We start from the raw sequence: 90,013 nt of genomic DNA, 5'->3' as shown, positions 1-90,013 counted from the left end.
AACCGGCCGCGGATTCGTCAATGGCGCCAATTATCGTACTCGTATTATGCTCAGAAGCGCCGTCAGAACGGCGGCCTGATCATGCATCGCAGCAGTGGAATTCACCACGAAACGCGGAGAGCCGTTATGACTGTCAACACCACCAGCCGAAAGCCTGCCCCGACGCAGTCAAACAACGGCAGCTGGACACGGTTCAGCTCGCTGGTCGAAGCGGAACTGCTGGACTTCGTGGACAAGAACCGGGCACAGGCCGGCAAGATCTCGCAGTCCTTTCCGCTGATGTGGGACCACATTGAGTCTGCCCTGCAGGGTGGAAAGCGGCTGCGACCCAGGATGGTGCACCTGGCCTACACCGCCTTCGACGGCGTGGACCCTGACCGCTGCGCGAGGATGGCGGCAGCGTTTGAGCTGCTCCACACCGCGTTGGTGGTGCACGACGACGCCATCGACCGCGACTTCGTCCGCCGCGGCCAGCCGACCATCGGCGCCCACTACCGGGACCACGCCTTGGAGCAGGGACTGTCCACACCGGATGCCGAGCACTTCGGACACTCGGCGTCGATCATCGCAGGCGATCTGCTGCTCGCCGGTGCGCTGCGGCTGGCCGGCCGGGCCGCGGCGGGTCTGCCGCAGGCTGAAGCGCTGACCGACGCTGTGCACGACGCCGTCTTCGCGTCAGCCGCCGGCGAGCTCGAGGACGTGCTGTTGTCCGTCTCCATGGACCGACCCGACTTGCAGGACGTGCTGGACATGGAGAGCCTGAAGACCGCCGGCTACTCGTTTGAGGCTCCGTTGAAGGCCGGAGCCCTGTTGGCTGGCGTCGATCCGGGCCAAGCAGAAGCACTGGCCGCGATCGGCCGCCGCATCGGCGTCGCCTACCAAATCGTGGACGACGTGCTGGGGACTTTCGGCGAACCGGACACCACCGGCAAGTCCGCAGAATCGGATCTGCGCGAAGGCAAGCGCACGGTGCTGACGGCCTTTGCCGCAGAGGCCGACGGGTTTGATGACCTGCTCGCCGCTTTCCGCAGGGGAGAAGCGGAAGCAGACCAGGTGCGGGCCGCGCTCAAGGACTGCGGCGCCGATACCCGCGCCCAGGACCTCGCCCGCAGCCTGGTGGATGACGCATTGCATGAATCCCGCAAGTTGCCGGTGCACTCAGCTGCCCGGGCCGACCTCGAAGCGGTCTGTCTGCACGTGCTGACCAGGGGGAACTGACGCCATGGAACTGAACCCGCTCAGGCGTTACACCGACGCTGCCGGCCGCAGCGCCGGCGTCGTGATTTCCGCCTACTCCACCTCCTTCGGCCTGGCGTGCCGATTGCTGGGCCCGGAGGGGCGCCGGGATATCGCCAACATCTACGCACTGGTCCGGGTGGCCGACGAGGCGGTCGACGGCGCCGCCGCGGCGGCTGGCCTGGATGCCGCGGCTGTACGGGAGCAGTTGGATCGGCTGGAACGGGAAACCGAAACGGCCATGCTCTCCGGCTACAGCACCAACATGGTGGTGCACGCGTTTGCCGAAACCGCCCGCAGACGCGGCATCGGCACCGACCTGACCCGCCCGTTCTTCGCCTCCATGCGCGCCGACATCACGGTGGCCGCACACACCGACGATTCGCTGGAGGAATACATCTACGGCTCCGCCGAGGTGGTGGGACTGATGTGCCTGCGGGTGTTCCAGTCGATGCCCGGTGCGGTCTCCGGCCACGACGAAGAACTTGCCGTCGCGGCCCGCCGGTTGGGCGCGGCGTTCCAGAAGGTGAACTTCCTGCGCGACCTGGCCGCGGACAATGTGGAGTTGGGCCGCAGCTATTTCCCGCGGGCAGAAGCCGGCAGCTTCGACGAGGCGCTGAAGCTGAAGCTGGTGGCCGAGATCCGCGAGGATCTGGATGCTGCCAGGAAGGGCATTGCGCTGCTCCCGCCCGGTGCCTGCAGTGCCGTGGAACTGGCGCATGGCCTGTTCAGCGCGCTGGTGAACCGGCTGGAACGGGTTCCCGCGGATGAGCTGCTGTCCCGCCGCGTCCGGGTGGGCTCCCCGCAGAAGGCGGCGATCGCGTTGCGGGTTCTGGCCCGACAGCGGCTGCGCGGACGGAGCGCCGCCTGATGAGCCTGACCTCCTTCAAACACCGACTGGCCGCCCGCAGGGTCAAGATGGGGCCGGCGGCGCACCCCCGCGGATCCGCCGAGAAGCCCGTGGTGGTTATCGGCGGCGGGATCTCCGGACTGGCGACCGCCGGACTGCTGGCCAAGGCCGGGCACCGCGTGACCCTGCTGGAGCAGCGCTCCGGCCTGGGCGGGCGCTCGGGACGGTACGAGCGCGACGGCTTCCGCTTCGACACCGGCCCGTCCTGGTACCTGATGCCGGAGGTGATCGACCACTGGTTCCGGCTGATGGGCACCAGCGCCGCCGAGCAACTGGACCTGGTCACACTGGACCCGGCCTACCGGACCTGGTTCGAAGGACACCCGGAGGTGGCGGAGGTCCGCTCCGGCCGCGAGCACGCCGTCGGTCTCTTTGAGCAGCTGCAGCCGGGCTCTGGACAGCCGCTGCGCCGCTACCTGGACGAGGCTGCGGAAACCTACCGGCTGGCCAAGGAGCACTTCCTGTATGACGACTTCGCCAGCTTCCGCGGGCTGGCCCACCCGCAGGTGCTGCGGCGGTCCCCGCGGCTGGCCAAGCTGCTGGGCTGGAGCCTGGACCGCTACGTCCGCGAACGGTTCGCCGAGCCGCGGCAGCAGCAGGTGCTGGGCTATCCCGCGGTGTTCCTGGGCACCAGCCCGTTCCGCGCGCCGGCGATGTATCACCTGATGAGCCATCTGGATCTGGACGACGGTGTGTACTACCCGATGGGCGGGTTCGCCGCGCTGGTGGACGCGATGGAACGGCTGGCCCGCGAAGCCGGCGTCCAGATCGAAACCGGCGCCACCGCCCGCCGGATCATCACCGGACCATCCGGCGACAAGGCCCGCTGTGAGGCGGTGGTCTGGACCGACGCCGACGGTTCCACACAGCGGACGCCGGCGCGCACCGTCGTCGCCGCCGCGGACCTGCACCACGTGGAAACCGAGCTGCTACCGGCCCATTTGCGCAGCCACCCGGAACCGGTCTGGCGGCGCCGCGACCCCGGGCCCAGCGCGGTGCTGGTCTGTCTGGGCGTGCGCGGCCAGCTGCCGGAGCTGGCCCACCACAACCTGCTCTTCACCCGGGACTGGAAGGACAACTTCGGACGGATCCGCGCCGGCCGCGCGCTGGCCGACGAGACGTCGCTGTACGTGTGCAAGCCCAGTGCTACCGACGACGGCGTGGCACCCGAGGGGGATGAGAACCTGTTCATCCTGGTGCCCACCCCGGCGGCTCCGGCGTGGGGCAATGGCGGCGACGACGGCGAAGGCTCGGCCATCGTGGAGTCCGTGGCGGACGCGGCCATCGACCAGTTGGCGGACTGGACTGGCATCGCCAACCTGCGCGGCCGGATTGCGGTCCGCCGTACCTACGGGCCCGCGGACTTCGTGGACGGCTTCAACGCCTGGCGCGGCAGCGCCCTGGGTCCCGCACACACGCTGCGGCAAAGCGCGTTCCTGCGGCCGGGCAACCGGAGCGGCAAGGTGGAGGGGCTGCACTACGCGGGCAGCTCGGTACGGCCGGGCATCGGCGTACCGATGTGCTTGATCAGCGCAGAGTTGGTGCTGAAAGCGGTGCAGGGGATCAAGAAGCCGGGCGCCCTACCGGAACCCGCGGGCCAGATCGCCTCCGGCCCGGCCGCCTCCGAGGCTACCGCCACGGCCGCGGTGGGTGCCGTTGCATCCGGCGCGACGCCGACTAGCCAGCCATCTGACGGCACCGAGCCTGCTGACGCCGTGGCTCAGGCGCAGGCGCCGTCCGCCGACACCGCGGGGAGCAGCGCATGATCTACCTTGCCGTGCTGGTGGCGCTGCTGGGCTGCATGGCCCTGCTGGACGCCCGCTACAAGCTGTTCTTCTTCGCCCGGCCGTTGGCGGCCACCGTCACCATGGCCGTGGGGCTGGTCTACTTCCTGGCCTGGGATGTCTGGGCGATCTCGCTGGGCATCTTTCTGCACCGGGAGTCGCCGCTGATGACCGGCATCATGCTGGGCCCGCAGCTGCCGCTGGAGGAGGCCTTCTTCCTGGCTTTTCTCTGCTACCAGACCATGATCCTGTTCACCGGCCTGCTGGCCTGGGGGAGGCACCGGCGCACCGCCCTCCGCGCCAACACGCAAACCAACCCACGGCTCGTAGAGCACGACGGCGGCCCGCGGTCAGGGGGCGCGGCGTGAGCTTCCTGGAACTGAACTGGATCTTCCTGGGCCTGGCGCTCGCCGCCGTGGCCGCCGCTCTGCTGGCCCGGCGGGTGCCCCGCGGAGCCGCCGCGGCCGCTGGCCTGACCATCGCCGCGCTGTGGGTGCTGACCGCGGTGTTCGACAACGTGATGATTGCCTCCGGGCTGTTCGACTACGGCGGGCACGCGCTGGCCGGCCTGCGGATCGGGCTGGCCCCGATCGAGGACTTCGCCTACCCGCTGGGCGCGGCGCTGCTGCTGCCCGCGGTCTGGCTGCTGCTCACCGGCGGCCCCCGCCGTCGTCGTGCTGGAAAAACTGGCAGGGGAGGGGAGGGCCGGTGATCCGCGAACTGGTGATCACGTCCCGGCCTGTGTCCTGGGTCAACACCGCCTACCCGTTTGCCGCCGCCTACCTGCTGGCCGCCGGCCGGATCGACTGGCTGCTGGTGGTGGGCACAGTCTTCTTCCTGGTCCCTTACAACCTGGCCATGTATGGCATCAACGACGTGTTCGACTACGAGTCCGACCTGCTCAACCCGCGCAAGGGCGGGGCAGAAGGGGCCGTGGTGGACCGGGCGCGGCACCGCACCATCCTGCAGGCCTGCGCCATTACCACGCTCCCGTTCGTGGTGGTGCTGGCACTGGCCGGCAGCGTGGCGTCCAACCTGGTGCTGCTGGTGTCGCTGGCCGCGGTTTACGCCTACAGTGCGCCGGGGCTGCGCTTCAAGGAGCGGCCGTTCCTGGACTCGCTCACCTCCAGCACGCACTTCGTTTCGCCCGCGGTCTATGGGCTGGTGCTGGCGGGTGCCCAGTTCACGCCCGAGCTGTGGGCGCTGCTGGCCGCGTATTTCCTGTGGGGCATGGCCAGCCATGCCTTCGGCGCGGTGCAGGACGTGGTCCCGGACCGCGAGGCCGGGCTGGGTTCGATCGGCACGGTGCTGGGCGCCCGGCGCACGGTGCTGCTGGCCGCCGCGACCTATGCCGCCGCCGGTGTGCTGATGCTGGCCACCAATTGGCCCGGCCCGCTGGCTGCGCTGCTGGTGTTGCCGTACCTGGTCAACGTGCTGCGCTTCGCCCGGATTGACGACGCCGGATCGGCCGCCGCAAATGCCGGCTGGAAGCGATTCCTCTGGCTGAACTACGTGGTGGGGTTCCTGGTCACCATGCTGCTGATCTGGTACGCGGGGATCCGGTGAGCACGCCGGGCAAGCGGCCCGGTCCGGCGCAGGACCGGTGGTATCCGGCCGACGCCGGCCGACTGCTGGGCGCGGTGCTGGTGCCGGTGTCCTGGCTGGTGGCGGGCTGGCCGGCCGCTGCCGCCATGTTCCTGGTGGTCGGCGGCCAGTGGCTGCTGCGCTGGTACCTGATGGGCCGGCCGGCCGATGCCGTGGGCCAGACGGTGCTGCTAGCGGCGGGCTGGTTCAGTGCGGTGGGCCTCTACCATCAGGTGGCCTGGCTGGATGCCGTGATGCACGTGCTGGCCAGCCTGGTGGTGGCGCTGCTGGTGGCGGAACTGCTGCGGGGGCACCTGCTTCGCATGGAACTGCCGGCCCAAGAACTGCCGGCCACAGTACTGCCCGAGGGCCGGGGGACCCCAACGCACCGCGAGATGCCGGCAGCGGTCGGAGCGGCTCCCGGCATACGTCGCGGCCACGGCGGCTGGACCAGCGCCGTGGTCCCGGCGGTGCTGCTGGTCTGCGCGACCGTGACGCTGGGCGTGCTCTGGGAGCTGGGGGAGTGGCTGGGCCACACCTACATCACGCCGGAGATCGGCGTGGGCTATGACGACACCATCGGCGACCTGGCCGCCAACCTTGCCGGGGCCGTGCTAGGCGCCGCCATCGCCGTCCGTTCCACGCGCGCAGCCCACGGCCATTCCCGGCGCGCTGCCCCCGGCCCGCTCGCGCCAAGCCGCACCGGGCATCGACAGGACGGCCGCCGCCGCGGCGCTGCGGTGCCCGCCGGGCTGACTAGCGGCTCCCGCATTGTGAGCGGCTCCGGCACCGGCTCCCGAGTTGAAACTGGCTCCCGCGTCGGCACCGGCTCCCGCATCGGCATCGGCACCGGCACCACCGGCAACCGGACTGCACGGTGACGGCGGTGCCGGGAGCCGGTGTTCCACAGCACGGCCCTACGCTGTCCGTGGTGATTCCGGTGCTGGACGACGCCGCTGCGCTCGCCGAGTGTCTGGCGCTGCTGGCACGACAGACACGTCCCGCGGACGAGGTCATCGTGGTGGACAACGGGAGCTCGGATAGCTCGGCCCGGTTGGCGCTCGACGCCGGGGCGCGCGTGGTCAGCGAGCCGCGCCGAGGCATCCCCGCCGCTGCCGCCGCGGGCTACGATGCTGCCGCCGGCGAGGTGATCGTGCGCTGCGACGCCGATACCCGGCCGCCGGAGGATTGGCTGTCCCGGATCGGCGCGGCGTTCGGCGAAGACCCAGACCTGGATGCGCTGACCGGCCCGGGCAGGTTTTACGACCTGCCCCGGCCGCTGGCGTGGCTGGCGTCTGCCGCCTATTCGTCCGGCTACCGCTACGGGGCCGGTGCCGCCCTGGCGGGAGTTCCGGTGTGGGGGTCCAACTTCGCCATGCGGCTCACGGCCTGGCAGCGGTGTGCCGCAGGAATCCACCGGAACCAGGCGGGAATCCACGACGACCTGGACCTCAGCTTCCAGCTGGCACCTTGGGCGACCGTCCGGTTTGACCGCGGGCTGCGCGTCGGCGCGGCCGGCCGCATGTTCACCGGACCCGGGGCCTTTGCCCGGCGCTTCGGCTGGGCCTTCGCAACGCTGAAGCTGAACTGGGCGGTCCAGTCTCCCGGTCAGCGCTGGCTGGCCCGGGTCACCGGTCGGCGGCCCGCTTCTGTGCAGCCTTAAGCTTCTGCTGCAGGGACGCGTTGTCCGCTTCCAGCGCCAGCACCTTGCCCACCCCGGCCAGATTCACGCCGTCGTCCACCAGTTCGCCGATGCGGCGGAGCCGGTCCACATCGTCCCTGCTGTACCGGCGGGTGCCGCCTTCGGTGCGCTCCGGTTCCACCAGCCCGCGCCGCTCATAGAGCCGCAACGTCTGCTCGCCCACGCCCACCAGATCGCTGACCACGGAGATGGCATACACCCCCTGGTCCGCCCGGGGCTGCTTCTTTTCTGCGGCCAAAATTCCTCCAAGTTCAGACTTGAAAACATTTTAGCCCGGAGTCATAATATCTGTGCCCGAAGGCATAGATTAGCTGACCGGGCAGCAAGAGAATAAGACTGAAGGAGGCTGCTGCAATGTTGATGCGAACTGATCCGTTCCGTGAGCTGGACCGCTTGACCCAGCAGGTCTTCGGAAACCAGGCACGGCCCGCTGCCATGCCGATGGACGCGTGGCGGGAGGGCGACGAATTCGTCGTCGAGCTGGATCTGCCCGGCGTCGATCCGTCCACCATCGACCTTGACGTGGAACGGAACGTCCTGACTATTGGCGCGGAGCGCACGTCGAAGATCGGCGACGGCAAGGACGTCGTGGCCGCCGAACGGGCGACCGGAACGTTTAGCCGCCAGCTGGTCCTGGGCGACACGCTGGACACCGAGAACGTCAGTGCCAGCTACGAGGCCGGTGTCCTGGCGCTGCGGATACCGATCCGCGAGCAGGCCAAGCCGCGCAAGATCGAGATCAGCAGCGGTGACGGCAAGCAGATGATCAACGCCTGACCGGCACGGCCCCGGCCGGCGGCTCCGCCCCACCGCGGCGGAGCCGCCGGCCGCGCCGCATTTACTGTGGTGCTCGAACCGCGGCCTGTCAGCGCGCCGGTTCACCGGGCCGCCGGCGTGCACCACTTTCATCCCTCAGCGAGGGCGGAAGCGAGCGTAAACGTGAACGAAACCGATCTCTATGCCGTGCTGCAGGTTGCCCCGGACGCCAGCAATGACGATATCCGCCGCGCCTACAGGGCCTTGGTCCGCAGCCATCACCCGGATCTCAAGCCCGACGGCGGGGGCTCGGCACCGGGCGATGAATCGGCACCGGGCGTTGCGGAGCCTCAGACGGAGGCGCGGACGACGGCGGCGATCCTGCACGCTTACATGGTGCTGGGCGACGCCGGGCGGCGCGCGGAGTATGACCGGACCAGCTCCCGACGCGTCACGGTCCGGCATCATCAGCAGCCCGCGGAAGCCGGCGCGGCGGAGCCCGGGGACGTCGGTGCGTCCGAGCCCGGGGAATCCCGTGCAGGCGAGGCCGGCGTGCGCGCGCCCGCAAGCAGCGATCGACCCCAGCGGCGGCCGGACCGCAGTCCAGCCGTTCCCGTCGGACGCCCGGTGTATCTGGGCTTTGGCGAGCCGCTCCCGCCGGACGCCGTCCGATTGGGTGAGTCTCCGTCGTCGTCCTCACGGCACTACCGCCGATGGATTGTTTTTGACCGTTGAAGGAGGGCTCATGCCTGCCACCAGTTGGCGCCGCTACGACCATCATCTGTTTCCGGTGTTCCATGAACGCTTCGAGGAGCGGTGGGGGCCGGGAACCGCTCCATTCCTTGACCCCAGCGTCTTCGAGGAGGGCCAGCCGCGGCCCCGGGCGCAGTGGATCAACGTGGACACCGGCGCGGCCGCGGCCGTGGTTCCGGTATGGGAGGACCACGCGGAGCACCGGTCCTTCGCGGTTTTCTACCTGCCTCCTGCCGGCGGGATCTGGGTGCTGCGGCCGGGGATCACCGAGTACACGGAGAGCGGAGGGCCCGATCAGTTGGCACTGCGCAACGACTCGTTCAAGAAGGCCGTGGCCCACGCGGAAGAATTCCTGTTCGGCCCGGAAAGCGGCCGCCCCTAGCCGGCGGTCCGGTGGCACGGACCGGCGGTACTCCCGCGGGCCGCGACCGCTTTGGTGCTCCGTTCGCTGGTGCCGCTAGGAGTCGGACTGTGCGGCCGCACTGGACCGGTCAACCACGCGACCGGTGCCGGCAATTTCACGGGCTCGTTCGATGCCGTCCAGGGCTTCCCTGACGGACTGGAAGGTCACCGATTCGGCCATCAGCGATCCGTCGCCGTCCAACATCCTGACCCGAAACCCGCCGTCGGGTGCATCAATGAGTTCGAAATGACCAGCCATATCCTGCGATCCTGTCCCCTCGGAGACGCCACGGCGCTGTGGCGTCCAAACAGTATGCCACCGGGAGCCGCGAACGTCTTGGGGGTTGCCACACTTTGGCCGAGTGAGGAGAGTGGACAGTGCGCTGACCATCAACATGGATCGGAGAACACCATGCAGATCGACAAGCAGCAGATCATCGACGTCCTCAAGCAGATGGGCAACCAGGACCAGGCAGCCAAGGCCGATTCCGAACTGCCTGAGAAGGTGGACACGCAGAAGGACGCGGGCCTGCTGTCCGGCCTGGGGATCGACGTCGACGCCTTGCTCAGCAACATCCCCGGCGGCCTGGGGGAGAAGCTGGGCGGACTGAAGGACAAGCTGGGAGGGTTTGGATAAATGACCACCGACAACGGCGAAGAGCCCCGCGACCCGCAGGCGAACGAGGACAGCCAGGAGCAGCAGCAGGATCCACAGCAGCACGATCCTCTACAGTCAGGGGCCGGTCCTGACTCCACGGACGTAGACGGCGAAGCCGAGGCTAAGAACGCCGAGGAATCCGGCGGCTACGGCTACTGACCGGCCGACGAACCGGTTTTACACGCCCGGAGGCACTTCAGCCTTCGGGCGTTGCCGTGCCCATCACCATCGGGTTCACCGGAAGCCAGCCAGGCCCCACAGAGAACTCGTCCTGCACAGCCACGTTGAACCCTGCCGCGGAGATGGCGGCCACGGTGTTCCGGTTGAGCTGGCAGCCTTGCGCCGCGAAGGACCACACGGGCCGCAGCAGGTCCTGGAACGTAGCGTGCGCGCCGGTGCCGCGGACATGCTCCAGGAACAGCAGCCTTCCCTCCGGCTTGAGCACACGCCTGGTTTCGGCGAGGGCGGTGGCCTGGTCGGGGACGCTACAGAGCACCAGAGTGAAGACGACGGCGTCCACGCTGGCGTCCTCGGCCTGCAGCGCTTCGGCTCCCGCAGCGACCACGCGGACGTTGCCGACTGAACCGACCTTGGCCTCCAGCCGCTTGCGCATGTTCGGATCGGGTTCCACCGCCGTCACTTGGCAGGACGGCGGGAAGTGCCGCAGGTTCGCTCCGGTGCCGGCACCGACGTCGTACACAATTCCGTTGAGGCCGGACAGCAGCGCCGCGCGGCGCGAGGCGAGTTCCTCATGCTCGGCCTGGCGCATGGCAGCGTCATACTGCGCCGCGAACAGCGCGCTTCTCAGTCCCATGGGCCTTCTCCTGTCCTCGATCGGGCCGGTCAGGCACCACCGTACTGCAGCGGACGGTGAAGCGGGATGGTCGTTGCTGCCGGCCGGGGTGAGCAGGCGGCGGAGCTGCTCGCCGTCGTTATGGCACCCCAACAGCCAGGCTGCCGTCGCCGGCCAGGCTGATCCGGGTGCCGAAGCCGCTGCTGGCGTCGCTGAGCACGCGACTGAGCCACTCGCCGTCGTTCTTGCTGGCCCGCTCAAGGCGCATCCGGCGGGCCTGGACCGGTACCAGGCGCAGCTCGCGCAGTTCCCGGGAAAGAGCGTCCAGCGCGGCGAAGTAGAGCAGCCGCAAGCTGTCGCGGAACTCCCGGTAACCGCCGATGCCCTCGTAGTCGTTGATCAAGTCGCCGCAGCCGTAGAAGATGGGGCGGCTGCGGTAGATCTCCAGCGGTCGCGGATGGTGCGATGAGTGTCCGTGCACCACGTCAATCCCGCCGTCCACCAGCCAGCGGGCAAAACGGACGTGCCCGCGCGGCACCTCGTAGCCCCAGTTGGTACCCCAGTGCAGCGAGGCCACGGCCAGATCGCCGTCGCGCTTGACCGCGTTGACGTGGCCCAAAAACCGGGCGGCAGTGTCCCCGGACAGGTCCGGCAGGAAGGCCAAACCGGGGCTATCCGGCCCCGCGGCGTTCGCGGGCGAAATGCCGCTGGAGGCCAGCCCGGCGGAGAACACCAGCACGCGCCCGTGGGTTGATTCCACCTGGGCGGGTTGCCAGGCCTGCGCGGCATTGCGGCCGGCGCCGGCGGTGCGCAGGCCGGCGGCGTGCAATACGTCCAGGGTCTCGGTCAGGCCGGCGACGCCATAGTCCAGCACGTGATTGTTCGCCAGCACGCAGACGTCCAGGCCGGCGGCGGTGAGGCAGCCGATGTTGTCAGGATGCATGCGGTAGTGGATGCCCTTGTCCGGGGCGAACCGGCCGTCGCCGGTGACGCTCGTTTCCAGATTGACCAGGCGCGCGTCCGGGCCGGCCTCGCCGATGATCGCCAGGGCATCGCCCCACGGCCACGCCGGGTCCACCGGTTGCGGGATGGGGCCGTTGACCGCTTCGGCCAGCGCCACGTAGTCGTGGGCGTCACGGATGTAGCCTTCGCGCAGCTTGGCTGCGCCGGGATGCGGCAGGATCTGGTCCACGCCTCGGCCGGTCATCACGTCGCCGGCCAGGAACAGGGTGATCGTGCTGGAATTCATCGCCGCCACTCGTCTCTGACTGCTGGCTCCACTGTAGACCTGCCAAGGCGGCCCCAGAACGGTTGCGGCAGCCGGAGCCAGCGAATGTTCAGTCGATCGGCCGGTCCTGGGCCAGCGCTTCCGTGGCCTCCTGCTGGTTGATCAGGCCTTCGGCCAACAACCAGGTAATGGCATGGTGTCGCATCCGCTGGTCGTGGAAGTCGGACCAAGCTCTTCCAACGTCCGGGTAGTTGTAAACGGCGTCCTTAAAATGGCGAAAGGGGCGGGGCCGCTCAAGGGCGCGGATCAGCGTGGCGCGGACGTGTTCATCTTCCACCGTGGCGATGAAGTCCTCCATGTCCCGGTAGCCGCGGCGCGGATCCGCCCTCACCACTGGCAGCGCACCGCGTTCCTCGAGCTCCTCGGAAGACAAGCCACCGTCGACGGCTGCGCCGCTCAACTCGATCTGGCCAGTGGATGGATCCAGCCAACACTGGAAATCCCGGTCAGCGTTTTCCATCGCGCTGGTCAGCATGTCCAGGTCAATGTCCTTCAGGCTGAGCATGGCCGCAGAGTATCGGATATATCCTGCCGGTTGCCAGAGCCGGGGACGTAAGGGAAGGACGCGTTCCCGCGCTCCGAACACGTCTGCAAGAATGGCGGCATGCCCACATCGGAGAAAGCCCTGGACGTCCGCGTTGCCATCGAGGGCTCGGAGCCGGAGATCTGGCGGTCGCTGCGGCTTCCGCTGAATGCGCCGCTCAACACGCTGCACGAGGCCATCCAGCGGGCGTTCGGCTGGGAGAACCGGCACCTGCATCTGTTCCATCCGGAAGGCGTTTTCGGCGAGGCCCGCCCGATTGCCGGCAACGAGGAGTCGGCCCGGGAGATGGATATGGACAGCGCCGAGGGCATGACGGTGGCGCAGTTGCTGTCCGGCGAGGGCAGCACACTGGTCTACGAGTACGACCTCGGCGACACCTGGCTGCACGCGATCACGGTGACCGGGCACGCGATAGTGCCGGCCGGGCAGATCAGCTGCCTCGGCGGGGAGAACCGCGGCCCTTTGGAGGACGCCGGCGGCATCTGGGGTTATCAGGAGAAGCTCCGGATCCTGGCCGACCCGTCGGATCCTGAGCACGAGGAGATCGCCGATTGGGTGCAGTACGTGAGCGGAGTGTTGCATCCCAGCATGTTCGACCCTACCGAGTTCGACCTGGACGCGGTGAACAAGAGCCTGGACCGGATGCGCATTGTGCTGGCGGATGAGCCGCCGACGCCGGAGGAGCGCGCGGCGGTACTCCGCCCGGTCCGCTGGCTGCTGGACCGCGCCCGGGAGGATGGCCTGGAGCTCACCAAGGACGGTTATGTGAAACCGGCCGTGGTGCGCGAGGCGGTGCTGGCCCTGGAGCTGGGCTACCCCTGGGACACTTACGCCTCGCCGCGTGAGGTCAACGTGCCCCCCATCGCGCTGCTGCGCGAGCATATTCAGTATTGGAAGCTGCTGCGCAAATACAAGGGCCGCCTGCAGCCCAGTCCCGCTGCGCGGAGAACGTACGACGACGATGCCGCCCTCTGGGACTGCCTCGCCGACCGCATGGCGGACCAAGAAAACCTCGCTTTACGGGTGGGGCTGGAAGTCCTGGTGCGGTGGCTGCTGGGGGACCAGCACATACCGCGCAGCCAGCACGGACACGCCATGATGTCCGAGCTTTTCCATGCCGGGCTGCGCCCGTCACGCGGCGGCATGCTCACGGAGGAGGACGGCGAGGATATCTATAACGAGCTGCGGCGCCAGCTCAATTCGTTGGGCCTCTTCGAGGGCGACCTTTTACTGGGCGGACGCGAGCTGACCCCGGCCGGGCTGAAGTTCCTGCTGGCCCTCCGCCGCCGGTTCGAGGCGGCCCGCTGAGTGGAGGGACGCTGTTTCTTATTGTCGGACTGCGCCCGGAACGCGTCATCAATGCTGGCGATACACCTCTCGGCGGTGGCCAACCCGGATGACCAGAACCACTAGCTCCTCGTCTCGAACCTCGTAGACGATTCGATAGTCGCCGGTTCGAATGCGCCGTTCGCCGTCGCCGCCAACCAGTTGCTTGCTGGCCGGTGGGCGAGGCTCTTCCCGCAGGATTTCAACGGCACGCAAAATGCGTGCCTGTGCCGATTTGTCGAGTTTTCGGATTGTTTGGCGGCAGTCGCTGTGTAGCGGACGTCGAACGCGCCGCTCACGGTTCGAGGCCGAGCTCTCGCCTCAGCTCTTCGTGACTGATCAGCGGCTCGTTATCCTCACGCGCTGCGCGTGCTGCCGCCAGGTCTGCGGCATCCTCCAAGGCTTCCACCGCGCGCTCGTAGAAATCCGGGTCAACCAGAACGGCAACGATACGGCCGCGGCGGCTGATATGGACCGCTTCCGAACGCACGTTATCGAGAAGTTTCGCCCAGTGGGTCCGCGCTTCATGGGAGGAGGTGAAAGCCATGGCCGAATCTTACGAACCTTACGAAACGAAAGCTATGCGTTTATGGAGCTTGGAGAAGTGTCGGCGGAATCCGAGCCTGACGATGCACGGGGCTGCCGTCTCGTTGGTTGCTACGACGGCGGGTGGTGAGGGAGACAGCGCTCCGGTGCCACCCGCCGTCGTACGCGGTGTGGGGCTGGGCCTACCGCCGAGCGGCAGCCTGCTCGGCGTCGCCGGTGAGGGCGGCCAGTGCTCCCGTGTCCATGTCCTCGGAGGGGCCGTTGAGGTAGCGTTCCAGGCTGTCATCCATGGCATTGATCCAGCGGGTGTGGTGCCGGGTGGCCATGGTGCCGGTCATGACGGAGCGGTGGATGCTGTCCCGGTAGCCCAAGATGTTCTCTTCCTTGTCCTTCATCCACTGCTTCAGCAGGCTGCAGACGGTGTCCAGGTCGAACTCCGGATAGTCCGTCAGCCTGATCAGTTCGCGCAGGTATTCGGTCTGGAACTCGGCCTCGGCATCGTGGTCGGTCAGCGCGGCCTGGCGGTCCAGCCAGGCCTGGATGTCCGCCTCGCGTTCCTCGAGTGAGGGTAGCTCGATCCGGTCCAGCATCACGTCGCGGGCGAACCATGCCTGCGCGTCGAACATGTTGAAGGTGTAGTACTGGTCCTGCGCGCCCAGATAGAACAGGTTGGTGTTCTGCTGCCAGACCACGCCCTTGTAGAGGCTGCCCGGGTAGAGCAGGTTCGGTGACTGCAGCGACAGTTCGGTGGGCAGGAACGGGTACTTGTGCAGGTAGCCGGTGCAGAGCAGGACGGCGTCGAACTCGCCGGTGGTGCCGTCGCTGAAGTACGCGGTGCTGCCCTCGAAGCGGGTCACCAGCGGGCGCTCGACGGCGGACTCCGGCCAGTCGAAGCCCATCGGGGCGCTGCGGTAGCTGAACGTGACGGACTTGGCGCCCATCTTGTGCGCCTGCATGCCGATGTCCTCGGCGGAGTAGCTGCTGCCGATCAGCAGCAGATCCTTGCCGGCGAACCGCTCGGCGCCGCGGAAATCGTGGGCGTGGAGCACCTCGCCCGGGAAGCTGTTGATGCCCTCGAACGCCGGCACGCTCGGGTAGGAGAAGTGGCCGGTGGAGACCACTAGCTTGTCGAACACGTGGGTTTCGGTGCGCTGCGCCGCGAGGTCCTCGACGGTTACGGTGAATTCCTGGCTGACGTCGTTGTAGTCCACCCAGCGGGCCACGGTGTTGAACCGGACGTACTTGCGGACGTCGGACTTCTGGACCCGGCCGGCGATGTAGTCGAACAGGACTTCGCGCGGCGGGAAGGAGGAAATCGGCCGGCCGAAGTGCTCGTCGAAGGTGTAGTCGGAGAACTCGAGGACTTCCTTCGGGCCGTTGGACCACAGGTGCCGGTACATGCTGCTGTGGACGGGCTCGCCGGCGGCGTCCAGGCCGGTGCGCCAGCTGCTGTTCCACTGTCCGCCCCAATCGGACTGCTTCTCAAAGCACACAATGTCCGGGATCTCGGCTCCCTTTTGCCGGGCCGATTCGAACGCGCGCAGCTGTGCCATGCCGCTGGGTCCTGCGCCAATGATTCCGACTCGCATATAAATGCATCTCCTCATCCATTGGATCTGTCCGTCAGGTTCGACGCTCCGAATCCACAGAACGGCCGTAGTAGCGCACCGGTGGCGGTGGAAGGCGCATGGTGCGCGGCGGTAAACACTGGCGGCGCGAGAGCGCGCCGGGCCCTGAGCAATCAATCCCGAGTGGGAGACGGGCACCGTGTCCGCGGGCAGGCGAGGGGGCCTGCACGATCGATTCGGAGCGGTTCACCGAAGATCCAGTAACACCGGTGAACCTGCTCTCCATGGCAACACCTTAGGGAGATTAAGTCAAAATACCGCCGGGATTTAGCGCTCCTCAACAATTCTGCTACCGAGAGGCAGACCATAAGCCCCGCCGACGAGGCCCGGTATCTCGCTGTCAGCTATCGACGAGGGGGCGTTTCCGGTCACTCCGGCCGCCGGTTGGCGGTGTTAACTACCGGGAAAAATACCTGTCCGACAAGCCGTTCAGTGGCTCAGGTGGACCTGATTCCCCCAGGGGTCGGCGACGGCGATCGAGCCCTCGGCGCGCTGGTAGTCGATACCTGCGGCGTCCAGGCGTCCGGCTACGGCGTCGAGCTCGGCGGGACCGGTTAGCTGCACGGCGAATGATCCGAGTCCAAGGGTCTCGGGCCGGTCGTCGGCGCCGGCCGAACTCCACACGTTGGCGGCCAGGTGGTGGTGATAGCCGCCGGCGGACATGAAGAGTGCCCCATTGATTTCGGAGGTCACCGCGAAGCCGAGGGCGTCCACGTAGAACTCGCGTGCCCGCTCCAGGTCCCCGACCTTGAGGTGGACGTGTCCCATGGCGGCGGTGCCGTCACTGGTTTGGCCGAGGTGCCGGGCGATGAAGTCGTTCGGGTCCAGTGGGGCGCTGCCCATCTGGACCTGGCCGTCCTGCCACTTCCACGTGTCGGCCGGGGTGTCGATGTAGAGTTCCACGCCGTTGCCTTCGGGATCCGCGAAGTAGAAGGCGTGGCTGACCGCATGGTCGGCCGACCCTTGATAGAGGTTTGGTGCCATCTGGATCAGGCGCACCAGCGTTGTGGCCAGTGCCGGACCGTCCGAGTAGAGGACGGCTGAATGGTAGAGCCCGGCATCGGCCGGATTCGTATAGTCGCCCTCAGCGGCGACGAGGCGGATGATCTCTTCGCCGCCGATGCCCAGACTGACGCTGTCGCCGGTTTCGTCGAGCGGCTCGAGGCCGACGCCTTCTTCGTAGAACCTGCGCACGGTCGGTAAATCCTTGACCCGCAGTTCTACGGCTCCCATTCTCGTGTCCGCGGCCAGAACACTCTGCGGGATTTGCGCTGCGGAGGCCCGCGCATTGGCCGTGAATACCCAGCCGACGACGGCGGCCAGGACAAGGGCGGCGACTGCGGATATCACCAAGACGCGGATGCGGGGAGAAAGGGTCACAACAGGCTAGAACCACGGCCGGCGGGAGGGTATTTCCCGAAATCGACGCCCGCGGCCGGGTGTGACCAAGCCCTCCCTCCAAGAGCGAAGTGCAGCTGGCGCGGTCAGGACCAGGCGACGACGAGGCGCGCGGCTTGTTGGGGGATGGTCACGTCGATGCCGACGAGATCCGTGAAGCGGCGGAGTCGGTTCATCAGGGTGTTTCGGTGACAGAACAGCTGGTCTGCGGATTGGGCGATGCTGCCGGTGGACAGATAGGACCTTACCGATTCTTCCAATCGGGCGCGTTCCACTGTTCCGCAGCGGGCCAGCGCTGCGTCTACGTCGGGCACAATGGGAACTCCCGTCTCCGACAGGCTGTGCCGGGCCAGTCGTGCCCAGGCGTTTCGCATAGTGAGGGCCTGCTGATCCTTGTCTTCCGCCAGGGATGCCAGGGCGCGGGCGGCTTGGGCAGCGACGCGCAGGTCGGCGAGGCCGCGCACTTCTTCAACCAGGCCGCAACGGATGTTCTTGATCTGCTCGGTCGCTTCGCGGGCGGCGCTGCCCGGGCGATCATCGGCCGCCCAGAAGGCGACCAGTCCATCGGACAGAGGGTGAGTGAACATTTCTGAGCCACGGCGAGAAGCCGAGGCGACCTCCACACGGAGGGCGGCGGCGTCGTCCGTGGATGCTGCCGCGACCACGAGGGGAGCAAACTGGTCGATGCCGAGCTCGTCGGCGATGCGGGTGAGCATTTCCGGTGCGGGGCTGACCTGCCCAAACATGGTGGCCACATGGCCTTGCCGCACCGAAGATTCTTCCTGGGCCATGCGCTGGCGCTCGGCGATATAGATGGCCTGCGTTTGCGCTGCGTAGGAGTCCACCACCTGCCACACCGTTTCGGCCCGTCGGACCAGCAGCTCGGCATCGCCCGGATCCGCCAGCGCCATGAGCTCACCCCAGATCACGGTGAAGTCGATCCGGATGGCGGTCATCAGCGACTCCACCGGGACACCGGCCCTGGCGCGGGAGACCCCAACGTCCAAGGAGATGCCTTGCCGCTCGGCGATGAGGCGTTTGCTGTCCGCGCCCGGGCGCAAGCTTTCGATCAGCGCCTCGAATGAGGCGGCTCCCGTGCGGCGGATCTCGCTCGCCGGCAGGACTCCTTCCCGGTAGTCGTCGAGTTGCAGGACACGCTGGATGAAGTGGTCCGTCAGCTTATCCACGGACAGCTGGTCCAGCAGGCCGTTCCACCGGGTGGCGGAGCCCTCGTCATCGTTCTCTTGAATCTGCAGTGTTTCCATGGTCTTCCAGGCCCCGATCATGTGCTTTTGCACATTCTAGTCTCTGAAAACCGCGACTTTTCGTGCGGGTGTGACGCGCACCACTCTGGAATGCTGGGGTGCATTATCAGTTCGTTGCGGCCGTTCAGCGCGGCCGGACACCCGAACACCAAACATGGAGGAACCATGTCAGAAACCTTGAACCTTGAGGCCGGGGCTACCCGGCAAATCACTGACAAGGAAGCGATGAAGGTTTCCATCGGTGCCCTCATTGGCACTGCAATGGAGTGGTACGACTTCTTCCTGTTCAGCGCGGCGGCGGCGCTGGTGTTCAACGTCCAGTACTTCGCCAATGAGAACGCCACGGCGGCGGCGCTGGCATCCTTCGCCACGTTTGGTGTGGGCCTGGTGGCGCGTCCGCTGGGCGGCATGTTCTTCGGTGCCATGGGCGACAAGATCGGCCGACGTAAGACCCTGATGGTCACCATCGTGGGCATCGGCGCGGTGACCGGCCTGATCGGCCTGCTGCCTACGTACGCCGCCATTGGCATTGCCGCTCCGGTGCTGCTGGTGTTGCTGCGCGTGGCCCAGGGCCTGTTCGTGGGCGGCGAGTGGTCCGGCGCGATGACGATTGTGGTGGAGAATGCCCCGCTGGAGCGCCGCGCCCGCTATGCCGCGCTGCCGCAGATCGGTTCACCGATCGGCACCATCCTCTCCTCCGGCGGCTTCTTCTTGATGACGCTGTTCTTCTCGCAGGATTCTTTCAACTCGTTCGGCTGGAGGATCCCGTTCCTGGCCGCCATCCCGATGCTCCTGATCGCGCTCTACATCCGCAGCCGGCTGGAGGAATCGCCGGTCTTCGCAGAGCTCATGGAGCACGACCAGGTGGAGAAAGCTCCGATCCGTACCACGCTGCGGGAGTCCTGGAAGCACATCATCATCGGCATGGCCGCGGCCCTGCTCGGCGTAGGCGGCTTCTATCTGGTCACCGCGTTTGTGGTCTACTACGGCGTGAACATCCTGGGCTACTCGGCCCAGTTGATGCTGCTGGGCGGCATGATTGCGGCCATCGTCGAGATTCCCGTCCTCATCCTGGGCGGCCGTCTGGGCGAGCGGTTCGGCGCTAGCCGCGTCATCTTGTGGGGCGGCATCGCCTCCGCCCTTGCCGCGGTTCCGGCCTTCCTGCTGGTGGATAGCGGCAACGCTGTGTTGGTGGTTATCGGTATGGTCCTGGCCGTGGCAACGCTGTCCTTCCCGTACGCGGCTTCCGGAACCGTGCTGACAGGCTTGTTCCCGGCCCGCACGCGGTACACCGGCGTGGGCTTCGCGCAGAACACCGCCGGCATGCTCTCCGGCTTCATCCCGCTGCTGGCCACCGGATTGGTGGCGTCCGCCGGAAACCACTGGTGGCCGGCCGCCGTGATGCTGGTGTTCCTGAGCCTGTTCACCGCCGTCGCCGGTGCCGTGGCTCCGCGCATGAGCGTGAACCTGCCCGGCTTCAAGCACTGATTCCAACGTCCGACGACGAAGTTCCTGACGAAAGAGCACCGCACCATGACCCAGTCCGCAGGCCACCTGATTGTCCGCCAGCTTGAGGCGCACGGCGTCCGCCGCGTGTACGCGGTTCCGGGCGAAAGTTTCCTCGACGTCCTGGACGGGCTGCATGACTCGCCCGTTTCCACGGTGGTCTGCCGCCAGGAGGGCGGTGCCGGGTTCATGGCGCTGGCTGAGGGGCGCAAGACCGGCATCCCGGGCATCGCGATGGTCACCCGCGGGCCGGGCGCCGCGAACGCGATGATTGCCGTGCATACCGCGTGGCAGGACGCGACGCCGTTGGTGCTTTTTGTCGGCCTGATCCCGGTGGCGGACCGGGGACGGGACGCGTTCCAGGAATTCAGCCTGGAGGGCTGGTTTTCGACGACGGCCAAACGCGTGGTGGTGCTCGACGACGAACACCGCGCCGCAGAGACCGTGGCCGAAGCGATGCACTTGGCCGTCTCCGGACGGCCCGGTCCGGTGGTGATCGGTCTGCCGGAAGATGTCCTGGTCCGGGCGACCGAAGCGGGCACCGTTCCGCCGCGTGCGCTCGCCGCTGCGGCCCCGCCGCCTGCCGCGATGGAGGAACTGGCGGTTCGGTTGGCCTCGGCTGCCCGTCCGCTAATCATCGCCGGCGGCGATGGCTGGGTCGACGACGGTGGCAGGCTCGCTCAATGGGCAGCTGACGCACAGATCCCGGTGGCCGCCGATTGGCGCGCCTATGACGTGGTTCCGCATTCTTCTCCGGCGTGGGCCGGGTGGTTGGGCTACGGGCGGGCAGACACCCTCGCCGCAAGGTTGGACGAGGCCGACCTGCTGGTGTTCATCGGCTGCGGCCGGAGCGACGTGCTCAGCGACGGCTACAACAAGGGCTTCAGCGTACCGACCGTGCTGGTGCTGCCGGATCCGGATGCCGCTACTCACTCCGGCCGGATCGATCAGCACCTGGCCGTCCCGCCGTCGTCGTTTGTTGACGCACTTCCCTGCCCCGCCGAGGTGCGGGGTTCCCGCGGCAGCAACTGGATGGACGCGCTCGCGGAAGACCAGCGCCGGTACGCCACACCCCGACCGGACAACAGCCCCGGCGTTGATCTGGGCGTAGCCTTCGGCGTGCTGGAAGACCGGCTACCCGCTGACAAGGTGGTGACGTACGGCGCGGGCAACGCGACAATCTGGGGCCACCGCTACCTAACCCACCATGGCGCCGGCTCGCTGATCGGGCCGCGCAACGGAGCCATGGGACTGGCCGTTCCCGCCGCGGTCGCCGCAGCTCTGATCGAACCGGGCCGGCAGGTGGTGGCGGTCTGCGGCGACGGCGACTTCCTGATGAACGCGCAGGAACTGGCCGTGGCCGCGGCGCACGGTGCCGCCCCGCTGGTGATCGTGGTGGACAACGGTATTTACGGCACGATCGTGCAGCACCAGCGCAGGCACTACCCGGAAAGGCCGTCTGGGACCTCGATGGTCAACCCCGACTTCGCTGACTGGATCCGCAGCTTCGGAGGGCACGGCGAACGGGTCGAAACGGCCGCGGAATTCGGTCCGGCGTTGGAGCGTGCCCTGTCCAGCGGACGGCTGGCGCTGTTGCACCTGGTCACGGATCCGGAGACCATGCCGCCGGGCACCGCGAATGCGCCGGAGGAGCTCGCCGGCTTGGCTTCCGCCCGGCTGGGGGCGGAGGATGCCGGCGCTGCCTTTTCCCGGGCGGGGGAGGGGACGCGATGAAGCTGGACCTGATCCTGCGCGATGCCGAGATCCTCACCCTCGAGGTTGAGCGTCCCCGCGCATACGCCGTCGGGGTGCTCAATGGACGTATTGTGGGCTTCGACGACGAGTTGGACGGCTGCACCGCAGACCGTGAGATTCGGCTGGGCGCTGCCGTAGTGGTGCCCGGCTTCATTGACGCGCACTGCCACACCACCTGGTGGGGGCTGGGCTTGGGCGTCGCCGAACTGGACCAAGCCCGCGGACTCGAGGAACTGTACGCACTGCTCGAAGCCGAGGTCCGGCAGCTCGAGGACCGACCCGACGCTTGGGTCAATGGCACCGGGTTCAACCACAAGCATCACGGCGGGGCCTTCCCGGACATCCGCCGGCTGGACGAGATTACCGGCGACCGGCCGCTGTACCTGCGGCACGTCTCCGGGCACCTGTCCATCACTAACTCCGCCACCTTGCGGCTGGCCGGCGTCTTCGAACCCGGCTTCACCGATCCAACCGGCGGCGCCGTGCTCCGCGGACCGGACGGCTACCCGACCGGCGTCGTCGAGGAATCCGCGCAGCAGCTGATCCAGAACCTGCTGCTGCCCTATCCGGTGGAGCGGATTGTCGAGGCACTGGACGCGGCGACCACGCGTTACGCGGCGGAGGGAATCACCAGTTTCACCGAGGCCGGCATCGGCGGCGGCTGGATCGGGCACAGCCCGGTGGAAGTCCAGGCCTATCTGCAAGCCAAGCAGACCGGCAAGCTCCATGCCCGCGCCCAGCTGATGCCCGCGCTGGACTCGCTGCGGCCGATCAAGGCCAACGCCGCGGACATGCACGGCACCGGCAACGGGCGCGGTCTGGACCTTGGTGCGGTGGCGGGTTTCGGCGACGAGTGGGTGTCCTTGGGGCCGGTGAAGGTCTTTATGGACGGCTCGTTGCTGGGCGCCACGGCGGCCGTCACCGAGGACTACTGCGGTCACCAGCACAACACCGGCTACCTGCTGGATTCACCCGAGGCCTACCGCGAACGCGTGGACGAGGCCTACCGCACCGGCTGGCCAATCGCGCTTCATGCCATCGGCGACGCGGCCATTGATCTGGCCACCGAGATCATTACCGGCTGCCAGGAGCGCTACGGCCGGAACCGCCTGCCCAACCGGATTGAGCACTTCGGCATTTCGCGGCCGGACCAACTGGCGCCCGTCGCCGCTGCCGGGATTGCGGTCACGCCGCAGGCCGCGTTCATTGGCCCGTTGGGCGATCAGTTTGCTGCCCTCGTGGGTGCCGGGCGCGAGCGCTGGCTGTACCGGGGACGCTCGCTGGTGGACGCCGGCATCCTGGTGGCCGGCAGCTCCGACCTGCCGGTTGCTGACAACAACGTGCTGCGCGCCATGCAGTCCTGGGTGGACCGGCGCACCGAGCAAGGACTGACCCTCGGCGGTGCAAACGAGGGCCTGACCGCAGAAGAAGCGCTGCGGACTTACACCGACTGGGCCGCCCAGGCTACGGGCGCGGCCAGCGAGAAGGGCACGTTGCGCAGGGGTAAGTTCGCAGACTTCGCGGTGCTGTCCGGCTCGCCGCTGGATACTGCCGACATCTCCGCGCTTAAGGTCTTAGCCACCATCGTTGGCGGCGAGTTTACCTACGACAACATAGACACGGGCACGGCTCCCGGAGTGCTTTCGGAGAAACCAGAACCCTTAGGAGTGCAATCATGACTGCTACTGCCTCGCAGCAGGCCGGAACTTCCAACGACGACGCCCGCGCCTTCCTGCACGACTTCCGCTCGATGAGCACGTATGGCGCCACGGCGGGCGGCGGAGTGGACCGCCAGGCAGGGACCCCTGCGGACGGGCAGACGCGGAACTGGTTCCGCGGGTTGGTCGAGGGACACGGTTTCGAGGTCCGCTACGACGCGGTGGGCAACCAATTTGCGCTGCTTGAGCTGGTCCCCGGCGCGCCGTACATCGCCGTCGGCTCGCATTTGGATTCGCAGCCGTTCGGCGGGCGCTTCGACGGCGCCTACGGCGTGCTGGCCGGAGCCCATGCGGCGGTCCGGCTGAAGGAGCGGATGGCTTCCGGGGCAAACACAGCCGCCGAGAGCTCCGGTGCGCCGGATGCCGCGCCATTGTTCAACATCGCGGTGATCAACTGGTTCAACGAGGAAGGTTGCCGCTTTAAGCCATCCATGATGGGCAGCTCGGTGTTCACCGGCAAGCTGCCGGCCGAGAAAGTCCTGGCCGCCACAGATCCGTCCGGCACCACAGTGCGCGAGGCGCTGGAAGCAATCGGTACCGTCGGTGACTTTTCCCTGGATGTCGCTGCCTACGTGGAGATCCATATTGAGCAGGGTCGGTCACTGGAGGACAACGGGTTGACCATTGGCCTGGTCGAGTCCACCTGGGGCGCCAACAAATACGAATTCATTGTGCACGGCGAGCAGGCGCACACCGGCGCTACGGTTATTGCGGACCGACACGACGCGTTGCTCGGGGCCTCTTCGCTGGTGGTCGCGGCGCGGGACATCGCCGACGAATTCAGCACGGACGATCACGCCGTGATCACCTCCTGCGGCGAGTTCACGGTTTACCCGAACTCGCCGGTGGTGGTGGCCAATCGGGTGGAGCTGCTGGTGGACGTTCGCAGCACCGACCCGGATGTCCTCGCGGCAGCGGACGCTGAGCTGCACCGACGCGTCGCCCAGATCGAGGGGCGCGCCAGCGTGCGGATTGAGCGCGGTGCCGAACATGTCTGGGCAGCCAAGGCCTACGACGAAGCCGGCCTGCGGTTGGCAGCCAAGAGTGCGGAGGCACTGGACCTGACGTACGGAACGGTCCGCACGCTCGCCGGCCACGATTCGACCAACATGAAGGACATCGTCCCCACCATCATGCTGTTTGTGCCCAGCGTGGAGGGCATCTCGCACAATGAGAAGGAGCTGACCAGCGACGACGATATGCTCGCGGGCGTCGATCTGCTCACGGAGCTGCTGGGCCGCGTCGTGGCAGGGGAGTTTGTTCCTGCGGAGAATTAGGCGGAGATCGTTTGCTCGCCCGGTTGCGGAGCCCGCGGCTCACCGTGCCGGCACTGATCGGTGAAGGCGCGCATCAAAGCGGCCAGCTGCCCGGGTAATGTATCCGGGTCCTCCGGGTGCCACTGCACGCCCAGGATCCAACGATCCTGGTGTTCAATGGCCTCAATAACGCCGTCCGGGGCCGCTGCCGTGGCGAGCATCCCCAGGCCAAGATCCTGGACCGCCTGATGGTGGCCGGAACGCACCGTCGCGCTCCCCGCCCTCAAGGCCGACGCGAGGAGCGTGTCAGGCTGGATCACCACCTCATGGTCACTCATGCCCGGTGCATCGGTATGCACCTGATGGATGGAATCCGGACCTAGATCCTGGATGAGCGTCCCGCCGAGAGCAACGTTGATGACCTGCATGCCGCGGCAGATCCCCATCACCGGCAGCCTTGCAGCAACAGCGCTTCGCACCAGGGCAATCTCCGCCTCGTCGACGCGCGCATCCACTCCGTAGCCGGGCGCCGCTATCGGCTGCTGTCCGTAGAGGGACGGGTGGATATCCCCGCCGCCGAGGACCAGCAGGCCGTCGAATTCATTGAGACTAGCGGCAGCGTCCATCGTCCAGGATGCAACGGCTCCCACGTCCAGGAGCTCGAAGTCCGCCTCCTGGGCGTGTAGTTCGCGGCCGATGTTGTCGGCGTAGGCGGTCAGGTCTTCGATCAGCCAAGGATCGCTCTCCGGACCGCTGAGCGAACAAGTGACAAGGATGCGGGGGCGGGCGGTCTGCGTTGTCAGGACATCCGCGACAGGTGCGGGCACTTTGACCTCATCGTCTCTGAAGGAATGGGACTGTTGGTGCTGGTTGATCTAGATGCTACGTCGGGCGGGCAATTTTCCGCTGAAGCGGGGGAAGTGGCTACTCAAGGTTCCTCCGGAGGGAACAACGACGGCGGTGGCCGCTACGCGGCTGGGGTGCCGCCGCGCAGGTACACGGTGGTGCTGTGCGTGAAGAAGTCCTTCGCCGCGGCTCCCTGTTCCTTCGGTCCGTAGCCGGACTTCTTGGCTCCGCCGAAAGGCACATGCGGGTCCGCTCCGGCGGTTTCGGAGTTCACATGCAGGATCCCCACGTCGAGCTCCTCCATGCCTTCGAGCACGCGTGTGAGGTCCTGGGTGAACAGCGCGGCCGAGAGCCCGTACTCGCCGTCGTTGGCGAGCTCGAACGCCTGCTCCACGTTGGCCGCGCGACGCACGGACAGCACCGGGCCGAAGAGTTCCTCCCGCCAGATGTCCAGCTCGCGCCCGGCGGGTAGTTCCAGGATGGTGGGCGGCACAAAGTACCCGGTGGCCAGCTCGCCGTCGTCGTACGGCTCCCCGCCGGCCCCCGCCCAGGCGCCTTGGGCCCGGGCGGTGGAGAGGCCCTCCAGAATGGACTTGCGGGCGCTGTCATTGACCACCGGCCCCATCTGCACTGCCGGGTCCGTCGGATCGCCGACCACCAGGGACTCGACGCGTTCTGTCAGCCTGGCCAGGAACTCGTCGGCGATGGATTCCGCCAGCACCAACCGGGAGGTGGCGGTGCACTTCTGTCCGGTGGACCGGAAGGCGCCGAGCATGACCTGTTCGGCGGCGAGTTCCAGGTCCGCATCCGCGAGAACGATGGCCGGGTTTTTGCCGCCCATCTCCGCCTGCACGGGCACGCCACGGTTGGCGGCGGCCGCTGCCAGTTGGCGGCCGACGCCGGTGGAACCGGTAAAGGTCAGGCCGTCCAGCCCCGGGTGGTCCACCAGGGCGTTGCCCATCGAGCCGGGGCCGATCAGCAGGTTCAACACCCCGGCGGGCAGGTCCGCAGCCTCCAGCGCCTGCGCCAGCCGGAGTGCCAGCAGTGGCACTGTGCTGGCGGGTTTCCACACCACTGTGTTGCCGTAGGCCAGCGCCGGGGCGATCTTCCAGGCCGGGATGGCGATCGGAAAGTTGAAGGGCGTGACCACGCCGACCACGCCGAGCGGTTTGCGGGTGACCAGGATCTGTTCGCCGCACCGCGGGGAGGCGAAGATCTCCCCGGCGCCGCGGTCGCCGTCGTTCCCGTAGTAACGGAAAATCTGTGCGGCCCGCAGCACTTCGCCTTGGCCCTCGGCACGCGTCTTACCCTCCTCGCGGGACAGTTCCAGCCCCCACTCGTCCGCGTGCTCTTCAAGCACGACGGCGGCGCGCAGCAGCACGGCGCCGCGGTCGTGGGCAGGTGTGCGCGCCCATGCCCGCCGGGCGGCGGCCGCCGCGGCCACGGCCCGGTCCACCTCCGCCGGGCCGGCCTGCCGGCCTTCCGCCACCACCTGGTCCGGACGGGCCGGATTAGTGCTGGCGATGCGCGGGCCGTCGCCGTCGCACCAGGTGCCGCCGATGTAGTGCTGCAGTTGAACCGGAGTGCTCACGATGCTCCTTGCTCGGTCGCCGAATGTTTACGCCAATGGTTAGCGGAAGGCGGGGATGCCGGTGATCTTGTTGCCGAGGACCAGGGTGTGAACCTCATCGGTGCCTTCGTAGGTGCGCACGGATTCCAGGTTGTTCGCGTGGCGCAGCGGTGAATAGTCCAGGGTGATGCCGTTGCCGCCGAGGATGGTGCGGCACTCGCGGGCGATCTCGATGGCTTCGCGGCAGTTGTTCAGCTTGCCCACGGAGATCTGGTGCGGCTGGAGCTGGCCGGCGTCCTTGAGCCGGCCCAGGTGCAGGGCGAGCAGGAAGCCCTTGTTGATTTCCAGCGCCATGTTGACCAGCTTTTCCTGGGTGAGCTGGTAGCCGGCCAGCGGTTTGTCGAACTGCATCCGTTCCTTGGAGTAGTCGACGGCGGCCTGCCAGGCGTCGCGGGCGGCCCCCATCGCACCCCAGATGATGCCGTAGCGGGCTTCATTCAGGCATTCGAACGGCCCGCGCAGGCTAGTGGCCCCGGGCAGCAGCGCGTCGGCGGGCAAGCGGACGTCGGTGAGTTCGATGTCGCACTGGATGGAGGCGCGCATGGAGAGCTTGGGCTCGATCGGGGTGGCCGTGAAGCCAGCGGTGTCGGTGGGGACAATGAAGCCGCGCACCCCGTCGTCGGTTTGGGCCCAGATGATCGCGACCTTGGCTACCGAGGCCAGGCCGATCCAGCGCTTGGAGCCGTTGAGTACCCAGTCGGCGTCGGGTCCGTCCCCGTCGCGGCGGGCGAAGGTCTTCATGTTGGCGGGGTCGGAGCCGGCGGTGGGTTCGGTCAGGCCGAAGCAGCCGATCGTTTCGCCGGCCGCCATCTGGGGCAGCCATTGCTGCTTCTGTTCTTCGGAGCCGTGCTTGTGGATGGCGCTCATCGCCAGCGAGCCCTGCACTGAGACGAAGGTGCGCAGGCCGGAGTCGCCGGCTTCGAGTTCGGCGCCGGCCAGCCCGTATTCCACCGCGGAGCGCCCGGCGCAGCCGTAGCCGCGCAGGTGCATGCCGAGCAGGCCCAGCTTGGCCATCTCCGGCACGATCTCCAGCGGGAACACGGCGTCCTCGTACCAGCGGGCAATGTTCGGCTTGATGGCGCTGTCCACAAAGGAGCGGACGTCCTTCTGCAGCATCCGCTCCTCCTCAGTCAGGAGCGAATCAAGGGCGATCAGGTCATGGTCCTGGGACATGTGCTTTCCTTCTGTCAACGACGGGGGATGGGGGACGACGACGGCGGCGCGCTGGGCGTGCCCGGCGTCAGCCCAGGGACGGGGAGACGGCCGTGACGCTGTGTTCGGACGCGGCGCTGTGCTCGGCCGTAAGGCTGCGCGCCGCCGCAACACTGTCTTCGGCGGTGACGTCGAGGATGGCTTGGCGCAGCACCTGCAGGCCGTCGGCGAACAGGTCCAGGCCGATGACCAGCGGCGGCAGCAACCGGATGACGTTGCCGTACGTGCCGCAGGTCAGGGTCAGCACGCCCTGCGCGTGGCACCGCGCGGAGACTTCCTTGGCCAGATCGGCACGCGGGGCAAGGGTGCCCCGGTCGGCGAACTCCAGGGCCAGCATCGCGCCGCGCCCGCGAAATTCGGCCACCGAATCGGTCTCGCTGACCAAAGGCTCCAGCACTTCACGCGCGGCCGCCTCAATGGCGCGGGCATTGGCCAACAGGCAGCCGTCCTCGAACGCTTCAAAAACGGCCAGCGCCGCCTCGCAAGCGAGCGGGTTGCCGGCGTAGGTGCCGCCGAGCCCGCCGGCGTGAACAGCATCCATCAGTTCGGCGCGGCCGGTCACGGCGCTGAGCGGAAGGCCGCCGGCCAGCGCCTTGGCCGTGAGCGTGATGTCCCCGGCGATTCCTTCATGCTCGCTGGCGAAAAGAGTTCCGGTGCGGCCCATGCCGGCCTGGATTTCGTCGATCACCAAAACGATGCCGTACCGGTCAGCGAGGTCCCGCAGCCCGGCCAGGAAACCCGGTGCCGGGACCACGAAACCGCCCTCGCCTTGGATGGGTTCGATCACCATGGCGGCGAAGTTTTGTGCGCCGTGCTCGGCGAGCGTGGCCTCCACCGAGGCGAGGGCAGCTGTGGCGACGTCGGCAGCGGAGGCAACGGCACCGGCGTCGTGCTGCGCGGCCACGGGGCGGAGCGGATTCGCGGAGACGGCGCGGACCACTTCGGCCGGGAACGGGCCGAAGTTGAGCCGGTACGGATTCTCCTTGGCCGTCATCGCCATGGTCAGCAGCGAGCGGCCGTGATAGGCCTCGTCGAAGACCAGCACTTTGCCGCGGCCGGTGGCGGAGCGGGCAATCTTGACGGCGTTCTCCACGGCCTCGGCCCCGGTGGAAAACAGCGCCGTCCGCTTCTCAAAATCGCCCGGGGTGTGCTCGTTGAGCCACCGGGCCACCCTGGTGAAGGACTCGTATTCGGTGACCATGAAGCAGGTGTGCGTGAACTTCTCCAGCTGGGCGGCCACCCGCTCGCGGACGCGGGGATGACTGGCACCAATGCTGGTCACCGCGATTCCGGAGGCGAAGTCGATCAGCCGGTTGCCGTCCACATCCTGCAGGATGCCGCGGTCGGCCTGCTCGACGAAGACCGGCAGGACAATGCCGAAGCCGCCGCTCACCTGGGCCTGGCGTTCCCGGTGCAGGGCCACGGAACGGGGTCCGGGAACGGCGGTGGCCAGGTAGCGGGACTGGGGGAGGTCGACGGCGGGCGCGCTGGCAGCGGAGGTAAGGCGGTCGGTCATGGGCCAACGCTAATCCCCGGGTCGGTGCCCAGTCATCGGATGTTCTGCCCAAAGTGTCGGGACCTGTTGGATAATCAGCCCATGGTTTCCCTTGCCCAGCTCAGCAATGAACTCGGAGAGTCGCTCCGGCCCGCGGTTCCTGGCCCCGTGCCGGGCCTCCAGCTTTCCGGTGTCCACGTCTCCGAGCTGGCGGACCCCGGCGCCTACCTGGAGGGCGGGGAGTTGCTGCTGACTACCGGCATACCGCTGGGCGGGACCGCCGACGCGGTGGACGAATACGTGCAGCGGCTGGCAGCCAAAGGGGTGGCTGCCCTGGGGCTGGGACTGGGCGAAGGGCTGGACAGCGTGCCGCCGGAACTGGTCCGCGCTTGCTCCGCCGCCGGGGTGGAATTGCTGGTAGTCCCTGACGGAGTTCCGTTCCTAGACGTCTCGAGGATGTTCTGGGAGCTGGCATCGCGCAGCGACCAGGCCGGGCTCATTGCGAACCTGGGAACGCAGACCGCGCTGGCCCGCGCAACGATGCGCGCGGATGCTTTGCCCTCCGTGGTGCGCGGCCTGGCGCAGGCTTTGGGCGGCTGGGTGGCCTACCTGCCCGCCAGCGACGGCACCGAAGCCACCGTCTGGCCGGCGAGTGCGCTCTCGCTGCTGCCGCATCTGAAGCAGGAAACCGCCCGGCTCAACGTTGCCGGTACCCATTCCGCGGCCACCTTCTGGTTGCACGGCACACCCGTGGTGGAGTACCCGATCCTCGTCCGAGGACGGATCGACGGCTTCCTGGCCATCGGCTCCGGCCGGACCCTGACCAAAGCCGACCGGCAGATCATCATGACGGTGTGCGTCTTGCTGGCCTTGAAGGCCCAGCAACGCGAGGAACTTCGGGGCACCACGGCGGCGCTGGGCTCCGTCGTCGCGAAGCTGATTGCCAGAGGCCAAGTGGAGGCCGCACGCCTGGTGGCCGACGACGGGAAGATCGGACCGCTGCCCGAACGCGTCCGCGTCCTGGCAGTGCGCAGCCCGACGGCGGACGCCCTCCCTGCGCTTGCCGGCGTGCTGTCCCGGCTCCAGCGGGCCGAGGGCGGCCCGCTGCCGGCTGCGGCGGTGACCACCTGCATGCTGCGCTATCACGACGACGCCGTGGGCTACTTCCTCCTGGATGTCCGGCAGGTTGAACTGGCAGCAGGGAACCCGCAAGGAGACGGGAAGGAAGATGCGGAGTTCGCTGCCTGGACTGGCGGCAAGGGATCTATCGCTCCGGCCGGGGCGGCGTCGGGGCCTGCGGCGACCGACATCGAGACTGCCGCCGCCTGGACTGAACCGCTGACCCTGGAGGACGTCGCCGGGGCGATGTCAGCGGTGCACCGTGCTGCCGTTGCCGCTCCCGCCGGCACGCTGGTGGACCTGGATGCCGACGACGAGGCGCGCGCCGACGCCTGGGTGGCAGCGCTCGCGGGGTACTCCCGGGCGGAGCTCTTGGAGACGGTGGCAGCCTACCTTCGGCATCAGGGCCGCTGGGAGGATGCCGCCCGCCACCTCAAAGTCCACCGCAACTCGCTGCGCCACCGCATGGCCGTGGCCGAGCGGCTGCTGGGCGTTGAACTCGACGATCCGGATGTTGCCGCGCACCTCTGGCTGGCCCTGCGCCGGCATGGGCTGTGAGGCTAATCGAGCCTTCGCAGCCACTCCAGCACGGATTCGGTATGTTCGCCCAGCGCAGGAGGGGCGGCCGTGCGCGCTGCAAACGCGGGACTCCACGTGACCGGGTGGCGGACCTGTCGGCCGACAGGCCGTCCGGCGGCATCATGGACTTCGATGGTGGGCGACAGCCCGAGTGACTCGGCGAAGTTGATGCCTTCGTCGATGCTGGCGACCGGACCGGCAGGAACACCCACGCCGGTCAGCTTGTCCTGCCACACCGAGGCGGACGACGAGGAGAGAGCCTGCTCCAACAGCGGAATGAGTTCCGTGCGGTGTTGGACGCGGGCGCTGTTGGTGGCGAAGCGGGCGTCGTCCGCCAACCGGGGCACCCCCAGGACGTTGGCCAGTTGGCGGAACTGCCCGTCGTTGCCGCACGCCACTGCCAGCGGACCGTCGGCGCAGGCCAGCAACTGGTAGGGAACGATCGACGGGTGCTCGTTGCCCATCCGCCGGGGAACCGTGGCTGCACCCAACCAGGCCTGGGCCTGGTTGGCGAGGGCACCCTGCAGGCTGGACAACAGATTGACCTCGAGGCGGCGGCCCTGCCCGGAGACGTCACGGGCGTTGAGTGCCGCGAGGATCCCGATCGTCGCGTCCTTCGCGGTCAGCACGTCGACCAACGCGACACCCGCTTTGTAGGGTGAACCGTCGGCGTCGCCGGTGATGCTCATCAGGCCGCCGACCGCCTGGACAATGAAGTCGTAGCCGGGAAGTGAGGCGCCCTCGGCGGAACCGAAACCGGAGATGGAAGCGTAAACCAGGCCCGGGTTGGCCGTGGCGAGCTCCTCGTACCCGAGCCCCAGCTTGTCCATCCCGCCGGGCTTGAAATTCTCCACCACCACGTCCGCAGCCAGCGCCAGTTTCCTCGCCAGCAGACGGTCCCCGCTCGCGGTCAGGTCCAGGCAGATCGATTCCTTGTTGCGGTTCACACTCTCGAAGTAGGTCGCACCGGTGGCGGAGTACGGCGGACCCCAGCTGCGGGTGTCGTCCCCGGTGCCCGGGCGCTCCACCTTGATGACCCGCGCGCCGAGATCGGCCAGGGTCATCGTGGCCAGCGGGCCGGCCAGCACGCGGGAGAAGTCCGCGACCAGCAGCCCGTCGAGCGGTCTTTCCGCCGGAGCGGGCGCCGAAGCGCTGGATGGATCAGGCACTAGTCGTTCCTCCCTGCAAGCTTGGTGTGCGGTTGAGCTTACGGCAGAGCGGGCAGCCTGGGCAGGGATATTCCATCCGGTACCTTGGCGGTTTCATCCAGCCCTACGCCCTGCGGCTCGCTGGTTCGCGGGCTCTGGAAAGTACCCGCCGTGGCGGGCCTGGTTCCACGGGGAACCCTTTGGCCTGGCAGGTTCCGTGAGCTGCCAGCAAAAGCTGTGCCGCTGAAGCTTTTTCGACGGCGCACGGCTGGTTGGTCGGGCGAAGAGCCCCACGCAGATGCCCGGCCAGCGACTCTGTCAACAGCTGAAGCAGTCAGGCGTCTATAGAGCGGGCCGGAAGCGGGCAGGAAAAAGCCCTTGCCAAATAAAACATTCATTTGTAGGGTTTTTCCGAGATCGACTAGATGTGATCTCAATCACAAGCGGGGGCAGCAGACTCCTGTGCAGCGTCCACCGCACGGACTATCCGTTTTGAAGGAGCGCAATGTCAGCCGAAATGACGAGACCCGCTGGTGGTCCGGGCGTCGATGAAGACGCCGAACACCTTGCCAGCCTTGGTTACTCGTATGAGAAGCAATTCAAGCGCGAAATGACCTTCTGGGGGAATGTCTCCCTCGGGTTCACCTATCTCTCCCCGGTCGTCGGGATCTACTCGCTCTTTGCTGCATCGCTCGGCATGGCCGGACCGCCAATGTTTTGGTCCCTGGTCATCGTTGGCGTCGGGCAGTTGCTGGTCGCCACCGTGTTCGGCGAGATTGTTTCCAATTACCCGGTGGCCGGTGGCGTCTACCCATGGGCCCGCCGCCTCTGGGGCCGCAAATGGGGATGGATGAACGGGTGGATCTACCTCTGCGCGCTGCTGGCAACCATCGCCAGCGTCTCCTACGGGGCCGGGCCGTTCCTCAGCTTGCTCTTGGGGCTGGAAAGCACCGTTGACTCGGTGATTATCTCCGCGCTCGTGGTCATTGCCCTCGCCACCATTTTGAACCTTGGCGGCACCAAGGTGCTGAGCAAGGTGGCGATGCTCGGTCTCTTGGCGGAACTGGGCGGAGCGATCGCCGTCGGTGTTTGGCTGCTGACCACTGCCCGCGAACACGACCTCAGCGTGCTGTTCCAGACCTTCGGGGCCGGAGAAGGCAGCAACTACTTCATCGCCTTCGCCGCGGCCGGCCTCATCGGCATCTACCAGTACTACGGTTTCGAAGCCTGCGGCGACGTGGCCGAAGAGGTGCCGAACCCGGGAGTGCGCATTCCCAAGGCCATGCGGATGACCATTTACATTGGCGGATTCGCGGCGATGTTCGTCTGCCTGTCCCTGATTCTGGCCGTGCCGGACTTCGGCGCCGTGATCTCCGGCGAGGATACCGATCCGATTGGCAACGTGCTGCTCTCGGCCTTCGGACCGGTTGGCTTCAAGGTGGTCCTCGGGATCGTGCTGATCTCCTTCGTGTCCTGCGCCCTGAGCCTGCAGGCAGCATCCTCCCGGCTGGCTTACTCGATGGCCCGCGACGGCATCCTGCCGGGCAGCAAGCTGCTGAGCAAGTTCAGCGAAACGCGCCACGTGCCGCCGTACGCCCTGCTGCTGGCCGGCCTGGTCCCGGCCATCATCGTGGTTGGCTCCAAGGTCTCCGAAGACGCGCTGGTCACGATCATCTCGTTCGCCGCGATGGGCATGTACATGGGCTTCCACATGGTGGTCCTCGCCTCGCTGCGGGCCAAGCTCAAGGGTTGGAAGGCCAACGGTTCCTTCCGGCTCGGCGGCTGGGGGATCCCGATCAACATCGCAGCCCTGACCTGGGGCGTGATCGGCATGGTCAACATGGCATGGCCGCGGACGCCCGAAGCAGGCTGGTTCGTCAACTACCTGGTGCTGATCTCTGCCGTCGGGGTGGTGGTTGTGGGCCTGGTCTACATGGTCTGGAAGAAGCCCTACCTCAAGGGCGACGCGCCTGCGGGAGATGCCATACCTGCCGGGTCGCTTTCCGCCTAGCACCCCAGCGGCCGGCACCCCGGTCCGGGCCTTCCAGCCCAGCAATTCACCGAGAGCAAGACAAGGAAAAGGTTCCAACCATGAGTACGCCCACTGTTGACATTCCGTACCTGAACATTTCGGACCCGTCGTTCGCCATGCAGTCCGAAGAGCTGCGCAACGCACGCGAGGCCAGCTGGTACGCGAGGACCAATTACGGGATCGCCGTGCTGCGGTACGACGAGGTGAGCAAGCTGCTCAAAAGCCCCAAGCTTAAGCAGGGCAGTGCCCAGTGGCCGGCCCACAACGGGGTGCACGGCGGCTTGTTCTACGACTGGTGGACCAAGAATCTGCTGGTGCTGGAAGGCGAGGACCACCACCGCATCCGCCGGCTCCTCAACCCGGCGTTCTCGCCGCGGCTGATCAAGGATCTGGTCCCGCGGTTCCAGGCCCTGGCCAACGAGCTGATCGACGCGTTCATCGACCAGGGCGAGTGCGAGTTCATCCGTGACTTCGCTGAGCCATACGCCACTCGGGTGCTCACCATCCTGTTGGGCATTCCGGAGAGCGAGTGGCCGAAGATCGCGCGGCTGGCTTCCACCGTGGGCCTGGCCCTGGGAGTGACCTTCAAGCGGGATCTGGACAAAGTCGAGGCGGCCGTCGCGGAGCTGTACGAGTATGCCGACGAGCTGATTAAGGACCGGCAGGCCAACCCGGGCGAGGACTTCGTCAGCCGCTTGGTGTTGGCCAGCCGCGACGGCGACCGGCTCAGCGACGAAGAACTGCGCAACGCCCTGGTACTGCTGATCTTCGGCGGCATGGACACCACCCGCAACCAGTTGGGCCTGGCGATGCAGTCCTTCATCCGCAACCCGGAACAGTGGGCACTGCTGGCGGAGCGCCCGGAGCTTGGTGCGAAGGCCGTCGAAGAAGTCATGCGGACCAACCCGACGGTCACGTGGGTCACCCGGGAAGCCGTGGAGGACTTCACATATCAGGACCTCTTCATCGCCCAGGGCACCACGGTGCATCTCTTCACCCAGTCCTCGGGCACCGACCCGCTGGCCTTCCCCAACCCGGAGATGGACTTGCTCGGCGAACACGCACCGCACTACGGCTTCGGCGGCGGTGTGCACCACTGCTTGGGCCACTTCGTTGCGCGAGCAGACATGAGCGAGGCCCTGCCGCTGCTCGCCAGCCGCCTGGCCGACCCGCATCTGATCGGGGGAGACGAATGGCTTCCGGATTCCGGCAATACCGGACCCACCCGCCTGCCGATCGGCTTCACCCCGCGCGGCTGACCCCGCCTTCCACGCACTACAGCTCCCCGCACTACAGCGCCAACAGAAAGCAGGATCCCCATGAAGACCGTTGATGTCGATCGCAGCTTGTGCGACAACCACGGCCAGTGCGCCATCGCCGCTCCGGAAGTATTCCGGATGAACCCGGACGGCGTCCTTGAATACGAGCCGACGTTCGACGACTCGCTCCTGGACGTGGTCGAAGAAGCCATCGACGTCTGCCCTGTCCAAGCGATCTTCCTCAAGGACTGATCGTGGCCCGCAGGATCGCCGTCGTCGGAGCCTCGATGGGAGGTTTGCGAGCCGCAGAACAACTACGTTCGGCGGGCTGGCAGGAGGAGATCACCGTCATCGGCGGGGAGGCCCACCCTCCCTACAACCGGCCGCCGCTCACGAAGGAACTGTTAAAGTCACCCGGCTCGTTCCAGGAAGCGCTGGCGACCGTGACGCTGCGGCAGCGCCGCAGTGCCGCCGACATCGAATGGAAGCTCGGCGCCCCGGTCACCGGCGCGGACCTCACCGCCCGGACCCTGACCCTCTCTACCGGCGAGCAGATCGGCTACGACGGCCTGGTGGTGGCCACCGGGCTGCGGCCGGCACGCGTCCGGGTTCCCGGACCGCTGCACGGCCGGCACGTCATCCGCACCCTGGAGGACGCGCTGGGGCTGCATCGTGACTTGCAGCCTGGCGCCCGGATTGTGGTGGTTGGCGCAGGATTCATCGGCGGCGAGGCAGCGGCCACCGCCACGATGATGGGCTGCCGAGTGACGCTGATCGAGGGGAGCAGCGGGCCGATGCAGCTCACGCTCGGCCGCGAACTCAGCGAGGGCATGCGCAACTTCCTGACCGATCGCGGCATCGAGTGCCTGTCGGGTGAGCGCGTCGCCGCGTTCACCTGGCAGGGCGACGGAACCGACGGGCCGCAGCGCTGCACCGGGGTCCGTTTGACCGGCGGCCGCGAGGTCCCGGCCGACGCCGTGATTGAGGCTGTTGGTTCGAAGCCAAACGTCGAGTGGCTGGCCGGCAACGGCTTGGACCTGACCGACGGGGTGCTCTGCGACGGGCATTTGAGGGTGCTCGGAACGGAACACGTCGTGGCAGTCGGCGACGTGGCCCGCTACCCGGACCGGCGAGCCGGCACCGGACCCCGGCGGGTAGAGCACTGGGCCACCCCGGCCGACACCGCCAAAATCGCGTCGCCGGCACTGGTCGCGGGTCTTAACGGCACCCCTGCGGCAGAACCGGCTGCGCCGCTGCCCTCCTTCTGGACCGACATCTTCGGCATTCGTGTCCAGGGTGTGGGCAGCCCCGCCGTCGCCGACCGAATTGAGGTCTTGGAAGGGGATCCGTCCCGGCCCGCCGAGGGCGTCGCTGTGGCGTACTACCTCGGCGGTCGGCTGATCGGCGCCGTTACCTCCGCCCTGCCCGCGGACCGCCAACTGCATTACCGCAAGCTCGTGACAGACGCCGGCCTGCCCGCCGGCTCCCAACTGGCAGCTGTCTAGACGGCCGCACGGCCACCGACCCGAAAGAAGACAGAGATGACATTGACACCCGTACGGCCCGACCCGGCCGCCGCCGAGATGCTGGCGGCCTTGCACGACCGCGATGCGTTCGCCCGCCACCAAGAACGAAACCTGCGTCCTGAAACGGTCCGCGAACTCGGCCGCAAGATCGAAGAAGCCGGCGTGGAATACGTCTACTACGCGCTGCCGACGATCGGCTCGCGCATGGTGGCGAAGATGGTTCCCGCCAACCACTTCCGCCGCAACTTGGAAAAGGGCATCTGCTTCCACCGCACTGCGTTGTCCGACCTGCAGAACGACCGGTACGGAAACCTGATCGGCGGGGGCATCGAGGCCCGTGAATTTTGGGCACTTCCGGAACCGGACACCTTCGTGGTGCTGCCGTGGGACACGAAAGTGGCGCGGATCTTCTGCACCGCCTACGAGCCCCCGCATCTGCCGGAGGTCGGAGGCCGCCTGATGCCGGTCGACACCCGGTCCCTGCTGATCCGTTCACATGAGGCGTTTACCGCCCGGACCGGCTTCGAGGTCCGTTCCGGCACCGAACCGGAGATGACCTGGGAAGGCCCCGGCCTGGAAGTCGTCAAGAAGCCAGGCACCAGCCCCGCCTACCAGGTGGAGAACCTGGAGCGGATGCGCCCCATCTACAAGCAGCTGGTCACCTACGCCACCGCCATGGGCCTGGACATGATCGAGGGCGACTACGAGGACGATGGCCAGATCGAGTTGAACTGGATGTACGACCGGGTGGAAAAAACCGCCGATCGGTTGGTCACCTACCGGCAGATCTGCAAGCAGGTGGCCCGTGAATTCGGCGTGACCGCCAGCTTCATGCCCAAGCCGTACAACGGGCAGATGGGCAACGGCTGCCACCACAACCTCAGCTTGTGGGACGGTGACACCAACGTCATCGAGGACGCCGGCCGGGTGGAACTGCACGTCTCTCAGACGGCGAAGCACGCCATCGGCGGCCTGCTCGCCCACGCGCCGGGCTCCATGGCCGTGATGGCCTCCACCGTGAACTCATATAAGCGGTTCTGGGATGCCGGCCAGTTCGCGCCAAGCCTGGCCAACTGGGGACTGGACAGCCGCGGCTGCCTGATCCGCATCTCGTCGAACGGCCGGATGGAATACCGCGTGCCGGATGCCGCCGTGAACCCCTACCTGTCCCACACGCTGCTGATCGCGGCCATGCAGGACGGGCTGGACCGCCAGCTGGATCCCGGACTGCCCGACGGCGGCGCCGACGGCCCGGTGGGCGGCCAACTGCCGCTCACCCTGGGCGACGCCATCGACGCGTTCGTCTCCGACACCTACCTCACCGCGGCGCTGCCCGAGGACCTGGTGGCGATCTACACCCAGCTCAAACAGGAAGAATGGGCCCGCTACTGCGGCGCCATTACCGAATGGGACCGCGAGATGTACTGGGAGACCATCCCGTGAGCGGCGTGCAGACATTGACCCCGGGAATCCTGCGGCTGGCCTGCATCGACTCCGAGGCCCCGCCCCTGTTCAGCCGGGCCGATGCCAGCGGCAAGCGCCTCGGATATGAACCCGCGGCGGCCGAACTGGTGGCCTCCGCGATGGGCCTGAACATCGAGTGGGCATGCATGCCCTGGGACGACATGCTCCCGTCGGTGCGAGATCACAAGGTCGACGCCGTCTGGTGCGGCCAAGGCATCATCCCCGAGCGGCAGGCGGTGGTGGACTTCACCGACCCGTACGCCGTGTTCGACGAGACGGTCCTGGTGCGCAAGGGCGATCCGGCCCGTGCTCCGGAAGACCTCTCCGGCTACCGCGTCGGGGCCATCGAAGGCAGCGCCAACATGCGGCTGGCCTCCACATTCCCCGGGATCATTCCGGTGGCCTTCGGCGCCACCGAGGACGTTTTCGGCGACATGCTCGCGGCGCTGCGGAACGGCGAGGTGGACGCGATGATCGACGACGACGTCGTCACCGTTCCGCTGGGGGAGGACCCTGCCTACGATGTGGCCTTCACCGCCCGGACCGGCAACCACTGGGGAATCGGCGTGGCGAAGGACAACCCACAGCTGCTGGCCGGGCTCAACAGCGCGCTGGCCGCAGTGATCTCGGACGGCCGGCTGGCGGCCGTCTGGGCCGAGTGGATGCCGCACCTGCCGTTCCCCTTGACCACCGAGGTCCGGGCGTGACGCGTCCTCTGATCGGGGTGCCGGGCATGTGGTCAACCTCGGTCCACGGCCTGCGCTACGACGGCGTCGCGGTTGCCGCCGCGGTGCTCCGCTGTATCGTCCGGGCCGGGGGCGAACCGGTGATCATGTTTCCGGGAACCGGTGATTCCCCGTCGGAACAGCTCGCCCGGCTGGACGGTGTGGTGCTGCCGGGCGGGGCCGACGTGGCGCCGTCGCTGTACGGAGCGGAGCCGGACGAGCACCACTGGCCCACCGACTACGAGGGCCAGGACGCGTACGAGGCCGGGATCATCGAAGGCTGCATCGCCGCAGGCGTTCCGGTGCTGGCCATCTGCCGCGGTCTGCAGCTGCTGAACGTCGGCCGCGGCGGCACGCTGATCCAGCACCTCGGCCCCGGGGACGTGCAGCACAAGGGTGCCATCCATCCGGTTGGAGTCGCCGCAGGCTCGCTGCTGGCCGAGGTCGTCGGCAGCGAGACCGTGGACGTCTCCTCCTATCACCATCAGGCCGTCGGCGTGTTGGGCGAAGGGCTGACCGTCACCGCGACGGCCGCGGACGGTGTGGTGGAAGCGGTGGAAGTACCGGGAGCGCCGCTACTGGCGATCCAGTGGCACCCGGAGGACACCGCGGAGACCAATGCCAGCGACCACGCCCTGTTCCAGTGGGTGGTGCAGGCGGCTGCTCGGCGCCGTTCCGTCACCGAGGGCGGTCTGGCCGGGGCAGGTGCGCGGTGAGCGGCCGGCCGGGACCCTCCCGCAGTGTCGGCTCCGCCGCCCGTTTGCAGCCTGCCCCGCACGCTCCGCGTGCGGGGACCCCTGGCGGCTCACTTGCTGGGCCCTCGCGTCCCGCCCCGATGCGGGTAGAGCCGGCGCGCGTGCTGCCTGCCGGTTTTGCCGACCTGCCGACGGATGCGGCGCGCATCGCCGTCGTTGTGTCCCTGACCTTTCCCGGGATGACGGACCAAACGCTGGAACTGATGGAGCGCTTTACCCGGACGGCCCTTGAGACCCTGTTGGCCGCGGGTGCCCGCGCGGTGCTCGTGGACAGCGCGGCCGCCGAGCTACTGCCGGCAGCCGAACTGGACGCCTTCGACGGCGTGCTGTTCCTGGGCGGTGGCGACGTGGACGGTGCACTGTACGGGCACCATGATCCGGTGCCACACTCCTACGGCGTGGACCGCCGCGCCGACGAATACTGCCTGGAGCTGATCCGAGGAGTGCTGGAGCGGGACCAACCGTTGCTGGCCATCTGCCGCGGTTCGCAAATGCTGAACGTCGCCTGCGGCGGGACCCTGATTGCGGATCTGGACCCGTGGCACCTGCACCGCGGCGGGCCGGATGAGCCGATGTTCCTGGACGAGACCATTCGATTGCTTCCCGGTTCCAAGGTCGCCGCGATCATGGGCAGCGAACGCATTACCGTGCGCTCGGGCCATCATCAGGCCGTCGCAACGGTGGGTCCAGAACTCATCACGACGGCGGTGGCCGATGACGGTGTTGTCGAGGGCACCGAGCATCCAGGCAAAACCTGGGTGGTCGGCGTGCAATGGCACCCGGAGGATTCTGACGGGAACGAGGCCGACCGGATGGCTTTGTTTGCGGAGTTCGTCCGCTCAAGCCGAAAGGAACAGGGCCGGAAGGGAGGTATCAACGACACGGTGCGACTGACTGGCAGCGTACATGCCTGACGCGCTGCTCGGCGCTACTCCGTGTGGGCGCTACTCCGTGGGGCAGATCAACCGCAGGTTCAGGTTCGGCACGTCCAGCGGCAGGAAGGTGAAACCTTCCGGATCGGACTTGATCCGTTCGCCCACGATAAAGCGTCCCGAATTGCCCAGGATCACGCGGTTCTGGTCGTTCAAGATGGCGGCATCGCCCGGGATCCGTCGGACGATGGGGATCAACTTGTTCTCCAGGTCCCGGATCCGGATGTCGCAGCCGGTGACGCCGATGAACGAGCCATGGACGTAGGTGGGAACGGCGCAGGTGACGATGTATTCATCGAAACCCAGGTAGTCCACATACGGGCCGGCGATCGATTGCTGTCCGGTTTTCGCCGCTATGGAGAACCAAGGGAGCTTTTCGTAATCGTAGAATCGGTCTCCTTCCGGGGCTAAATCAAAACCGAATTTTTCGATCTGGTCGAAATCATTCCGGATCCACCATTCCAGAACCCCTTCGGCATCCTTGATGGCGGAGAGCGAGAATATTTCGCCGGCGCCCACGGCAGTGTCGTGGGAATTCAGGAATGCTTCGGCCATTTCGCGGATTCCGACAATGTTGGTGGGGGATATTTTGCTGCCTGGGGAAATTCTTTCCTCGAGCTGCTTTTTCACCTCTCGGGATGAGGCATGAAGGTCGCTGTACAGCCCGTTGAGCCACGCCTCGATGGCGGCGGCACCGGCGGCGGCAGGTGAAGTTGCTGGCGCGGTCATGAAATCTCCTGTTCTTCGCCGGCATGCGTGAGGGTCAGCTTCGTGTCGATCAGGTGGTAAGTGTTGCGGCGGATGTGTTCCAAGACCAAGCGCTGCGCCCGTTCAGGGTCGTCCTCCCGCACGGCGGCCACGATGTCCAAGTGCTCACGTGCCGCGAGTTGCTCGTCGAATACACCTGCCAGCGGGGTCCACAGCAGTTGTCCGACTTCGGCTTGCAGCCGGATTTCCTGACTGGTGAGCCGGGGCGATTGGGCTACCACCGCGAGTTCGATGTGGAATCGACTGTCGGCCCTCGCTTGGGTCTCCGGCGTCGTGGCTTGCTCCAGTCCGCGGGCAAGCCGCTCCAGCCGGTCCAGGTCCTTGGGGTCCGCCCGGTCGCAGGCCAGGCGGGCGGCGGCAGCAGCCACCGCTGTCTGCTCGTCACCCAGATCGCGAAGGTCGGCAATGGACGTCTCGCGTAAGTACTGGCGCAGGTTTTCTTCCTGGGTGGCCGGAAATTTGACTACGAACGTGCCGCCGTTTCGGCCCCGTCTGGTCTCGACAACGCCCTGGTCCCGCAGGGCAGCCAGGGCATCCCGAAGGGTGGCACCGGCTACCCCGAACATCTCGGAGAGTTCGGCCTCAACCGGGAGCCGCTCGCCAACCCGAAGCATGCCCAGCGAGATGGCCGTAGAGATCCGGCGGACGATGGCTTCCGAACGTTCCATCTCGGGCAGCGATCGATAGATCTGGGACTGCAGCGCCAGCGGTGAAGCCACGAGTTGCTCTCCTAAAGATCCGCGCAAGGTAGCAGGTTATGCGTGTGTTCTCGATCACGGATATTCTACCCTGCCGACTGTGCAAGGCCATCAATCTTATGCGTGCCTTAATGTTCAGGGGTGGTCCGGGGCAGGAAAGCAGAATGCTGATCAGGGACTGGGAATCCACAATCTTTTTTGCCGCTGGCTGGCCTTTAGTCCCGTAAACGTAGGAGGGAATATTCGAAACTCCGCCAGAGACCCTTTAGAGCAGTTCGGCTGCCTTCTCCACCAAGATGCCCAGCCCGATCAGGACCATGATCACGCCGGAGGCGCGGGTCACGATGGCGCTGGCGCGTGGCTGGGAGCGCAGGATGCGTCGGGCCAGCAGGGCGACCGCAAAGTAGATGTAGAGGCAGTTGACCACATGCAGTCCGCCCAGGACCAGCATCTGTGCTGCGGATGGCCAGCCGGTGGGCGAGGTGAACTGCGGCAGCAGCGCCAGCAGCAGGAGGAGCCCCTTGGGGTTGATCCCGCTCACTCCGGCGCCGCGGAAGAACTGGGCGGCCGCTGCGCTGTCCAGTGGCGCCTCGCTCGCTGTGGCGGCTCCGGGTTTGCTGGTCAGGGTGTTCACGCCCAGGTAGATCAGGTAGGCGGAGCCGACGATGGTCAGCACAGTCAGAGCCATGGGATACTCCGTGACCAGTGCTCCCACGCCGACGGCGACGACGCAGACCACGATCAAGTAGCCGAATGCCATTCCCAAGACCGATGGGATCACCGAGGGTGCCCGCAAGCCCGCGCCGATGGCGTACGCCCAGTCCGCTCCCGGGGTGAGGGCCAGCAGCAGCGCCACCACCCAGAACTGGACCAGCAGCGACACATCCATGGAGCTTCTTCTTTCCCGCAATCTTTCCCAACAGCCGTAAATGCTACGCGGAAAGGGCTGAAATGTTCTACGCTTCTTCTGCTAAACCGCCGTTCTTCGTGCAATAATTACCGCGGTGGATGCATTAAGCCGGGAGATTCTTTCACTGCTCCAAGAGGACGGGCGGATGAGTGCCACCGACCTCGCCCATCGGGTGGGGCTCAGCCTCTCCTCGTGCCACCGCAGACTGAAGGATCTCGAACAGTCTGGAGCGATCGAACGCTACCGCGCCGTCGTTTCCCCGGAAGCCGTCGGACTGCACTTCGAGGCGATTCTCTTCGTGACTTTAGGGCGGACCGATCTGGAGACCATCGGCGCGTTTGAGGCAGCCGTCACTGCAGTGCCGAACGTCGTCGATGCCCAACGGTTGTTCGGCGAGATCGATTACATGCTGAGGGTTCTGACCCGCGATCTGGCCGCCTACCAGGAGTTGTACGACACCGCGCTCGGTGGCCTGCCCGGCGTCCAGCGGCTTACGTCAACCATGGTGATGAAACGCTTCGGCCCGATCGGGACAGTGCCCATCCCGTAGCGGGCTGTCGCCTGACCTGCGTGGCACCCGCGGGCTTCAGTCGTGGCCCGGGTGCTCGTGTTCCAGATGTCCGGCAGGCTCCAGTTGGAAGGTGGAGTGCTCCACGCTGACCACGAAATGTTCCGCCACGCATTGCTGGAGTTGGTCCAACACCTGCGGAGCATGGCCGTCAACGAAGCAGGAATCCTCGATCACAACATGCGCGCTGAGCACCGGAACGTTGGAGGAGATCCGCGAGGCGTGCAGGTCGTGCACTGCCAACACGTGCGGGACTTCCAGAATGTGCTGGCGGACGTCCTCCAAATCCAGGCCCTTGGGTACGGTTTCCAGCAGAATGCTGCCGGCTTCCCGCAGGATCTTGATGGTCCGAGGCACAATCAGGATGGCGATCAGCATGGCCGCCAGCGCATCCGCTTGGGTCCATCCGGTGGTGGCAATGACGACGGCGCTGACGATCACGGCCACCGAGCCGAGCGCATCATTGACCACTTCGAGGAATGCGGCCCGCAGGTTGAGATTGGCATTGCGGCCGGCGCTGAGCACCAGCATGGACGCGATGTTGCCCAGCAGGCCGATGATGCCGAAAACCAGCAGGCCGTCCGCGTTGACTTCCGGCGGGGTGAACAGGCGCTGGACGCCTTCGACCAACGCGTAGATTCCCACGGCCAGCAGGATCGCGGCCTGTGCCCCCGCGGCCAAGACTTCCATACGGAGGTAGCCCCACGTTCGCCGTGGCGTGTGCGGCCGGACCATGAGCGATGCGGCCATCAGCGCGATCAGGAGGCCGCCGGCGTCGGTCAGCATGTGTCCGGCGTCCACGAGCAGGGCAAGGCTGCCGGTGAGGAAAGCGCCGATCACTTCGGCCAACAGGATGGACGCCGTGATGGCGAAGGCTATTGCCAGCCGGCCGCGGTGGGTCGGTCCGGCATGGTGGTGATGACCGCTCATGCAGACGCCTCCGCCCCGGAGCGGCTTCCAGCAACGGTGGGGCACAGTTCGACGGCGTAGCCCGTCGCTTCCAGCAAGCGCTCGGCGGCAGCAAGGGCGGCCAGTAGTTCGGGCTCGGTGGTGAGCGAGTACAACGAAGCCCTTCCCACCGGGCGCGAGGTCACCAGGCCGCAGTCGCTCAGGCAGGCCAGGTGCGCGCTGACCGTTGACTGCGCCAGGCCCAAGTGTTCGGTCAGATCGCGGACTTTGTGCTCGCCGGTTGTCAGGTGCTGCAGGATGGTCAGCCGCGTGGGATCTGAAAGGCTGTGGAACAGCGCAGCAGCTGGCGCCAGGTCACCGGTGCGGTCGGCTGCACGTTCTCGTTGCATCGTCATGCGACGATGATATCGGTTTCTGGGAATAGTTCCACTTGCCGGCCACAGGTGGTTCGGGGTCGGGGCGTCGATGCTTCCGGCCAGAGGCGTGACGGTCCGCCGAACAGGCTAACCGGGCGTCCTCGGGGCCAGTTTTTACCGCCGCCCCTCTGGGGCCGCTTCCTTTTCGCCAACGGCCACGGCCGCCATCCGTGTGTTCGCGCGGGTGCGCTTGACGACGATGGACAGTATGGCAGCCAGGATGCACATGGCTGCGCCGCCCCACCATGCGTAGGTGTAGGTGCCGAAGACGTCACGGATCACGCCTGCTCCCAGCGCCGCGGCCGCTGCGCCGATCTGGTGTGAGGCGAAAACCCAGCCGAACACGATGGTGCCGCGGTCACCGAAGATCTCGCGGCACAGCGCGGCGGTCGGTGGGACCGTCGCGACCCAGTCGAGACCGTAGACCACAATGAACAGGATCATGCTGGGGTGCACCGTCTCCGCTAAGAGCCAGGGGAGCATCAGCAGGCCGGCGCCACGGAACACGTAGTAGGCCACGAGGAGTTTGCGAGGGTCGAACTTGTCCGTGAGCCAGCCGGAGGCGACGGTTCCGGCTATGTCGAAGATGCCGACGACGGCCAGCAGGCCGGCCGCGGTGGTGGTGGGCATGCCGTGGTCGTGTGCCGAGGGGATGAAGTGGATGCCGATCAGCCCGTTCGTCGTCGCGCCGCAAATCGCGAACGCAATCGCCAGTGCCCAAAACGACCGTTGCCGCGCCGCATAGGCGAGGCCCTCGAACGCCCGGCGGGCCGCGCCGCCGACGGCACGTGCCCCAGGAGCATAGGATGCGGCTTCGGCACCGTAGGGAAGGGCGCCGCGGTCTTCGGGGTAATCGCGCAACACCAAGCAGACGGCAGGGACAGCTATGAGTGCTGCGGCTGCAACCACAAGGGAAGCCTGGCGCCACCCCACTTCTTCGGCGACGGCGGCAACCGGTGGCAGGAAGACGAGTTGCCCGGTCGCGGAGCCCGCGGTCAGGATGCCCATGACCAGGCCGCGGCGCCGGACGAACCATCGGTTGGCGATGGTCGCGGCGAAGACCAACGCCATCGAACCGGTGCCCAGGCCGATCAGCAACCCCCAAAAGACCAGCAGTTGCCACGAAGCAGTCATAAATACGCTGCCACCTGCACCCAGGGCCACCATGGCCAGCGCCGTCGCCACGACGCGGCGGACACCGAACCGGTCCATCAGCGCGGCAGCGAACGGAGCAGTCAACCCGTACAGCAGGAGGTTCACGCTGACCGCGAGCGACATGACGCTTGTCGACCAGCCGAATTCGTGGTGCAGCGGCATCATCAGTGCACCTGGCGCAGCCCGGAATCCGGCGGCACTGAGGAGCGCGAGGAAGGCGACCGCGGCGACCCACCATGCCGGATGGATGCGAAAGCGCTTGGGCGGGTGGGATGGGCCAGACAAGGGGCGCGCCATGAGCTGACTTTCTTGAAGGAAGCTATACTGTCAGCAGCAGTGTAGCCGACGAATCGACGGGAAGGGAACGATATGCCGCTTCGATCCGACTGGTCTGCGGAGCTGTGCCCGATCCGGCGCTCACTCGACGTGCTGGGCGATCCGTGGGTCCTGCTGATCGTTCGCGACGTCCTTCACGGGCGCGGACGGTTCGACTGGCTACGCGAAAACCTGCGCGTCTCCGAGGCCGTGCTCAGTCGTCGGCTCCACTCGATGGTGGAAGCTGGGCTTTTGGTCCGCGTTGACTACCGCGACGGAGGCCGGGCCCGCCAAGGGTACGCCGCCACCGAAGCCGCGGCAGAACTGCTGCCGGTGCTGCAGCAGCTCGCCCTCTGGGGCGAGCGGCATACCGATATGCCTGCCGGCGGGGGACACATGACCATGATTCACGAGGCCTGCGGCAACGAGACCACCCAGGGCGAAACGTGTAGCGCCTGCGGCGGAGTCCTGGTCACGGAAGAGATGGTTTGGGTGAAGCCCTGGAAGAACACCCGGGACAAGCTTCAACCAGCTGGCGTACTCATGTGAACTTAACGGGGTGGACTGATCTGAACGATGCACCTCGGTGAAGCTTCGAGAGCCAGCGTCCGTCGGCACGATGTTGCGGTGGAAGTACTTCAGGTGCGGCTGGAGGCGGTCCACCGACTTCGGGTCCGTTCGTAGCCCCCGTACGATGGGGGACATGACGACGAATGACCGCTGTGCGCGCTTGGGGCAGCGGCCCGGATCCGGCGGGCGACGATGACGGCACAGGAAACCGAACAGGTAGTGCTGCTGGACGAGAAGCTGAAGCCGTCCGGCGTGGCCGACAAGGCCGCAATCCACACAGGCGAGACGCCACTGCACTTGGCGTTCTCCTGCCACATTTCCGACGCCGAAGGCCGCGTGTTGGTCACCCGGCGCGCGTTGAACAAATTAACCTGGCCGGGCGTCTGGACCAATTCCGCCTGCGGGCATCCGGCGCCGGGGGAGGAGATGGCCGACGCCGTGAGGCGCCGCGTGCGCTATGAGCTGGGGCTGGAACTCGAGGACCTGAAGCTGGTGTTGCCCGACTTCCGCTACCGGGCTGTGGACGCTTCCGGAGTGGTCGAGAACGAGTTCTGCCCGGTCTACACCGCGCTGGCAGTAGGGGAACCCGACCCGAGGGATGACGAAGTGGCCGAGTACCGCTGGGTGCTGCCGTCGGACCTGCAGACAGCCGCCACCGCTGCCCCTTGGGCGTTCAGCCCATGGATCGTGCTGCAACTACAGGCCTTGGAGCAGTTGCAGTAGCTTCGTTGTCGGAGAAACCACCAGCCACTAGAGGAGCCGTGTGATGGCAGCTGAATCCAAAGCCACCGAGAAACAGAAGCAAAAGGCAGCCGCCGACGAGGCCGCAGTGCTGTCAAAGATCGCGGAGATGCCGATGCCGGACCGCGACATGGCGGAGCGGCTGCACAAGATCGTGACCACTGCAGCGCCGGAGCTGCTGCCTAAGCTGTGGTACGGCCAGCCCGCCTACGCCAAGTCCGGGAAAGTCGTGTGTTTCTTCCGCAGCGGGCAGGGGGACAAAGTGCGCTACTCGACCTTCGGCTTCAACGAGGACGCGAACCTCGATGAGAATGACGGGATGTGGCCGACGTCGTACGCGCTGTCGCAGCTCAGCGAAGCCGGGGAAGCCAGGATCGCCGAACTCGTCAAGCAAGCGGCGAGCTGAGCCGGGCTCCGCCGTCGTCGGTCGACACGGCGGGATGGACACGCCAGCCGGCTGAGCCGAGCCCCGCCGTCGTCAGTCAACCATGGCGGGATGGAGACGCCAGCCGACTGAGCCGAGCTCCGCCGTCGTTAGTCAACCATGGCGGGGTGGGACTGCCTGACCGACTCCGGACGCGCAGCCTTGCCGGACGTTTCCAAGCGGGCGATGAGCTCATCCGGCCACATGGGACGGCCGAAGTAGAAGCCCTGTACGTTCAGGTCCGGGCAGCCGGCCAGCCACTCCACGGCCTCCGCCGTCTCGATGCCTTCAATCACCACATCCGCCTTCAGCGCCGTAAACATGGCGATCAGGTGGCTCACCACGATGTTCCGGGCGCTGCCATCGTCGCCGCTGACCAGGGCTCGGTCCACCTTGACGATGTCGAAGGCAAACTCGGTCAGCGAGTTCATCGACGAGTACCCGGAGCCGAAGTCGTCCACGGCGATCCTGAAGCCCTCGCTGCGCAGCTGCGCCAGCATGATCCGGCACTCCTCGGTCATGGTGTCCAGGGAGTTTTCGGTCAGCTCGATGATGATATTCAGGTCTGGCCCTTCGGCCCGCATCCGGCGCAGCCGGTCCACCACGGTAGAGCCGGGGACGAGCTGGCCCAATTCCACGTTGACGGAGATGGAGCGGAGGTCGCTGATCTCGCATACCCGGGCCATCGCAGCGGCCGCGCCGTCGATCACCTGGATGGTCAGCTCGTTGAGCAGGCCCAGCCGGTTCGCCTCCTCCACCAGCTGGTCCGCCGGAATGTTGCCCAGTTCCTCGTCTTCGTAGCGCGCCAGCGTCTCAAAGCCCACGATCGCATCCAGATCCAGTGCAATGATCGGCTGCAGCGCCACCCGCAGTCGGTGCCGGCGGATGCCGCGCTCCACTGCTGCGGCCAGGCTGGTTTCGAAACCGGACCCCGCGCGCTCGGACTCGCGCAGCCGCTGCTGCAGCCGCTTGGCACCGTACATGCAGGCATCGGCGCTGCGCAGCAACTCCTCGATGTCCTTCGCCGGACTGCCGGAGTAGGCCACGCCGAGGCTGGCCTGGACCTGCAGCGTGCTGCCGCGGGCGGGGAGTGGCCGGGCGATCGCGGCCGCAATGCGCTCCGCGGCGGCGCGGGCGTCCGCCTCGGTGCCCACGTCGCGGAGCACGACGACGAATTCATCGCCGCCGATGCGCGCGGCCACGTCCTCCTGACGGATTTCCGAGCGGATGCGCTGCGCGGTGGCGGTCAGCAGCAGGTCGCCGACGTCGTGGCCGTGCTGGTCGTTGACGGACTTGAACTCGTCCAGATCGAGATAGACGACGGCGATGGCCTCGCCGGGGCGGCGGCCGGTATTGATCTCGGCCAGCCGGTGCCAGAGCGTGCGGCGGTTTCCCAGCCCGGTCAGCGCATCCGTGTCCGCCTGCAGCCGCAGCTCGTGCACCAGCTCATCGTGGCGGACCATGATGCTGCCTACGTGCGCCAGGGCGTCGAGGACCTGTTCGTCTTCTTCGGTGAACTGGGCCCCGCCGTTCCGGGAGGCCACCAGGTACTTGTCGCCGTCGTCCCAGCGGCGCATCCGGACGCCGATCTCCTTGTCCATCGGAGCCTCGGACTGCAGGGCCACTTTGTCAGCGCGCACCGAGGCGCTGGCGGCGGCGAGCAGGGTCTTGTCCAGCCCATCCGGGTTCCACGGTAACTCCAGCGAGGCGTCCACCAAGCCGGTGAGTCGGCGGCGCAGGTCGCGGTTGCGCAGCCAGCCGGTGACCGCCAGCGCCAGGACAGAAGCGAAGACCAGGAAGAACGCCTGGACGCCGTCGCGGTGGAACTGCTGCGCGGCATGCTGCCCGGCCACGCACAGTACAAGGTTGATGACCAGCGTGCCGAGCGCCGACGGCCAGCCGATGCCGTTGCGGAACGTGCTGCGCCGTTTCGACGACGTGGCGAAGGCTCCCTCGACCGCAATCGCCGTGAGGAAGAAGGCCAGCCAAGCAGCCAGCAAGGAGACCGGCCAGATGAAGCCGGCCGCTTGGGCATTCTGGAAGACCGCCACCAGGATGGCGGCGGCGAGCAGGCGGCTGATGAACCAGTACAGGTCGGCCCAGCGGAAACGCCGGAACACCACCCGGGTGGCGAGCAGCCCGACACCCACTACCGCGACCGTGTGGTGCAGCGGGGCGGTGAGGTCGTTGCAGACAATGACCATGGCGGTCATCGCCGCGGTGGTCTGGCGCCGCATCAGTGGCGTATCCACGCGCAGGTGCCAGGCCAGGACCAGGACCAGCACGGAAATAACCGACACCAGTCCCAGGCGCGGCGGCGAGACGAGTGAGGCGGTAACAACCTGCGCTAGTACCAGCAGTCCCGCAGCCGAAATACCGGCGATAGCAGCCCACGACAATGCGGCCGCCGCTTTCGCGGCCGTCATGATGCTGCCGGCATGCCCGTTCCCCCACTTCAGCCGTCTGATGTTTTCGTTTCACCAATGGTAGCTGCGACACACATGCGATCCGCGCTGACTCTCCGCGTGGCGCCAGTGATCGACCAAGGCCTTCGGCGATCGACCAAGGCCGCTTGCGGCCGCGTGGAGATCCGGCCGCTCGAGATGCCGCCGCGAGCGCATCTGGTCTCCGCGTGCTCGCTGGCGCTCGCGTGGTCGACCACCGGATGCTCGCGTGGTCGACCACCGGAGGTCCTGGCGCTCGCGTGGTCGACCACCGGAGGCGGCCTAACCCAGCCGGATGTCGTGGCGGGTGAATCCCGCACGGAGGTGCACGCCGTCGTCGTCAATGCTGTGCAGGTCCTCCCACAGCACCAGGAACGACCCGCGATGCCGCCATCGCTCCAGCTTCGCGATGGGCCAAGGCGCGTTGAGGTCCCGCCGTTCGTAGCCCAGGTAGGAGCCACGCGAATGGGGGCTGACCAACAGGCCCACCAGCCGGGCCTGCGCCAGCGAAGCCTCCGCTTCCGGCCGTCCGTCCAGCGCGAATCTGCCGTCAATCACCCGACCCAGCCGGACGCCGGCGTCGTCGAACACCTTCGCGGTCAGCAGGTCACTCAGGATCATGGCGCCCTCCCGGAATCCGGCCAATGATCCGATTCCGCACCCAGCGTTCGGTCCAGAGCACATCCAGTTGATCGCCGCGGATGTTCAGGCGCAGCGCGGTGCCCAACTCCGCGACGTGCCGCCAGCGGATCCGGTTCAGCCGGGAGGACGGCGGACGGCCGCCGAACATGCGCGTACCCAGCACCGAGCCGGCCAGCAGGTTGGTGATCACCGGCGCGGGAGTGCCCGGCGGAATGCGGCCGGACGGGATGTCGGAAAGTTCAACGTCGTCCACCACGGTCACCGGCATCTTGTCCACGTCCAGAACCTGCCGGTCCAGCAGGTGCATGACGGCGTCGAACATCTTGCCGGCCGAAGTCATGCTCCCGCTCCTGACAGCAGCATCAGCGGAATGGCGGCAAGGGCGGCCAACAAGATGATGACCATGAAGACGAGGGCGGTGAAGTTCAGCAGCCGCCCGTTGACATGCCGGCCCATGTAGTCGGGGTCGTTGGCCACGATCAGGATGGGGATGTAGGTCAGCGGCAGCGCGACCGCCGAGAACACCACGGAGTACTCGGTGACTTTGATCGGGTCCACCCCGGTGGCCAGCACGCCCATGCCCACCAGCAGGCACAGGATCATCACCAGGTGGAACCGCGCCGCGCGGACCGGACGCCGGAACTTTCCCCAGGACCAGCCGAAGAACTGCGAGAGCGTATAGCCGCTGGAGAGTGTGGTTTCCAGCGCCGCGCCGAAGGTCGCCGCCAGCACGCCCACGATCACGAACGCCAGCGCCAGTTTGCCGCCAGCCTCGGCCACCGGCAGCACCACCTGGGACAGCGAGGTGACGCCGATTCCGGCCGGCAACAGCACGACGGCGGCGCACGCGGCGATGGCGACGGACAAGAACCCGCCCAGCGGGAAGCCCACCAGCACGTTCAGCCTGGACTGCGACAGGTCCTTCACCGTCCACTTCTCCTCCACCGCGCCGGAGGAGAAGAAGAACACCTCGTACGGCGTCATCGCGGCGCCGAACAGTGCCACGGCGTAGTACCAGTACGTGGCCGGTGCCTCGCCTTCCGGAACCGCCGGCCGCGTGGCCTGGTTAAACAAGTGGTTCCAGTCCGGGTTCAGCAGGAACAGGCACACCGCGAACACAATCAGCGTCAGGCCCAGCAGGCCCGTCACGTTCTCCAGGATCTTGAACTTCACTCGCCACACCACCAGCCAGACGGCAAAACCGGCCACCGGCACCCACGCCAGGTAGTGCACGCTGCTGGCCAGTTGCAGTGCCAAGGCAACGCCGCCGACCTCCGCTGTGAGCGTCATCAGGTTAATGAAGAACGACGCCAGCAGGTTGAGCAGGGACGCCCGCGGCCCCAATCGCTCGCGGATGATCTCGAAGGTGGCCCGCCCGCTCACCGCCGCCACCCGGCCGGAGATCTGCGCGAAAATGCAGATGCCCACCACGCCCAACACCGTCACCCAGACCAGGCTGAGCCCAAAGCGGGACCCGACGACGGCGTTGGTCACCAGATCGCCGATGTCCACAAATCCGCCAATGGCGGTCAGGATGCCCAGCGCCACCCCGAGGATGCTCAGGTTGGCGGACGACTTGCCGGTGGCCTGGTCAGCTAGTGAGCCGGATCCCTTGCCGCTCACGGCTTGAGCTCCTTGCCCAGTTCTGCCAGCTCGGCAGCCTGCGCCTGCAACCTGACCACAACCGCTTGGACAGCCGACGCGTCCCCGCTCGCCTGCGCCAACTGGGCGCTGTGCAGGCTTCGCAGCGCCCGGTCCAGGGTCTGCAGGATGTTCTGCTGCAGCGCCAGATCGTCGGCGGTCTTCGGAGTCAGCTCGGCGGCGCTTTGGTAAGCCGCCGTGCTCTGGTCCACCATGTCCCCGAGGGTGGTCTCCGAAAGCGCGTCAGTGGCCTTGTCCTCGGTTTCCAGCCGCAGCACCATGGCCGCCGACCCCACCGCTGCCGAAGCCTCCTTGGCGGACTGTCCCAACGGATCGGCCAGCCCGCTGCTGCAGCCGGTCGCGAGCAGCAGGAGAGCGGCCAACATGGCGAACCTCTTCAAGCTCCGACCCAAGCGGTTCATTGTCCTCCTGACGGGATCGGCGGATGCCTCAGTATGAAGCGAGTCCGGCGCACGGGGCCAGGAGACTTGTCCCGTGCGCCGGACCCGCTAAAGGTCCACGACGTCGTTCTTGCCGACGTCGTCAGCTTTCTTGCCGGTGACCATCCCCTTGGCCAGCTTGAACAGCGTGACTACCTTGGGGGAGTCCGGCCTCCAGTATTCGGCTGTGTGCGACTCGACGTGAATCAACGTCACCTTGGGGTCGTCCTTGCCGTGCTCAAACCACGGTTCCATCGTGGGGCCCCAGAGGTCGTCGATTTTCGCTTGGTCGCGGACGATCTGGGCCGTGCCCGAGATGGACAGGTAGCCGTCCGATCCGCTGACCGAGACATTGACGTGGGGATTGCCGCGTATTTCGTCGGCTTTGGGCGAGGGGTCCTGCGTCACGAACCACAGGTCGCCGTCGAACTCGGCTTTCTGCAGCGCCAACGGGCGGCTGAACAGCTGGCCGCTGGCATTGACCGTGGTGAGGACGCCGATGTCCGCGTCCTTCAGGATCTTGGCGACTTCCTTGCGTCCTTCGTCATCGTTGGCCATGGGACCACCTTCCGTGTCGGGTGCAGGGAATCCTCAGCATACTTTCTAATCTCGGGGACGCCAATGCTCGGAGGCGGAAGGGGCGCCACGGTTGGGAAGCGGCCGGCGGCATGTGGGGCGGCGCGAGGAGGGGGGCGGAGGATGCATCGGTTGAGAAGCGGCCGGACTCGTGTGGCGGCGCGAGGGGGCGAGGGGGCGAGGCGGAGGGTGCAACGGTTGGGAAGCGGCCGGACGCGTGTGGCGGCGCGAGGGGGTGAGACGGAGGGGGCGAAATCGCGTGCCGACGCGGCGCGAGAAGGGGCCGGAGCCAGCGGGCTCCGGCCCCTTCGCCGAGCTGGTGCCTGTGCCTGTCCCTGCGCTTGTGCCTTAGGCCGTCCGGACGCCGGCCAGGAGTTCGTCCAGCCGCTCGTAGCCCTCGCTCATGCCACCTTCCATGCCGGACTGGGCCATGCCGTCGCGTGCCTCGAGCGTGGGGTAGACCGAGTGGCCGATCAGCTTGCAGCGCCCGTTGCCGAGGTCCTCGAAGGTCATGAACTCGATGCTGACAACATCCGGGTAGCCGCCGAATTCGAACGTTTGCACGGCGAACTCGTTCTCGCGCACGGTGTGGAAGACGCCGGTGAAGGCGTACTGCACGCCGTCGGGTCCGGTGTGCAGGTATTTATAGCTGCCGCCGGAGCGGAAATCGTAGTGGTCGATGTCCATTTTCATGCCGCGCGGGCCCAGCCACTGCTTGATCAACTCGGGGTCCTGGTGGGCGCGGAAGACCTCGGCAACCGGATAGTCGAATTCCCGTTCGGTCTCGATGAACGGGACGCCGTCCGGGACGGTCACTTTGAGTGCATTGCTCATGGTTTGTCCTTGGATAGTTGGCTGAGCACGGCATCCAGTCCGCGGTACTGTGCCTCGCGGGCCAGTCTGTACTGGTCGATCCACGCTGTGAGCGCTTCGAGCCGTGCGGCGTTCAGGTGGACGGGCCGGCGCTGGGCATCCCGGGTGCGGGTGACCAGTTCCGCCTGCTCGAGGACCTGGATGTGCTTCGAGACCGCCTGCTTGGTGATTTCGAAGGGCTCGGCCAGTTCGTTGACCGTTGCCGGTCCGCGGCTGAGCCGGGCGATGATGCGGCGGCGGGCGGGATCCGCGAGAGCCATGAAGGCCCGGTCGAGAAGTGCCTCGTCGCTGCGATCAGTCACGGTGTTCAACTCTTCCTTTGATCAACCTTGCGGTTGACTAAGAACCTACTCTCATGCACTCAACTGGTCAAGAGGTACTACGAGCGGGGGCCGGGCGAACCTGCCCGCAGGGGTAAGTGGTCCTCTTACCGAGGTCCTCTCAGCGTGGCCGGGACGGACGTTTGGGAGGACGATGGAATCGCGTTCCGGTGTGCCGCCGGGCCGGCCGCAGCCGCACAGACGCATGGGTCCCTCCACCGGCACCTGGCGTAGGCGGGAGTACTGAAAGCCCGGTCCCGTCCGGGGTTGCCGTCTTCCTGGCCCGCCGGTACGCGGCCAAGCCGGAAGCGGAACGGCGGCGGGGTGCAACGCGCCTGTTCACCGGCCGATCGGGGGCGACCACCAGCACCACAAAAGGAATGAAGGCAAGTACGACGTCGATAACAAAAAGGGTGACTTGCATGGCCAACTCCTACCCCATGGCATCAGGGTAAGCGCCGAATGGTCCACGCACAATGGGGAATTTTCCGGGTGCCAAAACGTCAGGTTCCTCGGCGGTAAGACGGCCGATTCCGGGGTGCGAAGGCGGCAGCTTCGGGGGCGGGAAGCTAGCAGTTCGGGGGCCGCGAAGCCATAGTTCGACGGGCGGGCGCTGGCAAAAAGGAGGGCTGCCGGTCGCACCGGCACCCGGGCCTCACCTCACAGTGACGGCCCCGGGCGTCATCTCACGGTGACGGCCCCAGGCGTCACCTCACGGTAACTTGGCCGGCGTCGACGTCCCATCGGGTGTCCAGCCGGACGTTTTCCAGCAGGCGGCGATCGTGGGAGACCAGCAGGAGGGTTCCGTCGTAGCTGTCCAGCGCCTGCTCCAACTGTTCGATGGCGGGCAGGTCCAAGTGGTTGGTAGGTTCGTCGAGGACCAGCAGGTTCACGCCGCGGGCCTGCAGCAGGGCCAGAGCGGCGCGGGTGCGCTCGCCGGGGGAGAGGGCACCGACTGCGCTGGCAACTTGGTCTGCCTTGAGCCCAAACTTCGCCAGCAGGGTGCGGACCTCGGCCTGGCTGTAGTCCGGCACCAGCGCTTCGAAGGCAGCGCCGAGCGGCTGGTCCTCCGCGAGCTGGCCGCGCGCTTGGTCAATCTCGCCGATGGCGACGCTGGCACCCAAGGCGGCAGCGCCGTCGTCGGGCTCTTGGTGTTCCAGCAGCAGGCGCAGCAGGGTGGATTTGCCCGCGCCGTTGGGCCCGGTGATGCCGATGCGTTCGCCGGCGTTGACCTGGAGCGAGACCGGGCCGAGCGTGAAGCCGTCGCGGCGGACCGTGGCCTGGTTCAGCGTGGCGACCACGGAACTGGAGCGCGGGGCGGCACCGATGCTGAACTGCAGCTGCCACTCCTTGCGCGGCTCCTCCACCTCGTCCAGCCGGGCGATCCGGGACTCCATCTGGCGGACCTTCTGGGCCTGCTTCTCGGACGATTCCATGCTGGCCCTGCGGCGGATCTTGTCATTGTCCGGGTTCTTCTTCATGGCGTTGCGGACGCCCTGCGAGCTCCATTCGCGCTGCGTGCGGGCCCGTGCCACCAGATCCGCCTTCTTCTCCGCGAACTCGTCATAGGCCTCGCGGGCGTGGCGGCGGGCCACGGCACGCTCCTCCAAAAAGGCGTCGTAGCCGCCGTCGTACACCGCCACTTTGTTCTGGGCCAGGTCCAGCTCCACCACGGTGGTGACGCAGCGGGCCAGGAACTCGCGGTCGTGGGAGACCAGCACCGCGCCGCCGCGCAGGCCCTGCACGAAGGACTCCAGCCGGGCCAGTCCGGCCAGGTCCAGGTCATTGGTGGGCTCGTCCAGCAGCACCACGTCGAACCGGCTCAGCAGCAAGGCCGCCAGTGCCGCCCGCGCGGCCTGGCCGCCGGAGAGGCTGGTCATGGCGGCGTCCGGGCCAACCTCCAGCCCGAGTTCGGCGAGCACCGGCGGAATCCGATCCTCCAGGTCAGCGGCGCCGCTGGCCATCCAATGGTCCAGCGCCGCGGCGTAGGCGTCGGCGGCCTGCTTGGAACCGGAGCCCAGCGCTTCGGCGGCGGACTCCATGGCTTCGGTGGCGTCGGCCGCTCCGGTGCGCCGGCTGATGTACGCGGCAATGGTCTCGCCGGGAATCCGCTCGTGTTCCTGCGGCAGCCAACCGATGAACGCATCCGAGGGCGCGGTGCTGACCGTCCCGGCCAGCGGGGAATCGACGCCGGCGAGGATGCGCAGCAGCGTGGTTTTGCCGGCGCCATTGGCACCGACCACGCCCACCACATCCCCGGGCGCGACGGTGAGGTTCAAGTTGGCGAACAGGGCGCGGTGGCCGTGGCCGCCCGAGAGGTCTTTGGCCACCAGCGTTGAAGTCATGCCTACCAGTCTAAGGAGCGACGGCGGTGCGTCGGGTTCGGCTGTGAGCTACGGCTCTGTGGTGTACGACGGCGGTGGTCGGCGGCGTCGGTGGTTGCCCGGGTCAGCTGCTGCGGTAGCGGCTGACCAGGGTTAGCGGTGGCCGGCGTCGGCGGTAGCCCCGGGCCGGCTGGGAGCCACTGCTCAGCGGCTGGCGGGCTCCCGTGGGGCGATGGTCATGGCGGCGACCTCTTGAAGCCGCGGGTGCAGATGATCGCCGTCGTCCACCACACCTGTTTCCCACCGGATCCTCAAGCCATCATCGGAAACCTGGAGGCTGGCCAGATTGTTGTCGAACCAGGGTCGTTTGAGGCCCTTCCAGTCGAATGGCGGTTTCGGTACTTTGGCCCCTTTGGCCACCAGTGCGCCCACCGGGGCGGCCACGCCATAGGACATGACCGCCGTGAAGTAGCGCAGAACCCGCGGCAGCGGGTTGCGGACCGGGGAGCAGACCGCCTGGACGATCCGACTGCCCGAGGACCGCTGGACCTCGGAGACGTAGGAGAAATGGACGTCGCCCGAGAGGAAGGTGACGGTTTCCGGCGCGGGCCCGCGTTCGCCGTCGGCCACTTCCTGCACCATCTCCGCCACCTTCCGGAAGCTGTGTTGGAAGGCTGCCCAGTGCTCCAGATCCACGGCCTGCCGAAGCTGCTCGCCGATGGCTGCCGGGAACCTGCCCCAGGCTCCTTCGCTCAGGGCCTCGTTCCACGACTCAATGTGGTGCAGGCCCTTGGGAAGCAGGAACGGCAGCGAAGTTCCGATCAGCAGGTGCTTGAAGCCGCCCTGCAGTTGGCCGTCCAGCCAGGCCATCTCCTCCTTGTCCAGCAATGAGCGCCGTTCCGGTTCGAGTTCCCGGGCCGCGCGCGAATCCAGCACCACCAGCCGGGCATCGCCGACATCTCGAGTGAAGCTCCACCGGTAGGTCTCCGGCTGCTGGTCCGAGCGCTCAGCGAACGCCTCCAGCGCGTCGGTGAGGTCCAGCTCGGCTGGTTCCTCGCCGTTGACGTCGCCTTCACCGGTGCCCTCGGGTGCCCCGCCGTCGCCGTCGAGGGCCCCGCCGCCGATGTTGCTGGTGCCGCCACCGGCCCCGTCGCGGGCCCCGCCGTCGCCGCCTCCATCACTGTTGCCAGCGTGGTTGGCCACCAGCTGCCAGATCTCGTCCTCGGCGCGCTGCTCCGGGGACAGATTGCCCAGGTGCTGGTAGACCCAATAGGACGTCAGCCCGGAAACAATCCGCCCGTGCCACCAGGACGTTTCCTCCATCTTCCGTTTCCAGGCCAGCGATGCGTTCCAGTCGTCACGGATGTCATGGTCGTCGAAGATCATGGCGCTGGGAACGGTGGACAGCAGCCAGCGGTTGGCGCCGTCCGACCACGCCAGCATGTAGAGGTGCGCGTACTCCTGATAGTCCTTGAGCTCCTCGCCCGGCGGCTCTTTGATATCGCGTCGGGAGCGGATGAAATCCTGCATCGCCTCTGAGGTGGAATCCGCATAGACCTGGTCGCCCAAGAAGAGGATCAAATCCGGCCAGCCCGAGTCGCGTTCGGCTGGGTCGGAACCGCTGCTGTCCTGGCCGGAGCCGCTTCCGGCTTGGCCGGCGGCCGCGCGGTGCAGCGCATAGGCCCGGAGCGCGTCCACTCCGTGCTTCCGGTTGCCCGCGGCGTCGTGCTCGATGCTGGTGCGGCAGGACCCAAAGGCCAGGCTGAGCGGGCGTCCCGGTTCGAGGGTGCGGATCACGGGATCCGGGTACGGCGAGTCCGGCTCCGGCCAAGCTGTCACGCCGTCGAGCTCAAGCCGGTACGAAGTAACGCTGCCGGGTTCCAGCCCGTCGACCTCGACCAGCGCATAGTGGTGGCCGTGCACGGCAAAGGTGCGTGCCTGCCAGGATCGGCCTGCAACCACGACGGCGACACGGGCTGCCTCAGCGGTTTCCACCCAGATGCTGGCCGTGGTCTGATCCACATAGCGCAGCATCGGGCCGAGTACCAGCGGCGATGGAGCCATGAATCCTCCCGCCTATTCCGACAGAACGGTTTCCCCTGGGCGACACTCTGCCATTATCTGCAGTGCGCCGGAAGAGCAGGCCGCGGCATTGCCCAAGGTTGGCCGTCAGCAGCCCGCGGCGGTTCGGCCTGTCAGTTTGCGTTCGGTTCTGGCACCACCGGCGGTTTGGCCAGTCTGCGTTGCGGCTCCGGCACACCGGTACCACCGCCAGGCTCCGTCCAGTTAGCGTTGCGGCTCCGGCACCACCGGCAGTTCGGGGATCCGGGCCGGATCGTCGGAGGGCAAGGTGCTCTCCGGCAGCGGAAGACCCTTGCCGGATTTGTCCTGCGGGCGGTCCGGGTCGGATGGGCCCGGCAACGTGCCGTCTAGTGGCGGAACTGCCGGCAAACCATCGCGGAATGGCATTGCCGGAGGGTGTTCGGCGTTGCGCTCACCGTTGCCGGACCGATTGCCGCCGCCCGGAGTCTCGGTTTGCTGTCCCGGGGCAAGGGACTTTCCGGGCGCGGCCGGGTCGGCTGATGCCGGGGCGGAATCTGTGTCGGCGGGAGTGTCTTTATCCGAACCGGTGTCGGTTCCTGAGTCGGAGCCGCTGTTGTGGGGCTGGTCCAGGCTCGGCGGAACGGGGTCACCGGCGGGCACGCCCGGCTGGGTCTGGTCGGGGGCTTCGGCTTGACCATCGGCCGGAGCGAAGAATCCGACGACGTTTTGAACGGCCTGGTCTGCGGCCGACCGGAAATCGGGGTTGGCCGCGGCCACACCCGTGACGCCCAGGCCGGTCCCGGCCAGGGCGGCCGTGACCATCAGGGCACCGCGGACGTTCCGGCGCCGCCGCAGCGGGACCACCGGCGCAACTGCGGGCGCATCTACCGGAGGCGTCATGAAGGCCATCAGCTCGTGAGACGGTTCAGGGGCCGGAATGTCTTGGCCGGCAGCCCGGAATGCTAGCAGTGAGGACGTGAGCCGGTCAGAAGGGGCCACTTCGGCTTCGTCCAGCAACCGGCGGACCGCATCGTCGTCGGAAATCTCATGGGGTTTCACAGCAGGGCCTCCTTCCTTTCCACAACGGATTTCAGTTTCAGCAGCGCGCGCCGCTGCAATTGCTTGATCGAGCCGGTGCTCCGGCCCATGATTTCGGCGACCTGTTCCAGCGACAGGTCTGCCACCACGCGCAGCAGCAGCACTTCCTGCTGGTCGGGTTTCAGTTCTTTGAGCTGGCGGCCCACGTCGCTCTCGCCGAGCGTTTCCAGCAAGGCCGTCTCGGCCGATTCCACCGCGCGACGGTCGGCGTCGGGGTCGTAGGGCGTCAGCTGGGGGTGACGGGCACGGCGCCTTACATCGTCCACATAGCGGGCGTGGGCGATGGAGTAGGCCAGCGTCCGCAGTCCTTGGAAGCCTCCCCGGACAGATCCGATCCGCGAGAAGAGCGCGAGGAAGACCTCCTGCACGGCGCCTTCATGGTCCTCCAGGCCGCGCACTTTCAGGTAGCCGGTGATCCCGGGCGCCAGCGCTGCATAGATCTCGCTGAACGCCTCGGCTTTTCCGGACTGCGCCGCATACACAACGTCGTCGGAGAGCGCGTGCAGCAAACTAAAAGTCCTTCTTTGCGGGCGTCGGGTGCGGCGCCATCAGTGTAGGCACCGCACCTGACACCATGCGAAATTACTGTCCGGCTTCAACCTCGAGGGAAGCTGCACCCCGGAGTTCGGCGCGGGCTTCTGCGGCGTCAGTACGGGCATCGATCTTGGCCTGCGCGTCGGTGTTAGCGTTCTTCGGCAGTTCCGGAACGGCCGGGATGGCGGGGACAGCCGGGATCCCGGACTCACCGTCGGCGCCCGGTACGGCCGGAGTTGCCGGAACGGCCGGGGTCACCACGGCACCGGAACGCAGCTCGGCGGCGGCGCCAGCCTCGTCACTTCCGGCTTCGGCCTCTACACGAGTCTCGGCGTCGGCCTTTGCATCGGACTCGAGGCCGTCTTCGCTCACGGAGGCCTCAGCGTCAGCCTCAACCTCGGCAGCGGACTTGGCGCCGGGCACGGCGGGGGTGGCCGGGACTGCGGGAATAGCCTGCTCGCCGTCAGCGGCGGGAACAGCAGGAGTCGCCGGAACGGCGGGAGTGGTGATGGCGTTCTCGGTTTCCCCCGCAGTCAACGCGGGGGCGGCAACGGCAGCACCTGCTCCGCCAACGGCGATGATGGCGGCCAGAGCGGTTCCCTTGGCGGGCAGGCTCAGGGTACGGAAACGATTCGTCATGGATCTCCTCGGTTGTTGCTTGGCGCGCGGCTGGTGGAAGTCCGCAGCGCGCTCGTACACCTGTCTAATCGAGCCGGCCCCGTGAAAGGTTACGCTTGCGTGATTCTTTTTTGCTGCTCCGCGTCGGCCGGGGGCTGACGACGACGGGGTGCTCACCTCTTTTTGCTGTCGGCACGTTGAGCCGACGACGGCGGTGTGCAGCTCACTTTCGTGCTGTTCCGTCGTTCAACTTGGGAAGACGACGACGGCGGTGCCCACCTCGTTTTTACTGTCGGCACGTTGAGCCGACGACGGCGGTGCCCAGTTCACTTTCGTGCTGTTCCGTCCTTCACTATGGGAAGACGACGACGGCGCTGCTCAGCTCAAGCGCCGAAGCCGGCTGGGTGGGTGCTGCGGTGGCTCACGATGAGGCACCATCGTCGAAGGTTCGTCTCGTCCTCCACAGCCCGGGTAGAAGGGCAATTTGGCCACAACCGGGAACTTGCGCCGGTGACCAGCCGGAGCGATCCATAGGCTGTAGTTAGTAGCAGTACCGCCGGTTCCGAGACTGTCAGTGCCAGCGGATAGCCTGTTTCTAGTAGTTCAGAACCACATGTTGGCCGTCAGGTGTCGCGTTTCCTGGCGGCGTCCGTGGACTCGTGTTCCACGACCGCTCGTGTTCGATGTCGTGCCCCTGGGCATGCTGACGATTGAGACGCTGAGATGTTGGATCCGGCAGCACCTGAAGGCCCACCCGCCGCGCCGCCCGGGCCATTAGCCCAGACTGGCGGTTCCGCCCCGCCCGGCCAGCTCGGCGGTTCCGCCCCGCCCGGCCAGCTCGGCGATTCCGGCCAGCTCGGCGATTCCGCCCAGCTCGGCGATTCCGCCCAGCCCGGCCATCCCGGTGCGGGTTCTGTTGATGCGGCTATGATCAATGCGTTTGCCAGTGCTCTGGTCTGTCCCGATGTGGACGTCTCGGACGCGGAGCGGATCAATCAGATCACCGCGCTGGAGAACCTCAAGGATGCTGCCGCTGCCGCGCAGGCCAAGATCGAGGTCGAACTGGATGCATCTATTCGTGCTCGCCGTGCCGCAGCCGGGGTGCCGAAGGAGCGACAGGGCCGCGGGATCACGCAGCAGGTGGGGCTGGCGCGTAGGGAGTCTCCGCACCGGGCCGGACTGCTGCTTGGCGTGGCGAAAATCTTGGTCAACGAGATGCCGCATACTCTGCGCGCGTTGGAATCCGGGGTCTTGAATGAGTTCCGGGCTGGGATTCTGGTCAGTGAAACCGCGTGCCTGACGCGGGAAGACCGGGCGCGAGTGGACGCGGAATTATCAGGGGACCCGGAACGTCTGCGAGGCCTGGGCAGCCGGCAGTTGCAAGCCGAAGCCAAGAGAATCGCGTATCGGCTGGACCCGCGCTCGGTGGTGCATCGGGCGGCGAAGGCCGAGGCCGACCGTCATGTCTCTTCTCGCCCCGAGCCGGACACCATGGTCTCCGTCCGTACCCTGTTGCCTGTAGTGCAGGGAGTGGCGGTGATGGCCTCGTTAAACCGGGAAGCGGACCGGCTGCGTAATGCCGGGGACCCCAGATCCCGGGGACAAGCGATGGCGGATACGGTGTTTGAGCGCCTGACCGGCCAGTCCACGGCGGACCCATCACGGGTCGAGGTCCAGTTGGTGATGACGGACCGGGCGATGCTGCAGGGAGACAGTGAGCCGGCCTGGCTGACCGGCTACGGCATCGTCCCGGCCCAATACGCACGCGACCTCATCCGTCTGCCGCAAGACCTCCCAGAAGATGGACCGGCTTCACGGACAGTGACGGCCCAAAGCTCCGCCGGGCCGCCGCGGAGCAGCAGCAGGGAGGCGCTGCCGGCGGGGACCGAGCCGGGATGGAAGACGGCGCGCGATGCGTCGCGGCGGGCGAGGTTGAAAGCCCTCAAGGTCGGCGGTGTGCAGGACATCTGGATCCGCCGCCTGTACACCGCTCCCGGTACCGGGCAGCTACTGGGGATGGATTCGAAGGCGCGGAATTTCCCCGATGGTCTGCGCCGGATGGTCATGGCCCGAGACGCTTCTTGCACCGGTCCTTGGTGTGATGCGCCGATCCGGCATATCGACCACATCGTTGCTTGGTCCGAGGGAGGAGAGACCACGCTGGCCAACGGCCGGGGCCTGTGTGAAGACTGCAACTATGCCAGGGAAGCCGATGGCTGGACCGGCAGGACCATTGACGGTCCCGGCCGCAGGGTGGAAACCAGTACCCCCACCGGCCATGTCTACCCTTCCACCTCGCCGCCCCTGCCCGGCACCACCTGGCCTGCCACGCTTTCGCCCGGGTCAGCACACGTTCCCATCGATCCGGGGGAGCCAGCCGAGGGGCTCACTGCAGGAGCCTGCTCCCCGGAAACCAGACACACGGCCGGAGTGAACGGCACGAGGGACAGGCGAATCGCGCAAAAGCGCCGACGGACCCGCCTGATGGGCAGCCCCAGCCCACTGCTCGACCGACAACGGAGATGACGCACCCGATGCGTTGCCGGGAACCTCAAAATTGCGTCCGCCCAACAGAAAGCCGGTGGCCGGGACAAGACGTCCCGGCCACCGGCTCCAACAAGCTCCGTCAAACTGAGCGCGTATCAGTAAGCCTTGACCCGCTGCTCAACCACCAAGTGGATCAGTGCGAAGTTCTTGTCCTCGTCAATGGCCTTCAGGGCAGCTTCGAGGGCTGCGGGCACGTCGGCATCGCGCTCTACCTTCACGCCGAAACCTCCGAAGGCCTGCGCCATGAGGGCGAAGTCGGGGTTCTTCAACTGGGTGCCGGAGATGCGCTCGGGGTACCAGCGTTCCTGGTGGGTCCGGATGGTGCCGTATTCCTGGTTGTCCATGACGATGACCAGCGGAGTGGCCCCGTACTGCGCAGCAGTTGCCAGCTCTTGCCCGTTCATGAGGAACTCGCCGTCGCCGGCGATGGTCACCACGCGGCGTCCGGGGTAGGCCAGCGATGCGGCGATCGCAGAGGGGACGGAGTAGCCCATGGACCCGTTCCGTGCGGAGAGCATGGAGGCGTAGTCGTGGGTGGGGAAGTAGCGGTGTGCCCAGTTGGTATGCTCGCCGGCGCCCAGCGTGATCATGGCGTCGCGCGGCAGGCCGCTCACCAGATTGGCCATCATGGTGTCCATCCGAGCCGGACCGTCGGTGGGCTCGGCTGGCGGCAGGGCCGCAAACTTCTCCTGCTCGCCCCGCATGCGCTGGGTGAAGCTCTTCCACTCTTCCTTCAGCGGCAGGTCCATCATGACCAGGTCGCGGACAAACACGTCCGGCTTGGCCACGATCTGGTAGGAGACGGGGCCGGAGCGTCCGCGGAGCGAGGGGTCAATGGTGACCAGGAAGTTCTTCTTGGACCAGTCCTGGCGTACCAGGAAGCCGTCGGTGATGACATCGCCCGGAACGGTGCCGACGAAGACCAGCAGGTCGGTTTCTTCGAGCAAGTCGTAGGTGGGCTTCGGCCGGCCGTAGCCGATCGGACCAACGTAGGAGGGGGAGTCAAAGGGGATGGTGCCCTCGCAGCGCCATTCGACCGCAGCTGCAATGTTGTGCTCTTCGAGCCAGGTGGTGAGGGCGCTGGCGCCTTCCTGGGTCCAGTCGTTGCCGCCGACGACAAACAGCGGCTTTTCGGCTTCCTTCAGGGCTGCCTTCAGCGCCTTCCAGTCGGTGACCGTCATGCCGCCCTGGGCAACGGGAATGACCGGGTGCAAAGTGGCATCGGTTTCTTCGCGAATGACATCTTCCGGCAGGCCGACGACGACGGGGCCAGGGCGGCCGCTGGTTGCCGCAAACATGGCTTCGGCGACGATTTCGGACGCACGCTCCGGGTGGTCCAGAACCATGACGCGCTTGGCGCCGGTATCGAACCAGGACTTGATGTCGAATTCCTGGAAGGCTTCACGGTCGCGGTGCTCAAACGGAATCAGGCCCACGAAGAGCACCATGGGGGTGGAGTCCTGCCATGCGGTGTGCAAGCCTACGTGGGCGTTGGCGGCACCGGGGCCGCGGGTGACCATCGCGATGCCGGGCCGCTGGTTCATTTTTCCGTCAGCCTCGGCCATGTAGGCGGCGCCGCCTTCGTGGCGGCAAACGATCGTGTCGATGGTGGAGTTGTGGAGCCCGTCCAACACTTCCAGGTAGCTCTCGCCGGGAACGACGTAGGTTCGTTCGACGCCGTGCGCAATCAGCGAATCGACAATGATGTGTCCTGCCGATTTGCGGCCGGGCTGCTGCTCAGCTGCGACTGCTGCGACCGCTTCCGTTTGAACCTGTGTCACAGGGAGACCTCTTTCACCTTTGAATCGAACTCAACCGCTGCATTCTTCTCGTGCGGATGCACGATCCACGACGAATGCGCTTGAGCAAAAGTACATGATGGAGTGTGTTATGCCACCGTTCCTGTGACACGGCGAGGTAACGAACGTGACGTGGTTCGCATCGGCGGAATTGCGTTCTGCCACGGGACAAGTTGAGCAGCACGGTGCGCTACGGGATCGACCCCGCGGAAAACGGCGCGAAAAGACGCGGGTTCGGGCGTTCAAGCGGCGGCTGAGTCCCACCGGCTAGGGCGGTGGGCGCTGAATTACCGGGCAGGCGCCGCGCTCGGCCGAACGCGCTGGGCACGTTGATCCGAACAAAGCGTGCAAGATAATCCGAACGGGGAGGCGTGCTCGGCGCGCGGGGGAGTAGGAATCCAAACCCTCGCTGCAAAGGGTTTGGGCGGCCGTCAGAAAGCTGTCTCGTCCTTCAAACGGGAGGGGAGGGCGCCTACACGTTTCACAGGCGGCGGTGCCGGGACATGAAGCCTGCGGTTCCGCGGATGGCGCCGGCGGCGAGGGCAATGACTCCCAGCATGGCCAAAACCAAAGAATTTCCTGCAACGCCGATAAACAGCAGAAGGGCGCCGATGACGGCCCAGAGAGTCCCGGCGCTGATGATGTGTCCGAACACCATGACCCCGCGACCAGACAGGGAGCGCGCCAGGCGAGGATCGTCGTTCTCCAATTCGTGCCCAAGCTTGTCCAGACGCCGCTGCTCTTCATCCGATAAGGACATTTCGACCTCCTCGGGCCCCGCGGCGCCGCAGATGGTGCCGCGTCGGACACCGTGTATAGACCAATGTAGCCGGGGGATGCAGCCAGCGGTACGGGCCGGAGCAAGCGAAGGCCAATTCGTTACCGTCTCGGCAAATATCCGGCACCTGCCGGCGCCTTCCCGGCTGGCGCTGGTGCGTGATGCAACCTTTCTTGTTTTGCTGGAGTCTGTCTGCCAGTGGTACTTTGTTCCGGATAAATCTGATTTATTGGCGAGAGATTAGTCACCAAATCAGATGTAATGATGCGTCTGAGGAGTTTTGCCCATGTCTCTGCAACTTCCCCCTTTGGTGGTTATGGGCGTCCAAGGATGCGGAAAATCCACGGTGGGCGCCGCCGTCGCACAGCATCTGGGTCTGGAATTCATCGACGGCGATGATCTGCACAGCGCCGCCAACAAGGAAAAAATGGCCTCCGGGCACCCCCTCACCGACGCTGACCGGCACCCGTGGCTGTCCGCCATTGGCCAGGTCATGGCGGACAAATTGGAGGAGGGAACCACAGCCGTTGTTGCGTGCTCCTCGTTGAAGCGCAGCTACCGCGACCTCATCCGCTCGTTTGCCCCCGAAACCAGGTTCATCCACCTCGTCGGCAGCCGCGAGCTGATCGCCGCACGGATCAGCGGGCGTGACCACGAGTACATGCCGCCGACCTTGCTGGACTCGCAGTTCCAGACTCTGGAACCGCTGGGGGAGGACGAAGCCGGGCTGGAAGTGCCCGTCACCGACTCGCCGGAGCAGATTGCCGTCAGGGTAGAGAGCTATCTGCAAGAGGCAGCCGGCTCCACGGGTACCGAAGGCTCAACGCACAACTAGAACTAGCCGGCTCCACCGACGATTAAAGCTCAACACACAACTAAACGGATAACCATCCGACTCAACGAAGGACAATGATGACCGAACTCGAGCTCAACTGGACGTTGAGCACGCCCGGCCTCTTGCTTGTCGCCGTGGCAGCCATTGCGCTGCTGCTGGTGCTGATCATGCGGTTCCGGGTGCATGCTTTCCTGTCGCTGATTATCGTCAGCTTGCTCACCGCCGTGGCCACAGGCATACCGGCAGGCCAGATCATGCCCACCCTTCTGGGCGGATTTGGCGGAACCTTGGCCAGCGTTGCCCTGCTGGTAGGCCTGGGCGCCATGCTCGGCCGCATGCTGGAGGTTTCCGGCGGCGCCGAGGTCATGACACAGGCACTGATTAAGCGTTTCGGCGAGAAACGCGCACCGCTGGCGCTGTCCATTGCATCGCTGCTGTTCGGCTTCCCGATCTTCTTCGACGCCGGCCTCGTGGTCATGCTGCCGATCATCTTCACCGTGGCACGCCGCCTGGGCGGTTCGCTGCTCTTCTACGCATTCCCCGCTGCCACCGCGTTCTCCGTGATGCACATCTTCGTGCCGCCGCACCCGGGCCCCGTGGCCGCTACCGGTCTGCTGGGCGCCGACGTCGGACTGGTTCTGGTCTTGGGCCTCGTCGTGGCCATCCCCACCTGGTACGTTGTGGGCTACCTGTTCGGCCGTCACCTGGGCCGCCGGTTCGACATCCCCGTCCCGGACATTCTGGACGCCCCGAAGGGATCGGTAGAATCCGAATTCCGCTCCGCTCCGAAGCTGGGCACCATCTTCTTCCTGCTGCTGCTGCCCCTGGTGCTGATCTTCCTGAACACCGGCCTGAACATGCTGGCGACGGCAGAGGTGGTCTCGCTGGAGGACACCTGGGTGCAGATCCTGCGCATGCTGGGCGAGACCCCGGTGGCGCTGCTGATCACCGTGCTGCTGGCGATGTGGCTGCTGGGCAGCCGCCAGGGCAAGGAACGCAGCCTGATTGAGACTGTGGTGGACAGCGCGCTGGGCCCGGTCTGCTCGATCATCCTGATCACCGGTGCCGGTGGCATGTTCGGTGGCGTGCTGCGTGCCAGCGGCATCGGCAACGCGATCGCCGAGTCGCTGGACGCCATCGGCCTGCCGATCATCGTGGCGGGCTTCGTCATCGCCGCCGTCGTCCGTGTGGCACAGGGCTCCGCCACGGTGGCGCTGACCACCGCCGCCGCGCTGGTCCAGCCGGTAGTGATGGGCAACCCGGAATTCAACCCGGTGGAACTGGCCGCAATCGTGCTGGCGCTGGCCGCGGGTTCGGTCTTCGCCGGCCACGTGAACGATTCGGGCTTCTGGCTGGTCAGCCGGTTCTTCCAGATGGACACCAAGACCACGCTGAGGACCTGGACCGTAGGCCAGGCGCTGGTGGGCGTGGTCGGCTTCGTGCTGGCGCTGGCCATCTTCCTGATCGCCTCGTCGTTCTAGTATTAACCTGAGCAATATGGACGGGACGGCTGCGGCCGTCCCGTCCGCATTTGGAGAGATATATGACTGTGAACCTGTTCGACATTTCCTCCCGGGTCGCCCTGGTAACCGGCTCCAGCCGCGGCATTGGCAAGGCCATTGCCCGCGGGTTGGCCGCCGCCGGCGCCGTCGTGGTGCTTAATGGGCTGGACGAGGAACGTTTGGAAGCCACCCGAGCGGAACTGGCGGCAGAGTTCGGGGCGGAGAAGATCTTCGCGCGCGCCTTTGACGTCACCGATGCGCAGGCAGCGGCCGACGGCGTGGCTTGGGTCGAGCGCGAAGTGGGACCTCTGTGGGTGCTGGTCAATAATGCCGGCGTCCAGCACCGGGTGCCGATGCTGGACCTGGAGGTGGACGACTGGGAACGCGTACTGCGCACCAACCTGACCAGTGCCTTCCTAGTGGGCCGCGAGGCCGCCCGGCACATGATCAAACGTGGCGCGGGCAAGATCATCAACATCGCTTCCGTGCAGACCGACCTGGCCCGCCCGACGATCGCCCCGTACACCGCCTCCAAGGGCGGCATTCGCAACCTGACCAGGGCGATGACCGCCGAGTGGGCGGCCCAAGGCCTTCAGATCAACGCGATCGCCCCGGGTTACATCCACACCGAGATGACCCAGAAGCTGGTTGATGACGAGGCGTTCAACAGTTGGATCCTGGGCCGGACCCCGGCTCACCGCTGGGGCACGGTGGAGGACATCGTGGGACCGGCTATCTGGCTGGCGTCCGACGCGTCCAACTTTGTCAACGGCCAGGTGGTCTTCATCGACGGCGGCATGACCACCGTCGTCTGACCAACGGCGTCCGAGCGACGCCGGCTAACCGGCGGGCCAAGGCACCCAAGGCGGCGCACCGCCGTCGTACTTTTTCAGATTGAAAGGCAGCACCCATGACAACCCTTCCAGCACAGTCCCTTGGCGTTGTGGCCCATGCGGCCGGAGACCTGCGGGTTGAGCCGGTGGCGCTGGCGCCCGCCGGGCCGGACGAAGCCGTGGTGGAAATTGCGTACGGCGGGATCTGCGGGTCCGACCTGCACTACTGGCAGCACGGCGCGGCCGGCGAATCCATCCTGAAAGCGCCGATGCTGCTGGGCCACGAAGTGGTGGGCACCGTGGCGGCAGCTGCGGCCGACGGCAGCGGGCCGGCCGCCGGCACCGCTGTGGCAGTGCATCCGGCGACGCCCGGCCCGGGGGACGGCTCCAAGTACCCGTCCGACCGCCCCAACCTGTCCCCGGGCTGCACGTACTTGGGCAGCGCGGCACGCTTCCCGCATACCGAGGGCGCGTTCGCGCGCTACATCAATCTGCCCACCCGGATGTTGCGCGAGCTGCCGGAATCCCTGCCGCTGCGCCGCGCCGCCTTGGTGGAGCCGGCCAGCGTGGCCTGGCACGCGGTCTCGCGGGCCGGCGACGTGGCGGGCAAGCGGGTGCTGGTGATCGGCTGCGGCCCGATCGGTGCGCTGATCATCGCCGTGCTGAAGCGGGCGGGCGCGGCCGAGATCGTCGCCGTCGACATGCATGAGAAGCCGCTGGACATCGCACGGGAGGTGGGCGCGAGCCGCACCCTGCTGGCCACCGACGCGGAGGGGATTGCCGCGGTCGAAGCGGACATCTGCCTGGAGTCCTCCGGCAACCACTACGGCCTGGCGTCGGCAGTGCGCGGTGCTGCCCGCGGCGGTCGCGTGGTGATGGTGGGGCTGCTGCCGTCGGGTGAACAGCCGGCGCTGATTTCGCTGGCCATCACCCGTGAGCTGGAGCTGGTGGGTTCCTTCCGCTTCAACGACGAGATCGACGAGGTCATTGCCGCGCTGGCGGACGGGTCCCTCTACGCGGATCCGGTGATGACCCATGAATACGCCGCGGCCGATGCGCTGGAGGCGTTCGGGATGGCGCGCGATTCGTCGCAAAGCGGCAAGGTGCTGCTGCGCTTCAACGACGCGCAGTAGCCGCCGGCATCCTCAGGCCGGGCTTCGGCTCGGAGTTCACTATTCAACAGGCGCCGTTTTCGCACGCGGGAAGGGCGCCTGTTGCATAGTCGATGCCGAAAGGGGAGGGCTGGCAGGGCTGGCGTTGCGGTGCCTGAACCGGCGCGCGCCGGCGCACCGGCCGGCTGCCGGGACTAGGCTTCGGCGTCTTCGAACAGCCGTGGCTCGTCTTCCCAGACACTCCGGACTTCCTCAATGGTCCGGCGCATGATCTGGTCCATCGCCTGCCGGGCAGCTTCGGGCCGGCCGGACTGGATGGCGTCCGCGACGTCCACGTGCAGCTGCAGCGCTTCTTCGTGCGGGTGGGTGGGCATCAGTCCGTAATCGGTCCGGCCGCGCAGCACTTCGGCGATCATCGAGTGCATCTGTGCGAACATCTCGTTGCCGGAGGCGGCCAAGACCAGCGTGTGGTACTGGATATCCAGCTCCAGGAACCGCTGCAGGTCACCGGACCGGCCCACCGCGCGCATCTTCGCGGCGATGGCCATGAGCTCTGCGGCCATCTCCTCCGGCGAGTGCTGCGCTGCTAGTTCGGCGGCAGCGGGTTCGACGGCGGAGCGCAGCTCCGTGAGCGAGCGCAACTGGGCGCCCTTGCCTTTGGCGGCGAGCCGCCAGCGGATGACCGAGGGATCGAACTTGTTCCAGCGCTCGGGCGGGAGCACGCGGATTCCGATCCGCTTGACCGACTCCACCAACCCCAGCGACTGCAGCACGCGCACGGCCTCGCGCATCACGGAGCGGGAGACCCCGAGCTCGGACTCGAAGTGCTCGGAATGGGTGGTGGCACCGGCCGTCAGTTCCCCCGAGACAATACGCTTGCCAAGCGTCTCGATGACGAGGCTGTGCAGGCGGGAACTCATGCGGCCCGAAAAGTAGCGGTCACCCGCTCATTGTATGGTGGACCGCCGTCGGCTTCCGCTGTGTTGCCGGATGTTGCCGCGGGCAGCAACACGGAGCCGCCGCCCTTGACTGGGTTGGGGGAAGCCTAGGGCCCGCGCGGCGGAACCATCGGCCCGGGATCGGGGAACGGGCCGGGCCCCGGGTCCGGCGGCGCCAGGGGATCCGGATTCGGTTCCGGCGGGGCCATCGGGTCCGGATTCGGTTCCGGCGGGAACGGCGGGTTGGGCCGGGGCTCGTTCGGATCGGGCCTGGGATCCGGCGGCGGGGGAATCGTCACGGCAGCCTCCTCGGGAAGCGACGGGCCTGTCGGCCTGCTGTCCTGTCACGCTACAACCGCGGCTGGGACGTCTCAAGGGCGGTCTGCTCTCAGCTGCGAGCGTGGGCGATGGTCAGCAGCCGGCGTTCTTCCTCCGAGGCCAAGCCAGCGTTGCGCGGGCGGTCGGGACCTGCTGCCAGTTCCCAGTCCAGCGTGTCCGCCAGTGTCTCGGCGAGCGGACGCAGGGCCAGACCGGCTGCTTTGGCAGCAGCGTTGCTGCGGGAGGTAAAGCCGGCGAAGTCGGTCAGGGGCAGCCAGAGCGGCAGGGACCGCTGGCCAGCCCAGGGGTTGACGTCGGCGGCCGCCAACTCCTCTTGGTCCAGCGCCATCACCGGACCGGAATGGCCCGCAACGCTTCGGGCAACCTCCAAGTGCTCGGCCAGCCCCAAGACGTCGCCTACCGCATTGAACTCCCCGGTCAGCCGTTTTCCGGCAGAGGCGACCAGCCAGGCGGCAAGGTCGCGGGCATCGATGACCTGGGCGTCCAAGCCAGGTGCATTGGGGACGAGGACGGCGCCGTCGTCGCTGACCGGACGAGCGAAACGCAACGGCCAGTAGCCGGTGCGGTCGGTGATGTCACCGGGGCCGGCGATCAGGCCCGGCCGGACGATCAGGGTGCGGCCGGGGCCGAACGCATCCCTTGCGGCGTTCTCGCAGGCGACCTTCGCCTGGCCGTAAACGTCCGGGGAGGTCATCACGTCGGACTCCAGGGGCGGCAGCAACCCGGCGGATTCATCGGCGCCCGGGCTGTCGTGGTCGGCGTAGACACTGCAGGAGGACACGAACGTGAAATGCTTCGCCGCACCCGCAAGCGCGGCCGCTGCCTGGCGGACCTGGCCCGGTTGGCGGGATACATCCAGCACGGCATCCCAGTGCTGCCCCGCGACGGCGTCCAGGCCGTCCGTGGCATCGCGGTCGGCCCGGACCAGCCGTGCCCCGGACGGAACCGCTCCGGAGGTGCCGCGGGCCAGGCAGGTGACCTGGTGCCCGCGGCGCAGTGCTTCGGCGGCGATTTCATGGCCTAGCCAGGCGGTACCGCCCAAGACGAGAATCTGCATGGTGCCATCGAACACGCCTTTGGCTCTGAGTGCACGCGATTTTCGGCCTGGCTTGTTCGCTATGCTCCAAAGATGGCCAAACCTGCCGATTTCACACCCCGTATCGACGCCCCGGACCTGGGGCAGATGACCGACGGCGACGCGTCGGCCTTGGTGCCGGAGGGGCGGGTGGCAGGCCTGCGGTATGTCGGCGCTGAGCTGGACGGCCAGCGCCTGGCCGGTGTCTCCTTCACGGAGTGCACGTTCCAGGATGTCTCAATGGACGGGGCCGACCTGCGTTCGGCCGGCTTGGTGGACGTGGCCATCGAACGGATGAACGCCCCCGTGTTCAGCGCGCCCCGCTCGCGGTTCCGGCGGGTGGTGATTGACGGTTCACGGTTCGGTTCAGCCGAGGTGTACGAGTCTGAATGGGAATCGGTCGAGTTCCGCAACTGCAAGCTGGGCTATGTGAACCTGCGCGGCGCCGAACTCCAGGACGTGCTGTTTACCGGCTGCATCCTTGACGAACTGGATCTGGGCGGCGCTGCCGCCCACCGGTTGGCTTTTGCCGACAGCCGGGTGCGGCGGCTGGACCTGACCGCGGCGAAGCTGAAGCATGTTGACCTGCGCGGCTTGGAGCTGCAGGAACTGGCCGGGCTGGAAGGCCTGCGCGGGGCGGCGATGACGCCGTTCCAGATCAGTGAACTTGCTCCCTTGTTCGCGGCCCATTTTGGCATCGTGGAGAAAACTTAGCCGGATTCCACGTAATTGCCGCGTCAAATTCACCCACAGTTCAGTGTTTTTCTGTTTGTATGGTTTGTAGTGGACCGGACAGCACACGTCCGGCGAGCAGCAGAAGGTAGATGATGGACCTCCGTCAGGCCGAGCATCCACGGCCCAACCACTTCCTACTCCACATCAGCGACACCCACTTGGTGGGCGGCGACGGACGGCTCTACGGGGCGGTAGACAGCGCAGCACGGCTCGAGCAGATCTTCGAGGATCTGCAAGACTCCGGTTCCCGGCCCGAGGCCTTGGTCTTTACCGGCGATCTGGCGGACAAGGGCGAGCCGGAGGCCTACTCCAGACTCCGCAGAATCGTGGAACCGGCGGCAGTGAACCTGGGCGCCCAAGTGATCTGGGCGATGGGCAACCACGACGACCGTTCCGGGATGAAGACCATGCTGCTGGACGAGCCCGCCGGCGCCGAACCTTTGGACCGGGTGTACGACGTCAACGGCCTGCGCGTGATGACGCTGGATTCGACAGTGCCGGGTGCGCATTACGGGCAGCTGGAGGATGACCAGTTGCAGTGGCTGGCCGACGAGCTGGCCGAACCGGCACCGCACGGAACCATCCTCGCCATGCACCACCCGCCGGTGCCCAGCGTGCAGGACCTGGCGGTGCTGGTGGAGCTGCGCGGCCAGGCCGAGCTGGCCGAGGTGCTGCGCGGCAGCGACGTGTCCGGGATCATCGCCGGCCACCTGCACTATTCCACCACCGCCACGTTCGCCGGCATCCCGGTCTCGGTCGCCTCCGCGACCTGTTACACCCAGGACCTGGCCGCCGACGCCGGCAGCACCCGCGGCCGCGATGCCGCGCAGGCCTACAACATGGTCCACGTCTATGAGGACACCGTGGTCCATTCCGTGGTTCCGGCCCGCGGAGGGTTGCCGGTCGGTCGGCAGGTCACCGCGGCGGAGACCCGGCAGCGGTTGGAGGACGCCGCCGTCGTCATTCCCGACGCCGTCCGGCCGGGACGGATCCCCTCCCGCCTCTGAGGCCGGGCCACCTCTGAGCGCACCCCTGGTCGGCGCAACCGGGCGGTTCAGACCCAGCCCAACGTCGGGCGACGGAGGCAGCTTCGGAGCCGCCGGTTAGGCAGACGGCGCCTTCTCCCACGGGGCCCGGAACGGGAAGTAGCGGGCCAGGAAGTCAGTGACCACGCGCTGGCGTTCCTCGGCCGGGACCTCCGGGAAGCTGCCGTCGTTGAGGCAGAAGAAGTCCCGGTTCCGCTTCTGCAGCAGCTTCTCCAGTTTCTTCAGGCCGGAGTACATGGTGGTGTCCACGTACAGGACCTCGGCGCCGGGATTCGTCACCGCCCTCCCGGTCAGCAGGGCGTAGTAGTGGTACAGCGAGTTGGTCACCGAGATGTTGTCCTTGGCACGGAACCGGCTGGCGGCGGTGGACTTGAACTCGTCGGCGAATTCTTCCTCCATCTCGAGCAGCACGGATTTGCGCAGCGGCGCCGCGCAGTGCTCCAGGTGCCGGGTGGTGATCCGGCCGAAGCGGTCGTGCAGCAGCTTGCGGTTCACCCGGGCCGCGTTCTCGAAACCGGAGCGGTCCAGGTGGTTGTCGCCGAGCCCGATCCGGGTGTCGGCCTCCACAAACTTGGTGATCCCGCCGGGGGAGAAGAACATGTCCGGGCCGACCGGCCGGCCAAAGAACATGTCGTCGTTCGAGTACAGGAAATGCTCGCCCAGGCCCTCGATGTGCTGCAGTTGCGCCTCGATGGCCTGCGAGTTGAAGACCGGCAGCACGGCGGAGTCGCGGAAGTGCTCCTCGCTGCGCACCACCCGAATGTCCGGATGCTCCGCGTCCAGCCACTCCGGCAGTGGCGAGTCGGTGCAGATGAAGATGCGCCGGATCCACGGCGCGAACATGTAGACCGAGCGCAGCGCGTAGCGCAGCTCGTCGATCTGGCGGAAGCGCGCCTCGGCGTCGTCGCCCTCGCCCACCACCGCGTTCTCCATGAAACTGTTCCGGTACTGCTGGTACTCGCGGTTGTTGCCGTCCACCCAGGAAAAGACGATGTCGATCTCGAAATCAATGTCCGTGGCGTGGTCGGCGAACATGTTCTCGATCGTGGGCCAGCGATACCCGTAGCGCTCCACCTCGCCCCGGACGGCCTCCACGGCCGGCAGCGTGCGCCGGGTCAACGAGTTTTCGATCGGCAGGTGGATCAGCCCGTTGTCCCAGCGCCACAGCTCCACCTGCACACCGGTGCCTTGGCCGTACCGCAGCCCGCCGGTCGGTTCAATCCGCGGGCGGTACAACCGGATGGCACGCGCGCGGTCGCCGTCGGCGAGCTCCCCGTCGGCCACCAGGCGGGCGGTTTTCTTCTTCGCGTCCATGGTCAGCGAATAGAACGGCTCGTCCGCGCAGGCAGCCACCAGGGCGGCGCGCAGCTCGTCGCGCTGTTCCCAGTTCACCGCCATCACCGGCCGGGCGTCGTTGCCGCGGACCAGCAGGTAGGGAATCTGCGCCTGGTCGAGGACCTTGCGGACAAACAGCAGGTCCTCCACCATCGCCTGGTGCGGCGTGAGGGACGTGTTGACCAGTGCGTAAACGCCCTTGACCCTGGCCACATCAGGGCGCTCGGTGAGGCGCACGACGGCGGCGGGAGAGGTGATCTCGACGGACGCCTCGGGTGCGAGGTCGGGCTCGGGCTCGGCGTAGAACGCGTCCTGTGGTGCAGGCATGCTGGTCATTTAACCTCCGGAAACTGGTGGCGCCAGCCGGTTGTGGGGCTGGAGCCACCCATGGTGGGACGTGGGCGGACGGGCTGACAGGCGGTGCCGCTGCGACGGCGGCGCCGCCCTAAGGGTCAGTAAGGAACCTTACTGCGACGGTACATCGGGTTGCGCTTGCCCGCGGCACCGGACGTGCCGGCAGCCGGCCGGCCGGACCGGGCGCCGCCGGGCAGCGGCACGGATCCGGTGAGCTCATGGCTCACGGGGGCGGAATCGGTGGGCATGGAATCACTTTCTCACCGGCCTTGGCTGGCCACAAGGGCCGTGCCGCCCGCGAGGAGGACCTGCGGGGGCCGGGCACCGGGCGGTAGATTTAGAGCACCCGGAACCGCGTTCACAGACCCGGCTCATCCTCAGCACACCTCGACGGAAGCGGGACAGTGGACCAACTGGCACTCATCATCGGACTGCTCTTTGCCACAGTGGTGGCGGTCGGCCTGGGCGAAAGGCTGCGGCTGCCCTACCCGGTGCTGATGCTGCTGCTGGCCGTCGCCCTGACCTTCATCCCGGGGTTCCCGGAAATCCACATTGACCCGGAACTGATTCTCCCGCTCTTCCTGCCGCCGCTGCTCTATGCCACCGCACAGCGCAGTTCCTGGGCGGTGTTTCGGATCCGCTGGCGCACCATCGTGCTGCTGGCGGTGGCCCTGGTGGCGGTGACCACGGCAGTGGTCGCCGGTGCGGCCTGGCTGATGATCGGCAGCATCGGACTTCCGGCGGCCATCGCGTTGGGCGCCGTCATGGCACCGCCCGATCCGGTGGCGGTGGAATCCGTAGCCGGCCGCGTCCGCATGCCGCGGCGGCTGATCACCGTGCTGCAGAGCGAGGGCCTGTTCAACGATGCAGCGGCCATCGTGATCTTCCAGGCCGCCGTCGGGGCGGCGCTCTCCGGCAGCGAGATCGGCGTGGGCTTGTTGCCCCAGTTCCTGCTGGGTGCTGCCATTGCCGTCGCCATCGGCATCCTGATGGGCTGGATCACCATGATGACGACTCACTTCGTCACGTCGTTGGTGGCCCGCAGCGCGATCACGCTGGTGGTGCCGTTTGCCGCCTACATCCTGGCCGAGGAACTGCACGCGTCCGGAGTGGTGGCGGTGGTGGTGACGGCGTTGGAGATCCAGCGGCGCTCCCGGCCGCAGGATGCCGCCGAGCGGGTCACCCGCCGGGCGTTCTGGGACGTGGTGGAATTGCTGGCTACCGGCCTGGCCTTTGGCCTGATGGGGCTGGAGATCCGGCAAGTCGTGGTGGAGGAAGGCATCGCCGTCTTCGGCATGCTCGGCCTCGCCGTCACGGTGTGCGTCCTGGTCGTCGCGGTGCGCTTCCTGTGGATGGCCGGGCTGGCGTGGCTGGCCCGCGGCAAGGAGGACGCGCTGCCGCCGACGTCAACCAAGGACGTGCTGATCCTGACTTGGTGCGGCATGCGCGGGCTGGCCACGCTGGCCCTGGCGCTGGCCATCCCGGTGACGCTGCCGGACGGCACGGCCTTCGCGGGCCGACACGAGATCCTGGTGGTCGCCTGTGCGGTGTTGCTCGCCACGCTGGTGCTGCCCGGCCTGACCTTGCCGTGGCTGATGCGCGTGCTGAAGGCCCAGGACGGCGGCACCGAAGAACACGAAGCGGCCCGCGTCCTGGCCGGCCGGGCGCAGGAAGCGGCCATCGCCGCACTGCGCGACTCCGAACTGATGAAGGACCTGCCGGAGGAAAAACTGGAAGCGGTCAGGCAGCGGATGCACCGGCTCGGCAACGACCTGCTGAGCATGGCCGGGAGCAAGCACCCGAAGCCGCGCAAGGCCGGCCGCGAGGTGCTGGTCACCGCCCAGACCATTGCGCTGAATGCCGCCCGGCAAGAAGTGGTGGCGGCCCGCAGCGAGCCGGACATGGATCCGGAAGTCGTCGACCGCGTGCTGCGGCAACTGGACCTGCGGACCATTTCCATGCGCTGAAAGTACGACGGCGGACTGTCGGCTCAGGCGGCCGATCCGGCTTCCTGCCGGGAGGCCAAGCGGATCCGCCACCAGCCCACGGTCTCCGCAGCGGCCTGGTCCAGCGGGGTCGGCCGGAGCCCCAGCAGTTCTTCGCTCTGCGCCGAGGACATCACGAACGGTCGCTCGAACTGATACGTCATCTCCGCCAGCTCGCGCATTCCGGCTGAAAAGAGGCCCAGGCCGCGCAGCAGCCAGCCCGGAATGGACCCGACCTTGGGAGCCGGGGTCCCGGCGGCCCGGGCATAGGCCTGCACCATGCCGCGCTGCGTGAGGGCCGGAAGCGTCGGGGCATGCAGCACCGTGTCCCATACCTTCCGGTTGCCCGCGGCGGCAATCATGGCGGCCGCCAGGTCCGGGACGTAGGTGAACGAGTGCGGCAGGTCCGGCTTGCCCAGCACCCGGACGGTCTTGCCGGACAGCACCAACGGCACCATGCGCTCGCCGGCGTGTGCATTGAGCACATGCGGCCCGAAGAAATCCGAGGCCACCACGCTCACCGTAGGAGTGGCCGACGCAGCGCGGGCCGCCAGCAATGCCGTGCGCACGCCGCGTTTGCCGCCCTCGGCCAGGCGCGGGCCGTCTTCAGTCATCACCTGATCCGGCCGGTCATAGGAGTAGAGGCTCTCCGGGAAGACGACCACCGCACCGGCCCGTTGGGCCGCGGCCAGGACAATCTGCTCGGCGCCCGGCAGCTCGGCCTCCCACGCGGCGGCACTGTAGGCGCTGCCGTGAATGCAGTGGAAGATCGCGGCAGCGCCGGCGAAGAGTTCGTCCAGTCCATCTGGACGGGAAACGTCCACCGGCCGGCGTTCCACCAGCGGGTGGTCCGGACCGCTGCCGGAACGGGTCAGGATCCGGACACGGTGGCCCTGCCCGGCTAACTGCTCGGCGACGGTGGTGCCAACCGGGCCGGCGCCGGTGACGATGTAGAGGTTGCTCATGGTGATGTTCCTGTTCGTAGTCGTGTGCTTCGGCCAATCCGAGAGCACTGCTCTCAGAAATCAGAATGGACCTCCTGTGTTCACTTGTCAAGAGCACTGCTCTCCAAAGTTGACAGTGCTCTCGGGTGTGCGGAAGGATCGGTTCATGGCAGGCACCCCGCGCGAACGCGCCCGAGAGCAAACCATCAGCGATATCGTGCGGATCGGCCGCGAACAGTTGAGTCAGGTCGGCGCTGCCGCGCTATCGCTGCGCGCCGTGGCCCGTGAACTCGGCGTGGTGTCTTCTGCGGTCTACCGCTACGTGGGCAGCCGAGACGAACTGCTGACCCTGTTGGTGGTGGAGGCCTATAACGAACTGGGCGAGGCCGTGGAGCACGCGGTCGCGGCTGCGGGGGACCGCGACGCCGGGGCAAGATTCCGGGCCCTGTGCAGGTCAGTACGGGAGTGGGGCCTGCGCGAACCGGCTCGCTACGCCCTGTTGTTTGGCTCGCCGGTGCCCGGATACCAGGCTCCGGCCGAGCGCACCACCGGTCCCGGCATCCGGGTAGTCGTCGCGTTGGTCAGGATGATCGACGACGCCTACCGGGCCGGCGAACTGACGTTTGATCCGGAGGGCGCCGGGGTGTATCCGGCTCGACACAAGCCGGGGCGGCAAGGTTCCGCGCAGCAGGAGACGGCTCTGCCCGGGCCGCTCCACCATGACCTCGCCGCCATCCGCCGCGAGTTCGGCCTGGCCGCTCCCGACGATCTGATCGCCCGCGGCACCCTGGTCTGGACCGCGCTTTTCGGTGCCGTGAGCTTCGAGGTGTTCGGCCAATACGGCCGGGAAACCTTCACCGATGCCGGGTCGCTGTTCGAACACCATCTGGACGTCCTCGCCAACATCCTCGGCCTGCCCTAGCCCACCCGGTGGTCGACCAAGCGAGCGCCACCCCACCCGGTGGTCGACCAAGCGAGCGCCCCCGGTGGTCGACCAAGCGAGCCCCAGCGAGCGTGGAGACCCCACCAAGACCGACGACAGCTCCGCCGTCGTTATTGCAGCCCGTCCGCGCAAAGTTCAGCAAAATTTTTCCCGGAGAGCCCGCCGGGTGGCATACGATCTGTCCATGCCAGATCTTGCCACGTCCATCGGATTGGTGACCGAAGTGCTGACGTGGGCTGCCCTGGTACCGGGCGTTCTGCTGCTGTTGGTGGCCGCAGTGCTGAGGTTGGCCGGGATCCGGTGGCACAGTGCCGACGGTGTGGCGTTCGACGACGGACGACGCCGGGGCGTGCGCTGGTTCGACACCCGGCACGGATTCCTGGAAGGTGTCTTCCCGGCGGGAACCGGTTCCGACGTGGCGGCGGGCTCGGACGTGCTGGTCTATTACGACGCCCACCGGCCCGACCGGTGGCAGGTGTCCGAGCCGGAGCCGCCGGGAAAAATAGTGCTGCTGCTGGGCAAGATTCTTACCGTGGTCGGCCTCCTGTCCGCCGCTGCCGGACTGGTCGCCATGGTGCTTTCCGGCTAAGCCGGGGTGCTGAAGGCCTCTGCCTCGCCCTGCTGGTTTCACGATGATCCGGTCGTCGTCGTACAGAACGTTTGCCCAGAGTTTGCCCCGCTGGCGCTCGGCTTAGTTTTGATGCTTACCGGAAGCGGCAGTTAGGGTGGAGGAGGTGCGCCGGGAAGTCTGGTCGGCAATTTCTGTTGTCGACCCTGAGGAGCCGCTGTGGCTACCAAAATTCCTGGACCGTCCGCCAAACCCAAGGTATTGGGCCGCGGAAGCTATGCCGAAGCGCTGCGAATCGGCGAAATCCTGCGGAAGGAGACGGTTGGCGGCGCCTTGCTGGTTTTCGCCGCAATCGTGGCCCTGATCTGGGCAAACTCGCCCGCGGCCGACAGTTACTTCGATCTGCGCGACTTTACTGTCGGTTATGCGCCTTGGCATCTGGAATTGAGTCTGGGTGCATGGGCCGCCGACGGTTTACTGGCGGTGTTCTTCTTCCTGGTCGGGTTGGAACTGAAACGCGAGTTCGTTGCAGGGGACCTCCGCAGCCCGCGCAAAGCCATGGTCCCGGTGGCAGCCGCTGCCGGCGGAGTGGTTGTTCCCGCGCTCATCTATGCCGCCATCAACTGGGGCAACCCGGAAACGCTCAATGGCTGGGCGATTCCGACGGCAACGGACATCGCGTTTGCGGTGGCGGTTCTGGCCGTCATCGGCTCGCATCTGCCGAGCACGCTGCGGATCTTCCTGCTGACGCTCGCGGTGGTGGACGATCTGATCGCGATTGCCATCATCGCCTTTGTCTACACAGAGGAAATCCATTCTTCTGCCCTGCTGCTGGCGCTGATTCCGATCGTCATCTACGCCTTCCTGGTGCAGAAATTCCGCGCCTTCTTCGGCAAGCACCAAATCGCCATGTGGGCCGTGCTGTTGCCGATCGGCCTCGTGGCGTGGGCACTGGTCCACGCCTCCGGTATCCACGCCACCATCGCCGGTGTGGTTCTCGGCTTTACCGTGCCGGTGCTGCGCAGCCGGGCCAGCGGAGGGCCGGAGTCGGGTCCTGGCCTCGCCGAGATATTCGAGCATCGGGTCCGCCCGGTGTCGGCGGGCTTCGCGGTCCCCGTGTTCGCCTTCTTCTCCGCTGGCGTGGCCATCGGCGGTGTCGAAGGTTTTGTCTCAGCGCTGGGCGATTCAGTCGCCATCGGCATCATTGCCGGCCTGCTGCTGGGCAAGCCGATCGGTATCGTCGGGACCACCTGGTTGATGAGCAAGCTGACCAAGGCCGAACTGGACAAGTCTTTCAAATGGGTCGATTTGCTGGGAATTTCCGTGCTGGCCGGCATCGGCTTCACTGTCTCACTGCTGGTGGGCGAGCTCAGCTTCGGCTTGGGCACTCCGGCAAATGATCATGCCAAGGTTGCGATTCTTGCGGCGTCGCTGTTGGCAGCGTTGCTCGCTTCGGTGGTGTTGCGTACCCGCAACCGGCACTACCGGCGGATCGAGGCGGAGGAGCGGATCGACGCAGACCACGACGGCATCCCGGATCTTTATCAGCGAGATGGCACCGCCTGAGATCGCTTCGGAACCTTCGTTGCTAGGTCCGCTTCCCGCTACCAGGCCCGAACCGGCCTGGGCTGCCAGCCGGCCACCCGCCGTCGTCCTTAATGCCACACCTACTCAGCGTTGCCGGCTTCCCCTATGGTGGGGGCATGGAAGAGGTCGTCCTGGTGGGATTCGACGGCTCGGAAACCAGTGGCCGGGCACTGGACTGGGCGCTGTCCGAGGCTCGATCCCGGGGCTGGCGGGTGCGGCTGGTCACGGTGATCTCGGCCGCCGGCGTTGACGATCCGCAAGTGGACCACCAGTACCTTGCATCCGCCCGGCGCGGCGGGGAAGGCGTGTTGCAGACCGCGCTGGACCGAGCCGGAGCCATGGGGCTGCAGGCCGAAGGGCACGTGGTCTCCGGGGATCCGAGCGAGGTGCTGGTGGACGAATCGGCGTCCGCGGGGCTGGCCGTGGTGGGCAAACGCGGCCGCGGCGGCTTCGCAGGCCGGCTGTTGGGCAGTGTCTCCTCCGGGCTGGCAGCTCACGGGGAGTGCCCCACCGTGGTGGTGCCGGAGCGGTGGACGCCCGGGACGACGGCCGCCGAGATCTCCGATGAGGCGGCAGCGGCGCTGCCCGGCGGGCCGGTGCCGTGGCTGGTCCCGTCGCCGCAGGGCGGAACGGACCAGGGGCTACATCCGCCGGACCCCAACGAAAAGTTCAGTTATGCCGGACAAGTGGTGGTCGGCGTCGATGCCGCGGGCAGCTCGAATCCGGCCGTGTGGGCAGCCGCCGAAACGGCCAGCCGGCATGCCATTCCGTTGCGGATGCTGTCCGCCCGGGCGCCGTTCTACCGCGACTCGCTCTGGCTGGACAACGTGGCGGGAGCGCAGCGGTTCCGCGAGGAGGTCACCGCTGAACTGGACGCTGCGCTGGGCGAAGTCCGAGGCCGCTATCCGGAATTGGATGCCAGCTGGAACTTCTATGTCACTAAGCCCGCCGAGGTGCTGATCCATGCCACCCGCACTGCCGAATTGATGGTGCTGGGCACCCGCGGCCACGGCGGCTTTCCCGGTCTGTTGCTCGGCTCGGTGAGCCAGGCCGTGCTGCACCACGGTTTGTGCCCGATGATGGTGGTTCCCAGAGGCGTGCAGGTCTAGCCGGTGCTGGCCGCACCGGGAGCCCGGTAGCGGACTTCACCGGCCATCCGCAAGGCATCGATCGTCTCATCGACGGTCAGCAGCACCGTTGTCTCGAAGGAGCTCATCGCGCCGCCTCCGCTGATGGCCAGCGCCACTGCGGCCATGGAGACGTTGTCCGGAGCCTCCCAGAGGTTGTACCCGTCGTGCGTTCCGAAGGCGTACCAGAAGCCGTGCAGCTTTCCGCCGACGGACTCGATGTAGGCCCTGGCGGCCTTCCCCCGGTCTTCCGGGTTGTTGATCATTCTGGCCCAGGCCTCCGGGGTGTAGCTGAACGTCGATAGATAGAGCGCCATTGTCTTTCCTTTCGAATGGTTCCGGCCCTGAGCTGGCCTACAGTCAGACTTTGACAGACCGGCGTCCGCGCCGCAGTGCCTCGGTGAACGTTGAGACTGCGTGGCTGGGCACCGCCTGGGCCGCGACGAAGCCATCCGGCCGCACCAGGTACAGCTGCGCCGGATCCAGCGTGGTGTTCCCGGCGCGCGGCAGCACGTGCATGGTCAGCCCCAGCGCTGCCTGCACATGATTGACGACGGCGGGGCCGGGCTCACCGTAGGAGTGCACCTGCCACTGCAGGCTGCGCAGCGTATCGAAGTTGCTGCCCGCGTACGGCAGCCGCCGCCCCACCACTTTGCCGCGCCGGCCGCCGGCCGCTTCCTTCGCGTCCGGGGTCATCCAGTAGTGGATCCGGGTCTGCGACAGATAGCCGAACATGCGCGAGGCACCCGAGGTCCGGGGCACGACGCGTGTGACCACCGGGATCAGGAACTGCAGCACCCATTTCCGGGCAGCGATGGCCCAGGGCGTCGTGGACGTGACGAACCCGAAGACCCGGTCGGTGGTCTGCAGCAGCCGCACCGCCACCGGTCGCCGCTCGGTCTGGTAGCGGTCCAGGTAAGAGTCCGCCGCCTGACCGCTCAATATGTCGGCGAATTTGAAGGCCAAATTGTGGGCGTCCTGCAGGCCGGTGTTCATACCCTGCGCGCCCACGGGGGAGTGGACGTGCGCGGCGTCCCCGGCGAGGAACACCGGGCCGTCGCGGAACTGCCCGGCGATCCGGTGATGCACGCGATAGGTGGAGAACCAGTTCGAGCCGCCGTAGCCGACGTCGAACTTGTCAGCCAAACGCCCTCGGATGGCCTCCTCCGAAACCTCCGCACCGCCGTCGTTGTTGTGACCCTGCACGCCGGCAGCGGCATCGCCGACGACGCCGATGAGCCGCTCGTGGCCGGGGCCCGTCATGGGGAAACCCAGCAGGAACTCGTCCATGCCGGCCCGGATGTTGATCGCTTCATCGGACAGGCCGCGGACGTCCGTGGCATCGCAGACGAAGAAGGTATGCGGACTGGTGGAGCCCTCGAAGCTGATGCCGCGGCTGGTGCGCACCGCCGAGGAGGCCCCGTCCGCCCCGACACAGTAGCGGGCACGGATCACGGCCTCGCCTGCCGGGCCGGTCAGCCTGGCCCGGACGGGGTAGTCCGGAGACGTGCCGCCCTCCACGATGTCCAGCTCGGCCAGCCGGCACTCCCAGAGCACTTCGCCGCCCAGTACCTTCAGGTTCCGCAGCAGCAGCTCTTCGTTCTTGCTCTGCTCGTAGAACATGATGCCCGGGAACGGCGTGATGCCACGGCCCATCCTGCCCAGCGGGATCCGGCCGCGGGGCTTCGGGCCGAACCCGATGACGGCTGCTTCCGCCAGGTTCCCTTCGGCCACAATGGTGCCGGCGAGGTCCAATTGGTCGTAGATTTCCATGCTGCGGGCCTGCACGCCCAGTGCCCGCGATTCGCGGGTGGGGCCCGACTTGCCGTCGGCGATGATGTGCTTGATGTTCAGCTTGGCCAGCCAGTTGGCGAGCATGAGCCCGGTGGGACCGGCCCCGATGATCAGCACGTCGGTCTGAAGTTCGGCTGCCATGGCGGTACCTCCTGCACAGAGCGTACCGCTGGCGATGCGGCAGCGGCAGGGGCTTTGGCAGGGGAGGGCAGCACCTCTGGCCACGGGCCGCCGGTAGAATTGATCGTTCCCCCACCACAAGATCGGAGCCCCCGGTGCCCAAGATGACCGCGCAGCCGGACCTGACTCCCGAAGAACGTCAGTCCGTCCTGCGGACGCTCAAATCACCGCGGCTGCTGAAGACCGAAGTGCTCGGCGGGCTGGTGGTGGCGCTGGCCCTGATCCCGGAGGCCATTGCGTTCTCCATCATCGCCGGCGTCGATCCGCGCATCGGGCTGTTCGCATCCTTCACCATGGCCGTATCCATTGCCTTCCTGGGCGGCCGGCCGGCGATGATCTCCGCGGCCACCGGCGCGGTGGCGCTGGTGATTGCCCCGCTGATGGACAGCCACGGACTGGACTATCTGGTGGCAGCCGTGATCCTGGCCGGGGTGTTGCAGGTGCTGCTGGCGCTGCTCGGTGTGGCCAAGCTGATGCGGTTCATCCCGCGGCAGGTGATGGTGGGCTTCGTCAACGCATTGGCGATCTTGGTGTTTATGGCGCAGGTGCCCGAGCTTCTGGGCGTTCCGTGGCTGGTGTACCCACTGACCGCCTTGGCGCTGGCGATTGTTTTTGGCCTGCCGAAATTGACCCGTGCGGTGCCGGCGCCGCTGGTGGCGATTGTGGTGCTGACGCTGATCACGGTGTTCGCGTCTGTTGCCGTGCCGACTGTAGGGGACAAGGGCGAACTGCCGGACAGCCTGCCCGCCCTGTTCTTCCCCCAAGTGCCGCTGAGTTGGGACACCTTCGGCGTCGTCTTCCCGTATGCCCTGACCATGGCTTTCGTGGGCCTGCTCGAATCGCTGATGACGGCCAAGCTGGTGGATGACATCACCGACACCCGTTCGTCCAAGACCCGGGAGTCGTGGGGTCAGGGAGCGGCCAACATCATCACCGGCTTCTTTGGCGGGATGGGTGGCTGCGCGATGATCGGCCAGACCATGATCAATGTCCGGGCTTCGGGGAGCCGGACGCGGATCTCCACCTTCCTGGCCGGCGTGTTCCTGCTGATTCTGGTAGTGGTTCTGGGCGACGTGGTGGCGCTGATCCCGATGGCCGCCCTGGTGGCGGTGATGATCTTCGTGTCCTGCGCGACCTTCGACTGGCACAGCATCAAGCCCTCGACCTTGAAGATGATGCCGAAGAGCGAGACCGCCGTCATGCTGGTCACCGTGGTCGCCACCGTGGCCACCCACAACCTGGCCGTCGGCGTGGGACTCGGTGTGCTGACCGCCATGGTGCTCTTCGCTAACCGGGTGTCGCATCTGGTGACGGTGGAGCGGACCGTGCTGGAGGTGAACGGCAAAGAGACCGCTACCTATGTGGTCGACGGCGAGTTGTTCTTCGCGTCCTCGAACGACCTCTACACGCAGTTCGACTATGCGCTGGACCCGGACAAGGTGGTCATCGACATGCACGCCTCGCACCTCTGGGATGCCTCCACGGTGGTGGCGCTCGATGCGATCACCGAGAAGTACCGGAACCACGGAAAAGAAGTCCGGATCATCGGGCTGAACTCTGCCAGCGTGGCCATGCGCGAGCGGATGGCCGGCAAGCTCAACGGCTGACCCTGGCGGTTGTCCGGCCTTTTGTCGGCAGACGGTTCCGCGGCTGCCACAACGGCGTATTCTAGGGGCACTCCGGTTCGGATAATGCCGGACTGTGCGTGGATAGGAGGCCAGCATGAGCGACCAGCTAACCCAGGACGAGGTGGCGCATTTCGCTGCCTTGCTGGATGCTCGGGAGGCGTCCGACCGGGCACAAGTTGAACGCCTCACCGTGGACATCGCCGAAGTCACCGCGGCGACCCGCGACATCCCGGCCGACGACGAGCACGACCCCGAAGGGTCGACGGCCACGCTGGAACGGGCCCGCGAAGTAGCGCTGCTGGTTAGCACGGAAAAGGCGCTGGCCAACATCGCTGCTGCCCGCGAACGGCTGGAAGACGGGACCTACGGCCGGTGCACGTCCTGCGGCAATCCGATCCCGCGTGAGCGCCTGGAGATCAGGCCGGAAGCGCAGTACTGCGTCAGCTGCGCCGCGAAACACAGCAGCTGAAGCGGCCGCACTTCTATAGCGGCTGAGGCAACGCGTTAGCCGATGAGGCACCGCGTTAGCGGCTGAGGCGCGGCGCCAGTTCGATGCCGGTCGCTACAACGCGTCCGCCGCACTGCCGGCCGGGCGAGGTCTGGCCCGAGGCAACCCCGATCCAGCAAACCGCAGAATCCGTCTGCGCAACCGTCCCCTCCGGGACAGCACGACGTCGGTGCCCCGCCTTTCGCAGACGGGGACCGACGTCGTTGTGCGATGCTGTGCTACTTTGAGGGAGAAAGTGCGGATTTGATCGATCTGTGGGAGGCCCGGCCATGCTGGCACCGGAACGGCGGCGCTATGTGCTGCAGGAACTCAGCGTCCGCGAAACCGTGCGCGTTTCCGAAGTGGCGCAAGCGCTGAACGTATCCGAGATGACCGTGCGCCGGGACATTGAGGCGCTCGACGGCGAGGGCGTGCTGCGCAAGGTGCACGGCGGAGCCACCCGGCTGCGCGGCACGCAGGAAGCGGAGCCGGGGTTCAGCGTGAATCTTGGCCGGCAGCGGCAGGCGAAGCTGGCCATCGGCCGGGCCGCTCGGGAACTGCTGCGGCCCGGGGCCACGATTGCGATCTCGGCCGGCACCACCACTTATTGCCTGGCCGGCCTGCTGGCCGGGCTGGAGGGACTGACGGTAGTCACGAACTCGCTGACCGGGGCGGACGTCGCCCGGCGCTCCACCGGCGGCGAAGCGACCGTCATCATGACCGGCGGCGAGCGCACGCCGTCGGAAGCGCTGGTGGGCCCGGTGGCCACCGCCGCGATCCGGTCGCTGCACGTGGACATGTGCTTTTTGGGGGTGCACGGCATCCACCCGGACGGCGGGCTCAGCACGCCCAACCTGGCGGAGGCGGACACGAACGCCGCACTCGCCGAGTCGGCTGACCGGCTGGTGGTGCTGGCCGACCACACCAAGTTCGGTATCCGTGCGCTCGCGCCGATCGTCCCCCTGGCCGCGGTGGACACGCTGAT

90 protein-coding genes (1 of these 90 running past the window's edge) are annotated in these 90,013 nt (G+C 67.0%); 46 read left to right on the top strand and 44 right to left on the bottom strand.

From position 1 onward, the window contains the following. Nucleotides 1–126: 126 nt before the first annotated feature. The 8 genes from E4J89_RS02700 to E4J89_RS02660 are packed head-to-tail and all read left to right on the top strand — an operon-like array spanning nucleotide 127 to nucleotide 7,177. Nucleotides 127–1,218: a polyprenyl synthetase family protein gene (locus E4J89_RS02700; protein WP_169303904.1), complete on the top strand. Its 1,092-nt coding sequence runs from the start codon at nucleotides 127–129 to the stop codon at nucleotides 1,216–1,218. Between the two features lie 4 nt (nucleotides 1,219–1,222). Continuing rightward, nucleotides 1,223–2,107 carry a squalene/phytoene synthase family protein gene (locus tag E4J89_RS02695; protein ID WP_136784521.1) on the top strand — a complete coding sequence of 295 codons (885 nt, stop codon included), beginning with the start codon at nucleotides 1,223–1,225 and terminating at the stop codon, nucleotides 2,105–2,107. A gap of 47 nt (nucleotides 2,108–2,154) precedes the next feature. After that, a complete protein-coding gene (crtI, locus tag E4J89_RS02690) occupies nucleotides 2,155–3,912 on the top strand; it encodes a phytoene desaturase family protein (RefSeq protein WP_136784590.1) in 1,758 nt (585 codons plus the stop codon). Next, nucleotides 3,909–4,298, top strand: a complete 390-nt coding sequence (locus E4J89_RS02685) for a lycopene cyclase domain-containing protein (protein WP_136784520.1) — start codon at nucleotides 3,909–3,911, stop codon at nucleotides 4,296–4,298. The genes crtI and E4J89_RS02685 overlap by 4 nt, the downstream gene beginning before the upstream one ends. Next, nucleotides 4,295–4,642, top strand: a complete 348-nt coding sequence (locus tag E4J89_RS02680) for a lycopene cyclase domain-containing protein (protein WP_136784519.1) — start codon at nucleotides 4,295–4,297, stop codon at nucleotides 4,640–4,642. Before E4J89_RS02685 ends, E4J89_RS02680 begins: the two co-directional genes overlap by 4 nt. Beyond that, nucleotides 4,639–5,496, top strand: a complete 858-nt coding sequence (locus E4J89_RS02675; RefSeq protein ID WP_136784518.1) for a prenyltransferase — start codon at nucleotides 4,639–4,641, stop codon at nucleotides 5,494–5,496. Before E4J89_RS02680 ends, E4J89_RS02675 begins: the two co-directional genes overlap by 4 nt. Continuing rightward, entirely contained in the window at nucleotides 5,493–6,395 is a 903-nt protein-coding gene (locus E4J89_RS02670) for a hypothetical protein (protein WP_205754370.1), read from the top strand. The genes E4J89_RS02675 and E4J89_RS02670 overlap by 4 nt, the downstream gene beginning before the upstream one ends. A gap of 50 nt (nucleotides 6,396–6,445) precedes the next feature. Next, the gene (locus E4J89_RS02660; RefSeq protein ID WP_276606331.1) at nucleotides 6,446–7,177 is read left to right on the top strand and encodes a glycosyltransferase family 2 protein; all 732 of its coding nucleotides are present in this window, start codon (nucleotides 6,446–6,448) and stop codon (nucleotides 7,175–7,177) included. Here the strand turns inward: E4J89_RS02660 and E4J89_RS02655 are convergent. Continuing rightward, entirely contained in the window at nucleotides 7,143–7,454 is a 312-nt protein-coding gene (locus E4J89_RS02655; protein WP_136784517.1) for a MerR family transcriptional regulator, read from the bottom strand. The two genes, E4J89_RS02660 and E4J89_RS02655, sit on opposite strands and share 35 nt — an antisense overlap. Before the next feature lie 116 nt (nucleotides 7,455–7,570). Here E4J89_RS02655 and E4J89_RS02650 point away from each other — a divergent pair, with 116 nt between their 5' ends. The 3 genes from E4J89_RS02650 (at nucleotide 7,571) to E4J89_RS02640 (ending at nucleotide 9,107) form a co-directional block, all read left to right on the top strand. Continuing rightward, on the top strand, nucleotides 7,571–7,993 hold the full coding sequence (locus tag E4J89_RS02650) for an Hsp20/alpha crystallin family protein (RefSeq protein WP_136784516.1): 423 nt from the start codon (nucleotides 7,571–7,573) through the stop codon (nucleotides 7,991–7,993). A gap of 162 nt (nucleotides 7,994–8,155) precedes the next feature. After that, the gene (locus tag E4J89_RS02645; protein ID WP_169303903.1) at nucleotides 8,156–8,707 is read left to right on the top strand and encodes a J domain-containing protein; all 552 of its coding nucleotides are present in this window, start codon (nucleotides 8,156–8,158) and stop codon (nucleotides 8,705–8,707) included. A gap of 10 nt (nucleotides 8,708–8,717) precedes the next feature. Continuing rightward, nucleotides 8,718–9,107, top strand: a complete 390-nt coding sequence (locus tag E4J89_RS02640; protein ID WP_136784514.1) for a hypothetical protein — start codon at nucleotides 8,718–8,720, stop codon at nucleotides 9,105–9,107. A 75-nt stretch (nucleotides 9,108–9,182) separates the two neighbouring features. Here E4J89_RS02640 and E4J89_RS02635 read toward each other — a convergent pair whose 3' ends face one another. Beyond that, nucleotides 9,183–9,386 (bottom strand): DUF1508 domain-containing protein, encoded by a 204-nt coding sequence (locus E4J89_RS02635; protein ID WP_136784513.1) that lies wholly within the window; start codon nucleotides 9,384–9,386, stop codon nucleotides 9,183–9,185. Nucleotides 9,387–9,539: 153 nt separating this feature from the next. On the opposite strand from E4J89_RS02635, the gene E4J89_RS02630 reads away from it, so the two are divergent. Both E4J89_RS02630 and E4J89_RS02625 read left to right on the top strand, forming a co-directional pair. Beyond that, on the top strand, nucleotides 9,540–9,764 hold the full coding sequence (locus E4J89_RS02630) for a hypothetical protein (RefSeq protein WP_136784512.1): 225 nt from the start codon (nucleotides 9,540–9,542) through the stop codon (nucleotides 9,762–9,764). Further along, nucleotides 9,765–9,944 (top strand): hypothetical protein, encoded by a 180-nt coding sequence (locus E4J89_RS02625; RefSeq protein WP_136784511.1) that lies wholly within the window; start codon nucleotides 9,765–9,767, stop codon nucleotides 9,942–9,944. It abuts the gene before it with no gap. Between the two features lie 37 nt (nucleotides 9,945–9,981). Here the strand turns inward: E4J89_RS02625 and E4J89_RS02620 are convergent, their stop codons facing one another. The 3 genes from E4J89_RS02620 to E4J89_RS02610 form a co-directional block, all read right to left on the bottom strand. Then, entirely contained in the window at nucleotides 9,982–10,599 is a 618-nt protein-coding gene (locus tag E4J89_RS02620) for a class I SAM-dependent methyltransferase (RefSeq protein ID WP_136784510.1), read from the bottom strand. A gap of 118 nt (nucleotides 10,600–10,717) precedes the next feature. Continuing rightward, complete coding sequence (locus E4J89_RS02615) at nucleotides 10,718–11,827, bottom strand: CapA family protein (RefSeq protein WP_136784509.1); 1,110 nt, start codon at nucleotides 11,825–11,827, stop codon at nucleotides 10,718–10,720. Nucleotides 11,828–11,915: 88 nt separating this feature from the next. Next, complete coding sequence (locus E4J89_RS02610; RefSeq protein ID WP_136784508.1) at nucleotides 11,916–12,371, bottom strand: UPF0158 family protein; 456 nt, start codon at nucleotides 12,369–12,371, stop codon at nucleotides 11,916–11,918. A gap of 99 nt (nucleotides 12,372–12,470) precedes the next feature. On the opposite strand from E4J89_RS02610, the gene E4J89_RS02605 reads away from it, so the two are divergent. Further along, on the top strand, nucleotides 12,471–13,718 hold the full coding sequence (locus tag E4J89_RS02605; RefSeq protein ID WP_136784507.1) for a plasmid pRiA4b ORF-3 family protein: 1,248 nt from the start codon (nucleotides 12,471–12,473) through the stop codon (nucleotides 13,716–13,718). A 48-nt stretch (nucleotides 13,719–13,766) separates the two neighbouring features. On the opposite strand, the gene E4J89_RS02600 is transcribed toward E4J89_RS02605, so the two are convergent. The 5 genes from E4J89_RS02600 to E4J89_RS02580 form a co-directional block, all read right to left on the bottom strand. After that, nucleotides 13,767–13,952, bottom strand: coding sequence for a type II toxin-antitoxin system RelE/ParE family toxin (locus E4J89_RS02600; RefSeq protein WP_240691642.1), 186 nt, complete (start codon nucleotides 13,950–13,952; stop codon nucleotides 13,767–13,769). Nucleotides 13,953–14,031: 79 nt separating this feature from the next. Further along, complete coding sequence (locus E4J89_RS02595) at nucleotides 14,032–14,283, bottom strand: type II toxin-antitoxin system prevent-host-death family antitoxin (RefSeq protein WP_136784506.1); 252 nt, start codon at nucleotides 14,281–14,283, stop codon at nucleotides 14,032–14,034. Nucleotides 14,284–14,464: 181 nt separating this feature from the next. Beyond that, nucleotides 14,465–15,877: an NAD(P)/FAD-dependent oxidoreductase gene (locus tag E4J89_RS02590; protein ID WP_136784587.1), complete on the bottom strand. Its 1,413-nt coding sequence runs from the start codon at nucleotides 15,875–15,877 to the stop codon at nucleotides 14,465–14,467. Between the two features lie 462 nt (nucleotides 15,878–16,339). Next, entirely contained in the window at nucleotides 16,340–17,290 is a 951-nt protein-coding gene (locus E4J89_RS02585) for a VOC family protein (RefSeq protein ID WP_240691641.1), read from the bottom strand. Nucleotides 17,291–17,394: 104 nt separating this feature from the next. Continuing rightward, on the bottom strand, nucleotides 17,395–18,606 hold the full coding sequence (locus E4J89_RS02580; protein WP_240691640.1) for a helix-turn-helix domain-containing protein: 1,212 nt from the start codon (nucleotides 18,604–18,606) through the stop codon (nucleotides 17,395–17,397). Between the two features lie 132 nt (nucleotides 18,607–18,738). Here E4J89_RS02580 and E4J89_RS02575 point away from each other — a divergent pair, with 132 nt between their 5' ends. From E4J89_RS02575 to E4J89_RS02560, 4 genes are read left to right on the top strand one after another with little or no spacing between them, the layout of a single operon-like run. Then, a complete protein-coding gene (locus tag E4J89_RS02575) occupies nucleotides 18,739–20,061 on the top strand; it encodes an MFS transporter (protein ID WP_136784505.1) in 1,323 nt (440 codons plus the stop codon). Between the two features lie 45 nt (nucleotides 20,062–20,106). Next, nucleotides 20,107–21,813 carry a thiamine pyrophosphate-dependent enzyme gene (locus tag E4J89_RS02570; protein WP_136784504.1) on the top strand — a complete coding sequence of 569 codons (1,707 nt, stop codon included), beginning with the start codon at nucleotides 20,107–20,109 and terminating at the stop codon, nucleotides 21,811–21,813. Then, on the top strand, nucleotides 21,810–23,513 hold the full coding sequence (locus E4J89_RS02565) for an amidohydrolase (protein ID WP_136784503.1): 1,704 nt from the start codon (nucleotides 21,810–21,812) through the stop codon (nucleotides 23,511–23,513). Before E4J89_RS02570 ends, E4J89_RS02565 begins: the two co-directional genes overlap by 4 nt. Beyond that, nucleotides 23,510–24,829 carry a M20 family metallo-hydrolase gene (locus E4J89_RS02560; RefSeq protein ID WP_136784502.1) on the top strand — a complete coding sequence of 440 codons (1,320 nt, stop codon included), beginning with the start codon at nucleotides 23,510–23,512 and terminating at the stop codon, nucleotides 24,827–24,829. Before E4J89_RS02565 ends, E4J89_RS02560 begins: the two co-directional genes overlap by 4 nt. Here the strand turns inward: E4J89_RS02560 and E4J89_RS02555 are convergent. The 4 genes from E4J89_RS02555 to E4J89_RS02540 all read right to left on the bottom strand — a co-directional run bounded on the left by E4J89_RS02555 (nucleotide 24,826) and on the right by E4J89_RS02540 (nucleotide 30,012). Continuing rightward, nucleotides 24,826–25,635: a gamma-glutamyl-gamma-aminobutyrate hydrolase family protein gene (locus tag E4J89_RS02555; RefSeq protein ID WP_136784501.1), complete on the bottom strand. Its 810-nt coding sequence runs from the start codon at nucleotides 25,633–25,635 to the stop codon at nucleotides 24,826–24,828. The genes E4J89_RS02560 and E4J89_RS02555 overlap by 4 nt on opposite strands. A 140-nt stretch (nucleotides 25,636–25,775) precedes the next feature. Further along, the gene (locus E4J89_RS02550) at nucleotides 25,776–27,245 is read right to left on the bottom strand and encodes an aldehyde dehydrogenase family protein (RefSeq protein WP_136784500.1); all 1,470 of its coding nucleotides are present in this window, start codon (nucleotides 27,243–27,245) and stop codon (nucleotides 25,776–25,778) included. Between the two features lie 39 nt (nucleotides 27,246–27,284). Further along, nucleotides 27,285–28,457 carry an acyl-CoA dehydrogenase family protein gene (locus E4J89_RS02545; protein WP_136784499.1) on the bottom strand — a complete coding sequence of 391 codons (1,173 nt, stop codon included), beginning with the start codon at nucleotides 28,455–28,457 and terminating at the stop codon, nucleotides 27,285–27,287. 67 nt (nucleotides 28,458–28,524) lie between these two features. Next, nucleotides 28,525–30,012, bottom strand: a complete 1,488-nt coding sequence (locus E4J89_RS02540) for an aminotransferase class III-fold pyridoxal phosphate-dependent enzyme (protein ID WP_136784498.1) — start codon at nucleotides 30,010–30,012, stop codon at nucleotides 28,525–28,527. Between the two features lie 81 nt (nucleotides 30,013–30,093). On the opposite strand from E4J89_RS02540, the gene E4J89_RS02535 reads away from it, so the two are divergent. Next, nucleotides 30,094–31,668 (top strand): PucR family transcriptional regulator, encoded by a 1,575-nt coding sequence (locus tag E4J89_RS02535; RefSeq protein ID WP_136784497.1) that lies wholly within the window; start codon nucleotides 30,094–30,096, stop codon nucleotides 31,666–31,668. 2 nt (nucleotides 31,669–31,670) lie between these two features. On the opposite strand, the gene E4J89_RS02530 is transcribed toward E4J89_RS02535, so the two are convergent. Then, nucleotides 31,671–32,858: a CaiB/BaiF CoA-transferase family protein gene (locus tag E4J89_RS02530; RefSeq protein WP_169303902.1), complete on the bottom strand. Its 1,188-nt coding sequence runs from the start codon at nucleotides 32,856–32,858 to the stop codon at nucleotides 31,671–31,673. A gap of 484 nt (nucleotides 32,859–33,342) precedes the next feature. Here E4J89_RS02530 and E4J89_RS02525 point away from each other — a divergent pair, with 484 nt between their 5' ends. The 8 genes from E4J89_RS02525 (at nucleotide 33,343) to E4J89_RS02490 (ending at nucleotide 41,512) form a co-directional block, all read left to right on the top strand. After that, a complete protein-coding gene (locus E4J89_RS02525) occupies nucleotides 33,343–34,848 on the top strand; it encodes an APC family permease (RefSeq protein WP_136784496.1) in 1,506 nt (501 codons plus the stop codon). Nucleotides 34,849–34,928: 80 nt separating this feature from the next. Beyond that, entirely contained in the window at nucleotides 34,929–36,128 is a 1,200-nt protein-coding gene (locus E4J89_RS02520; RefSeq protein ID WP_136784495.1) for a cytochrome P450, read from the top strand. Between the two features lie 60 nt (nucleotides 36,129–36,188). Next, nucleotides 36,189–36,380: a ferredoxin gene (locus E4J89_RS02515; protein ID WP_136784494.1), complete on the top strand. Its 192-nt coding sequence runs from the start codon at nucleotides 36,189–36,191 to the stop codon at nucleotides 36,378–36,380. A gap of 2 nt (nucleotides 36,381–36,382) precedes the next feature. Continuing rightward, complete coding sequence (locus tag E4J89_RS02510) at nucleotides 36,383–37,633, top strand: FAD/NAD(P)-binding oxidoreductase (protein ID WP_136784493.1); 1,251 nt, start codon at nucleotides 36,383–36,385, stop codon at nucleotides 37,631–37,633. 36 nt (nucleotides 37,634–37,669) lie between these two features. Next, on the top strand, nucleotides 37,670–39,097 hold the full coding sequence (locus tag E4J89_RS02505) for a glutamine synthetase family protein (protein WP_205754369.1): 1,428 nt from the start codon (nucleotides 37,670–37,672) through the stop codon (nucleotides 39,095–39,097). Then, a complete protein-coding gene (locus E4J89_RS02500) occupies nucleotides 39,094–39,825 on the top strand; it encodes an ABC transporter substrate-binding protein (protein WP_240691639.1) in 732 nt (243 codons plus the stop codon). Before E4J89_RS02505 ends, E4J89_RS02500 begins: the two co-directional genes overlap by 4 nt. Continuing rightward, on the top strand, nucleotides 39,822–40,559 hold the full coding sequence (locus E4J89_RS02495) for a gamma-glutamyl-gamma-aminobutyrate hydrolase family protein (RefSeq protein WP_136784491.1): 738 nt from the start codon (nucleotides 39,822–39,824) through the stop codon (nucleotides 40,557–40,559). The genes E4J89_RS02500 and E4J89_RS02495 overlap by 4 nt, the downstream gene beginning before the upstream one ends. A 119-nt stretch (nucleotides 40,560–40,678) precedes the next feature. Beyond that, complete coding sequence (locus E4J89_RS02490) at nucleotides 40,679–41,512, top strand: gamma-glutamyl-gamma-aminobutyrate hydrolase family protein (protein ID WP_136784490.1); 834 nt, start codon at nucleotides 40,679–40,681, stop codon at nucleotides 41,510–41,512. A 30-nt stretch (nucleotides 41,513–41,542) separates the two neighbouring features. On the opposite strand, the gene E4J89_RS02485 is transcribed toward E4J89_RS02490, so the two are convergent. The 3 genes from E4J89_RS02485 to E4J89_RS02475 form a co-directional block, all read right to left on the bottom strand. Then, nucleotides 41,543–42,259 carry a cache domain-containing protein gene (locus tag E4J89_RS02485; RefSeq protein WP_136784489.1) on the bottom strand — a complete coding sequence of 239 codons (717 nt, stop codon included), beginning with the start codon at nucleotides 42,257–42,259 and terminating at the stop codon, nucleotides 41,543–41,545. After that, nucleotides 42,256–43,017, bottom strand: a complete 762-nt coding sequence (locus tag E4J89_RS02480; RefSeq protein ID WP_136784488.1) for an FCD domain-containing protein — start codon at nucleotides 43,015–43,017, stop codon at nucleotides 42,256–42,258. The genes E4J89_RS02485 and E4J89_RS02480 overlap by 4 nt, the downstream gene beginning before the upstream one ends. A 244-nt stretch (nucleotides 43,018–43,261) precedes the next feature. Then, the gene (locus tag E4J89_RS02475) at nucleotides 43,262–43,885 is read right to left on the bottom strand and encodes a LysE family translocator (RefSeq protein ID WP_136784487.1); all 624 of its coding nucleotides are present in this window, start codon (nucleotides 43,883–43,885) and stop codon (nucleotides 43,262–43,264) included. Nucleotides 43,886–44,000: 115 nt separating this feature from the next. Here E4J89_RS02475 and E4J89_RS02470 point away from each other — a divergent pair, with 115 nt between their 5' ends. Then, nucleotides 44,001–44,456 carry an Lrp/AsnC family transcriptional regulator gene (locus E4J89_RS02470; protein WP_136784486.1) on the top strand — a complete coding sequence of 152 codons (456 nt, stop codon included), beginning with the start codon at nucleotides 44,001–44,003 and terminating at the stop codon, nucleotides 44,454–44,456. Nucleotides 44,457–44,492: 36 nt separating this feature from the next. Here the strand turns inward: E4J89_RS02470 and E4J89_RS02465 are convergent, their stop codons facing one another. The 3 genes from E4J89_RS02465 to E4J89_RS02455 form a co-directional block, all read right to left on the bottom strand. Beyond that, on the bottom strand, nucleotides 44,493–45,404 hold the full coding sequence (locus E4J89_RS02465) for a cation diffusion facilitator family transporter (RefSeq protein WP_136784485.1): 912 nt from the start codon (nucleotides 45,402–45,404) through the stop codon (nucleotides 44,493–44,495). Then, nucleotides 45,401–45,778: a metalloregulator ArsR/SmtB family transcription factor gene (locus E4J89_RS02460; protein ID WP_136784484.1), complete on the bottom strand. Its 378-nt coding sequence runs from the start codon at nucleotides 45,776–45,778 to the stop codon at nucleotides 45,401–45,403. Before E4J89_RS02460 ends, E4J89_RS02465 begins: the two co-directional genes overlap by 4 nt. 135 nt (nucleotides 45,779–45,913) lie before the next feature. Next, the gene (locus tag E4J89_RS02455) at nucleotides 45,914–47,251 is read right to left on the bottom strand and encodes an MFS transporter (protein WP_136784483.1); all 1,338 of its coding nucleotides are present in this window, start codon (nucleotides 47,249–47,251) and stop codon (nucleotides 45,914–45,916) included. Nucleotides 47,252–47,323: 72 nt separating this feature from the next. On the opposite strand from E4J89_RS02455, the gene E4J89_RS02450 reads away from it, so the two are divergent. From E4J89_RS02450 to E4J89_RS02440, 3 genes are all read left to right on the top strand, one after another. Beyond that, entirely contained in the window at nucleotides 47,324–47,818 is a 495-nt protein-coding gene (locus tag E4J89_RS02450; RefSeq protein ID WP_136784482.1) for a helix-turn-helix domain-containing protein, read from the top strand. A gap of 213 nt (nucleotides 47,819–48,031) precedes the next feature. Then, nucleotides 48,032–48,562, top strand: coding sequence for an isopentenyl-diphosphate Delta-isomerase (idi, locus tag E4J89_RS02445; RefSeq protein ID WP_136784481.1), 531 nt, complete (start codon nucleotides 48,032–48,034; stop codon nucleotides 48,560–48,562). Nucleotides 48,563–48,605: 43 nt separating this feature from the next. After that, entirely contained in the window at nucleotides 48,606–48,986 is a 381-nt protein-coding gene (locus E4J89_RS02440) for a DUF1801 domain-containing protein (RefSeq protein ID WP_136784480.1), read from the top strand. Between the two features lie 128 nt (nucleotides 48,987–49,114). On the opposite strand, the gene E4J89_RS02435 is transcribed toward E4J89_RS02440, so the two are convergent. The 14 genes from E4J89_RS02435 to E4J89_RS19875 all read right to left on the bottom strand — a co-directional run bounded on the left by E4J89_RS02435 (nucleotide 49,115) and on the right by E4J89_RS19875 (nucleotide 63,457). Next, the gene (locus E4J89_RS02435; protein ID WP_136784479.1) at nucleotides 49,115–51,430 is read right to left on the bottom strand and encodes a bifunctional diguanylate cyclase/phosphodiesterase; all 2,316 of its coding nucleotides are present in this window, start codon (nucleotides 51,428–51,430) and stop codon (nucleotides 49,115–49,117) included. 300 nt (nucleotides 51,431–51,730) lie between these two features. Continuing rightward, a complete protein-coding gene (locus tag E4J89_RS02430; RefSeq protein ID WP_136784478.1) occupies nucleotides 51,731–52,069 on the bottom strand; it encodes a PRC-barrel domain containing protein in 339 nt (112 codons plus the stop codon). Further along, nucleotides 52,056–52,430, bottom strand: a complete 375-nt coding sequence (locus E4J89_RS02425; RefSeq protein ID WP_136784477.1) for a hypothetical protein — start codon at nucleotides 52,428–52,430, stop codon at nucleotides 52,056–52,058. The genes E4J89_RS02430 and E4J89_RS02425 overlap by 14 nt, the downstream gene beginning before the upstream one ends. Beyond that, nucleotides 52,427–53,653 carry an Nramp family divalent metal transporter gene (locus E4J89_RS02420; protein ID WP_136784582.1) on the bottom strand — a complete coding sequence of 409 codons (1,227 nt, stop codon included), beginning with the start codon at nucleotides 53,651–53,653 and terminating at the stop codon, nucleotides 52,427–52,429. The genes E4J89_RS02425 and E4J89_RS02420 overlap by 4 nt, the downstream gene beginning before the upstream one ends. A 56-nt stretch (nucleotides 53,654–53,709) precedes the next feature. Continuing rightward, complete coding sequence (locus tag E4J89_RS02415; RefSeq protein ID WP_136784476.1) at nucleotides 53,710–54,117, bottom strand: hypothetical protein; 408 nt, start codon at nucleotides 54,115–54,117, stop codon at nucleotides 53,710–53,712. Between the two features lie 123 nt (nucleotides 54,118–54,240). Beyond that, entirely contained in the window at nucleotides 54,241–54,729 is a 489-nt protein-coding gene (locus E4J89_RS02410; protein ID WP_136784475.1) for a pyridoxamine 5'-phosphate oxidase family protein, read from the bottom strand. A gap of 366 nt (nucleotides 54,730–55,095) precedes the next feature. Continuing rightward, nucleotides 55,096–55,581, bottom strand: a complete 486-nt coding sequence (locus tag E4J89_RS02405; RefSeq protein WP_136784474.1) for an SRPBCC family protein — start codon at nucleotides 55,579–55,581, stop codon at nucleotides 55,096–55,098. Beyond that, a complete protein-coding gene (locus E4J89_RS02400; protein WP_136784581.1) occupies nucleotides 55,578–55,880 on the bottom strand; it encodes a metalloregulator ArsR/SmtB family transcription factor in 303 nt (100 codons plus the stop codon). Before E4J89_RS02400 ends, E4J89_RS02405 begins: the two co-directional genes overlap by 4 nt. A gap of 767 nt (nucleotides 55,881–56,647) precedes the next feature. After that, complete coding sequence (locus E4J89_RS02395) at nucleotides 56,648–58,285, bottom strand: ABC-F family ATP-binding cassette domain-containing protein (RefSeq protein WP_136784473.1); 1,638 nt, start codon at nucleotides 58,283–58,285, stop codon at nucleotides 56,648–56,650. Nucleotides 58,286–58,468: 183 nt separating this feature from the next. Next, a complete protein-coding gene (locus E4J89_RS02390) occupies nucleotides 58,469–60,328 on the bottom strand; it encodes an alkaline phosphatase D family protein (RefSeq protein WP_136784472.1) in 1,860 nt (619 codons plus the stop codon). Nucleotides 60,329–60,550: 222 nt separating this feature from the next. Next, on the bottom strand, nucleotides 60,551–61,366 hold the full coding sequence (locus E4J89_RS02385; protein ID WP_136784471.1) for a hypothetical protein: 816 nt from the start codon (nucleotides 61,364–61,366) through the stop codon (nucleotides 60,551–60,553). After that, nucleotides 61,363–61,914 carry an RNA polymerase sigma factor gene (locus tag E4J89_RS02380; RefSeq protein WP_136784470.1) on the bottom strand — a complete coding sequence of 184 codons (552 nt, stop codon included), beginning with the start codon at nucleotides 61,912–61,914 and terminating at the stop codon, nucleotides 61,363–61,365. The genes E4J89_RS02385 and E4J89_RS02380 overlap by 4 nt, the downstream gene beginning before the upstream one ends. Nucleotides 61,915–61,987: 73 nt before the next feature. Beyond that, on the bottom strand, nucleotides 61,988–62,578 hold the full coding sequence (locus E4J89_RS02375; RefSeq protein ID WP_136784469.1) for a hypothetical protein: 591 nt from the start codon (nucleotides 62,576–62,578) through the stop codon (nucleotides 61,988–61,990). 753 nt (nucleotides 62,579–63,331) lie between these two features. Beyond that, nucleotides 63,332–63,457 carry a hypothetical protein gene (locus E4J89_RS19875; protein ID WP_276606330.1) on the bottom strand — a complete coding sequence of 42 codons (126 nt, stop codon included), beginning with the start codon at nucleotides 63,455–63,457 and terminating at the stop codon, nucleotides 63,332–63,334. 27 nt (nucleotides 63,458–63,484) lie between these two features. Here E4J89_RS19875 and E4J89_RS02370 point away from each other — a divergent pair, with 27 nt between their 5' ends. Continuing rightward, entirely contained in the window at nucleotides 63,485–65,083 is a 1,599-nt protein-coding gene (locus E4J89_RS02370) for an HNH endonuclease signature motif containing protein (RefSeq protein WP_136784468.1), read from the top strand. Between the two features lie 116 nt (nucleotides 65,084–65,199). On the opposite strand, the gene E4J89_RS02365 is transcribed toward E4J89_RS02370, so the two are convergent. Both E4J89_RS02365 and E4J89_RS02360 read right to left on the bottom strand, forming a co-directional pair. After that, complete coding sequence (locus E4J89_RS02365; protein WP_136784467.1) at nucleotides 65,200–66,885, bottom strand: thiamine pyrophosphate-dependent enzyme; 1,686 nt, start codon at nucleotides 66,883–66,885, stop codon at nucleotides 65,200–65,202. 499 nt (nucleotides 66,886–67,384) lie between these two features. Further along, nucleotides 67,385–67,663, bottom strand: coding sequence for a DUF3040 domain-containing protein (locus E4J89_RS02360; protein WP_136784466.1), 279 nt, complete (start codon nucleotides 67,661–67,663; stop codon nucleotides 67,385–67,387). Nucleotides 67,664–67,967: 304 nt separating this feature from the next. Between E4J89_RS02360 and E4J89_RS02355 the strand changes: the two genes are divergently transcribed. From E4J89_RS02355 to E4J89_RS02340, 4 genes are all read left to right on the top strand, one after another. Then, nucleotides 67,968–68,516, top strand: coding sequence for a gluconokinase (locus E4J89_RS02355; RefSeq protein WP_136784465.1), 549 nt, complete (start codon nucleotides 67,968–67,970; stop codon nucleotides 68,514–68,516). A 74-nt stretch (nucleotides 68,517–68,590) separates the two neighbouring features. Further along, nucleotides 68,591–69,997, top strand: coding sequence for a GntP family permease (locus E4J89_RS02350; protein WP_136784464.1), 1,407 nt, complete (start codon nucleotides 68,591–68,593; stop codon nucleotides 69,995–69,997). 62 nt (nucleotides 69,998–70,059) lie between these two features. Beyond that, nucleotides 70,060–70,833, top strand: coding sequence for an SDR family oxidoreductase (locus E4J89_RS02345; RefSeq protein ID WP_136784463.1), 774 nt, complete (start codon nucleotides 70,060–70,062; stop codon nucleotides 70,831–70,833). A gap of 95 nt (nucleotides 70,834–70,928) precedes the next feature. Then, nucleotides 70,929–71,984, top strand: coding sequence for an L-idonate 5-dehydrogenase (locus E4J89_RS02340; protein WP_136784462.1), 1,056 nt, complete (start codon nucleotides 70,929–70,931; stop codon nucleotides 71,982–71,984). A 173-nt stretch (nucleotides 71,985–72,157) separates the two neighbouring features. Here the strand turns inward: E4J89_RS02340 and E4J89_RS02335 are convergent, their stop codons facing one another. Both E4J89_RS02335 and E4J89_RS02325 read right to left on the bottom strand, forming a co-directional pair. Continuing rightward, on the bottom strand, nucleotides 72,158–72,883 hold the full coding sequence (locus E4J89_RS02335; RefSeq protein ID WP_136784461.1) for a FadR/GntR family transcriptional regulator: 726 nt from the start codon (nucleotides 72,881–72,883) through the stop codon (nucleotides 72,158–72,160). A 406-nt stretch (nucleotides 72,884–73,289) separates the two neighbouring features. Continuing rightward, nucleotides 73,290–74,297, bottom strand: coding sequence for an NAD-dependent epimerase/dehydratase family protein (locus tag E4J89_RS02325; protein ID WP_136784459.1), 1,008 nt, complete (start codon nucleotides 74,295–74,297; stop codon nucleotides 73,290–73,292). Between the two features lie 72 nt (nucleotides 74,298–74,369). On the opposite strand from E4J89_RS02325, the gene E4J89_RS02320 reads away from it, so the two are divergent. Beyond that, nucleotides 74,370–75,029: a pentapeptide repeat-containing protein gene (locus E4J89_RS02320; protein WP_136784458.1), complete on the top strand. Its 660-nt coding sequence runs from the start codon at nucleotides 74,370–74,372 to the stop codon at nucleotides 75,027–75,029. 113 nt (nucleotides 75,030–75,142) lie between these two features. Continuing rightward, nucleotides 75,143–76,057: a phosphodiesterase gene (locus tag E4J89_RS02315; protein ID WP_136784580.1), complete on the top strand. Its 915-nt coding sequence runs from the start codon at nucleotides 75,143–75,145 to the stop codon at nucleotides 76,055–76,057. 96 nt (nucleotides 76,058–76,153) lie between these two features. Here E4J89_RS02315 and E4J89_RS02310 read toward each other — a convergent pair whose 3' ends face one another. Continuing rightward, on the bottom strand, nucleotides 76,154–77,758 hold the full coding sequence (locus E4J89_RS02310) for a stealth conserved region 3 domain-containing protein (protein ID WP_240691638.1): 1,605 nt from the start codon (nucleotides 77,756–77,758) through the stop codon (nucleotides 76,154–76,156). Between the two features lie 125 nt (nucleotides 77,759–77,883). After that, nucleotides 77,884–78,033: a hypothetical protein gene (locus E4J89_RS19340; RefSeq protein ID WP_169303900.1), complete on the bottom strand. Its 150-nt coding sequence runs from the start codon at nucleotides 78,031–78,033 to the stop codon at nucleotides 77,884–77,886. 156 nt (nucleotides 78,034–78,189) lie between these two features. Between E4J89_RS19340 and E4J89_RS02305 the strand changes: the two genes are divergently transcribed. Then, nucleotides 78,190–79,752, top strand: coding sequence for a sodium:proton antiporter (locus E4J89_RS02305; RefSeq protein ID WP_136784456.1), 1,563 nt, complete (start codon nucleotides 78,190–78,192; stop codon nucleotides 79,750–79,752). A 23-nt stretch (nucleotides 79,753–79,775) separates the two neighbouring features. On the opposite strand, the gene E4J89_RS02300 is transcribed toward E4J89_RS02305, so the two are convergent. After that, nucleotides 79,776–80,735: an NAD-dependent epimerase/dehydratase family protein gene (locus E4J89_RS02300; RefSeq protein ID WP_136784455.1), complete on the bottom strand. Its 960-nt coding sequence runs from the start codon at nucleotides 80,733–80,735 to the stop codon at nucleotides 79,776–79,778. A 145-nt stretch (nucleotides 80,736–80,880) separates the two neighbouring features. On the opposite strand from E4J89_RS02300, the gene E4J89_RS02295 reads away from it, so the two are divergent. The 4 genes from E4J89_RS02295 to E4J89_RS02280 all read left to right on the top strand — a co-directional run bounded on the left by E4J89_RS02295 (nucleotide 80,881) and on the right by E4J89_RS02280 (nucleotide 84,921). Next, nucleotides 80,881–81,636 (top strand): TetR/AcrR family transcriptional regulator, encoded by a 756-nt coding sequence (locus tag E4J89_RS02295; RefSeq protein ID WP_136784454.1) that lies wholly within the window; start codon nucleotides 80,881–80,883, stop codon nucleotides 81,634–81,636. A 205-nt stretch (nucleotides 81,637–81,841) separates the two neighbouring features. Continuing rightward, entirely contained in the window at nucleotides 81,842–82,246 is a 405-nt protein-coding gene (locus tag E4J89_RS02290; RefSeq protein ID WP_136784453.1) for a hypothetical protein, read from the top strand. A gap of 198 nt (nucleotides 82,247–82,444) precedes the next feature. Then, nucleotides 82,445–83,791, top strand: a complete 1,347-nt coding sequence (nhaA, locus tag E4J89_RS02285) for a Na+/H+ antiporter NhaA (RefSeq protein ID WP_136784452.1) — start codon at nucleotides 82,445–82,447, stop codon at nucleotides 83,789–83,791. Between the two features lie 137 nt (nucleotides 83,792–83,928). Continuing rightward, complete coding sequence (locus E4J89_RS02280) at nucleotides 83,929–84,921, top strand: universal stress protein (RefSeq protein ID WP_169303899.1); 993 nt, start codon at nucleotides 83,929–83,931, stop codon at nucleotides 84,919–84,921. Here E4J89_RS02280 and E4J89_RS02275 read toward each other — a convergent pair. Next, nucleotides 84,918–85,256, bottom strand: coding sequence for a GYD domain-containing protein (locus tag E4J89_RS02275; protein WP_136784449.1), 339 nt, complete (start codon nucleotides 85,254–85,256; stop codon nucleotides 84,918–84,920). The two genes, E4J89_RS02280 and E4J89_RS02275, sit on opposite strands and share 4 nt — an antisense overlap. A gap of 43 nt (nucleotides 85,257–85,299) precedes the next feature. Next, nucleotides 85,300–86,874 (bottom strand): FAD-dependent monooxygenase, encoded by a 1,575-nt coding sequence (locus E4J89_RS02270; protein ID WP_136784448.1) that lies wholly within the window; start codon nucleotides 86,872–86,874, stop codon nucleotides 85,300–85,302. Between the two features lie 143 nt (nucleotides 86,875–87,017). Here E4J89_RS02270 and E4J89_RS02265 point away from each other — a divergent pair, with 143 nt between their 5' ends. The 3 genes from E4J89_RS02265 to E4J89_RS02255 form a co-directional block, all read left to right on the top strand. Continuing rightward, the gene (locus E4J89_RS02265; protein ID WP_205754381.1) at nucleotides 87,018–88,520 is read left to right on the top strand and encodes a SulP family inorganic anion transporter; all 1,503 of its coding nucleotides are present in this window, start codon (nucleotides 87,018–87,020) and stop codon (nucleotides 88,518–88,520) included. A 115-nt stretch (nucleotides 88,521–88,635) separates the two neighbouring features. Further along, nucleotides 88,636–89,010, top strand: a complete 375-nt coding sequence (locus E4J89_RS02260) for a TraR/DksA C4-type zinc finger protein (RefSeq protein ID WP_136784446.1) — start codon at nucleotides 88,636–88,638, stop codon at nucleotides 89,008–89,010. Between the two features lie 308 nt (nucleotides 89,011–89,318). Beyond that, nucleotides 89,319–90,013: the 5' portion of a DeoR/GlpR family DNA-binding transcription regulator gene (locus E4J89_RS02255; protein WP_136784444.1), read on the top strand. Its footprint extends 94 nt past the window's final position; only the first 695 of its 789 coding nucleotides appear in the window; it begins with the start codon at nucleotides 89,319–89,321; its stop codon lies beyond the right edge, outside the window.

Source organism: Arthrobacter sp. CAU 1506 (assembly GCF_005047635.1).
Lineage (GTDB): Bacteria > Actinomycetota > Actinomycetes > Actinomycetales > Micrococcaceae > Crystallibacter.
The sequence above is the reverse complement of the archived record's forward strand: the minus strand, read 5'-3'. Positions and strand labels throughout refer to the sequence as shown.

Coding starts and splice junctions, on each gene's coding strand:
- E4J89_RS02700 (WP_169303904.1), top strand. CDS start 127: ATGACTGTCAACACCACCAGCCGAAAGCCTGCCCCGACGCAGTCAAAC.
- E4J89_RS02695 (WP_136784521.1), top strand. CDS start 1,223: ATGGAACTGAACCCGCTCAGGCGTTACACCGACGCTGCCGGCCGCAGC.
- crtI (WP_136784590.1), top strand. CDS start 2,155: ATGGGGCCGGCGGCGCACCCCCGCGGATCCGCCGAGAAGCCCGTGGTG.
- E4J89_RS02685 (WP_136784520.1), top strand. CDS start 3,909: ATGATCTACCTTGCCGTGCTGGTGGCGCTGCTGGGCTGCATGGCCCTG.
- E4J89_RS02650 (WP_136784516.1), top strand. CDS start 7,571: ATGTTGATGCGAACTGATCCGTTCCGTGAGCTGGACCGCTTGACCCAG.
- E4J89_RS02640 (WP_136784514.1), top strand. CDS start 8,718: ATGCCTGCCACCAGTTGGCGCCGCTACGACCATCATCTGTTTCCGGTG.
- E4J89_RS02635 (WP_136784513.1), bottom strand. CDS start 9,386: ATGGCTGGTCATTTCGAACTCATTGATGCACCCGACGGCGGGTTTCGG.
- E4J89_RS02630 (WP_136784512.1), top strand. CDS start 9,540: ATGCAGATCGACAAGCAGCAGATCATCGACGTCCTCAAGCAGATGGGC.
- E4J89_RS02625 (WP_136784511.1), top strand. CDS start 9,765: ATGACCACCGACAACGGCGAAGAGCCCCGCGACCCGCAGGCGAACGAG.
- E4J89_RS02620 (WP_136784510.1), bottom strand. CDS start 10,599: ATGGGACTGAGAAGCGCGCTGTTCGCGGCGCAGTATGACGCTGCCATG.
- E4J89_RS02615 (WP_136784509.1), bottom strand. CDS start 11,827: ATGAATTCCAGCACGATCACCCTGTTCCTGGCCGGCGACGTGATGACC.
- E4J89_RS02610 (WP_136784508.1), bottom strand. CDS start 12,371: ATGCTCAGCCTGAAGGACATTGACCTGGACATGCTGACCAGCGCGATG.
- E4J89_RS02605 (WP_136784507.1), top strand. CDS start 12,471: ATGCCCACATCGGAGAAAGCCCTGGACGTCCGCGTTGCCATCGAGGGC.
- E4J89_RS02595 (WP_136784506.1), bottom strand. CDS start 14,283: ATGGCTTTCACCTCCTCCCATGAAGCGCGGACCCACTGGGCGAAACTT.
- E4J89_RS02575 (WP_136784505.1), top strand. CDS start 18,739: ATGTCAGAAACCTTGAACCTTGAGGCCGGGGCTACCCGGCAAATCACT.
- E4J89_RS02570 (WP_136784504.1), top strand. CDS start 20,107: ATGACCCAGTCCGCAGGCCACCTGATTGTCCGCCAGCTTGAGGCGCAC.
- E4J89_RS02565 (WP_136784503.1), top strand. CDS start 21,810: ATGAAGCTGGACCTGATCCTGCGCGATGCCGAGATCCTCACCCTCGAG.
- E4J89_RS02560 (WP_136784502.1), top strand. CDS start 23,510: ATGACTGCTACTGCCTCGCAGCAGGCCGGAACTTCCAACGACGACGCC.
- E4J89_RS02545 (WP_136784499.1), bottom strand. CDS start 28,457: ATGTCCCAGGACCATGACCTGATCGCCCTTGATTCGCTCCTGACTGAG.
- E4J89_RS02540 (WP_136784498.1), bottom strand. CDS start 30,012: ATGACCGACCGCCTTACCTCCGCTGCCAGCGCGCCCGCCGTCGACCTC.
- E4J89_RS02535 (WP_136784497.1), top strand. CDS start 30,094: ATGGTTTCCCTTGCCCAGCTCAGCAATGAACTCGGAGAGTCGCTCCGG.
- E4J89_RS02525 (WP_136784496.1), top strand. CDS start 33,343: ATGTCAGCCGAAATGACGAGACCCGCTGGTGGTCCGGGCGTCGATGAA.
- E4J89_RS02520 (WP_136784495.1), top strand. CDS start 34,929: ATGAGTACGCCCACTGTTGACATTCCGTACCTGAACATTTCGGACCCG.
- E4J89_RS02515 (WP_136784494.1), top strand. CDS start 36,189: ATGAAGACCGTTGATGTCGATCGCAGCTTGTGCGACAACCACGGCCAG.
- E4J89_RS02505 (WP_205754369.1), top strand. CDS start 37,670: ATGACATTGACACCCGTACGGCCCGACCCGGCCGCCGCCGAGATGCTG.
- E4J89_RS02490 (WP_136784490.1), top strand. CDS start 40,679: ATGCGGGTAGAGCCGGCGCGCGTGCTGCCTGCCGGTTTTGCCGACCTG.
- E4J89_RS02485 (WP_136784489.1), bottom strand. CDS start 42,259: ATGACCGCGCCAGCAACTTCACCTGCCGCCGCCGGTGCCGCCGCCATC.
- E4J89_RS02475 (WP_136784487.1), bottom strand. CDS start 43,885: ATGGATGTGTCGCTGCTGGTCCAGTTCTGGGTGGTGGCGCTGCTGCTG.
- E4J89_RS02465 (WP_136784485.1), bottom strand. CDS start 45,404: ATGAGCGGTCATCACCACCATGCCGGACCGACCCACCGCGGCCGGCTG.
- E4J89_RS02460 (WP_136784484.1), bottom strand. CDS start 45,778: ATGACGATGCAACGAGAACGTGCAGCCGACCGCACCGGTGACCTGGCG.
- E4J89_RS02455 (WP_136784483.1), bottom strand. CDS start 47,251: ATGGCGCGCCCCTTGTCTGGCCCATCCCACCCGCCCAAGCGCTTTCGC.
- E4J89_RS02450 (WP_136784482.1), top strand. CDS start 47,324: ATGCCGCTTCGATCCGACTGGTCTGCGGAGCTGTGCCCGATCCGGCGC.
- idi (WP_136784481.1), top strand. CDS start 48,032: ATGACGGCACAGGAAACCGAACAGGTAGTGCTGCTGGACGAGAAGCTG.
- E4J89_RS02440 (WP_136784480.1), top strand. CDS start 48,606: ATGGCAGCTGAATCCAAAGCCACCGAGAAACAGAAGCAAAAGGCAGCC.
- E4J89_RS02435 (WP_136784479.1), bottom strand. CDS start 51,430: ATGACGGCCGCGAAAGCGGCGGCCGCATTGTCGTGGGCTGCTATCGCC.
- E4J89_RS02430 (WP_136784478.1), bottom strand. CDS start 52,069: ATGATCCTGAGTGACCTGCTGACCGCGAAGGTGTTCGACGACGCCGGC.
- E4J89_RS02425 (WP_136784477.1), bottom strand. CDS start 52,430: ATGACTTCGGCCGGCAAGATGTTCGACGCCGTCATGCACCTGCTGGAC.
- E4J89_RS02415 (WP_136784476.1), bottom strand. CDS start 54,117: ATGTTGGCCGCTCTCCTGCTGCTCGCGACCGGCTGCAGCAGCGGGCTG.
- E4J89_RS02410 (WP_136784475.1), bottom strand. CDS start 54,729: ATGGCCAACGATGACGAAGGACGCAAGGAAGTCGCCAAGATCCTGAAG.
- E4J89_RS02405 (WP_136784474.1), bottom strand. CDS start 55,581: ATGAGCAATGCACTCAAAGTGACCGTCCCGGACGGCGTCCCGTTCATC.
- E4J89_RS02400 (WP_136784581.1), bottom strand. CDS start 55,880: ATGGCTCTCGCGGATCCCGCCCGCCGCCGCATCATCGCCCGGCTCAGC.
- E4J89_RS02395 (WP_136784473.1), bottom strand. CDS start 58,285: ATGACTTCAACGCTGGTGGCCAAAGACCTCTCGGGCGGCCACGGCCAC.
- E4J89_RS02390 (WP_136784472.1), bottom strand. CDS start 60,328: ATGGCTCCATCGCCGCTGGTACTCGGCCCGATGCTGCGCTATGTGGAT.
- E4J89_RS02375 (WP_136784469.1), bottom strand. CDS start 62,578: ATGACGAATCGTTTCCGTACCCTGAGCCTGCCCGCCAAGGGAACCGCT.
- E4J89_RS19875 (WP_276606330.1), bottom strand. CDS start 63,457: ATGGCCGGGCTGGGCGGAATCGCCGAGCTGGGCGGAATCGCCGAGCTG.
- E4J89_RS02370 (WP_136784468.1), top strand. CDS start 63,485: ATGATCAATGCGTTTGCCAGTGCTCTGGTCTGTCCCGATGTGGACGTC.
- E4J89_RS02360 (WP_136784466.1), bottom strand. CDS start 67,663: ATGTCCTTATCGGATGAAGAGCAGCGGCGTCTGGACAAGCTTGGGCAC.
- E4J89_RS02355 (WP_136784465.1), top strand. CDS start 67,968: ATGTCTCTGCAACTTCCCCCTTTGGTGGTTATGGGCGTCCAAGGATGC.
- E4J89_RS02350 (WP_136784464.1), top strand. CDS start 68,591: ATGATGACCGAACTCGAGCTCAACTGGACGTTGAGCACGCCCGGCCTC.
- E4J89_RS02345 (WP_136784463.1), top strand. CDS start 70,060: ATGACTGTGAACCTGTTCGACATTTCCTCCCGGGTCGCCCTGGTAACC.
- E4J89_RS02340 (WP_136784462.1), top strand. CDS start 70,929: ATGACAACCCTTCCAGCACAGTCCCTTGGCGTTGTGGCCCATGCGGCC.
- E4J89_RS02335 (WP_136784461.1), bottom strand. CDS start 72,883: ATGAGTTCCCGCCTGCACAGCCTCGTCATCGAGACGCTTGGCAAGCGT.
- E4J89_RS02325 (WP_136784459.1), bottom strand. CDS start 74,297: ATGCAGATTCTCGTCTTGGGCGGTACCGCCTGGCTAGGCCATGAAATC.
- E4J89_RS02320 (WP_136784458.1), top strand. CDS start 74,370: ATGGCCAAACCTGCCGATTTCACACCCCGTATCGACGCCCCGGACCTG.
- E4J89_RS02315 (WP_136784580.1), top strand. CDS start 75,143: ATGGACCTCCGTCAGGCCGAGCATCCACGGCCCAACCACTTCCTACTC.
- E4J89_RS02310 (WP_240691638.1), bottom strand. CDS start 77,758: ATGCCTGCACCACAGGACGCGTTCTACGCCGAGCCCGAGCCCGACCTC.
- E4J89_RS19340 (WP_169303900.1), bottom strand. CDS start 78,033: ATGCCCACCGATTCCGCCCCCGTGAGCCATGAGCTCACCGGATCCGTG.
- E4J89_RS02300 (WP_136784455.1), bottom strand. CDS start 80,735: ATGAGCAACCTCTACATCGTCACCGGCGCCGGCCCGGTTGGCACCACC.
- E4J89_RS02295 (WP_136784454.1), top strand. CDS start 80,881: ATGGCAGGCACCCCGCGCGAACGCGCCCGAGAGCAAACCATCAGCGAT.
- E4J89_RS02290 (WP_136784453.1), top strand. CDS start 81,842: ATGCCAGATCTTGCCACGTCCATCGGATTGGTGACCGAAGTGCTGACG.
- E4J89_RS02280 (WP_169303899.1), top strand. CDS start 83,929: ATGGAAGAGGTCGTCCTGGTGGGATTCGACGGCTCGGAAACCAGTGGC.
- E4J89_RS02275 (WP_136784449.1), bottom strand. CDS start 85,256: ATGGCGCTCTATCTATCGACGTTCAGCTACACCCCGGAGGCCTGGGCC.
- E4J89_RS02270 (WP_136784448.1), bottom strand. CDS start 86,874: ATGGCAGCCGAACTTCAGACCGACGTGCTGATCATCGGGGCCGGTCCC.
- E4J89_RS02265 (WP_205754381.1), top strand. CDS start 87,018: ATGACCGCGCAGCCGGACCTGACTCCCGAAGAACGTCAGTCCGTCCTG.
- E4J89_RS02260 (WP_136784446.1), top strand. CDS start 88,636: ATGAGCGACCAGCTAACCCAGGACGAGGTGGCGCATTTCGCTGCCTTG.